Consider the following 115,343-nt stretch of genomic DNA (forward strand, 5'->3'; position numbering starts at 1 on the left):
CGACTCGATCGTGGTGCTGGAGAACATCAAGCGGCACCTCGGCTACGGCGAGGACAAGCAGCGCGCCGTGCTCGACGGCACCCGCGAGGTGGCGGGCGCGGTGACCGCGTCCACGCTGACCACGGTCGCGGTGTTCCTGCCCATCGCGTTCGTCGGCGGCATCGCGGGCGAGCTGTTCGGGCCGTTCTCCATCACCGTGACCGTGGCGCTGCTGGCCTCGCTGCTGGTGTCGCTGACCATCGTGCCGGTGCTGGCGTACTGGTTCCTCAAGCGGCCGGCCGCGGTCGACGCGGAGGACGCCGAGCGGGTCCGGCAGGAGGCGCTGGAGAAGGAGCGGCGCAGCCCGCTGCAGCGCGCGTACGTGCCGGTGCTGCGGTTCGCCACCACCCGCCGCTGGCTGACGCTGCTGATCGCGGTGCTCATCTTCGGCGGCACGCTCGGCCTGGCCGGCGCGCTGGAGACCAACTTCATCGACGACTCCAACGGCCGGGCGCTGCAGGGCAGCCAGAAGATGCCGCCCGGCACGAGCCTGGCCGCCCGCGACGAGGCCGCCCGCAAGCTGGAGGGCGTGCTCGCCGAGACCGACGAGGTCGAGACCTACCAGGTCGTCGTCGGCACGGACAACAGCCTCGCCGCGTTCGGGTTCGGCGGCAACGGCGACACCTCCGTGCGCGCCACCGTGCGCGAGGGCACCGACATGGAGGCGTTGCGGGAACGGCTGACCGAGCGGTTGGCGGGCACGGAGGGCACCGGCGAGGTGACCTTCGGCGCGGCCGCCGCCGGGTTCGGCTCCGACAGCATCGACGTGCTGGTCACCGCCCCCGACGCGGACACCCTGCGCACCGCGGCCGACCGGGTCCAGCAGGCCGTCGCCGGCGCCCCCGGCGTCGGCGAGGTCACCAACGACCTCGCGGTCAGCGCGCCGCGCGTGCAGGTGAGCGTCAACCGGGACGCGGCCGCCGCCCGCGGCCTGACCGGCCAGACCATCGGCCAGTTCGCCGCGCAGGCGCTGCGCGGCGTGCCCGTGGCCGAGCTGCCCGTCGACGGCGCGCCCCAGCAGGTCGTCCTGCGCACCGGCACCGCGCCGACGGACGTGGACGCGCTGCGCGCGCTGCCGCTGCCCGGCGGCGCCACCCTCGGCCAGGTCGCCGAGGTGTCCGTGGTGGACGGCCCGGTGCAGGTGCGGCGCACCGACGGCGCGCGCAGCACCACGGTGTCGGCCAAGGCCACCGGCTCGGACCTGGGCGCGGTGACCGCCGAGCTGACCTCGCGGCTCGACGCGGTCGACCTGCCCGCCGGCGCGGCCTACGAGATCGGCGGCGTCAGCGCCGACCAGGCCGAGACGTTCGCCGACCTCGGCCTGGCCATGCTCGCGGCCATCGCGATCGTGTTCCTGATCATGGTGGCCACGTTCCGCAGCCTGGTGCAGCCGCTGATCCTGCTGGTGTCGATCCCGTTCGCGGCGACCGGCGCCATCGGCCTGCTGCTGCTCACCGGCACCCCGCTCGGCCTGCCCGCGCTGATCGGCATGCTGATGCTCGTCGGCATCGTGGTGACCAACGCGATCGTGCTGATCGACCTGGTCAACCAGTACCGGCGCGACGGCCTGCCGGTGCGCGAGGCGGTCGTCGAGGGCGGCCGGCGCAGGCTGCGGCCCATCCTGATGACCGCCGCGGCGACGATCTTCGCGCTGCTGCCGATGGCGCTGGGCATCACCGGCGAGGGCGCGTTCATCGGCAAGCCGCTGGCGATCGTGGTGATCGGCGGGCTGATCAGCTCCACGCTGCTGACCCTGGTGCTGGTGCCCACGCTGTACTCGATGGTGGAGGGCCGCAAGGAGCGCAGGCAGGCCAGGCGCGACGCCCGGCGGGTCGAGGAGGAGCGCGAGCCGGTCACCGTCTGAGGTGGTGGCCGAGAGGGCCCCGTCCGGGAAACCGGGCGGGGCCCTCCGCGTTCCCCGGGCGTGATCCGGCGGCGCGGCGGACGCGGCCGAGGCCGCGGAGCGGTGCCTGGCGCTGCCCGAGCGGGAGTGGTTCGCGCCGGGCGGCCTGGACGAGTGGCGTGACCGGGGCGACGACGACGAACGGCCCACCGGGTCCGGCTGGACCTGCTCGGCTTCCTCGACGCCCCGCGCACCCGGGCCGGGGACGCCGTGCCCGCGCAGACCGACCGGCCGACCGCCCACGTCGACCGGCGGCCGGTGATCGGCGCGCCGCCGAGGTTCCGGCGCCGCCTCAGACCTCGGGCTCGTAGGCCAGGTTCGGCCGCAGCCAGTGCTCCACCTCGGCCAGGGACGTCCCGCGCCGCCGCGCGTAGTCCTCGACCTGGTCGCGCCCGATCCGCCCCACCGTGAAGTACCGCGAGTCCGGGTGCGCGAAGATCAACCCGCTGACGGCCGCCGCCGGCGTCATGGCGAACGAGTCGGTCAGGCCCAGGCCCGCCTCCTCGGCCCCGAGCAGCGCGAACAGCTCCCGCTTCTCGCTGTGGTCCGGGCTCGCCGGGTAGCCCAGGGCGGGCCGGATGCCGCGGAACCGCTCCGCGTGCAGATCCTCCAGCGCCGGGTTCGCGCCCGGCTCGAACCACTCGCGCCGCACCCGCAGGTGGACGTGCTCGGCGAACGCCTCGGCCAGCCGGTCGGCCAGCGCCTTGACCATGATCGCCCGGTAGTCGTCCTGCTGGGCCTCGTACTTCGCGGCCAGCTCGTCCGCGCCGTGGATCGCCACCGCGAACCCGCCCAGGTGGTCGCCCTCGGGCGCCACGTAGTCGGCCAGGCAGCGGTTCGGGCGGTCCTGCGGCTTCTTCGTCTGCTGGCGCAGCATCGGCAGCCGCGTGGTGCCGACCACGATGTCGTCGCCCTCGGAGCGCGCGGGCCAGAACCCGTACACGCCCCGGGGCTCCAGCGAGCCGTCGGCCACGATCTCGTCGAGCATCGCGTTGGCGTCGTCGAACAGCTCCCGCGCGGCCGGGTTGGTCTCCAGGACCTTCGGGAACTTGCCCTTCAGCTCCCAGGCCAGGAAGAAGAACGTCCAGTCGATCATCTCGCGCAGCTCGGCCAGGCCCGGCTCGACCACCCGCACCCCGGTGAACGGCGGCGTCGGCAGGTCCTCGAAGGACACCCGCTCGGGGTTGGCGCGGGCCTGCTCGACGGTCAGCAGCGGGGTGCTGTGCCGCTTCTCGTGCTCCTCGCGCAGCCGCTCCTGCTCGGCGCGGGTCGCCTCGGCCAGCTCCTCGGCCCGGTCCCGGTCCAGCAGCGCCGACACCACGCCGGTCACCCGCGACGCGTCGAGCACGTGCAGCGTGGGCGAGTCGTAGGCGGGGGCGATGCGGACCGCGGTGTGCTGCCGGGACGTGGTCGCGCCGCCGATCAGCAGCGGCAGCTTCAACCCGCGCCGCTGCATCTCCGCGGCCACCGACACCATCTCGTCCAGCGACGGCGTGATCAGCCCGGACAGGCCGACCACGTCCGCGCCCTCGGTGACCGCCGTGTCGAGGATCTTCGCCGCGGGCACCATCACGCCCAGGTCGATGACCTCGTAGTTGTTGCAGCCCAGCACCACGCCGACGATGTTCTTGCCGATGTCGTGCACGTCGCCCTTGACCGTGGCCAGCACGACCTTGCCGTTGCCGCGCGACTCGGTGGCGCGGCCCGCGGCGATCGCGGCCTCCTTCTCGGCGTCCATGAACGGCTCCAGGTAGGCGACCGCGCGCTTCATCACGCGCGCGCTCTTCACCACCTGCGGCAGGAACATCTTGCCCGAGCCGAACAGGTCGCCGACGACCTTCATGCCGTCCATCAGCGGGCCCTCGATGACGTCCAGCGGGCGCGCCGCCACCAGGCGGGCCTCCTCGGTGTCCGCCTCGATGAAGTCGACGACGCCGTGCACCAGGGCGTGCGACAGGCGCTGCTCCACCGGCGCCTCGCGCCACGACAGGTCCACGGTGCGCTTGGTGCCCTTGCCCGCCACGGTCTCGGCGAAGGACACCAGCCGGTCGGTGGCGTCCGGGCGGCGGTCGAACAGCACGTCCTCGACCAGCTCCAGCAGGTCGGCCGGGATGTCCTCGTAGACGGCGAGCTGGCCCGCGTTGACGATGCCCATGTCCAGGCCCGCGCGCACGCCGTGGAACAGGAACGCCGAGTGCATCGCCTCGCGCACGGTGTCGTTGCCGCGGAAGGAGAACGACAGGTTCGAGATGCCGCCGCTGACCCGCGCGCCCGGGCAGCGCTGCTTGATCAGCGGGATCGCTTCCAGGAACGCCTTGGCGTAGCCGTTGTGCTCGGGGATGCCGGTGGCGACCGCGAGCACGTTCGGGTCGAAGATGATGTCCTCGGCGGGGAACCCGACCTCGCGGGTGAGCAGGTCGTAGGCGCGGGCGCAGATGTCCACCTTGCGCTCGGTGGTGTCGGCCTGGCCCCGCTCGTCGAACGCCATCACCACCACGCCGGCGCCGAAGTCGCGGATGCGGCGGGCCTGGGCCAGGAACGGCTCCTCGCCCTCCTTGAGGCTGATCGAGTTGACCACGCCCTTGCCCTGCACGCACTTCAGCCCGGCTTCCAGCACGCTCCACCGCGAGCTGTCGACCATCACCGGCACGCGGGCGATCTCCGGCTCGGTGGCGATCAGGTTGAGGAACGTGGTCATCGCCCGCTCGCTGTCGAGCAGGTCGGCGTCCATGTTGACGTCCAGCAGGTTCGCGCCGCCGCGCACCTGCTCCAGCGCCACCTCCACCGCGGCCTGGTGGTTGTCGGACTCGATGAGCCTGCGGAACTTCGCCGAGCCCGTCACGTTGGTGCGCTCGCCGATCATCACGAACCCGGTGTCCGGACCGATCTCGAACGGCTCCAGGCCGCTGAACCGGGTGCGCTGCGCGGGCCTGGGCACGGGGCGCGGCCGGGCGCCCCTGGCCACCTCGGCGATCCGCGCGATGTGCGCCGGGGTGGTGCCGCAGCAGCCGCCGACGATGTTGACCAGGCCCTCCTCGGTGAAGCCGCGCAGCAGTGCGGCGGTCTCCTCCGGGGTCTCGTCGTAGCCGCCGAACGCGTTGGGCAGGCCCGCGTTGGGGTGGCTGGCGGTGTAGGTGCCCGCGAAGCGCGCGAGGTCGGTGACGTGCGGGCGCATCTCGGTGGCGCCCAGCGAGCAGTTCACGCCCACCACCAGCGGGTCGGCGTGGGCGACGGAGTTCCAGAACGCCTCGACGGTCTGCCCGGACAGCGTGCGGCCGCTCAGGTCGACGATGGTGACCGAGATCCACAGCGGCAGGTGCGGCGCCACCTCGCGGGCGGCGGCCACGGCGGCCTTGGCGTTGAGCGTGTCGAAGATCGTCTCGATGAGCAGCAGGTCGACGCCGCCCTCGGCGAGCGCGCCGATCTGCTCGGCGTAGGCGGCCTGGACCTGGTCGAAGGTGACCGTGCGGAACGCCGGGTCCTCCACCCGGGGCGAGAGCGACAGGGTCACGTTGAGCGGGCCCACCGACCCGGCCACGAACCGGCCGCCCGCCTCGTCGGCGGCCTGGCGGGCGAGCTGGGCGCCGCGCAGGTTCATCTCGCGGACCAGCTCCTCCAGGCCGTAGTCGGCCTGCGCGATGGAGGTCGCGGTGAAGGTGTTGGTGGTGGTGATGTCCGCGCCCGCGGCCAGGTACCGGCGGTGCACGTCGAGGATGACGTCGGGGCGGGTGAGGTTGAGCAGGTCCGGGTCGCCGGTGACGTCGTGGGAGTGGTCGCCGAGCAGGTCGCCCCGGTAGTCGGCGGGGGTGAGACCGGCCCCCTGCAGCATGGTGCCCCAGGCGCCGTCGAGCACGGCGACGCGCTGGTCCAGCAGCTCACGCAGGGCGTTTTCCGACACGCTCAGCCTCCCGTTGAACTTCAGTGGGAGGCGCCCTTACCTGCGTTGCTCACGACCGAGCGTGGCGGGCTGGTCACCCGTTGCAGCGCCTCTCGACCGCACGGTCGATGGTAACGCCATCCGCAAATCCGGACACCCCCTCCCACCCCCTGAGACCCGCGTGTCCTCCAGTCCGACACCGCGTGTCCTCCAGTCCGACACCGCGTGTCCTCCAGTCCGACCTGTGGTGCAGGTGCGCGAGTGAAGGACATGCAGTGCCTGAGCGGAGGACACGCGGTGCCGGAGTGGAGGACTCGCGCGGGTTTCAGGTGGTGAGGATTACTTCCAGGGTTCGGGGGCCGTGGACGCCTTCCACGCGTTCCAGTTCGATGTCGCTGGTCGCGGACGGGCCGCTGATCCAGGTCTGGGTGCGCACGTCGGCCAGGGCGGCCACGGCGTCGGGCACCCCGGCGACCACCTGGGACGCCCGGACCACGACCAGGTGGTAGTCCGGCACGAGGGTCAGCGCGCGCGGGCCCTGGTCGGCGGCGTCGTGGTCCAGGACGATCGTGCCGGTCTCGGCGATGGCGACGTGGCACGCGGTCAGCACGGCGTCGGCGCGTTCCAGGGTCGCGACGTCCACGGGGGTGCGGGTGGCGTCGGGGGCCCACTCCGGCGGCGTGCCGGGAGCGGCCACCACCAGGCGCGCACCGCGTTCCCGCAGGGCGGCGGCGACGGCGGCGACCAGGTCGTCGGCCGGTACCACGCGGACCCGCGCCCGGTAGTCGCGCAGGCGTTCGGCGAACAGCACCGGGTCACCGGGGCCGCGGGAACCGGCCGCGCGGTAGTCCCGCGGCACGGGTGCCGCCGCGCTGCCCTTCGCCCGCCGGACCCGCGCCAGCACCTCGTCACGCGCGCTCATCGCGCCTCCCACCAGTCGCGGAACGTCTGCCGCGGCGGCTGCGGCACGTCCCGGGCCGTCGACCAGCCCGGCAGCGGCACGTGCCTGCTCGCCGTCCGCCCGAACTTCCCCAGCCGCGCGAACCGCCGCCACCGCCGGGCGTCCGACATCACCCACGCCAGGGCGCGCATCGCGGTCGACTCCGGCGTCGTCCGCCCCGCCTCGACCACCTTCCCCCGCAGGTGCACCAGCATGGACGGGATGTCGATCGCCACCGGGCACACGTCGTAGCACACCCCGCACAGCGACGACGCGAACGGCAGCGTCGGGTTCCGCGCCACCCCGGTCAGCTGCGGCGACAGCACCGCGCCGATCGGCCCGGGGTACGTCGAGCCGTACGCGTGGCCGCCCGTCCGCTCGTACACCGGGCACGAGTTCAGGCACGCCGAGCAGCGGATGCACCGCAGCGCCGCCCGCCCGTCGGGGTCGGCGAGCACCGCCGTGCGGCCGTTGTCCACCAGCACCACGTGGCTGGTCTGCCCCTCGGTCGGCCCGGTCCACACCGACGTGTACGGGTTCATCCGCTCCCCGGTGGACGACCGGGGCAGCAGCTGGAGGAACACCTCCAGGTCCCGCCACGTCGGCAGCATCTTCTCGATGCCCACCACGCTGATCAGCGTGCGCGGCAGCGTCAGGCACATCCGGCCGTTGCCCTCGGACTCCACCACCACCAGCGACCCGGTCTCCGCGATGCCGAAGTTCGCGCCCGAGATCGCCACGTCCGCGGTCAGGAACTTGCGCCGCAGGTGCTCGCGCGCGGCCTCGGCGAGCGCGCGCGGGTCGGCGGTCAGGTCCGGGTCCACGTCGGGCATCTCGCGCCGGAAGATCTCCCGGATCTCGGCCCGGCCGCGGTGGATCGCGGGCACCAGGATGTGGCTGGGCCGGTCGTGGCCGAGCTGCACGATCAGCTCCGCCAGGTCTGTCTCGACCGCGTGCACGCCCGCCCGCGCCAACGCCTCGTTCAGGCCGATCTCGGCGGTGGCCATGGACTTGACCTTGATCACCTCGCGGGTGCCGGTGGCGGTGACCAGGTCGGTGACGATCCGGTTGGCCTCGTCGGCGTCGCGCGCCCAGTGCACGTGGGTGCCGCGCGCGGTCAGCGCCTCCTCGAACCGCACCAGGTACTCGTCCAGGTTGGCCAGCACGTCGTCCTTGATCGCCGCGCCCGCCGCGCGCAGCGCCGCCCAGTCCGGCAGCTCGCCCACCACGGTCGCGCGCTTGGCCCGGATCGTGGTGGTGGCCTTGGCCAGGTTGCGGCGCAGCTGGGCGTCGCCGAGGGCCTCGCGCGCGGCCTCGGGGAACGGCGCGCCGGTCAGGTTGCCGCGGCCGGCGGGCATGCCCAGGAAGGTGCTCATCGGGTGTGCTCCAGGACCTGCGCCAGGTGCAGCGGGCGGATGCCGCTGCGCAGCCTGCTCAGCCCGCCGCCGATGTGCATCAGGCACGACGAGTCGCCCGCGGTGAGCACGCCGGCCCGGGTGCCGATGACGTTGCTCATCTTGTCGGCGAGCATGGCGGTGGAGGTGTCGGCGTTCTTGAGCGCGAACGTGCCGCCGAAACCGCAGCACGTCTCGGCCGCGGGCAGCTCGACCAGGTCGATGCCCTCCACGGCCCGCAGCAGCCGCAGCGGCCGGTCGCCCACCTTGAGCACGCGCAGCGAGTGGCACGTCGGGTGGTAGGTGACCCGGTGCGGGAAGTACGCGCCGACGTCGGTGACGCCCAGGACGTCCACCAGGAGCTCGGACAGCTCGTAGGTGCGCCTCGCGGTGTCCTCGGCGGCCTCGGCGAGCCCGGCGTCACCGTGCTCGCGGGCGATCGCGGCGTGCTGGTGGCGCACCGAACCCGCGCACGACCCGGACGGCGCGACGACCACGTCCGCGCCCTCGAAGGCCCGCACGTGGTTGCGCACGATCGGCAGCGCCTGGCCCGCGTAGCCGGTGTTGATGTGCATCTGGCCGCAGCAGGTCTGGGCCGGCGGCACGACCACCTCGTGGCCCAGGCGCTCCAGCAGCCGGACGGTGGCCTTGCCGACGTCCGGGAACAGGCCGTCGACCAGGCACGTGACGAACAGCGCGACTCTCACGCCTCCGCAGCTTAGACTCTGTGGTCAGACCACACCAGGTATGTGGTCTGACCACAGCGGGGAGGCGCGGGTGTCCGGGTACGACGCGGTGCTGCGGCACGTGGAGTCGGAGCTGACCGCGGGCAGGCTGGGCGTGGGGGAGCAGCTGCCCGCCGAGCGGCGGCTGGCCGAGGAGCTGGGCGTGAGCCGGGCGACCGTGCGCGAGGCGATCCGGGTGCTCCAGGCGATGGGCGTGGTGCGCAGCGGCGTCGGGTCCGGGCCCGACGCGGGGACGACGGTGATCGCCGATCCCGCGGGCGGCCTCGGCGCGGCGCTGCGGCTGCACCTGGCCACGCGGCGGCTGCCGATGGCGGACCTGGTCGACACCAGGGTGATGGTCGAGAGCCACTCGGTGCGCGCCGCCGCCCGGACGCCCGACCACCCCGAGCTGGCCCGCGCCGCCGACCTGCTGGCGCGCATGGAGGCGCCGGACCTCGACGCCGACGCGTTCCACCAGCTCGACGCGGACTTCCACGTGGCCCTCACGGCGGCGGCGGGCAACGCGGTGAACACCGCGGTCATGGCGGCGCTGCGGGACGCGATCCACCGGACCGTGACGGACGCGGTGCGGGCCTTGCCCGACTGGTCGCGCACCGCGGTCCGGCTGCGCCGCGAGCACCGGGGCATCCTGCGCGCCGTGCGGGAGGGCGACGCCGAGCTGGCGGCGACCCGGGTGACCCGCCACGTGCGCGGCTTCCACCGCGAGTGGGCCCGGCACGCGAACGTGGAACTCACCGGCCCCGAACGTTCGACACGACGGCCCTGAACGTTCGACTCGCGCGGCTTGAACGCATGACACGCCCGGCTTGAACGCATGACTCGCGCGGTTTGAACGCATGACACGCCGGGTGGGAGCGCTTTCACCGCGCGTGTCCTCCAGTCGGACACCGCGTGTCCTCCGGTCCGGCACCGCGTGTCATGCGTTCAGGCACCGCGTGTCATGCGTTCAGGCACCGCGAGTCGAACGTTCGGGACCGTCGTGTCGAACGTTCAGGAGTGGTGAGTTCTGCGTTCGTGGTGTCCGAGTGGAGGACTTGCGGTGTCCGGGTGGAGGACACGCGGTGTTGGAGTGGAGGACACGCGCGGGGGCGGTGGGCCGGTCCCCGGGAGGACCGGGGGCCGGCGCACCGCGTGGTCAGCTCGTCCGGGTGGTGGTCCGGCCCAGGAGGACCAGGACCGCGCAGACGAGCACCACGTTCTTCAGGACGAATTCGCCGTTGGTGGTGAGCAGGAGGGGGTTGCCGTGGAAGATCACCAGGGTCGGCGCCTGGACGAAGACCAGGAAGGTCCCGACCAGGTGGACCGCCGCGACGACCAGCGTCAGCCGCGGCAGCCACCCGAGCAGCAGCACCAGCCCCAGCACGACCTCGAACCAGCCGAGGGCGGGTACCAGGAACCCCGGGTCCACCCACGGCACGGCCGCCTCCACCAGCTCCGCCACCGGCGAGGCGCCGGTGACCTTGAGCGCGCCGAACCAGAGGAACACCACGGCGATCGACCACCGCAGGGCGGGAGCGGCCCAGCGGTCGAGCCGCTCCCGCGGGGTGGTCCGCTCGACCGAGCGGGTCGCCACGCTCAGTCCCCGAGGGGGTTGAGCAGGTCCGCCTTGCCCTCGAAGGCGAACAGGAGCAGGTCGGTCATCCGGAACGTCCGGTCGTCCGGGCCGAACGTCGGCCGCCACGAGGGCTGGCGCACGATCGAGGTGCGGCTGCCCTCGATCGACCGGTGGAACGTCTCGGCCACGATCCGGCCGCCCACCGGCCCGAGCAGGCCGTTGTTGGCCTCGGCCTCGCGCAGCACGTAGAACCACAGCGGGGTCGCGGCGGTCACCGCGTCCTTCTGCGCGTCGGTGAGCCCGTCGAGCACGGCGCCACCGTTGCCCACGAGGATCTGCTCGGCGGTCAGCGGTGGCACGCCGAACAGCTCCGCCATCTGCTGCCCGGAGGCCAGGCGGACCATGCCCGCCCGGGTCAGGTTGCGGAAGGCGAGGTTGCGCTGGATCTCGGTGAACTCGGTGCCGCGCCCGCCGAACGTGCCCGCCGGCAGCTGCGCCAGCGGGTCCACCAGCAGGGAGTCGATCCGCTTGGTCACGTTGCCGCCGTTCGGCGTCGGCGGCACCAGGTCCGGCCGGTCGACCTCGGTGAAGTCGTACAGCCTGCGGAAGTCGGCGATCCAGTTGGTGGGCAGCACGTCCACCGTGCCGGAGTTCGGGTCGTCCAGGTCCGGCAGCGTCGAGCCCGGGTCGAAGTTGCCCGAGGTCCCGGTGAACACGAACAGCAGGAACAGCGTGGCGATCCCGCCGGGGCCGTTGGTGTTGAACACCCGGTTCCACTGGTAGGCGCCCCGGACCTGGCTGTGCCCCAACCGGTACGCGGCCACCGAGAACTCCAGCGGCATCGTGGGGCGCAGCCCCCGGCCGGGCGCCTCGAAGAAGCGCCTGCCGTTGGTGAACACGTCGTCCACGATGGCCGGGTCGACGATCCGCGGCAGGAAGTCGTGCCGCAGCATCCACTGGTAGTGGCGCACGACCTCCTCGCGCGCCGCGGTGAACAGCCGCCGCCCGCTCAGGCCGCGCAGCGCCAGCTCGTCCACCACCCGGTTGTGGAACCTGATGAACGCCAGGTGCGTCTGGGCGACCACCAGGTTCTCGTCGTTGCGGGTGTCGGGGATCAGCGGTCGCCGCCGGTCGGCGCCCGTCGCGCCCGCCGCGCCGAACCGCGGCAGGTCGAACCCCTCCAGCGACACGTTGGTCCGCTCGTCGGGGAACGCGACGGGCGCGGTGGCGCCCACCTTGAGCTTGACCCCGTCGGCGGCGTAGAAAGCCCGGTCGTTGGGGTCGCCCGGCCCCCGCCCGTACACCGAGTCCAGGTCCAGCGCCGGCGACCGGCCCTGCACCAGGTCGTCGAGGTTGACGTCCTGCCCCAGCTGCGACTCGGTGCGGTCCATGGTCAGGTCGTGGTCGACGAACTGGCCGAGGTAGGTGAAGCCCGCCGGGATCGGCGGATTCGCGGAGTCCGGCTGCGGACCCGCCGCGGTCATGGCGGTGGCGAGGGCGATCCGGGTCTCCTCGTCGAGCGGGGTCCCCTCCGGCCCCAGGCGCGAGAAGCGGAACCGGCGCAACTCCTCCACCGTCATCGGTTGGCGCACGGTAGCCACCCCCGTGCGGTCGAACTCCAGCACTCCTTCGCCCACGACGAAGAAGCTGCTGGTGCCGTGCTTTCTCATGGACCCCCCTGGTCTGTTTCACACCTCCGGGTGAACCGGAGGCCAAGGCGAACACCCCCTGTGATCGCCCTGTACTCCACATGTACCAGGGTTCGTTGATCGGATACGTGGGTTTTCGGCGCCGGCGCCGGCCGCGTTAGTCCAGACGGCTTGGCAACCGGCAGGTCAGGGACTTCCGGCTTGGGGCGCGGGCGTCGGAGGTCTCAGGGAGGGCGCAGGCGGGGGTGGGTGATCGTTGATCCTGGGCGAAAACGTCCTGCGGTCCGAAGAGGACGGAGGATCGATCACACGGTGAGGATCACCGGCGCGGGCCCCGACGAGGTGCCTACCTGGTCGGTGAGCCGGTGGTGCCTTGAGCGGACCCCGGGGCGGAGGCGCGGCGCGCGGCGGCCGGGCGCAGGCGGTTCATCACCCCCATGTACGAGGCGGGGAACAGGCGCGCCAGCAGGTCGGGCACGACCGCGCTCGCCGCGATCAGCACGCGGCCCCGGCGCTTCTCCACGCCGGCCAGGATCTGCTCCGCCGCCTTGTCGGCGGGGTAGGTGAGGAGCTTCGCGAAGTTCGCCTTGCCCTCCTCGGCCTCGGCCCGGTCGACGCCCCGGGCCACGCGCGCGGTCTCGGCGATGCGGGTGCGGATGCCGCCCGGGTGGACGCAGGTCACGCCGACGCCCCGGTCGGCCAGCTCGTGCCGCAGCGCCTCGGTGAAGCCGCGCAGGGCGAACTTGCTGGCCGAGTACGCGGTCTGGCCGGGCGGGGCGATGAGGCCGAACAGGCTCGACACGTTGACCACGTGGCTGCCCGGGGACTCCAGCAGGCGGGGCAGCAGCAGGCGGGTGAGCGCCACGGGGGCGCGGAAGTTGACGTCCACCACCCAGTCGAACTCCTCGGCGGCGACCTGGTCGAAGGTGCCGCCCAGGGCGACGCCGGCGTTGTTGACCAGCAGGGTGACGCGCGGGTGCCGGGCCAGCAGGTCGGCGGCGACCGCGTCCAGGCCCGCCACGTCGGCCAGGTCCGCCACGACCCGGTCGACCGCGACGCCGCGGATGCGGCCGGCGACCTCGGCGAGCCGGTCGGCGTCCCGGTCGACCAGCACCAGGTCGCTGCCGCGCCGGGCCAGGCCGTACGCCATCTGCTCGCCCATGCCGCTGGCCGCGCCGGTGAGGACGGCGGTGCCGCCGGCGAACCGGTAGCGGGGGAGCTGGGACATGCGGCCTCCTCGGGGGCGGTGCTGGGAACCCGGTGCGGGGCCCAGTGTGGCGGATGCGCGACGGCCCGGCTTGACCCCGGGCGACAGGAATTTGACCACAGGCGACGCCGGCCTGGTCGACGCCGGCCTGGTCGACGCCGGCCTGGTCGACGCCGGCCTGGTCGGCACCGGCCTGGTCGGCACCGATTCGGGTGGCGTCACCCCGAGTGGTCTCGCGCTCGGTGATCTCGCGCCCGGCGACCGCACACCCGCGACCTCACCACCGGCGACCTCACACCCCGCCACCCCGCCCCCGGCGGCGGACGGCGCTCGGCGTGGTGCCCCACCACCGCCGGCAGCACCGGCTCAGCGCCGACTGCTCGGACAGCCCCAGCAGGCCGGCGACCTGGCTCATCGGCATCCTGGTGGTGGTCAGGTAGCGCTCGGCGGCCTCCCGGCGCACCTCGTCCAGCACCGCGGCGAACGTCGTCCCCTCGGAGGCCAGGCGGCGCTGCAGGGTGCGCGGGTGGAGGGTGACGAGCCGGGCGACCACGCCGACCTCCGGCGGCATCGTGCCGAGGGAGCGGGTGAGCACCGCGCGCACGCGGGCGGCCGTGCTCGCGTCCTCGCCGGGGCTCTGCTCGGCCAGGAACGCCAGTGCCAGCCGCCACGTGCGCTCGTCGCCGCCGGGCAGCGGTTCGTGCGCCAGGGCGCGCGGCAGCCGGAGCATCGGCGCCTCGCGTCCGATGTGGACGGCCGCCTGGAAGAACTCCTCGTACACCGACAGCGGCGCGGCGGGCGTGTGCGGCAGCTCCACCGAGCGCAGCCGGTAGCGGTCGCCGAGCAGGAAGCCGATGGAGCGGTGCAGGAAACCCAGGCCCAGGTCGACCGCCTGCGCCGGCACCGGCCGCACCGGCAGGCCGTAGCGCAGCGCGGCCACGTCCGGTGCGCCGTACGGGTCGTCGACCAGGGTCAGGCTCAGCGACCGGGCGTGCACGAACAGGTAGCGGGACGCGCACTCCAGCGCGTCCGCCACGGTCGGCGAGTTCTGGATGGCCAGCGCCAGCGGGCCCAGCATGCCGAAGTCCTGGCGGGCGGCGACCCGCAGGCCCAGGTCCGGGCAGCGCAGCCCCTCGGCGGCCAGCTCCAGCACGGCGGTCAGCGCGCGGTCGGGCACCAGCAGGTCGTCGACGTCCAGCGCGGCCGGCGGCAGGCCCGCCTCGCGGGCGTAGTCCTCGGCCCGGCCGCCCAGCTCGGCCACCGTCGCCCGGAACCCCCGCAGGCCCGCGGACCGGATCACCGTCATGTCGTCCAGGGTCAAATAGTTGTCGCCCCCGGTCAAGAGGCCGCCGACGGCGCGGACCACACTGGTGGCATGACCACTCCCGAGCACGTCGACGTCGTCATCGTGGGCGCCGGGCTGTCCGGCATCGGCGCGGCCCACCGCCTGCGCACCGGGTGCCCCGGCAAGTCCGTGGCGGTCCTGGAGGCGCGGGACTCGATGGGCGGCACGTGGGACCTGTTCCGGTACCCGGGCATCCGGTCGGACTCGGACATGTTCACGCTCGGGTACCCGTTCAAGCCCTGGCGCGACCCGAAGTCGATCGCCGACGGGCCGTCGATCCTGTCCTACATCCGGGAGACCGCCCGGGAGTCCGGCGTCGACCGGCTCGTGCGCTACCGGACCAGGGTGGTCGCCGCCGACTTCGACACCCGGACCTCGCGCTGGACGCTGACCGTGCACCGCCGCGACGAGTCCGGCGCGGTCGAGGAGGGCACGCTCACCTGCGGCTTCCTGTACTCGTGCACGGGTTACTACGACTACGAGCGCGGCTACGACCCGGTGTTCCCGGGCGTGGAGTCGTTCGGCGGCGAGGTGGTGCACCCGCAGTTCTGGCCCGAGGACCTGGACTACGCGGGCAAGCGCGTGGTGGTGATCGGCAGCGGGGCGACCGCGGTGACCCTGGTGCCCTCGATGGCCGAGACCGCCGCGCACGTGACCATGCTCCAGCGGTCGCCGACGTGGATCGGCCCGGTGCCCGGCCGGGACAAGGTCGCGGACCGGCTGCGCGAGCTGCTGCCCGCGCGCGTGGCGCACCGGCTGGCGCGCGGCAAGAACATCGCCTTCGGCGTGGCGTTCTACCAGTTCTGCCGCCGGTGGCCGCGGGCGGCGCGGCGGGTGCTGACCCGGCTGGCCGGGCGGGCGCTGGGCGACCCGGCGGCGGTGCGCGAGCACTTCACGCCCACCTACGACCCGTGGGACCAGCGGCTGTGCGCGGTGCCGGACTCGGACCTGTTCCGGGCCGTCAGGGCGGGGCGGGCGTCGGTGGTGACCGACCACGTCGACTCGTTCGTGCCCGAGGGCGTCCGGCTGCGCTCCGGGCGGGTGCTGCCCGCGGACGTCGTGGTCACCGCGACCGGGCTCCGGCTGCTGGCGCTGGGCGGGATCGCGCCGTCGGTGGACGGGCGCGAGGTCGTGCTGTCCGAGCAGTTCCTGTGGCGGGGCGCGATGATCACCGGGCTGCCGAACTTCGCGGTGTGCGTCGGCTACACCAACGCGTCGTGGACGCTGCGGGCCGACCTGACCTCGCGGCTGGTGTGCCGGGTGGTCGACTTCATGGACGAGCGGGGGTACGCGGCGGTGGTGCCGACGCCGGACCGGGCGCTCGACCCGCGGCCGATGCTGGACCTGGCGTCCGGGTACGTCCAGCGGTCGATCCACGCCTTCCCGCGGCAGGGGGACAGCGGGCCCTGGCGGGTGCGGCAGAACTACCCGCTCGACGCGGTGGCCACGCTGCGCGGCGACCTGGGCCGCCAGCTGACCGGCACGCCCCGGCGGCCGGTGCCGCTCGACCGGGTGCGGTGAGGTCGGATGCGGTGAGGTCGGGGGCGGTGGGCGCCCCCGGTCAGGCCCGGTAGCGCAGCCCGTCCACCACGAGGTCCAGCATGCCGTCGACCGGGCCGAGCTCGGCGGCCGCGGTGGCGATGCCGCTCACCGTGCCCAGCACGTCGGTCGGCACCACGTCGGCCCGGCCCATCGCGTCCAGCAGCCGGGCCATGGCGCCGGTGAGCAGCTCGCGGCTCTCCGAGTACGGGTCCGCGCCCGAGGCGATGACCGCGCGCAGCGCGTCCGCCATGCCGTGCTTGGTCGCCACGTACTCGACGAACCGGCCCAGCCACGCCCTGGTCGCCCGGTCCGGCGGCAGGGTCTCCAGCAGGCCGGGCACGGCGTCGCACAGCTTGCCCAGCTCGTTGCGGTAGACCGCCTCCACCAGCGCCTCGCGGGTGGGGAAGTGGCGGTACAGGGTGCCGATGCCCACGCCCGCGCGCTTGGCGATCGACTCCAGCGCCACGTCCGCGCCCTCGGCGGAGAACGCCTCCAGCGCGGTGGCCAGCAGGCGGTCGCGGTTGCGCTGGGCGTCGGCGCGCAGCGGACGCGGCACGTGTGCCTCCTTGTGACGTGGAACACCATGAAAAGCGGAGGAGCCTCCGGTTAACTGGGAGCTACCGGAGGGCCCTCCGCTTGAAGTGTACGGCTACCGAGCACACGGAGCAGACATGAGTGAGCGCATCACCACCCCGTTCGGCCGCGAGTCCACCGCGGCCGAGGTCGTGGCCGGGATCGACCTGACCGGTCGGCGCGCGATCGTCACCGGCGGTGCGTCGGGCATCGGCGTGGAGACGGCCCGGGCCCTGGCCGGGGCGGGCGCGGAGGTCACCCTGGCGGTGCGCGACACCGCCGCCGGGCAGCGGGTGGCCGACGACATCGGCGGCGACGTCCGGGTGGCCCGGCTCGACCTGGCCGACCGGGCGTCCGTGGCCGCCTTCGTCGCCGGCTGGGACGGGCCGCTGCACCTGCTGGTCAACAACGCGGGCGTGATGGCCGCGCCGGAGACCCGCACGCCGGAGGGCTGGGAGCTCCAGTTCGCCACCAACCACCTCGGGCACTTCGCGCTGACCCGGGGCCTGCACCGGTACCTGGCCGCCGAGGGCGCGCGGGTGGTGCAGGTCAGCTCCAGCGCCCACCTGATGTCCGGCGTCGTCTTCGACGACATCCACTACGAGCGCCGGCCCTACGACCCGTGGACGGCCTACGGGCAGAGCAAGACGGCGAACGTCCTGTTCGCCGTCGAGGCCGCCAAGCGGTGGGCCGCCGACGGGATCACCGCCAACGCCCTGATGCCCGGCGGGATCGCGACCAACCTCCAGCGGCACGTCAGCCAGGAGGACCTCGACCGCCTGCGCGCGCAGGCGAAGGACCGGGCGGGCGAGGAGTACCGGTGGAAGACGCCCGAGCAGGGTGCCGCCACCTCCGTGCTGCTGGCCACGTCCCCGCTGCTGGAGGGCGTCGGCGGCCGGTACTTCGAGGACTGCAACGAGGCCCTGCCCGCCGCCCCCGGCATCGCGACGAGCGGGGTCGCCGAGCACGCGCTCGACCCGGAGGCCGCGACCCGGCTGTGGGACGTCTCCGAGCGGCACCTCGGCCGCTGACGCCCGTGCCCGGCCGGTCACGGGGACCGGCCGGGGCTCAGGGCAGCTCCACCCCGGTCAGCTCCGCGCACACGGCCAGCAGGCGGTCCTGCACCGCCACGTCGTAGGCCGCCGGGTTGGCGCGCAGGTCCTGGCGCCACTTGAAGTAGCGGCCGGTGACGCGGGCGGCCGGGTCCTCGGCCAGGGCCAGCCACACCGGGGTGTCCGCGCCCCTGGGCAGCTCGTCGGGCGCGCCGGCCCCGCCCAGCTTGGTCTTGATCCAGCCGGGGTCCACCGCGTTGCTGAGGGTGTCCGGCCACCGCCGCGCCACCGCGAACGCCAGCACCACGTCCAGGAGCTTGGAGTCCGAGTAGGTCTGCATCCCGTTCCACGGCCCGCGCTCGTGCTGGAGGTCGTCGAAGTCCACCCGGCCCTGCGCCTCCAGCCCGGAGGTCAGGTAGACCAGGCGGGCCGGGCGCGGCATCAGGGCGGTGAGCAGGTAGGGCGCCAGGACGTTGACCTGGAACAGCAGCTCCAGGCCGTCCTCGGTGACCGACCGCCGGGGCAGGCCGGCGCCGAGGGCCGCGTTGTGGACCACCACGTCGAAGGCGCCTGCGGTGGTGCCCAGCTCCCGGGTCCGCGCCAGGGAGGACAGGTCGCCGACCAGCACGCCGTCGGCGGCGGGCACGGCGGCCAGCGCCTGGTCGGCCCGCTCGGCGTTCCGGGCGTGCAGCACGACGCGGTGGCCCAGGGCGGCCAGGGTCTTGGCGGTCTCCCGGCCGATGCCGTCGGCCGATCCCGTGATCAGAACGCTCACCATGGGCGGAGCGTACATGGGAGCGCTCCCAGACGCCTGCCGGTCAGTTGGGGGCGGCGAGCAGGTCCGCCGCCGGTGCCGCCCGGCGCGCTTGTCGCGTACTCCGGTCCCGGTACGCAGTCGGCGGCGCCGCCGTCCACGCGGCACCGGTTCCCGCGGCACCGGTTCCCGCAGCGGCGGGGCGAAACCCCGGAATCGGGCGCGAACACCGGCCCGGGGGGGCGTGGGTTGATCGTCACATCACGGGGTTTGGCCGGCCCCGCCCGGGCAACACACGGGCATGGCGAGCGTCTGGAAGGTGGCACCGGCCGCGCTGGTGCTGGGGTTGGGCGTCGGCGGGTTCGTCGACGGCATCGTGGCCCACCAGCTCCTGGGCTGGCACCACATGCTGTCCGGCTGGTACCCCGACGACCTGCACCTCAACATGCGCGGCGACGGGCTGTTCCACCTGCTGTGCCTGGTGCTCGTGCTGGTCGGCGTCGCCCGGCTCAACCGGACCGCGCCGCTGCCGGGCCGGGTGCTGTGGGGCGGCGTGCTGGCCGGCTGGGGCGTGTTCAACCTGGTGGAGGGCGTGGTGGACCACCTGGTGCTCGGTGTGCACCACGTCCGGTCGGGCCCGCGCGAACTGGCCTACGACCTCGGGTTCCTGGTCCTGGGCGCGGTGCTGGTCGGGGTGGGCGCGCTGCTGTCGCGCCGCACCGGTGCCCGCTCGTGAAGCGGCGCCTGCGCGCGGCCGCGGCCGAGGTGTTCGGGTGGCCGTCGCTGCGCGAGGAGCAGCTGGACGCGATGGAGCAGGTGCTGGCGGGGCGGGACGTGTTCGTCGTCATGCCCACCGGCGCGGGCAAGTCGGCGGTCTACCAGGTGCCCGGCGTGCTGCTGGACGGCCTGGTCGTGGTGGTGTCGCCGCTCATCGCGCTCCAGCGGGACCAGGTGGAGTCCCTGCGCGAGGCCGGCGCGCCGCCCGCGGTGCTGGTCAACTCCGCGCAGTCCGAAGAGGACACCGCCGCGGCGTGGGAGGCGGTGGCGAGCGGTGAGGCGCGCTACCTGTTCGTGTCACCGGAGCAGTTGGCCAAGCCCGAGGTGCTGGAGCGGCTGGGCAGGCCCGCGCTGTTCGTGGTGGACGAGGCGCACTGCGTCTCCGCGTGGGGCCACGACTTCCGGCCCGACTACCTGCGGCTGGGCGCCGCGGTCGAGCGGGTCGGCAGGCCGCCGGTGCTGGCGCTGACCGCCACCGCGGGCACCACCGTGCGCGAGGACGTGATCACCCACCTGGGGATGCGTGACCCGGTGGTGGTGGCGATCGGGTTCGACCGGCCCAACCTGTCGCTGGAGGTGCGGATGTTCGCCTCCGACGACGACAAGCGCCGCGCCCTGCTGGACTGGGTGCGCGAGGCGCCCCGACCCGGGCTGGTCTACGTGGCGACCCGCAAGGACGCCGCCCGGTACGCCGAGCAGCTGGGCGCGGAGCCGTTCCACGCGGGCATGAAGGCCGCCGAGCGGGAACGCGTGCAGGACGCGTTCATGGGCGGCGCGGCGGACCTCGTGGTGGCCACCTCCGCGTTCGGCATGGGCATCGACAAGCCGGACGTGCGGTTCGTCGCGCACGCGTCGGCGCCGGGTTCGCTGGACGCCTACTACCAGGAGATCGGGCGGGCCGGGCGCGACGGCGAGCCGGCCGACGCCGTGCTGTTCTACCGGCCGCAGGACCTGGGGCTCCAGCGGTTCCTCCAGTCGCGGCGCGTGGACCGGGACGACCTGCTGGCGCTGGCGGCGCACGTCGGCGAGCGGCCGGGGCTGCGGGTCACCGAGCTGGCGCGCGGGTTCGGCGGGTCGCGCCGCAGGGTCACCACCGGGGTCAACCTGCTGGAGCGGGTCGGCGCGCTGGTGGTGGAGAAGGCGCGGTTCCGGCTGGTGGCCGAGCCGGCGCGGGCCGCCGACCTCGCGGTGGAGGAGGCGGAGCGGCTGCAGCGGCTGGACAAGTCGCGCATCGAGGTGCTGCGGGCCTACGCCGAGACGCGGGCGTGCCGGCGCCAGCACCTGCTCGGCTACTTCGGCGAGGTGCTGGAGCGGGCGTGCGGCAACTGCGACACGTGCCGCAGCGGTGCCGCGGGCACCGGCATCTCGGCCAACCCCGAGTACCCGGCGCAGTCGCGCGTGCACCACGCCGAGTGGGGCGCCGGGACGGTGGTGCAGAGCGAGGCCGACCGGCTGACCGTGCTGTTCGAGGAGGTCGGCTACAAGACGCTGTCGCTGGAGGCGGTGCACGCGGCGGACGTGCTCGGCAGGCACCCCTGATCGTCCGGGGGACGGTCCCGCGACTCGTCGTGCGGGGGGTGGTGACCGTGGTTAACGTCTATTCGTGGTCGATGTTCTGGTGGTCGGCGCGGGCCTCGCGGGGCTGAGCGCGGCGCGGGTGCTGTCGGGTGCGGGTGTCGAGGTCGCGGTGGTGGAGGCCGGCGACGGGGTCGGCGGTCGGGTGCGCACGGACGTGGTCGACGGGGTGCGGTTCGACCGGGGTTTCCAGATCCTGCTGCCCGCCTACCCGGCGCTGGCGGCGGTGGACCTGGGCGCGTTGGACCTGCGGCACTTCCGGCCGGGGGTGTTCGTGCAGCGCGCCGGGCGGCACGACCTGCTGGCCGACCCGCGCGACGGCGTGCACGCGTGGCGCGGCGCGGTGACCCAGCGGGTGCTGGGGCCGCGGGACCTCGCCGTGCTGGCGAAGCTGTCCGTGCGCGACCTGGTCGGCCCGGTCCGGGCCATCACCGAGGGGCGGGACCGGACCACGCGCGCCGAGCTGGCCCGCCTCGGGTTCTCCGCGCGGGCGGTGGCGGGGGTGCTCCAGCCGTTCCTCGCCGGGGTGTTCCTGGAACCGGAGCTGACCACCTCGGCGCGGTTCTTCCACCTCGTGTGGCGCAGCTTCGCGCGCGGCGGCGCGGCCGTGCCCGCGTTCGGCATGGGCGAACTGCCCCGGCAGCTGGCGCGCGGCCTGGACGTGCGCCTGGGCACGAGGGTGGCCGGGCTCGTCGGGAACGGCGTGCGGTTGGCCGACGGCACGCGCGTGCGCGCCGACCACGTCGTGGTCGCCACCGACGGCACCACCGCCGACCGGCTGCTGCCGGGGCTCGGCGCGCCCGCCTGGAACGGCGTCACCACCTGGTACCTCCGCCCGCCGGTCGCGCCGCTGCGCGACCCGACCCTGGTGGTCGACGCCGACGCGGGCCCGGTGGTCAACACGGCGGTGCTCTCCGAGGTCGCGCCCGAGTACTCGCCGGGCGCGCCGCTGGTGCAGGCGTCGGTGCTCGGCGCGGCGACCGAGGACGAGGTGCGCGCGCACCTGTCCGTGCTGTACGGGAGGCCGACCCGCGACTGGGAGGTGCTGGCGCGCTACGAGGTGCCCCGGGCGCTGCCCGCCATGCCCGCGCCGCACCGGCTGCGCGCGCCGGTGCGGGTCGCGCCCCGCCGGTACGTGTGCGGCGACCACCGGGACACCAGCTCGATCCAGGGCGCGCTGGTGTCCGGTCGCCGCGCGGCGCGGGCAGTGCTGGAGGACATGGGGCTGCGGTCGCGCACGAGCCGCGCGGCCTAGGTCCGGTGGTCGGTGCGCGGCAGGCGCAACCACGCGTCCGGCGGACCGGTGACGGCGCGCGCGTCGGTCGGCCGCAGGCCGGCGTAGGCGCACGCGTACGCCGTCGCGTCGTGCCGGTACAGGTAGGACAGCAGCACCAGGTCGGCCGGTTCGCGCTCCAGCGGTTCGCCGCCGGGGTGCAGGTCCGACCCGACGACCTCGCCGTCGCGCGTGATGCTGCCCTGGTTGCCGCTCTTGGGGTTGGCGTAGACGCCGTAGCAGGTGGTGCCCGCGGACAGCGGGCGCGTCACGCCGGGCATCTGCGCGGCGTAGCCCCAGGGCTGGTGCAGGACGCAGCCGCCCGGGACGTCCGTGGCACCGACGACGTCCACCTCCTCGTCGTCCTCGTGGTCGCCTTCGAGCGTGGTGGCGCCCAACCGCCGCACCGCCTCGGCCACGTCGATGCCCGACACGCACGCCAGGCTGCCGCCCTCGTCGACGTAGTCGTCGTCCTGCAGCGCGGCACGCAGGCGCGGCGCCTCCGCGACCGCGGCGGCCTCCGCCCCGGTCAGGCCGGGCCCGCCGGGGAACAGGTCGGCGTGCGGCCCGGCCGCGGCGAGCCGACCGGGCGACCAACCGGACATCATGGGCCGCCACGGGTCCGCGCCCGCGGCGAGCAGCGCTTCGACGCAGTCGCGCCGGTCGAGGTACACCGCGAGCCACAGCGCGCTGCGGCCGTCCTCCAGCACGTCGACGTCACCGGTGATCCCGTCGACCCGCCCGTGCCTCACCGCGAGGTGCGGTGAGTTCGCGTTCACCGCGGGACGCCCGCGGTCTGCCGCAACCCGTCGAGCAGACCCGCCGCCGCCACCGACCACAGCACCGCCGCGCCGCCGAAGCCGGGGACCGCCCGCCACGCCCACTCCGCGCCCAGCGCGCCGAGCGCGGCGCCGACGACCGCCACGCCGCACAGCAGCCACGCCAGGGTGCGGAACCGGGTGGAGCCGAAGAGCCGGACGAACGGCAGGAAGTGCAGGCCCACCACCAGCAGCACCCACGCGGGCACGGCTTCGGGCAGGTCCAGGACCGACGACAGCACCCTGGAGCCGGCGAAGATCGCCACGAGCATGAGGGCCACCGCGATGCCGTAGCGCGGGCCGAAGGGGTTGGTGCCGCCGGGAGCCGGTGGCAGGGCCGCGCCGCGCCGGACGAGGCGGACGAACAACGTGCCGAGCGCTACGACCGCCACTACGCCGAGGACCAGCAGCGGCACGCGCGCGGCGGGGACCGAGCCCACCGCGGAGAACCACCACCCGGCGCCGAAGGCGGTGCCGATCGCCGACGAGATCACCAGTGTGATCGCCTGTTCCCTGCCCAAGCCGTCCCCCCGAAGTCACGTGGCCGGGCTGTATTCGACCACACGCGACCGCCGGTGGTGCACCACCACCGCCACCGTCGCGGCCAGGAACACCACCTGCAGCAGCGTGCGCGGCAGGAGCTGGTCGCCCAGCGAAGGCGACAAACCCTGCTGCGCCGCATAGACGTTGGCCGGGAACATCGCCACCAGCAGCACGCCCAACCCGGCCGCCGCCCACGGCGCGGTGCGCGCCCACAGCAGACCCGCCACCCCCGCCAGCTCCAGCACCCCGGTCACGGTGACCAGCAGCCCGGGTTCGGGCAGCGCCGGCGGCACCATGGCGATCAGCTCCTCGCGCATGCCGACGAAGTGCGCGCCGCCGGTCAGGGTGAACATCGCGGCCAGGCCGCCGCGCAGGGCGACCGACCAGTGCCGGCGCAGCAGCAGCAGGACCAGTGAGACCACGACCAGGGCGATGAACGGTGCCACGACTGCCTCCTCAGGAACTTGTCACCGACAAGATGCACCCGCGCACACAATCTTGTCAATGACTAGATAGGCTGTCGGCATGAGCCCGTACCACCACGGCGACCTGAGGCGGGCGGTGCTGGCCGCCGCCGTCGCCGCGATCACCGAGCACGGACCCGCCGCGGTCAGCCTGCGCGACCTGGCCCGCCGGGTCGGCGTCTCGCACGCCGGGCCGGTGCACCACTTCAAGGACAAGGCGGGGCTGCTCACCGCGCTGGCCGCGGAGGGCTTCGCACTGCTCGCGGACGCCCTGACGGCCACCCGCGAGGCCGGTGGCGACTTCCTCGACGCCGGGGTCGCCTACGTGCGCTTCGCCCTCGACCACCGGGCGCACTTCGAGGTCATGTTCCGCCCCGACCTCTACCACGCCGACGACGAGGCGGTGCGCGCCGCCGAGGCCCGCGCCCGCGAGGTCCTGGTCGCGGGCGCCGGGCAGACCGGCGCCGAGCCGGAGGTCGCCCGCGTCGCCGCCTGGTCCCTGGTGCACGGCTTCGCCACGCTGTGGAACACCGGCGCGCTGGCCCGCGCCGACCGGGACCCCGAGCAGCTCGCGCGGGCAGCCGCCCGCCTGCTGTTCTAGCCGATCCCCACGCCCACCGGCATGCCCGCCACGGCGTGCCCGGACGCGATCGCCAACGCCGCCGCGGCGGGCGGGTAGACCAGCTCGCCGAGCCCGCCCACCGGCGCCTCCGACGGCACCACCACGACGTCGACCTCCGGCACGTCGTCGATGCGCGCCCACGCGTAGTCGCGGAACGAGGACTGCACGACCTGCCCGTCCCGCACGGTGATCTGCGCGCCGAAGACGGTGGAGACCGCGTCCACCACGCCGCCCTCCACCTGCGCCCGCAGCCCGGACGGGTGCACCACCGGGCCCACGTCCACGGCCACCACGACCCGCTTCACCCCGCCGTCGGTGGAATCGGCCACCACGGCGGCCACCGAGCCGTAGTCCTCGTGGCACGCCACCCCGCGCGTGGCACCGGCCGGCGTCGCGCCCGCCCGCTCCGCCGCCGCGTCGAGGGCCCGCCGCAGCCGCGACCCGGCGGGCAGCACCCGGCGGCGCAGCTCGACCTGGTCCAGGCCGGCCCGCCGCGCCAACGCGCCGAGGAACACCTCCTCCGCGTACTGGAAGTGCCCGGCGTAGACCGCGCGCCACAGGCCGGTGCGCAGCGGCGCGGGCCGCACCACCACGTCCACCGGGCCGGGCACGGCGTAGCGGAACTGGTCGCCGCTGCGCTTGACGAACTCGGGCGTGCCCAAAAACGGTCCCAGCGCGCTCAACGGCCAGGTGGCCACCGCGTGCGAGCGCCAGGTGGGCACGCCGGCGTCGTCGACCACCGCGGCCAGCCGGTGCACCGACATCGGCCGGTACGAGTCGTGCCGCACGTCGTCCTCGCGGGTCCACAGCACGGTCACCGGCGCGCCCGCCGCGCGCGAGCAGGCCACGGCCTCCAGCACCACGTCGTTGTCGGCGCGCCGGCCGAACGAGCCGCCGGTCAGCGCGGTCTCCACCCGCACGTCCGCCTCGGCCAGGCCGAACCGGCGGGCCAGGTCGGCGCGCAGGCCGCCGGGGTCCTGCGTGGGCGCCCACACGTCCAGCCCCGTCGCGGACAGCCGCGCGGTGGCGTTCATCGGTTCCATCGGCGCGTGCGCGAGCAGCGGCAGCCGGTAGGTCGCCTCGAACGCCACCGGGCCGGGCGCCGCGGCGGGCGGGGGCAGCGCGGCCTCCAGCTCGGCCAGCCAGACCCGGCTGTCCGCGGTCGGCGTGCCGTCGCGCCACGTCACGCGCAGCGCCTCGCGACCGCGCAGCGCCTCCGGCATCGACCGCGCGACGACCGCCACGCCGCCCTGTCCCGCCGTTCCCGGCTCCAGGGCGGTCACCGCGACCACGCCGGGCACCGCGCGTGCCGCGGCGTCGTCGACCGCGTCGACCCGCGCGCCGATCCACGGCGGCCGGAGCACGACCGCGACCAGCGCGCCGCGCGGCCGGTTGTCGATGCCGTAGCGGGCCCGGCCGGTCACCACGTCCTTGACGTCCACGCGGCCCGTGCGGGTCCTGCCCAGCACCCGCCACCGCTCCGGCGGCACCAGGGTCACCGGCACGGTGGCCGGGTCGAGCGCCGCCGCGTCCCGCACCAGCGCCGCGTACGGCAGCCGCCTGCCCCGGTGGAGGACCGCGCCGTCCCGGGCGGTGCACTCGTCGACCGGCACGCCCCAGCGCCGCGCGGCCGCGGTCACCAGCAGGCAGCGGGCCGTGGCGCCGGCGGTGCGCATGGGCTCCCACAGCGTCCGCACCGACAGCGAGTTGCCCACGAACTGCGACCCGTAGGCGGGGTCGCCGGGCGCCTGCACCACGGACACGTGGTTCGGGTCGACGGCCAGCTCCTCGGCCACCAGCAGCGCGACCACCGTGCGCACGCCCTGCCCGGAGTCCGGCTTCGGCGCGGTCACGGTGACCCGGCCGTGCTCGTCGAGCGCCACGAACACGTTGGGGGCGAGGGAGGTCGAACCCGACGCCGATCCCGGCAGCACCAGCGGCGCGGACACGACCAGCACGCCGCCCAGGAACGCCCGCCGGTTGATCACCGCGCACCCCGCGCCAGCCGGGCCGCGCGGCGCACGGCCGCCCGGATCCGCGAGTACGTGCCGCAGCGGCACACGTTGTCCCGCAGCGCCTCGTCGATCTCCGCGTCGTCCGGGTCGGGGTTGCGCGACAGCAGCGCCACCGCCGCCATGATCTGCCCCGGCTGGCAGTAGCCGCACTGCGCGACGTCCAGGTGCACCCACGCCAGCTGCACCGGGTGGTCGCCGTCCTCGGACAACCCCTCGACCGTGGTGATCCGCTTGTCCTCCACCTGCGCCACCGGCACCACGCACGGCCGCACGGCCTGACCGTCCACAAGGGACGTGCACGCACCGCACGCGCCGACGCCGCAGCCGTACTTGGGCCCCAGCACGCCCAGCTGCTCGCGCAGCACCCACAGCAGCGGCGTGTCCCCCGGGACCTCCACGGACCGCACCCCGCCGTTGACGCGCAACCGGAATCGCCCCACGGTGGCCTCCTCGCCGTCCGCCCGCAGGACCCATCGTGGCGCTCCGGGACGCATTCGGCAACGATGGACCCGGACAGGCGAAACTATTGCGCCGCGAGCCTGCGCGGCGCCCCGCAGGACTCCCGGACGGTCAGGCTCGGCCACAGGGCCACCCGGTGGACCGGGCGGTCCAGCGGATCGGCCACCCGGGCCAGCGCGAGCTGCGCCGCCAGCGCGCCGAGCCGGTGCTTGCGCGGCCGCACCGCGGTCAGCGGCGGGTCCGACGCCGCGGCCACCTCGTCGTCGTAGGACACCACGGCCAGCTCGGCGGGCACGCCCACGCCGCGGTCGCGGGCGCGTTCCACCAGTCCGATGGCCTCGCGGTCGGCGTGCACCAGCAGGGCGCGCACGCCCGAGCGCGCGCACCCGTCCAGCACCTCGTCGCACGCCGCCGCCCAGCCCGCCGCCCCGTAGGGCGGCACCTCGACCACCGGCGCCTGCCGCAGGTCCAGCGACGCCACCGCCGCCGCCCACCCGGCCCGGATCGCCGCCCCGTGCGGGCTCGGCCGGGACAGCACCAGGCCCACGCCGCGGTGGCCCAGGGTGGCCAGGTGCCGCACGGCCAGGCCCGCGCCCAGCGCGTGGTCGGTGACCGCGGCGTCCAGGCCGATCGCGGGCAGCTCCGGCGGCGGCACCCGCTCGATCAGCACCACCGGCACGGGCAGCCCGCCCAGCCAGCGCAGCAGCTCCAGGCCCGCCGGGCCGTCGGTGCTGGGCGCGACCAGCAGCGCCTGCACGCCCCGGTCCAGCAGCTTCACCACCTGCCGCCGGTCCTCCGCGGCGTGGTAGCACGAGGTGCGCAGCGCCAGCCGGCCACCGCCGCCCGCGGCCGCGGCCTGCGCGCCCTGGATGACGGCCGGCCAGTAGTACTCGTCCGACGGCGCGACCATGCCGATCAGGGTGTGGCCCGGCGCCGACCGCCCGACCGGCGGTTCGCCGTGGCGCGGCATGGTGATGCCGCCGTGCACCCGGGCGACCAGGCCGCGGTCGGCCAGCGCGGTGACGTCCCGGCGCACCGTCACGGCCGTGACGCCGAGCCGGTCGACCAGGTCGGCCACCCGGACCACGCCGTGCTCGCGGACCGCCGCCAGGATCAGTTCACGCCGCTGCGCCGCCAGCCTCATCGTCGGTTCCGATCGACTGCGATCGTTGCTGTTCGTTTCGTTGACCTTGGAGTCTGCCACGGGCTGGAGTGGGGATCACCACTCCAGCAGGGGGACCGGCGATGACGCTGCACTCTCGACGCACCGTGCTGCGCGCGCTGGCCGCTACGCCACTCGTGGCGGCCTGCTCCGCCCAAGGGGCCCCGACCGGTGCCACCACGGTGGAGGTCTGGTCGTGGCTGACCGGGATGGACCGGTACGCGGAGGCGTTCAACGCGGCCCAGCGCGAGGTGTTCGTCGAGTTCCGGGCGCTGGAGGCGGGCCTGTCCGGCGGCTACGCCCGGCAGGCCAACGCGATCCGCGCCCGCAACGCGCCCGACGTGCTGCACCTGGAGTACCGGGCGCTGCCCCAGCTGCTGGCCACCGGCGGCCTGCGCGACCTGACCGCCGACCTCGCCGACCTGGGGCCCGCCTACCCGCCCGCGGTGTGGCGGGACGTGCGCCCGGACGGCCGCACCCGCGCCGTGCCGGTGGACCTCGCGCCGATGGTCTTCTACCACCGGGAGGACCTGTTCGACCGGCACGGCATCCCGGTCCCGCGCACCTGGGCCGAGTTCGGCGACGCCGCGCGGGCGGTCCGGGCCGCGGACCGCGAGGCGCGCATCACCACGTTCCCGCTCGGCGACGGCTCGTTCTTCGCGGGCGTGTGCCGGCAGGCGGGCGACCCGTGGTGGACCCGCGAGGGCGACGCCTGGCGGGTCGACGTCGACGGCGGGGGCACCCTGCGCACCGCCGCCCACTGGCAGGCCCTGATCGACGACGACCTGGTGGCCACCGTCGACCACGGCACCGGGGACTGGCGCGCGGCCCTGCGCGACGGGCGGCTGTGGGGCCTGCTCGACGGCCCGGCCGGCGCCGACGCGCTCGACCCGGCCGACGCCCGGCGGTGGGCCGTCACGGCCATGCCCACCTGGGACGGCGTGCCCGCCGCCGGCGACCGGGGCGGCAGCGCGTTCGCGGTGTCGGCGGCCAGCCGGGTGCCCGACGCGGCCGTGCGGTTCCTGCGGTGGCTGGCCACCGACCCGGCGGTGCCGCGCCTGGGCGCGGCGGTCACCACGCCGTTCCCGGCGCACCCGGACAGCCGCCGGGTGGCCCGGGAGGCGTACCGGGGCGACCACTTCGTCGGCGAGCCGGTCTACGACGTGCTCGACGAGGCCGCGCGGCGGGTGCCCGACTGGACGTGGGGCCCGAACGCGCTGCGGTTGTTCGCCGACCTCGCCGACCGGTTCGCCGGGGTCCGGCCGGGCACCACCACGCTGGTCGAGGCGGTGCGGCGGGCGCAGGTCGACGCGGTGGCGGACCTGCGGTCGCGCGGCCTGGTGGTGCGGGAGGGCGCCGCGTGAGCGCTCACCGGTTCCCACCCCCGAGGAGTTCACCATGATCGCGCGCGGGACGCTGCTCGCCGCGTCTGCGGGCCCCGCGCGCGCCGACGCCACCGTCGGCGTCGACCCGGCGGCCGACCAGGGCGCGTGGGAGGGCTGCCACGTCGACGCCGCCACCAGGGGGTTGGTGCGCCAGGTCAACGTGCACGGCTACCAGGGCCCGGGCGGCAGGCGCGACCCGCTGGCCGACGACGTGCGCGCGGCGGGCGAGGTGGAGAACAGGCTGTACGTGCCGGCCCGGTTCACCCGCCACACCCGCCCCGGCACGCGGGTCCTCGGCACCGGCGTTGACCACGCCGCCGCCCACGACCCCGACGCCCGCCGGCTGGTCGTGGTGGCGGTCAACACCGGCGCGGCGCAGGACCTGCCCTTCGACCCGTCCCGGTTCGGCCGGGTGGCCGGCAGGCGGGTCACCGCGCCGTTCGCGGCGGGCCGGGTGCGGACGATCCAGGTGCGGACGATCCAGGTCGACGGGGTGGTGCGGTGAGTGGTGAAACGTTTCAGCTGAGGGACGTGCACAAGTCCTTCGGGCCCGTCCGGGCGCTGCGCGGGGTGTCCCTCGCGCTGCGCGCGGGCGAGGTGCACGCGCTGGTCGGCGAGAACGGCGCGGGCAAGTCCACCGCGGTCGGCGTCGTCGGCGGCGAGCACCGGCCCGACCGGGGCGAGGTGCTGCTGGGCGGTCGGCCGGTGCGGTTCGCCTCGCCGCGCGACGCGCGCCGCCACGGCGTGGCCGTGATCCACCAGGAGCCCTCCGGGTTCCCGGACCTGTCGGTGACCGAGAACGTGTTCATGGGGCGCTTCCCGCTGCGCCGGGGCGGGCGGGTGGACCGGCGCGCCGCGCGCCGCCGCACGGCCGAGGTGCTGGACCGGCTCGGCGTGCCGATCGACCCGGACCGGCCGACCCGGGGCCTGTCCGTCGCCGACCGGCAGGTGATCGAGGTCGCCAAGGCGCTGGTGTCCGACGCGCGGGTGATCGTGATGGACGAGCCGACCGCCGCGCTGTCGGAGGTGGAGGTGCGGCGGCTGTTCCGGGTCGCCCGCGACCTGGCCGCGGGCGGTGCCGCGCTGCTGTTCGTGTCCCACCGGCTCGACGAGGTCTACGAGCTGTGCGCGCGGGCGACCGTGCTGCGCGACGGGGAGCACGTGACCACGGCGCCGCTGGCCGAGCTGGACCGGGACGCGCTGGTGCGCGCCATGGTCGGCCGACCGGTCGACCGGCTCTACCCGCGCCGGGCCCACGAGCTGGGCGAGGAGGCCCTGGTGGTGTCCGGGCTGGGGCCGCACGGCGACATCTCGTTCTCGGTGCGGCGCGGCGAGGTGGTCGGGCTGGCCGGGCTGGTCGGGTCCGGCCGCTCCGGGGTGGCGCGGGCGGTGTTCGGCCTGGAGCCGCGGGCCGGGCGGGTCGTGGTCGGCGGTCGGGAGCTGCCGCCGGGCGACCCGCGGGCGGCGATCCGGCACGGCGTGGCGCTGGTGCCCGAGGACCGCCGCGACCAGGGCCTGGTGCCCGCGCTGTCGATCGAGCGCAACGCGAGCCTGACCCGGTTGCGGCAGGTCTCGCCGCTCGGGCTCACCCGCCGGTCCCGGGAGCGGTCGCTGGCGGGGGAGTGGGCGGCGCGGCTGGGCGTGAAGCACCGGCGGCTGACCGACCCGGTGGCCACCCTGTCCGGCGGCAACCAGCAGAAGGTGGTGCTGGGCAAGTGGCTGGCCACCGGGCCGTCCGTGCTGCTGGTCGACGAGCCCACGCGCGGCGTCGACGTGGGCGCCAAGGTCGAGGTGCACCGGCTGCTGGCCGAGGAGGCCGCGCGCGGCACGGCGGTGCTGCTGATCTCCTCGGAGCTGCCCGAGGTGCTGGGCATGGCCGACCGGGTGCTGGTGCTGCGCGAGGGGCGGCTGGTCGCCGAGCTGCCCCGCGGGCGGGCGACCGAGGAGGCCGTGGTGCGGGCGGCCACCGGCGGTGCCGGGTGAGGCGGGAGGCGGGCGCCGCCGCGGCCCTGGTGCTCGTGGTGGTGGCGACCGCGCTGGTCAACCCCGGGTTCGTCGGTCCGCAGGGCCTGCGCGACCTGTTCCTCAACGCCTCGGTCACCGCGCTGCTGGCGGTCGGGCAGGCGGTGCTGGTGATCACCCGCAACGTCGACCTGTCGGTCGGCTCGGTGATGGGCCTGACCGCGTTCGGCTCGGGGCAGCTGTTCCTGGCCGACCGGGGCACGCCCGTGGTGGTCGTGGTGCTGGCCGGGGTGGCGCTGGGCGTGGCGTGCGGCGCGGTGAACGGGGCGCTGGTGGCCGCGGCCGGGGTGCCCGCGCTGGTGGTCACCCTCGGCACGCTGTACGTGTTCCGGGGCGTCGACCACGGCTGGGCCTCGGCCACCGGCGTGCACCAGGTCAACGCCGACCGGATGGCGCCGGGGTTCCTGGAGCTGGGCAGCGGCTCGGTGCTGGGCGTGCCGAACCTCGCGCTGATCGCGCTGGTCGTGCTGGTGGTGGTCGGGTTCGTGCTGCGGGACCTGCGGTCCGGGCGCGAGCTGTACGCCATCGGCTCGGACCCGGAGGCGGCGCGGCTGGTCGGCATCCCGGTCGGCAGGCGGGTGTTCGCCGCGTTCGCGGTGTCCGGCGGCCTGGCGGGCCTGGCGGGCGTGCTGCACGCGTCGTACTTCGGCACGGTCAACGCCTCCGTCGGCACCGGGCGGGAGCTGGCCGTGGTGGCGGCGGTGGTGGTGGGCGGGGTGGCTATCTTCGGCGGCTCGGGCACGGTGCTCGGCGCGGCCCTGGGCGCGCTGTTGCTGACCACGGTGACGGGCGCGCTGCCGGTGCTGGGCGTGCCCGCGTTCTGGCAGCGGGCGGTGGACGGCGCGGCGCTGCTGCTGGCCATCTCGCTGGACCGCGCCGTGCGCGGGCGGGCGCGGGGTGCCCGTGCGTGACCTCAAGTGGGAGTCGGTGCTGGTCGCGCTGTGCGTGGTGGTGTTCGCCGCGGCCGCGGTCACCACGCCCGGGTTCGCCGAGGCGGGCAACGTGGCGTTCCTGCTGCTCGACCACACCGCGGTGGCCCTGCTGGCGCTGGCGCTGCTGCCGGTCGTGCTCACCGGCGAGATCGACCTGTCGGTGGCCTCGACGCTGGGGCTGTGCTCGGCGCTGACGGGCGCGCTGTGGGACGGCGGCGTGCCGTTCGAGACGATCCTGCCGGTGGTGCTGGTCGCCGGGGCGGTGCTGGGCGCGGTCAACGCGGTGCTGGTGGTCGGGTTCGGCCTGCCGTCGCTGGCGGTCACCATCGGCACGCTGGGGCTCTACCGGGGCCTGGCGTACGTGGTGCTGGGCGACGGCGCGGTGACCGGGTTCCCGGAGAACTACCGGCCGCTGGCCACCGACGCGGTGCCGGGCCTGTTCGTGCCGTACTCGGTGCTGCTGCTCGTGGTGGTCGGTCTCGTGGTCGCCCTGGTCGTGCACGCCACGCCGGTCGGCCGGGCGCTCTACGCCATCGGGCTGGGCGAGCGGACCGCCCGGTACTCCGGCATCCGGGTGGACCGGGTCAAGGCCGCCCTGTACGTGGCCTCCGGCCTGTTGTGCGCGGTCGCCGCGATCGTCTACACGTTGCGCTACAACAGCGCGCGCGCGGACAACGGCGTCGGCCTGGAGCTGGTCGCGGTGACCGCGGTGCTGCTCGGCGGCGCGTCGATCTTCGGCGGCCGCGGCACCGTGCTCGGGGTGGCCGCCGCGCTGCTGCTCACCGCGGGGCTGCGCAACGCCCTGCTGCTCAACGACGTGACCAACGAGGTCCAGAACGTGGTCAACGGCACGCTGCTGATCGTCTCCGTGCTCGTGCCCGCGATCGCGCAGAGGAGGCGACGATGAAGCACACCCGCGCGGCCGCCCTAGGCGCGGCCCTGCTCCTGCTCGCGGGCTGCGGCACCACCACCAAGGACTCCGCGCCCACCGCGACGGGCACCACCGCGCTGACCGCGGACCCGGACGCCCCGGTCAAGCCGGGGCTGGAGGTCGCGTTCGTGCCCAAGGAGATCGACAACCCGTACGAGAACCTCATCGACCGCGGCGGCATCACCGCGATCGCGGAACTGGGCGGCCAGGGCAAGGAGGTCGGGCCGTCCGAGGCGTCGGCCTCGTCCCAGGTCTCCTACATCGCCACGCTCGCCCAGCAGGGCCAGGACGCGATCGTCATCGCCGCCAATGACCCGAACGCGGTCGCGCCCGCCCTCAAGGACGCCATGGCGCGCGGCATCGCGGTCGTCACGTTCGACTCCGACGCCGCCAAGGACGCCCGCCGCGTGTTCGTCAACCAGGCCGACTCCGAGGACATCGGCCGCACCCAGGTCCGGTTGCTCGCCGGGCAGATCGGCGGCTCGGGGCAGATCGCGATCCTGTCCGCCACGCCGAACGCCACCAACCAGAACACGTGGATCGGGTTCATGCGCCGGGAGCTGGCCGACCACCCGGGCATCGAGCTGGTCCAGGTCGCCTACGGGGACGACGACGACCAGAAGTCGTTCCAGGAGACCCAGGCGCTGCTGCGGTCGTACCCGGACCTCAAGGGTATCATCGCGCCGACCACGGTCGGCATCTCCGCCGCCGCCCGCTACCTGTCCACCTCGCCGCGCAAGGGGGAGGTGGCGCTGACCGGGCTGGGCACGCCCAACCAGATGCGCCGGTTCGTCAAGGACGGCACGGTCACCGCGTTCGCCCTGTGGGACCCCGAGCAGCTGGGCTACCTCGCCGGCCACGCGGCCGCGGCGCTGGCGTCCGGGCAGATCACCGGCGCCGAGGGCGAGGTGCTGCGGGCCGGGAAGCTCGGCGAGCGCACCATCGGCCGCGACGGCGAGGTCGTGCTCGGCCCGCCCACCACCTTCACCGCCGACAACATCGACGACTACGACTTCTGAGAGCAGGTCCCGATGAGGAGGGCGACCACCGCGGCGCCGCCGCCCGCCGTCACCCCGCTGTCCGACACGCTGCTCGACCAGTCCGCGCTGTACTTCGTCTCCTACGACGGGCTGGTCAACAACAACGCGTTCCAGGACGCCCTGATCACCTACAACGGCCACCAGTACGCGGCCTGGTACACGGCGGGCCGCAACGCCGTGGTGGCCCGCCGCCCGCTCGGCGGGCCGTGGGAGACCGCCGTGCTGCCGCACCGGTTGAGCGCCGACGACTCGCACAACGTGATCTCGCTGGGCGTGTCACCGCGCGACGGCGCCCTGCACGTGGCGATGGACACCCACAACACGCGCCTGCACTACACGCGGTCGGTGACCGGGCTGGTGTCCGACCCCGGCGCGCACCGCTGGTCGCCGGCGCTGTTCGGGGCGGTGGCGCGCACCCTGGGCGGGGTCGAGCCCGGGAACATGACCTACCCGCAGTTCGTGGTCACGCCCGAGGGGCTGCTCCAGTTCAGCTACCGCACCGGCGGCTCCGGCAACGGGGTGAACGAGCTGGCCGAGTACTCCGGCGGCACGTGGCGGCGGCTGGGCGCGTGGACCTCGGCGACGGGCGACTACACCGGCCCGAACGGCGTGGTGTCCACGACCCGCAGCATGTACCTGCACGGGCTGACCTACGACCGGCGCGGCCGGCTGCACGCGGCGTTCACCTGGCGCGAGGGCGACACCGGGGTGCTGTGCGGCGCCGGCGGCCTGACCAACCACGACACCGGCTACGCCCGCAGCGACGACCGGGGCCGCACGTGGCGCAACTCGGCCGGGGCGGTGGTGGGGACGACCGGCGGCACGGGGGTGTCGGTGACCTCGCCGGGCCTGGTCGTCGACCCGCTGGGCCCGAACCACGGGCTGATGAACCAGGAGGGGCAGGCCGTCGACTCGACCGGCACGCCGCACGTGGTGATCAGCTACGTGCCGGGGCGGTTCACCCGGTGCGTGTCGGACTACGCCCGGCAGCGCGCCCGGTGCGGAAGGGTGTTCCACGTGTTCCGGAACGCGGACGGGACGTGGACCAAGCGGGAGGTGCCGGTGCCGCCGGGCAGCACGCAGCGCACCAAGCTGGTCTTCGACGCCGCCGACAACGCCTACCTGGTCATGCCGCGCGGCCGGGTCGTCTCGGCGAGCCGCGCCGGCGGGTGGACCGACTGGGCCCTGGTGCACGACCGGCCGGAGATGAACGCGTTCGGCGAGGTCAACGTGGACGCGACGCGGGTGGCGGTGGACGGCGTGCTGTCGTTCCAGTACCAGCAGCGCTCCACCGGCACGACCCCGTCGCCGATCCGCGTGGCGGACCTGCGGCTGGGGTGACGCGCCCGGGGCGGCGTCCGGCGGCGCCGCCCCCCGCGTCCTCAGTAGCCGACGTAACCGCTGCCCACGGCCATCGAGACCAGGCCGGGGTGGTTGTGGAAGCCGCCGTAGCGGGCGTAGGTGTAGCGGACGCCCGCGATGATGTTGTCCACCGGGTTGTAGATGTCGTCGTGGCCCGGCAGCTTGTAGTACTGGAAGGTGGGGTCGATGCACTGCATCAGGCCCTTGGACGGCGTGCCGCGCATGGCGTTGGAGTCCCAGGTGTTCACGGCGTTGGGGTTGCCGTTGGACTCCTTGATGATGATCGTGTAGATCTCGTCGAGGCTGCCCTCGTCGATCGGCGTGCCGTTGGCGGCGAGGATGCCGATGGCCTCGCGGATCCAGCCCTCGACCTGCCGCTGCTTGGGCGGCTTGGCCGCCTCGGCGGCCTCGCGGGCCGCCTTCTCCTCGGCCGCCTTGCGGGCCGTGTAGCTGCCCTGCGCGAAGGTGCTGGCCTGGTTGAACGCGTGCAGCGCGGTCAACTGCTCCTGCCGGACGATGCGGGCGGTCTCGGAGCCGAGGTCGATCGCGTGGACGGTCTCGACCTTGCCGGTGCGCACCACGCCCGTGTCGGGCACGCCGCCGAAGTCGGCGCCGCCCGCGACGGGGCTGAAGTGCCCGCTCATCGTGCTGGCGGCCGCGGCGCCCGCGCCGCCCACCACGCCCACGGCGACGGCCACGCCCGCGAGGCGCTTGGGCAGCACCCGCTCGGGTTCGGCCCGGTGGGCGCCCCGGTAGCCGGGCGGGGGCGTGGGTACCCGGAACCGGATCGTCTCCTGCTCAGGGTCGTTCTTGGGTCGAGCGTGCCGAGCCAAAGGTGCAGCCTCCTGCGTCGGGGAGTTCCGGCACCGGACCTGGCGGGGGATCCAGGTGGACGGGCCCGGGTTCGGGGGGTGGGCCCGTGTCCTTTCGGTGACAGAACCGTGATCTGCGCGCGAGAACGTAACCGCTCGTGATTTGGCGAGGCAAGGATTGAGCCGTTACGGGTGAGCTTCGTCACGTCCCAGTGGGGCGTGTGGTCACGGAGCGTGCGTCACCCGGTCACGAGCGTTTTGGAGGGGTGACTGCGGGGCACTGGCGCTCCCGACTTCCGCGCCCGCCCTCACCCGGCCGCCGGCCACCTCGCCCCAGTGCGGCCAGCTGGGCGAATGCCAGTCAACAAGGCCGTAGTGGCCGCTTCGGCGAGCCGGCCGGCGCCCGGACACCGAGGCGGCCGGGACCTGCTCACCCGGCTGCGGACGCCTCGCCCACCGACCCGCGGCGTGGTTCCCGCCCCTGCGCGTGCCGGCGATGCGCGTACCGGCGATCGTGGCGCTGCCGCTGGAGCGGCACGACGACGTGGTGCGCTACGCGTCCGACCGGACGCTGCGCGACCTCGCGCCCGACGAGTGCGGCAGCGAGACCCGCCCGTCGCTGGACGGTCACGCGGCGCTGAACCGCCAGGCGTGGCGAATGGTCCTGCTCTGCACGGCTTTTCGGCCTACAGATCCGCGTTCGGACGGCCGAATTCGGTGATGTCGTACGTGATCACCGTCGTGCGCCGACGTTGTCGCGTATGGGCAGGTCAGTGGGGAAAGGCAGGGGGAGAGCGCTTTCCGAAGCGCCGCGCGAGCCGTGATCGCTACAGAAAGTTTCGTTGAAGTTTCGCAGAGTGACCTATACGCTGAGGCGTGCTCTGGGAGCGCTCCCAGGTCGATCACCGTTGCTCGATCATCCGGAGAAGGAGGCCCAACCATGCGTCTGCGCAGCACCTTCGGGTCCGTCGGCAGGCGGCAGGGCGTCATCGCAGTGGTAGCCGCCATGCTGGCATGCATGTTCGTCGGGGCCCCGGCGGCCTCGGCGCACGGCACCATCGTCGGCCCCGCCACCCGTGCCTACCAGTGCTGGCAGGCTTGGGGCAGCCAGCACACGAACCCCGCCATGCAGCAGCAGGACCCCATGTGCTACCAGGCGTTCCAGGCGAACGCCGACACCATGTGGAACTGGATGAGCGCACTGCGGGACGGGCTCGGCGGCAACTTCCAGGGGGCGACCCCCAACGGCCAGCTCTGCAGCAACGCCCTCGCGCGCAACAACGCCCTGAACACCCCCGGCAAGTGGCGGACCACCAACGTCGGCAGCAGCTTCCAGATGCACCTGTACGACCAGGCCAGCCACGGCGCCGACTTCTTCCGCGTCTACATCAGCAAGCAGGGGTTCGACCCGACCACGCAGTCCCTCGGCTGGGGCAACCTCGACCTCGTCACCACCACCGGCCGGTACGCGCCGGCCAAGGACATCACGTTCAACGTCCAGACCAACGGCTCCTACCGCGGCCACCACGTCGTGTTCACGATCTGGCAGGCGTCGCACCTGGACCAGGCGTACATGTGGTGCAGTGACGTGAACTTCGGCTGACCCCGGTCACCGGAATCCCCGCAGTGGCCGGCCCGGCACCAGCGTTGGTGCCGGGCCGGCCTTTCGGCGTCCCGGGTTCGTCGCACGCGGCCCTGCTCGCCGCGTACCTGGACGACCGGTGGCCTTAGATTGGTGACGTGAGCGCGACGGGCAGCGGCAGGCAGCCGCACGTGGTCTCGGGGCGGCAGTCCGAGCTGCTCGCCGTGCTGCGGGACGAGGGCGCGATGTCCCGGGTGGCGCTGGGCGAGCGGTTGGAGCTGCCCCGGGCGAAGCTGACCGCCGAGCTGGCCCGGCTGGTCGACGTCGGCCTGGTGCAGGTCGGCGGTCCGGCGGCGAGCCGGGGCGGGCGGCGGTCCACGCTGGTGCACCTGGCCGACGACCTGCGCGTGCTCGGCGTGGACGTCGGCGCCACGTCGGTGACCGTGGCGGTGACCGACGGCCGGTGCGAGGTGCTGGAGAGCCGCAGCGAGGAGTGCGACGTCCGGGACGGTCCGGCGCGGGTGCTGGGGCGCGTGGCGGAGCTGGCCGACGTCGTCCACGCCAAGGCGGCGGGGCGGCTGATCGGCGCGGGCATCGGCCTGCCGGGCCCGGTGAGCTTCCGCGACGGCATGCCGGTGGCGCCGCCGATCATGCCCGGCTGGGACCGCTACCCGGTGCGCGACGAGCTGGCCGGCCGGTGGGGCTGCCCGGTGACGGTCGACAACGACGTCAACGCGATGGCCCTGGGCGAGCGGCACGCGGGCGTGGCCCGGTCGCTGGAGGACCTGATCTTCGTCAAGGTCGGCACCGGCATCGGGTGCGGCATCGTGCTCGGCGGCCGGGTCTACCGGGGCGTGGCGGGCACGGCCGGCGACATCGGGCACATCCGGCTGGACGACTTCGGGCCGGCGTGCGCCTGCGGTGAGGTCGGGTGCCTGGAGGCGTACTTCGGCGGCGCGGCCCTGGCCCGGGACGCCGCGGCGCTGGCCCGCGCCGGCCGGTCGCCGGCCCTGGCGAACGCGCTGCGCGACAAGGGCGCGTTGACCGCCGAGGACGTGGGCACCGCCGCCGCGGCCGGCGACTTCGCCGCGGCCAACCTGGTGCGCGAGGGCGGGCGGCGGCTGGGGCACGTGGTCGCGTCGCTGGTCAGCTTCCTGAACCCGGGCATGGTGGTGATCGGCGGCGGGGTGTCGCGGCTGGGCCACTCGCTGCTGGCCGAGGTGCGCAGCGCGGTCTACCGGCGCTCGCTGCCCCTGGCGACGGGCAACCTGCCGATCGTGCTGTCCGAGCTGGGCGACCTGGCCGGGGTGACCGGCGCCGCCTGGTCGGCCACGGACCGAGCCTTCTCCGCGGCGGGCTGAGGACCGCCACACCTCCGATGTCTGTCCTGCGGGCCGTGGTCGGGCCGCAGCGCTGACGCGTGCCATATTTACGACACCAGCTCGTTCCGCTTCTCGCTGAATCGAGCCAACTTTTGCAGCTTCCGTACAAAAGTACGTCCAGGTTCTTGCGGAAGTACCGGTCCAACTGCCACGATCTGCCGCAACTCACGCCGAGGGCGTGAGCTGGACCACTTCCTTCCCTGAACCCCCTCGGCGAAGTCGGAGGCGTGATGCGGGTGCGGCACCGGGTCGGGCACGAGGCGCACCGCGCCCTCCTGCCGCGAACCTCCCGCACGCACCACGCTCTCGCACCCGCCGTGAGGTCGGGTCTTTCGACGGTGCCCGCCAAGGGAGGGACCCCGGCATGACGCTGCTGAAGATGACCGGCATCGGCAAGGTCTTCCCCGGCGTGCGCGCCCTGGACGGGGTGGACCTGGAGGTCGTCGAGGGCGAGGTGCACTGCCTGCTCGGCCAGAACGGCGCCGGCAAGTCGACCCTGATCAAGGTCCTCGCGGGCGCCCACCAGCCCGACGAGGGCGAGATCACCTGGCGCGGCGAGCGCACCGCGCTGCCCTCGCCGGTGGCCGCGCTGCGCCTGGGCGTGGCGACCGTCTACCAGGAGCTGGACCTGGTGCCGGGCCTGTCGGTGGCGGAGAACGTGTTCCTCGGCCACGAGCCGAGCCGGTTCGGCTTCACCGGCGGCCGCGCGGCCCGGCGGCGCACCCGGGCCCTGCTGGCCCGCCTCGGCCACCCCGGGATCGACCCCGACCGCGAGGTCGGCCTGCTCCCCGCGGCCGGGCAGCAACTGGTGTCCCTGGCCCGCGCGCTCGCCCACGACGCCCGGCTGATCGTGATGGACGAGCCGACCGCCGCCCTGGCCGCCGACGAGGTGGACAACCTGTTCCGCATCGTCGCCGAGCTGACCGCCGACGGCGTCGCCGTCCTCTACATCTCGCACCGGCTGGAGGAGATCCGCCGCATCGGCACCAGGGTCACCGTGCTCAAGGACGGCCGCACGGTCGCCGCCGACCTGCCCGCCGACACCCCGACCGCCGAGCTGGTCGACCTGATGTCCGGCCGCCGGGTGGAGGCGGTGTTCCCGCACCGCGACGCGTCCGCGGTGGACCTGACCAGGGAGGTCCTGGTCGTCGAGGGCCTGACCAGGCGCGGCGAGTTCCGCGACGTGTCCTTCCGGGTGCGCGCGGGCGAGGTGCTGGGCATCGCGGGCCTGGTCGGCGCCGGCCGCAGCGAGGTGCTGGAGACCGTGTTCGGCGCCCGCACCCCCGACGCGGGCGTGGTCCGGGTCGACGGCAGGCCGGTGACCCCGGGCAGCGTGCCCGCCGCGGTCCGGGCCGGCATCGGGCTGGCCCCCGAGGAGCGCAAGGCCCAGGGGCTGCTGCTGGACCTGACCGTCGCGCACAACGTCACCCTGGCCGCGCTGCCCGCCTACAGCACCGCCGGGGTCGTCGACCGCGCCCGCGAGCTGCGCGACTCCCGCACCGCCCTGGAACGCCTGGACCTGCGCCCCGCCGACCCCGGCCGGCTGGTGGCCGAGTTCTCCGGCGGCAACCAGCAGAAGGTGGTGGTGGCGCGCTGGCTGGTCCGCGGCTGCCGCGTGCTGCTGCTGGACGAGCCGACCCGCGGCGTGGACGTGGGCGCGCGCGCCGAGCTGTACCGGGTGGTCCACGAGCTGGCGGCCGCCGGCGTGGCCGTCGTGCTGGTCTCCAGCGAGGTCGCCGAGGTGCTGGGCCTGGCCGACCGGGTGCTGGTGCTGCGCGACGGCGAGGTCGTCGCGGACCGCGCCGCCGACGAGCTCACCGAGTCCGACGTGCTGGACCTGGTGATGGCCGGGAGCGCCGTGACCGGGCCAATGACCGGCCCGGTGACCCGTCCAGTGACCGGCTCAGTGACCGAGGAGGGCCAGTGACCGAACTGCGGGTCGTCGACCCGAAGACCGCCCCGCCCGCCGCGCGGCCCGCCCGCGGGCTCGGCGTCGACCTGCGCCTGGCCGGCCTGGTCGGCGTGCTCGTCGTGCTGTGCCTGGTCGGCTGGGCCACCCGGCCCGACAGCTTCCTCACCGAGGCCAACATCTCCACCATGCTGCGCCTGGCCGCCGCCATCGGCGTGGTCAGCGTCGGCATGACGTTCGTGATCATCAGCGGTGGCATCGACCTGTCCGTCGGGTCGATCGTGGCGCTGTCGAGCGTGTGGATGACCACCGTGGCCACCCAGTCCTACGGGCCCGCCGTGATGGTGCTGTGCGCGCTGCTGGTGGGCCTGGGCTGCGGCCTGGTCAACGGCGTGCTCATCTCCTACGGCAGGATCGTGCCGTTCATCGCCACCCTCGCCCTGTACGCCTCCGCCAAGGGCCTGGCCGAACGCCTCTCCGGCCGCCGCACCCAGGTGGTCACCGAAACCGGGTTCACCACCGCGTTCCGCGGCGACCTGCTGGGCGTGCCGGTGCTGATCTGGCTGCTGGCCGCCGTGTTCGCGGTCGGCTGGGTGGTGCTCAACCGCACCACGTTCGGCCGCCGCACCTTCGCCGTCGGCGGCAACGCCGAGGCCGCGCGCCTGGCCGGCATCAACGTCAAGCGGCACACCGCCCTCGTCTACGGCATCGCCGGCCTGTGCTGCGGCATCGCCGCGCTCATGGTCGTCGCCCGCACCACCTCCGGCGCCTCCACCAACGGCATGTTCTACGAGCTGGACGCCATCGCCGCGGTCGTCATCGGCGGCACCCTGCTCACCGGCGGCCGCGGCTCGCTGATCGGCACCCTCGTCGGCGTCCTCATCTTCACCGTGGTCGGCAACATCTTCACCCAGAACAACCTCGACACCGACATCCAGAACATCGCCAAGGGCGTGATCATCGTGGCCGCGGTGCTCCTCCAGCGCACCACCGCCGCCCGCCGCCGGGTACCGCGCACCACCTGAGAACCCCCGCCACACCACACCCGCCCGCCACACCCGGGAGTACCGCCATGTCCTCACTCGACCGCCGCCGCTTCCTCTGGGGTACCACCGCCGTCGGCACCGCGGCCCTCCTGGCGGGCTGCACCTCCAACGAACCCGCCAGCTCCGCGCCCGACGCCGTCGCGGCCGGCTCCGGCCAGAACAGCCAACCCGGCAAGGCGGTGACCATCGGCTTCTCCGCGCCCGCCGCCGACCACGGCTGGATGGCCGCGATGACCAAGAACGCCCGGGCCCAGGCCGAGCGGTTCACCGACGTGACGTTCAAGGCCACCGAGGGCACCAACGACGTCAACCAGCAGATCGCCCAGGTCGAGACGCTCATCAACGACAAGGTGGACGTGCTCGTCGTGCTGCCGTTCGACGGCAAGGCCCTCACCGAGGTCGGCCGCCAGGCCATGGACGCGGGCATCCCGGTCATCAACGTCGACCGGGTCTTCGACACCCCGCTGGCCTACCGCACCTGGATCGGCGGCGACAACTACCGCATGGGCGTCAACGCCGGCGAGTTCATCGCCGCCCAGATGAAGGCCAAGGGCGTGGCCAACCCCGTCATCGCCGAGGTCGCGGGCATCGACTCCCTGCCGCTGACCCAGGAGCGCAGCCAGGGCTTCAAGGACGCCCTGGCGCGCGGCGGCTTCCAGGTCGGCCCGCGCGTGTCCGCGCAGTTCACCTCCGAGTCCGGCGAGCAGCAGACCGCCAACCTGCTCCAGTCCGCGAGCAGGCTCGACGCGCTGTGGAACCACGACGACGACCAGGGCATCGGCGTGCTGGCCGCCATCGAGGGCGCGGGCCGCGGCGAGTTCGTCATGGTCGGCGGCGCGGGCTCGCGCAACATGATGGACCGCATCAAGGCCGACAGCGGCGTGGTCAAGGCCACCGTCCTCTACAGCCCGTCCATGGCGTCCTCGGCGATCGCCCTGGCCCGCCTGCTGGGGCAGGCCAAGGGCATCGGCGACCTCGCCGAGCACGACATCCCCGCGTCGATCACCACCTACTCCGCCGTGGTGACCAAGGAGAACGTCGACCAGTACCTCGACGTCGGCTTCGACTCCTGACCCGCCGTCCACCCCGGAAAGGTCCCTGAATGACGAAAGAGATCGGCGTGGGCATGGTCGGCCACGCGTTCATGGGCGCGGTGCACTCGCACGCCTGGCGCAGCGTGCACCGCTTCTTCGACGTGCCCCTGACCCCCAGGCTCGCCGCGATCGGCGGGCGCGACAAGGCGCGCACCGAGGACGCGGCCGCCAAGTACGGCTGGGCCGCCGCCGAGACCGACTGGCGCGCGCTCGTCGAGCGGGACGACGTCGACCTCGTCGACATCTGCACCCCGGGCGACACGCACGCCGAGATCGCCCTCGCCGCCCTGGCCGCGGGCAAGCACGTGCTGTGCGAGAAACCCCTGGCCAACACGGTCGCCGAAGCCGAGGCGATGACCGCCGCGGCCGAGGAGGCCGCCCGGCGCGGCGTCCGGTCCATGGTCGCCTTCAACTACCGGCGCGTCCCCGCCGTCGCCCTGGCCCGCAGGCTCGTCGCCGAGGGCCGCGTCGGCGAGGTCCGGCACGTGCGCGCGGTGTACCTCCAGGACTGGCTGTCCGACCCGGCGGCGCCGATGACCTGGCGGCTGCGGCGCGAGCAGGCCGGCTCCGGCGCGCTGGGCGACCTGGGCGCGCACATCGTCGACGCCGCCCAGTTCGTGACGGGGTCGGAGGTCACCGGCGTCAGCGCGGTCACCGAGACGTTCGTGCGGGAGCGCCCCGACGGCGACGGGCGCGCACCGGTGACCGTGGACGACGCGGCGATCTTCCTCGCGCGCTTCTCCTCGGGCGCCCTGGGCACGTTCGAGGCCACCCGCTACGCCCTGGGCCGCAAGAACGCCATGCGGCTGGAGGTCAACGGCGACCGCGGCAGCCTCGCGTTCGACTTCGAGTCGATGAACGAGCTGTCGGTGTACTTCGAGGAAGGCGGGACGTCGGGCTTCCGGCGCATTCTCGTCACCGAGGCCGACCACCCGTACGTGGGAGCCTGGTGGCCACCCGGCCACCTCATCGGCTACGAGCACACGTTCACCCACGAGGCCGCGGACTTCCTGACCGCGATCGGCGGGGGTGCGGACCCGGAACCGGGCTTCGCCGACGGCCTGCGCGTGCAGCGGGTGCTGGCGGCCGTGGAGGAGAGCGCCGCCAATCGGTCCGAGTGGACCGGGATCGGAGGGACGGCATGAGCCGCCCGGTCACCCTGTTCACCGGCCAGTGGGCCGACCTGCCGTTCGAGGAGGTGTGCCGGCTCGCCGCCGGCTGGGGCTACGACGGCCTGGAGATCGCCTGCGCCGGCGACCACTTCGAGGTCGACAAGGCCCTGGCGGACGAGGGGTACGTCGCGGCCAAGCGCGAGGTGCTGGCCCGCCACGGCCTGGGCGTGTGGACCATCTCCAACCACCTCGTGGGCCAGGCCGTGTGCGACGACCCGATCGACTTCCGCCACCGGGCGATCCTCCCGGCCCGCATCTGGGGCGACGGCTCACCGGAGGGCGTGCGGCAACGCGCGGCGGCGGAGATGGCGGACACGGCGCGCGCGGCGGCACTGCTCGGCGTCGACACGGTGGTCGGGTTCACCGGGTCGTCGACCTGGAAGTACGTGGCGATGTTCCCGCCCGTGCCGCAGTCGGTGATCGACGAGGGGTACGAGGACTTCGCCCGGCGCTGGAACCCGGTGCTCGACGTCTTCGACGAGGTGGGCGTGCGGTTCGCGCACGAAGTTCACCCGTCCGAGATCGCCTACGACTACTGGACGACCAAGCGCGCGCTGGAGGCCGTCGGCAACCGGGCGGCGTTCGGGCTCAACTGGGACCCGTCGCACTTCGTGTGGCAGGACCTCGACCCGGTCGGTTTCATCCTCGACTTCGCCGACCGGATCTACCACGTGGACTGCAAGGACACCAAGAAGCGCCTCGACGGCCGCAACGGGCGGCTGGGTTCCCACCTGGCGTGGGCCGACCCGCGGCGGGGGTGGGACTTCGTGTCCACCGGGCACGGTGACGTGCCGTGGGAGTCGTGCTTCCGGGCGCTGAACGCGATCGGGTACCGGGGGCCGATCTCGGTGGAGTGGGAGGACGCGGGGATGGACCGGTTGCGGGGGGCGGAGGAGGCGGTCGGGTTCGTGCGCCGGCACCTGTTCGAGCCGCCGGCGGCGTCTTTCGACGCCGCGTTCAGCGCGGGGGAGTGAGGTGGGGGTGTCCCGCCCTTTGGGGGTGGGCGGGACACCTCGTTCCTGCGGGGGGTGGGGGTTTTCGGTAAGATCGGGTTCGGTGGGCTCGTCGGGGCTGGCGTCGCTCGATCGGGTGAACATCGGCGGAAAATGTACGGAAACGGTGTTCCCGATCATCGGTTAGATCATGAGGAGCGCCCGAACCACCCGGACTGCCCGACGGACCTCGCCCCGACGACGCCCTGACCACGGCCAGGACCACGACCCTGGCCGCGTCTCCCGACCAGGACTGCAACCCCAGCCGCAGCCGCCCGGACGAGTCGACCGACCCGCGCCACCGGTGCCGGTGCCGGTGCACACCACCGGATGGCGGAGTTCGCGGCAGCCGGACCCGTTGTGCGGCAAGGCCAAGGGGCACGGGACTACGACGCGCCGGTCGCGGGTGGGGCCGGGCCACCCCCGGCCTGACCGTCGAACCGCCGAACCTGGGCCAGGCAGGCGGCGCGCACCTCCACCCGCAGCTCGCCCTCCGACCGGGTGCGCCGCTCCCAGTCGTCCAGCAGGTCGTGCGCCCGGTACAGCGGCAGGTCCCCGACCTCCTCCCGCGCCAGCCCTTCGGCCAGCTCCGCGACTTTCTGCAGCACCCAGTACTCGCCCGCCTGCCCGGCCAGGTACAACTCCGCGAGCCGGGAGAACGCCAGCCCGACGGCCACGCCCGCCGAACCCGGGATGGCCACCCCCAGTTCGGCGAACACCTCGGGCACCAGGTCGCGCACCGCCCCCGGATCCGTGCCGTCCAGCCCGGCCAGGGTGCGCAGCGCCGGGCCGTCGAAGCCGTGCGCCAACCAGTCGGCCGCCCACCACGGCAGGTCCTCCGGCGGCGCCTGGCCGCCGGCCCACCACGTCGCGGCGAGTGCCGGGGGCGGGGGCGAAACCGGAGCCGAGGTCGGAGCCGGCGGCGGAGGCGGGAGTGGGGGTGGAGGCGGGGGTGGGGTGTCGATTTCCTCGGTCACCGGCGCCTTTCCCCGAGCACGGGCACATCGCGGGTCACCGGCACATCGCGGGTCACCGGCACATAGCGGGTCATCGGTACATCGTGCGCGGCGGATGCCGTTGCGGCGAGCGGATTTCCGTTCAACCGACCACCTCCCACCCCACCCCCAACCGGTCCAGGAACCCGGCCGGCTCCACGACCTGCGCGGGCGCCAGCACCCCCGGCCGCACGTCCCCCTCCGCCAAGCGCAAAGCCAGCTCCGCCGCCACGACCGCCGTCGTGCCGTACGGGTCGGTGCCCCATGCCGCACCGCGGGCGCGGCGGCCGTCGGGAGCGGTGGCGAATGCCGCCATACGCCACTCGTTCGTGTGACGTTCCTCCTCGCCCAGCACCGGGGGCAGGGTCTCCGCGAACTCCGCGGTGAGCCCCCCGAACGCCGCGGCCAGGTCGGGCAGCACCACGCCCTGCACCCGCCGCGCGGTCACGTGCCGGGGCACGGTGATCGTCCCGGGCAGCCCGAAGGCCACCGCCCCCGGCCCGACCTCGTCCGCCTCGACCACCAGGTCCGTGCGCCACTCGCCCCGCGAGTACTGGAACGCCCCGGTGGTCAGCCGGTCACCCGCCAGGGCCATCGACCGGCCCGTGCCGCGCGACGCCGCCCCGGACGCCTGGCGCAGGTCGGCCACGGTCAGCACGTCCACCTCCCCCAGCTCCCGCGCCACCAGGTGCGCGACCAGGTCACCGGGCACCCCGTCGTCGGTCGCGGCGGGCACCGCGGTCACCCCCGCCTCGACCGCCGCGCCGGCGAACCCGTCGAACACCTCCTTGACGAACCACTGCTCGCCGCTGGTGTCCAGGTAGTGGCACCCCGCCGCGAGGGCCGCGCGCAGCACGGGTTCGCCGTGCGCGGCGAACGGTGCCACCGCACTGACCACCACCGCGCACCCCCGGAACGCCGCCACCAGCGCGTCCGGGTCGTCCAGGGGCGCCACCACGGGCCCCCGCCGCCCCACCGGCACCACCTCGGCACCCCGCCTGCCCAACTCCTCGACCACCAGGCCACCGGTGAACCCGCCGGCCCCGTACACCGCGATCCGCAAAGCACCCTCCGGAAGAAGAGACCAACCCTCGGCACCAAGCCCACCCCGCACCGCGCGGACCAGCCACACCCCGCGCTGGGTGGGCACCGGCTGCCTGGTCATCGCAGGGTCAGGCAGGGCACCCGGCCGCGCGGGCAGGATGGGCGGCATGAGCACGACACTCGGCGACTTCCTGCGCACCAGGCGCGGCCGGCTGAGCCCCGGGGACGCGGGCATCCGCTCCTACGGCGCCCGCCGCGTCCCGGGCCTGCGCCGCGAGGAGCTGGCCCAGCTCGCGGGCGTCAGCGTCACCTACTACACCCGCCTGGAGCAGGGCCAGAGCCACCAGGCGTCGTGGTCGGTCGTCGAGGCGCTGGCCGACGCGCTGCGGCTCACCCCGGACGAGCGAGGCTACCTGCACCGCCTCGCCCGGCCGGAACCCGCGCCCGCGCGCCCACCCGCCCTCCCGGCCACCGCGCGGCCCGCGACCCGGCAGCTGATCGAGGCGATGCCGGACGTGGCGGCGCTCGTCGTCGACCACCGGACCGACGTGCTGGCCTGGAACGCCCTGGGGCACCTGCTGCTGGCCGGGCACCTGGACCCGGGCGCGCCGGACCGCCCCGCCGACCGGCCCAACCTGACCCGGATGACGTTCCGGGACGCCCACTACGCCGCCCTGGCCCCGGACTGGGACGTCGTCGCGGCGTGCGTGGTCGCCGCCCTGCGCATCACCGCCGCCCACCACAAGGACGACCCGCGGCTGGCCGGGCTGATCGGTGAGCTGACCATGCACAGCGAGGACTTCGCCGCGCTGTGGGCGGCGCACCCGGTGGCCAGCCACCCGTACGGGCCGCGCGTGGTGCGCCACCCCGAGGTCGGCGACCTGCACCTGGAGCTGGAGACCACCGAGCTGCTCGACGGCAGCGGCCACCGGCTGGTCACCTACAGCGCGGCGCCCGGCACGCCCGCGCACCACTCGCTGCGGCTGCTGAAGCTGAACTACCAGGTGACCGGCAGCGACCTCAGCCCGTAGATCGGGGCGTCGAACCGGAACCCGACCTCCTCGAACGGCACGGCCAGGCGCAGCCCCGGCAGCTCGGCCACCAGCGCCCGCAGCGCGACCCGCATCTCCACCCGCGCCAGCAGCTGGCCGATGCACTGGTGCACGCCGCTGCCGAAGGCCAGGTGCGACTTCGCCGGTCGCCGCAGGTCGAGGCGGTCGGGGTCGGGGAACTCCGCCGGGTCCCGGTTCGCCGCGAACAGCGACGCGACCACGCCGTCGCCGGGGCCCAGCCCCCAGCCCGGGACCTCGCCGGCCACCGCGCGGACCACGCCGTGGTGCACGGGGCTGAGGTAGCGCAGCAGCTCCTCGACCGCGTCGTCGACCAGGTCCGGTTCGGCGACCAGCGCGTCCCACCACGCCCGGTCGCGCAGCAGGGCCAGCACGGACAGCGCGATGGAGTTCGCCGTGGTCTCGTGCCCGCCGACCAGCAGCAGCACGGTCATGCCGACCGCCTCCTCGACGGTCAGCGACTCGTCGGCGACCAGCCGGCTCACCAGGTCGTCGCGCGGCCGCTCGCGCCGCGACCGCACCAGGTCCGCGAGGTAGGCGTGCAGCTCGTCCAGCGCCGCCCGCACCCGCGCCGCGGGCAGCGACCGGTCCAGGTGGGCGCGGCTGCGGGTGGAGAAGAACTCCTGGTCCGCCACCGGCACGCCGAGCAGCAGGCAGATCACGTCGGACGGCACGGGCAGCGCGAACCCGGCCACCAGGTCCGCCGGGCGCGGTCCGGCGCGCAGCGCGTCCAGCCGCTCCCGCGCGATGCGCTCGACCTCGGGCCGCAGCGCGTCCATCCGGCGGGCGGTGAACTCGCCGGTGAGCAGCCGCCGGTAGCGGGTGTGCGCGGGCGGGTCGGTCACCAGGAAGCTGCCCGGCGCGGCCGCCCGGTCCACCACCGGCCGCAGCTGCGGGTAGCCGGGCGTGGCCGGGTTCGAGCTGAACCGCTCGTGGTCGCGCAGGACGGCGCGCACGTCGGCGTACCGGGTGACCAGGTGCGCCCGCTGGCCGTGCCGCAGTGAGACCGGGCACACCGGCGCGGATTCGCGCAGCTCGGCGAACTCGGCGGGCGGGTCGAAGCCGGGGCGCCGCGGGATCGGGTACTCCACGCCACCGACCCTAGCGGCGAGACTGGTCGCGTGGACGCGACGACGGCGGCGATGTGGGCGGCACTGGGCGGGCGCCCCGGGCTGGTGGCCGGGGTGACCTACCGGCGGGCGGGGGACGTGCTGGCGGCGCGCCTGCCCGTGCGGGACTTCGCGCGCGCCGCGGTCGGCGCGTGCTCGCTGGCCGCCGCCGAGCTGCTGGCCGCGCGCAACGGCACGCCCGTGCCCCGGGTCGAGGTCGACGAGGGCGCGGTGGCCGCGGCGTTCGTCAGCGAGCGCCACGGCGGCACCACGGGGTTCGCCCCGCTGTCCCGCTTCTGGCGCACCGCCGACGGGTGGGTGCGCACCCACGCCAACTACCCGCACCACCGCGACCGGCTCCTCACCGCGCTGGGCGCCGCCGACGACGACCCCGCGTCCGTCGAACGGGCCCTGGCCGCGCGCCGGGCGGTCGAGGTGCAGGAGGAGGTGTACGCGGCGGGCGGCCTGGCGGTCGCGGTCGCCGCGGCACCGGACCCGGCGCGGTACCCGCTGGTCACGAGCCGGCCGACCGGGCACGCCAAGCGCTTGCGCCCCGCCTCCCTGCCCGCCGAGGGGGTGCGGGTGCTCGACCTGACCAGGGTGCTGGCGGGCCCGGTGGCCACCCGCACGCTCGCCCTGCTCGGCGCGGACGTGCTCCGCGTCGACCCGCCGCACCTGCCCGAGGACCCCGCGACCCACGCCGACACCGGCCGGGGCAAGCGCTCCACCCTGCTCGACCTCGACGACCCGGGCGACCGGCGCGCCTTCGACGCGCTGCTGGACCGGGCCGACGTCGTGGTCACCGGCTACCGCCCCGGCGCCCTGGACCGCCGCGGCCTGGCCCCCCGGGCGCTGCTCGACCGCAACCCGGGCCTGGTCGTCGCCCGCCTGTCCGCCTGGGGCGACCGGCCGGGCTGGGCCGGCCGCCGCGGCTTCGACAGCCTCGTGCAGGCGGGCACCGGCATCGCGGCCGTCGAGGGCGGGCCGGACCGCCCCGGCGCGCTCCCGGCGCAGGCCCTCGACCACGGCACCGGCTACCTGCTGGCCGCCGCCGTGCTGCGCGCCCTGGGCGAGGGCGGCGGGCACGTCGAGCTGTCCCTGGCCGCCACCGCGTCCTGGCTGCTGCACGAGGTCCACCGCACCCCCGCGGCGGGCGGGTACGACCCCGGGCGGTGGCTGTCCGAGACCGGCGCCCTCCCGCCGGTGCGCTACGACGGCGCGCCCGCGACGTGGGGCCGCGCGGCGACGCCGTGGGGCGGGGACGAGCCGGAATGGCTCTGAACTGAGTCCACTGTGGACTGTTCGTCGCCCTTGTTGAACGGGCGCGTTCTGGATGCCGCGGGCCACGTGGTGCGGGCGGACCCGCGTGGTGAGCGGACAAACCCCTACTGGAAGTGTTACGACTGAAACGCGCGTTCGAGTGATCACCCGATCGGGTACCCGTGGCGATGAACGTGCGCATGACGTTGGGAGCACCGGTGGAGGACCGCACGATCGCAGGCCGGTACCGGCTGACCGAGAAGATCGGCACGGGTGGGATGGGCGTGGTGTGGCGCGCCGAGGACACGAGGCTGCGCCGCATCGTCGCGGTGAAGGAGCTGATGTCCCGCTCCGGGTTCGACCAGGAGTCGGTCGACCGCGCCGTGCGCGAGGGGCGGATCGCGGCCAGGTTGCAGCACCCCAACGTGATCGCGCTCTACGACGTGGTCGAGCACGACGGCCACCCCTGGCTGGTGATGGAGTACCTGCCGTCGCGCAGCCTGGCCGGGGTGCTGGCCGAGCGGGGCACGCTGCCGCCCGACGAGGTGGCGCGGCTCGGCGGGCAGCTCGCCTCGGGCCTGTCCGCCGCGCACGCGGCCGGGGTGGTGCACCGCGACGTCAAGCCGGGCAACGTGCTGGTCACCGAGTTCGGCACGGTCAAGCTCACCGACTTCGGCACCTCGCGCGCGGCCGACGAGGTCACCGTCACCGCGTCCGGCATGCTCGTCGGCACCCCCGCCTACCTGGCGCCGGAGGTGGCGCGCGGCGACCGGGGCGGGTTCCCGGCCGACGTGTTCGCGCTCGGCGCCACCCTGTACGCGGCGGTGGAGGGCGAGCCGCCGTTCGGCGTGGACGGCAACGCGATCGCCCTGCTGCACCGGGTGGCGGACGGGCGGTTCGCGCCACCGGAGCACGCGGGGCCGCTCGGGCCGGTGCTGATGCGCCTGCTGGACCCCAACCCCGAGACCCGGCCGACCATGGCCGAGGCCGAGCGCATGCTCAACGACGTGCGGTTCGAGCACAAGGCCAAGGCGACCGCGCTGCTGGCCGCCCCGCTGGCCCCCGTGGAGCCGGCGGAGCAGTCGGAAGCGCCGGCACCGGTGGTCCCGGCGGCCCCGGAACCGGTGCCGGCCGCCGAACCGACCCCGCAGCCGGTGTCCCGGCCGGCGCCCGCCCCCGTCCCGGCACCCGCACCGCCGCTGTCCCAGCCGTCCCCCCGGTCCCAGCCGTCCCCGGTGTCGAGGCCGCCGGAGGAGGGGCGGGGCGACCGCAAGGCCCTCGCCGCGCTGGGCATCGCGGTGCTGCTGGTCGCGGCCCTGGTGGTCTACCTGCTCAACCGGGGCGACGACGACCCGTCGACGGGCTCGGGCCCGGGCGAGACCACCACGTCGGCCCAGCCCACGACCACCGGGCAGCAACAGCAGCCGCCCGTCGAGCCCACCACCGAGCCCCAGCAGCAGACCACCACCACGACGACCACCACCGAGCCGCCGCAGACGACGACCCAGGACACCACGCAGCCACCCGCCGAGGTCGGCGCGGCCCAGGCCCTGACCGACTACTACGCCCTGCTGCCGAACAACCTGGAGGCCGGCTACGCCCGCCTGAGCGACCGGATGAAGGCCGCGCGGGCGCCCAGCTTCGCGGCTTACCAGGAGTTCTGGGGCCGGATGAGCGCGGTGACCGTGTCGAACGCGAGCGAGACGGGCCCGAACACGGTGTCCGCGACGATCACCTACACCTACCGCGGTGGCGGGACGGAGTCGGAGACCAACGTCTACACGCTGGTCAAGGCCAGCGGCCAGTGGCTGATCGACACCCAGAACTGACGGTTCGGAAACGGTTGGACGGCACCGGGAGAATCCCCGCATGGGGGAGACGACCGTGCGCCCGGCCGGGCCCGACGACGCCGACGGCATCGCGCGCGTCCACACGACCGCCTGGCAGACCGCCTACCGGGGCGTGCTGCCGGACGACTTCCTGGACGGGCTGAGCCCGTCGCGGCGGGCCGGGGCGTGGCGCCGCGCGCTCCTCGGGCGGGAGGGCGCGGTGCACGTGGCCGTCGACGGCACCGAGGTGGTCGGCTTCGCCGCCACCGGCCCGGCCCGCGACGACGACCTGCGGGGACGCGGGTTCGTCGAACTCCAGGCCGTCTACGTGGACCCGGCGCGGTGGGGGAGCGGCATCGGGTTCGCCCTGCTCGGCGCGGCACTGGCGGACGCGGGACCGGTGGTCCTGTGGGTGCTGGCGGACAACCCGGGGGCGCGCCGGTTCTACGAGCGGGCGGGCTTCGCCCCGGACGGCACCACGCGCACGGGGACCATCGGCGGCCGGGACGTGGCCGAGGTCCGCTACGCCAGGACGGCCGCGGCCGGAATCGCCGGTGCGGCTCCGTGAGGTGCGCGGCACGAGGGGTTCCGCGCGGGCGGCACACCCGGCACGGCGCGGTGGAGCGGAGCCCGGACCGGGGTGGGGCGACGGCAACCACCGCGGTCGCCTGCCCCGTCCGGGCTAGTCGGGCCACTCCCAGGCCACGCAGAACATCCCGGGCCCGAAGTTCAGCGCCACCGCGTGGGTGTACCCGTCGGGCGTCACCGACATCCGCCGGTGCTCCACCGGGTGCGGCGCGTCCGGCTTGACCGCGTACCGGCGGACCGACGCGGGCAGCGCCGCCGGGTCGAACTGCACCTCCACCGCGTAGTCGCGCACCGGCGTGCGGAACTGGCTGCAGTAGGTGTCGTCACCGCGCGGGTAGGGCGGCCCGTCGACCACGGACGCGTACTCGACCACGATCGTCTCGCCGCGCGCCAGCACCCGGTCGAACAGCAGCTCCGCCGCGACCACCCCGTCCCGCTCCCGCCGGACCACCCGGCCCAGCGCGCACGACCGGATCGGCACGATCCGCGGCGCCGGCCCCGGCTGGGTGAGGTCGTGCACGGTCACCCACCGGTCGGCGCCGTCGCGCTCGGCCCGCAGCACCTGCCGGGTCCGCACGGTCCGCACGCCCCGGTCCGCCGCCACCTCCACCGCGATGTGCAGGGTCATCCTGCTCAGCGCCTCGTCCCGGTCGACCAGCGACAGCACCGGTTCCACCCGGCCGCGGTCGGGCCACAGCTCCTCCAGCGGCGGCGCGTCGGCCGTCCGCCGGGTCCGCCCGCGCGACCGGGGCTCGCCGAGCAGGCCGGTCAGCGCGCCGGGCGCCAGCTCCAGCACCTCCTCCAGGTGCCGCACGGCCCGCAGCGACCCGCGCCGCTCGGGCCTGCTGCGCCCGGACTGCCAGTAGCTCAGCGCGGCCACGCTGATCTCCGTGCCGCGCGCCCGCAGCCGCTCGCGGATGCGCTCCAGGCCCAGGCCCCGCGCGGCGATCGCGGCGCGCAGCGCCCCGGCGAAGGGATCCGCGGGGGAGACGCGGTCGCGGGCGTCCATCGGGCCTCCTGTTCGCGTCGGCTGACGTTACGCGTACCCACCCGGCGCGCGGTAGAACCCGCTGCGGGTCCACGCACCCCCGTGCACAGTGGACGGCCGCCCGCCGGTTCACGGTTGTGGACAGCGGCGATTCCGTTTCCACACCAAGCCGTCTAAGGTCGCCCGATGCCCCAGCGAACGTGGTCGGCGGTGGCGTGGCTCCTAGTGATCGCCGCGGTGGGCGCGCTCGCCGTGCTCGCGTTCCGGCCGCCCGCGCCGCTCGCCGACGCCCCGCCCGCCGAGTTCGCGGCCGGGCGCGCGGAGGAGCACCTGCGGGCCGTGGCGCGGTGGCCGCACCCCGTCGGGTCGCCCGACAACGAGCGCGTGCGCCGGTACCTGGTCGACACCGCCGGGGGTTTCGGCGCCGACGTGTCGGTCGAGACCGACGACGTGGTCGTCCCGTGGCGCGGCGTGCAGCGGATCGCCACCACGCACAACGTCGTCGCCCGCGTGCCCGGCGCGGACCCGACGGGCAGGGCGTTGCTGCTGGTCGCGCACTACGACTCGGTGCCGACGGGGCCCGGTGCTGCGGACGACGGCGCGGCGGTCGCCGCGATGCTGGAGACCTTGCGGGCCCTCGGGGAACGCCCCGTGCGCAACGACGTGGTGTTCCTGTTCACCGACGGCGAGGAGGCGGGCCGGCTCGGCGCGGAGGCTTTCGTGCGGCGCCACGGCGTCGGCGACTACGGCGCGGTGCTGAACTGGGAGGCCCGCGGCAGCGGCGGACCGGTGTGGATGTTCGAGACCGGGCCCGGCGACGGGCCGCTGGTGTCGGCGTTCGCGGCGGCCTCCGGCAGGCCCATCGCGAACTCGCTGGCCGCCGAGGTCTACCGGCTGATGCCGAACTACAGCGACTTCACCGTGTTCCTCGCCGCGGGGGCGCGCGGGCTCAACAGCGCGTTCATCGAGGGCGTCCACGACTACCACTCGCCCTACGACGACCTGGCCCGGCTGGACCGCGGCAGCCTCCAGCACCACGGCGAGACGATGGTCGGCCTGGTGCGCGGGCTGGGGAACGCGGACCTGCGCGCGGTGGACGGCGGGCGGGCGGTGTACTTCGACCTGTTCTCCCGGGTGCTGGTGCACTACCCGATGTGGCTCGCCGTCGTCCTGGCGGCGGTGACGGTCCTGGGATTGGCGCTGCTGATCCGGGTTGGACGGTTGCGGGTGCGGCGCGTGCTGCGGGTCGCCGGCGTGGCCGCGGGCGCGGTGGTGGTGGCGGCCGGGCTGGCGTTCGGGGTGTGGCGGCTGGTGGCGGTGCTGCGGCCGGGGTTGGCGTTCCTGGCGCTGTCCGAGCCGTACGAGCGGGGCTGGTTCGTCGCCGGGTTCGCCGTGCTGGGGTTGGCGGTCCTGCTCGCGGCGGCGGTGGTGGTGCGGCGGTGCGAACCGGCGGAGGTCGTCGCGGGCGCGCTGGTGGTGCCCGCGGTGCTGCTGGCGGTCACCGCGGTCGCCCTGCCGGGTGCGAGCTTCCTGTTCCAGTGGCCGCTGGCGGCGGGCCTGGTGGCGGTGCGGCGGCCGGGCCTGGCGTTCCTGCCGCCGCTGGTGGCCGCCGCGATCCACCCGCCGCTGGTGGGCACCCTGCTGGTGGCGCTGGGCATGCCGCTGGTCGCGGTGGGGGTGGCGTTCGCGCTGCTGGTGGGGGTGCTGCTGCTGCCGCTGTTCCGGGGCCTCCCGCGCTACTGCGCGGCCGTGGCCGCGGTGGTGGCGCTGGCCCTGGTCGCGACGGGCGCGGTGCGGTCCGGCGCCGGGCCGGACGAGCCGCGCCCGGACGCGCTGGTGTACCGGCTCGACACCGAGGGCGGCCGGGCCGACTGGCTGTCCGGCGACCCCGGCACGGACGCGTGGACCGCCCGGGTGCTGGGCGATCGACCGGAACGGGTGACGCTCAGCGACGAGCACCCGGTGCTGGACAAGCCGCTGATGCGCGCCGACGCCCCGGTGCTGGACCTGCCCGCGCCCACCGCCGGGCTGTCCGGCGGGGTCGTGCGCGTCACCCCCGGCGCGCGGGCCTGGCGCACCCACGTCGCCCTGACCGGCCTGCGCGACTGCCGCTTCGCCGGCCACCCGCTCGACGACCGGCTGCTGGAGCTGTACGGCACCGCGCCGCGCGAGGTCGACTGCACCCGTGAGCCCGGCGTGCCCGTCGTGGTCGAGGTGACCGACCAGTGGCCCGGCCTGCCCGAGGAGGCCGCCGCCCTGGTCGGCCCGCGCCCGCCGGACGCGATGCCGGTGCAGTCCGGGAGCCGCGCCCACGACGCCGCGCTGGTCCGGGCGGTGTTCCGGTTCTGAGCACCCGGGCCGGGCGGCTCCCCCGTGCGGGCCGTGCCGGGCACGTAACCTGGGTGCCATGCGCACACGGCCGACGCTGAGCTGGACGGCCACCGGCGCGCCGCTGCCGCGCACCGAAGACCTCACCGAGGTGGAGCGGGCGCTCGCGGCGGGCCGGGTCCTGGTGCTCAGCGGCGCGGGGCTGTCCACCGAGTCCGGCATCCCCGACTACCGGGGTGCCGCGGGCAGCCTGCGCAAGCACACCCCGATGACCTACGACGAGTTCGTCGGCGGCGAGGCGGGCAGGCGGCGGTACTGGGCGCGCAGCCACCTCGGCTGGCGCGCCATCGCCCGCGCCCGGCCCAACGCGGGCCACCGCGCGGTGACCCGCCTGCACGCGGCCGGGCTGGTCAGCGGGGTGATCACGCAGAACGTCGACGGCCTGCACCAGGCCGCGGGCACCCCCGACGTGGTCGAGCTGCACGGCGGCCTCGACCGGGTGGTGTGCCTGGCCTGCCGCCGGCTCAGCCCGCGCGAGGAGCTGGACCGCAGGCTGCGCGCGGCCAACCCCGGGTTCGCGGCGCGCGCCTCCCGGGTCAACCCCGACGGCGACGCGGACCTGCCCGACGAGCAGGTGCGGTCGTTCGCCCTGGTCGACTGCGCGGACTGCGGCGGGGTGCTCAAACCGGACGTCGTGTTCTTCGGCGAGAACGTGCCCCGGCCGCGCGTCGACCACTGCCGGGCGCTGGTCGACGCGGCCGACGCGCTGCTGGTGCTGGGCTCGTCGCTGACGGTGATGTCCGGGCTGCGGTTCGTCCGGCGCGCGGCCGGGGCGGGCAAGCCGGTGCTGATCGTCAACCGGGGCGAGACCAGGGGCGACGCGCACGCGACCACCCGCGTCGACCTGCCGCTCGGCGAGGCCCTGACCACCCTGGCCGACCGCCTGGCCTAGGTGGTCCACCGGACGCGTCGGTGCGGGACCGCGAGTGCCACGGTGGCCCGACGGGCGGTTCAGCCGCGCCCCGGCACCCACGTCCCGTCCCCGGGCCGCGCGCTGCCGAGGTGGTCGCGCAGCGCGGCGAGCGCCGGGTGCGGGTTGTCGGCGCGCCAAAGCAGCCAGTGCGGGTAGACCGGCGTCGGGGCGCGCAGGTCGACGCGCCGCAGGTCCTGGTCGGCGGGCCAGACGAGCCGGGTCCGCTCGCCCACGAAGGTGGCCAGCCCCGGGTCGTCGGCGATCACGTCCAGCAGCGGCTCGGTGCCGGAGTGCGGGCCGACCACGTCGATGGCGAGCCCGAACGCGGCGGCCAGCTCGGCGTAGTAGGCGGTCCACTCGGCGCCGGCGACGAGGCCGGGCACCCAGATCCGGTGCCCGGCCAGGTGCTCGGGCGCGACCGCGCGGGCGGCGGCGAGCCGGTGCGCCGGGCCGGTGAGGAGCTGGACCGGCTCGTAGAGGACCGGGGTGGCCTCGACGCCGTCGGGGAGCCGCGTGGCCGGGGCGAGGAAGCGGAACGACGCGTCGACCGCGCCGGAGCGGACGGCGGTGACCGCCGCGTCGGCCTCGGGCAGCTTCACCACGTCCAGCTCGACGCCGGGGTGCGCGCGGTGGAAGTCGCGCAGCAGGTCGGCCGGGGCGAGGCGGCGGCCGACCACGTCGACGCGCAGGGCCCGGCTGCCGGGCCGCACCGAGGCGACGGCCCGCTCCTCGGCCCGGAGCAGGTCGCGGGCGTGGGGGAGGAACGCCTGGCCGTCGACGGTGAGCCGGGCACCGCGCGGGGTGCGGGCGAACAGCCGCACGCCGAGGTCCCGCTCCAGGGCCGCCACGCGCTTGGAGACCGCCTGCTGGCTGATCGACAGCTCGTCGGCGGCCTGCTGGAAGCGGCCCGCGTCCACGACGGCGACGAACGTGCGCACGGCGTCCAGGTCCACGACGCCCGACCCTAGCCGCACAACCCGCGGTTGTGGCACGTGCGGCCGGCGGTTGTTTGATCAGGCGGTCCGGTCCCCGGTTTGCTGTGCCCGGTCAACCGACGGTTGGGGGGAACGGGTGCTGGGGCGGCGCTTCGCGTGGTTGTGGACGGCGTACGGGGTCAGCACCTTCGGCACGCGGCTCGCGTTCGACGCGTTCCCCATGATCGCGGTCCTCGTGCTGCACGCCGGGCCGACCGGGGTGTCGGCGCTGGCCGCGGCGGGGCTCGCGGTGGGCGCGGTGGTGGCGGTGCCGCTGGGGCCGTGGGTGGAGTTCCACCGCAAGCGGCCGGTGATGATCGCGACGGACCTGGTGCGGTGCGCGGCGCTGCTGAGCGTGCCCGTCGCGTTCGCGCTCGACTTGCTCGGCTTCGCCCAGCTCCTGGTGGTGTCGGTCGTCGTGGCGGCGGCGGACGTCGCGTTCACGGCGGCGTGCGGTGCGCTGGTGAAGGCGATCGTGGCACCCCGGGACCTGCTGGTGGCCACCGGCCGGTTCGAGGCCACCACCTGGACCGCCACCGCGCTCGGACCGCCGCTGGGCGGGGCGGCGGTCGGGCTGTTCGGGCCGGTGGTGACCGTGTTGGCCGATGCGGTCAGCTACCTGTGCTCGGCGTTGGCGGTCCGCGCGATCGGCGGGCCGGAGCCGCGCCCGGCACGAGGTGGCGAGTCCGGGAGCGATGCGCCACAGCCCGCCGCACCGCACGCCGCGCCCCGAAGCGCCGCGCCCGAGGGCGCCGCCGCGCGAGCCGCCGCCCCGCAGCCCGGCGCCCCGCAGCCCGGCGCACCGCAGCCCGGCGTCGCGCGAGCCGCCGCCCCGCAGCCCACCGCCTCCCGCACCGCCTCCCGCACCGCCGCCCTGTCCGAGGGCTGGCGCTACGTGCTGACCCACCCGGACCTGCGCCCGCTGTTCCTCAACACCCTCCTGGTCAACAGCCTGATCATGGCCCCCGCACCGCTCCTGGCCGTCCTCCTGCTGGGCGACCTCGGCTTCACCCCCTGGCAGTACGGCCTGGCGTTCGCCGCACCCTGCGTGGGCGGCCTGATCGGCTCCCGCCTGGCCCGCCCCCTCACCGCCAGGTTCGGCGGGCACGCGGTCCTGCGCACCGCCGGGGCGCTGCGCGCGTGCTGGTCGCTCGGGCTGGCCTTCGTCGGCCCCGGCACCGCCGGGCTCGTACTGGTCATCGTCGTCGAACTCGGCCTGATCACCTGCATGGGCGTGTTCACCCCGGTGTTCGCCGCCCACCGCCTGGACCGGCTGCCCCGGGACCGGGTCGCCCGCGTGCTGGCCGCGTGGTCGGTCAGCGGCAAGCTCGTCACCGCGGCGGTGACCGCGCTGTGGGGCCTGCTGGCGGCGTTGACGAGTGCCCGCGCCGCCATCGCGGTCGCGGGCGTCCTCCTCCTCGCCACCCCGCTCCTGCTGCCGCGCCGCGAGCGGGAACACGCTCGTTGACACCCGCTCCTAGGACCGCTCGGGCCGCCGCAGGCGCAGCACGACGTCGGTGCGCGTGCCGCGCTCGCCGTTGGGGCCGGTCAGCTCGCGCACCACCGACTCGTCCACCTCGACCAGCCACCGCCGGGACGGGTCGACGGCGGCCAGCACGTCGGCGTTGGTGGGGAAGCGGTAGTCCACCGGCGGGTTGTCGCGCACGAACGTGGGCCACTCGGCGTGCCCCACGACCAGCAGCACGCCACCGGGCGCCACCGCCTCGGCCGCCCGCGCCAGGACGCGCCCCCGTTCGCCCTCCGCCTCGGTGGACGAGTGCAGGAACTGCGCCGACACCAGGTCGAACGACCCGGTCGGGAAGGACCGCGACAGGTCGTGCCGCTGCCAGTCCACGCGGTCGGCCAGCCCGGCCTCGGCGGCCCGCGCGGCACCCCGGGCCAGGGCGGTGGCGGACACGTCCACCGCGGTGACCTGCCACCCCTGCCCGGCCAGCCACAGCGCGTCGCCGCCCTCCCCGCACCCCAGGTCCAGCGCGCTGCCCGGGGTGAGGTCCGCCACCTGCTCGACCAGCAGCTCGTTGGGGTTGCCGGTCCAGACCTGGTCGCGTTCCGAGTAGAACGCCTCCCAGAACTCCTCTGTGGTCGTCATGCCCCCGATCCTCCGGAAGGTCCCCGGGATCGACAACGAAAGTTGCCGGTTCGGCAACTCGGCGACCGGTGCAACCACGCCCACCGCGACGGCGTAGGAAGGGTGACCGACGGGAGGGCCAGAGGGTGCGACGCGACGACGAGTTCGCCGAGTTCTTCACGAGCCGGTTCGACCAGGCTCGCCGCACGGCGCACGCGCTGTGCGGGAATTGGGGTGAGGCGGAGGAGATTGCGCAGAACGCGTTCGTGCGCGTGTACGCGCGCTGGTCGCGCGTGCGCCGGGAGACCGCCGACGCGTACCTGCGCACCGTGGTGACCAGGCTGTTCCTGGACGGCAGGCGGCGGTGGCGGCGGCGCGAGCAGGTGGTCGCCGAGCCGCCGGACGTCGCCGTGCCCGCGGACACCTCCGCCACGGAGGAGCGCCCGCCGCTGCTGGCCGCGCTGCAACTGGTGCCGCCGCGGCAGCGGGCCGTGATCGTGCTGCGGTACGTCCACGACCTGTCGGTCGAGCAGGTGGCCGAGGTGCTGGGCTGCTCGCCCGGCACGGTCAAGAGCCAGGCCGCGCGCGGCCTGAAGACGCTCCGCGAGGCTTATCGCGGCGCCGTGACCCCCGGGGGTGCGTGATGTGGAGCAACGAGGAGGACCTGCGCCGGGTGCTCAAGTCCGAGGTGGACGGGCCGGCGCCCGCGGCGAGGGCCGACCTGGTCGGCGTGGTGCGGCGCGGCCGGCGGCGGCTGCTGGTGCTGCGCACCGGTGCCGTGGCCGGGACGCTGGCGCTGGTGGGCGTGGTCGGGTTCGGCGCGGCCGCGCTGGGCGGCCTGGCGGGCGGGCCGTCGGACCCGGCCGTGGGCCCGGTGGTGAACCCCACCGCGGGCCCGACCGGCTCGCGCGAACCGCTCGCGGCACCGGTGTGGACGACGTTGAGCGTCCCCGCCCGCACCCCGGTCGGCACCTTCCGGCCCGGCGCCACCGCGCCACCGCCACCGGGGCGCTCGATCGTGCCCGCAGCCCGGTGCGACCTCGGCACCATCGGCCAGGACTCCACGCGGTGGCTGCTGCCCCACCCGCCCCCGCGGGTGCTGAACGCGTGGGTGACCTCGGTCGGTGAGGTCGCGTCACCCGCCCAGGTGAGCGAACCGCACGCGCACACCTTCCCGGCCAACCCGCGGAAGCACCCCGACTCGGTCGACGGGCACACGCGGTGGATCGACGTCACCGACGCGGGCGGCACCGGCAGCGTCTGGCTGGACGTCGGGCGCACCCCGCTCGCCCCGCTCGCCGCGGCCGACGACGAGCTGTTCGCCGTGGGCAACTGCGCCCCGCCGCGCCGCGCGGTCCGCGACAACGGCGCCGTGCTCCAGCTCTACGAGCTGCAGGTGCTGGAACCCTTCCAGTCGTTGAAGCTGGAGCTGCACGTGTACGCGCCGTCCGGCGACGTCTACCGGCTCACGCTGGTCAACCACGGCAGCCCGGACTTCGAGGTGCAGGAGGACCAGCGGGCGTTCAACCGCACCGGGGCCGGCCGCGACACGCTGCCGCTGACCGAGGAGCAGCTCACCCGGATCGGCCTGGCGGTCGCTGACGCGAGTTCCTGATTTCCCTGCGTAGCCACGAGGTTCACTCGGTCGTGTAGTCGCCTATCGCTGGAAAGAGCAAGCGGGCCGGTGGTCCTACGCTGCCCTTCCGATCCGGGGATCGCCCCCGTCCGGGAAGGTTCGCGTGACTGGTTACCTCGAACTCGCCGCGTCCGCGGTGATGTACGCGCTGGGCGTGGTCGCCCAGTCGGTCGCCTCCCGGCGCGCCGACCGGGGCCTCGGCGGCCTCGGCCTGCTCGCCCGGCTGGCCCGCGACCGCCTCTACCTGCTGGGGTTCGCGGGCCAGCTCGGCGGTTTCGCGCTGGCCTTCCTCGCCCGCGCCGGGCTGCCGCTGTACCTGGTGCAGGCCGGCTCGTCGTGCGCGGTCGGCCTGGCCACCCTGTTCGGCGCCCTGGTGCTGGGCTGGCGGGTGCGGCCGGTCGAGGTCGCGGTGCTGGTGGTGATGGCGCTGGGCCTGGTGCTGCTGGTGGCCTCCGCCACGCCGTCCACCGCGCACGACCTGCCGCCGATGGCCGCGGTGGTCCTCTTCGGACTCCCGCTGGCCGTGATGGCCGCGGCGCAGCGCCGGGTCGGCCGGCCCGTGCCGCTGGCCGCGCTCGCCGGCCTGGCGTTCGCCGTGGTCGCGGTCACCAGCCGCACCATCGCCGACGAGCCCGTGCTCGGCCTGCCGCTCAACGCGCTGGCGTGGGTCATGGTCGCCGCCGCCCTGGTCGGCCAGTCCTACCTGGCGCTCGCCCTCGGGCGCGGCTCGGCCACCTCGACCGTCGCCACCATGGACGCCACCACCGTGGTGCTCACCTCGGTCGTCGGCATCGCCGCCCTCGGTGACCGCGTCGCACCCGGCCGCGAGTGGTGGGTCGGGCTCGGCGTCGCGCTCGTGGTGTCCGGCGTCCTGCTGCTCGGCTTCGCCGACCGGTTCACGCGCGCACCCGCGCGGGTGGCGGGATGAGCACCGCCAGCGTCTCGCTGGACCTGGACAACCTCTGGGCCTACCTCAAGACCCACGGCGACCCCGAGTGGGAGCGCCGCCCCAGCTTCCTGCGCACCGCGGTGCCCCGGCTGCTGGAGGTCTTCGGCGAGCACAGCCTCACCACCACCGTGTTCGTGGTGGGCGCGGACGTCGAGCGCGACGACGGCGCCGAGGCCGTCGCCGCGATCACCGCCGCCGGGCACGAGGTCGCCAACCACTCCTACGGCCACGAGCCCTGGCTGCACCGCTACTCCCGCGCCGCGCTGGAGGTCGAGCTGATGCGCGCCGAGGAGGCCATCGCGGCGGCGGGCGCGCCCCGGCCAACGGGTTTCCGCGGCCCCGGCTACAGCGTCACGCGAGAGCTGCTGGAGGTGCTGGCCGAGCGCGGCTACCACTACGACGCCAGCACCCTGCCCACCTGGATCGGCCCGCTGGCCCGCGCCTACCACAACCGCACCGCGCCCACCGGCGGCGACCGCGACCTGTTCGGCGGCTTCGCCCGGGTCCGCGCGCCCAACGCCGCCTACCGCTGGCGCGTCGGCTCCGGCCTGGTCGAGCTGCCGGTGACCACGATGCCGCTGCTGCGCGTGCCCATCCACGGCTCCTACCTGCTGCAACTGCACCAGCTCTCGCCCCGCCTGGCCCGCGCGTACTTCACCGGCGCGGTCGGGCTGTGCCGGGCGCGCGGCGTGCAGCCGTCGCTGCTGCTGCACCCCACCGACGTGCTGGGCGCGGCCGAGGCGCCGGGCATGGCGTTCTTCCCCGGCATGGCCGTGCCGGGTGCCCGCAAGGTCGAGTTCCTGGGCTGGGTGCTCGACACCCTGCGCCGCCACTTCGACGTGGTGGGCACCGGCGAGCACGTCCGCCGCCTGGCCGGGAACCTGCCCGGCCGCGACACCGGGCTGCTGGCGCGGTGCGGATGACCCGGCTGCTGCGGCTCCTGGCCTGCGCGACGGTCTTCGCCGCACCGGTCGAGGGCTACCTGCTCCAATGGCACGGCCAGCTGGCCAAGCTGCCGCCCGCGCTGCTGGTGCTGACGTGGGCCGTCGCGCGGGTGCGGCAGCGGCGGCTGCCGGAACCGCACCCCGTGCACGCGCTGCTCGCGCTGCTGGCGGTGGTGCTGCTCGCGTCCTCGGCGGTGAACGCCGGTGGTGTGTACACCACGGCTTACGCGATCCGCTGGCTGCCGTTCCTGCTGGTCACGGTGGTGCTGGTGGACGTGGTGGCCCGGGAGGTGCCCGTGCGGTGGGTGCTGGGCGCGGCGGTGGCCGGTGCGGCGGTGGCGGCGGTGGGCGGGCTGCACGGGCTGTTCGTGGCGGGGGAGCCGCGGGCGAGCGGGCCGCTGGAGGACCCCAACGACCTGGCCTACTTCCTGGTCGCCGCGCTGCCGCTGCTGGTCGCCTTCCTGCCGGGGGAGGGGGGTGGTGGCGCGGCGGTGGGTGGTGGTCGCGCGGCCGTGACGGGGGGGACAGCCGGTGGCCGCGCGGTGGTCGCGGCCGGTCGTGCGGCGGGCGGTGGTGGTGCGGCGGTGGCGGCCGGTCGTGCGGCGGGCGGTGGTGGCGCGGCGGTGGCGGCCGGTCGTGCGGCGGTGGCGGCCTGCCGGGGTGGGGCCGGCGGTCTGGTCGCCGGTCCGGTGACCCGCTTCGGCCGGCTGCGCACCCGGCGCGCGACCACCGCGTTCCTGGCGCTCGTCGCCACCACCATCGCCGCGGGCGCCGTCGCCACCTTCTCCCGCGGCGGCGCGCTGGCCCTCGCCGCGGCCACCGCGTGGCTGCTGCTCCGCCGGGCGCTGCCGCCGCGCGTGCCGGCCGTCGGCCTCGCCGCACTGGCCGTGCTCGGCCTGGGCGCCCTGCTGTTCGCCGGTCCCGCCCTCGACCGCGCGTTCCAGGAGAAGACCCACATCGCCGGCACCAACGTGGACACCCGCGAACTGCGCTGGCAGGCCGCCGCCCGCATGGTCGCCGAGCACCCGGTCCTGGGCACCGGCCCCGGCGGCTTCCGCGCGAACTACCCCGCCGCGTCCCGCAACGCCGAGGTCGACGAGCAGTCCCCGGTGGCGCACAACATGTACCTGGAGGTCGCGGCCGAGCTGGGCCTGCCCGGCTTCGCGCTGTTCGCCGCGCTGCTCGTGCTCACCGCGGTGACCGCCGAGCGCGTCCTGCGCACCACCGCCGACCCGCGGCCGGTCGTCGCCGTGCAGGCGGGCCTGGTCGCGGTCGCGGTCGCCTCGACCTTCCTGTCCCAGCAGTACTACCTGCCCCTGTGGTCCGCGGTCGCGGTCGTGGCCGCGGCCGACCTGCGCCTGAGGAGAACGAGCTACGTTGCGTGTGCTCCACGTGATCAGTGAGATGGGGACCGGTGGCGCCGAAGCCCTGGTCGCCGGGATGGCCCGCGCCGGCGGGCGGTTCGGCTGGGACTCGGCGGTCGCCAGCGGCGGCGGGCACCGCGCCGAGGCGTTGCGCGCGCTGGGCGTGCCGACCTTCACCGTGCCGGTCGCGCGCCGCCGGGCGACCGGCGTGCTGCGCGCCGCCGCCGCCACCCGGGCCGCGGTCCGCGACTTCCGGCCCGAGGTCGTGCTGGCCCACAACGTGTCGGCCAGCCTGGTGTCCCGGCTCGCCGTGCTGCCCCGCCGGGTGCCGCTGCTGACCGTCTTCCACGGGGTCGCCGACGCCGACTACGCGGGCGCGGCCCGGGTGCTCAGGCGGACCTCGCGCGCGGTGGTCGCGGTCGCCGACGCCACCGCCGACCGGCTGCGCGCCGCGGGCGTGGCCGACCCGGTGGTGATCCCGAACGCGGTGTTCCCGCAGCCCGAGCGGGTGGACCGGGACGCGGTGCGCGCGGTGCACGGCGTCGGCCGGGACACGCCGGTCGCGCTGTGCCCGGCCCGCCTGGAACCCCAGAAGCGGCACGACGTGCTGCTGGAGGCGTGGGCGCTGCTCGGCGTCGACGCGGTGCTGTGGCTGGCCGGCGACGGCAGCCGCCGCGACGAGCTGGAGAAGCGGGCGGCCGACCTGGGCGTGGCCGACCGGGTCCGCTTCCTGGGCAACCGCTGCGACGTGCCCGACCTGCTGGCCGCCGCCGACGTCACCGTGCTCACCAGCGACTGGGAGGGCATGCCGGTGGCCGTGCTGGAGTCGCTGGCCGCCGGTCGGCCGGTGGTGGCGACCGACGTGGACGGCGTGCGCCAGGCGCTGGCCGGCGGTGGCGGCGTCGTGGTGCCGCGCCAGGACCCGGTCGCCACCGCGGCCGCGCTGCGCTCCCTGATGCGCGACCCGCGCACCCGCGCCGAGCTGGGCGAGGTGGGACGCGCGTCGGTGCGGCGCGCGCACGACCCGGACGCGCTGATGCGCTCCTACGACGAGCTGCTGCGCGCCGCGGTCGGGGGCGACCGGTGACCCGCCTGCTCGACGTCGTGGCCCGGCGGCCCGTGCCGGTCGCCGCCGCGGTGGCCGTGCTCGTGGCCGCGGTGGTGCTGCTGCTGGTGGAAGTGCGCGGCGAGGAGTACGAGAGCCGGGTCGGTCTGCTCGCCGGACCGGTCGCCACCGGGGGACCGGCCCAGTTCGGCGAGGTCGTCGCGCTGTCCCTGCCCGCGCTGGTCGAGGTGGCGCGCAGCCCGTCGGTGCTGCGGGCACCGGCCGAGACGATCGGCGTGCCGACCGCCGAGCTGGCCCGGCGCGTGTCGGTGGAGCTGGTGCCCGCCTCGGGCCTGGCCCGGTTGTCGGTGCGCGCGCCGACCGCCGACGAGGCGGCGGAGGCGGCGTCGGGCATCGCGCGGGCCGTGGTCGACGCCGACCTGCTCGCGCCCGCCGCCCGGCTGCGCCAGCTCGACCGGCCGGAGACCGCGCGGGTCGCGCCCGACCGGCCGCTGGGCGTGGGCCTGGCGCTGGCCGCCGCGGTGGTCGCGGGGCTGCTCGTCGGCGCGTTCGCGCACCTGCGCCGCACCCGCGCGGGCGACCGGGTGCGCGCGGCGCTGGTCGCCGGCGGGGTGGGGCACCCGGTGACCGTGCTGGACGGCGGTGACCCGGAGCTGGTGCGGCGGTTGGCCGTGCTGTGCGGCGCGGCGGCGCGGCCGGCGCGGGTGGTGGCCGTGGTGCCGGAGCTGGCCGACCGGGCCGAGGAGCTGGCCGCCGGGCTGCCGGACAAGACCGGTGAGCCCGCCGACGGCGACGCGCTGGTGGCGGTCGTGCCCCGGGAGCGCGGGCGGCACGACGAGCTGGCCGCCGTGGTGGGCGCGCTGCCCGCGTCCACGGCGGTGGTGGGGGTGGTGCTGGCGTGACGGCGGTGGAGGGCAGTGTTCGCGGGCGGCTGGAGGGCTGGGTCCGCCGGCCGCCGGTGGCCACCGGCCTGGGCGGCCTGATCGGCCTGATCGGCCTGGCGGGCGCCTGGCGCGCGCTGCGGCCCGCGTGGCAGGTGCCGCTGCCGACGGCGGCGAACCTCGCCGAGGAGCGGATGCAGGACTTCCGCGACGCGCTGTACTTCCCGATCCGCGAATTCCTCGACGGCGGCAACCCCTACTCCCCGGCCGTGATGTTCGCGCACTGGCCGGTGCGGCAGAACTTCAACCTCTACCAGCCCTACCACCTGCTGCTGCACGCGCCGTTCGCGCTGCCGGGGTACCGGGTGGGCGCGGTGGCGTTCGCGCTGGCCTCGCTGGTGCTGCTGGTGTTCCTGGCGGTGCTGGCGGCCGGGCGGCTGCGCCTGCCTCTCCCGCTCGGCACGGCGGTGGTCGCGACGCTGCTGGTGCTCAGCCAGGTCGGCAAGGCCCAGCTGTACGTCGGGCAGGTCAACCCGCTGGTCGCGGTGGGCGCGGCGGGCGCGCTGCGGTGGCGGGACCGGCACCCGGGCCGGGCCGCGGTGGCGTTGGCGCTGGCGTGGCTCAAGCCGCAGTTCGGCCTGCCGCTGGCGCTGCTGCTGTTCGCGCGCGGGTCGCGGCGGGTGGCGCTGACCGGCACGGCGGTGGCCGCGGCGGCGAGCCTGGTCGTCCTGGTGCCGCTGGTGGTGCGCACCGGCGGGGTGGGGCCGTTCCTGGACGTGGTCGCGGCGAACCTCGCCCACGCCGGCCACACCTCCTACGGCGCGGTGGATTCGACGACCGCCCAGCGCGTCGACCTGGCGGCGGTGTCCTTCCGGCTCACCGGGTGGCTGCCGCCCGGTGCCGAGGTGGTGGCGCTGGTGGGCGCGCTCGCGGTGAGCGCGGTGCTGGTGCGGCGGCTCGACCGGGTGGGCGCGCCGGTCGTGGCGGACCTGCTGACGTGCCTGGCCGTGGTGGTCGCCGTGGTGCACCAGCCCGGTGACGTGCTGATCGCCGTGCCGGCGCTGGTCGCGGTGGCGGCGGCGTGGTGGGCGCGCCGGTCGGAGCGGTGCTGGCGGCCGGTCGGCTGGGCGGTGCTGCTGCTGGCGGTGCCGTTCGCGCACCTGCACTTCGCGGGCGTGGCGGTGCGGGGCGCGCTGGGCGCGCGGGCCGACGTGACGCTGGACGGCGTGGCGGTCGTGCTGGCGTGGCTGCTGGTGGTCGCCTTCGCGGTCCGGAGTGGACGGACGTGACCAGCGGCCTGGCCGTGCGCGGCTCGCTGTGGCTGTTCCTGGTCAACGTGGTCAGCAAGGGCAGCCAGGCGGTGGTCACGCTGGTGCTCGCGGCGCTGCTGACCTCCGAGGCGCTGGGGCTGGTCGCGCTGGCCGTGGCGCTGGTGAACATCGGCCAGGTCGTGCAGTCGATGGGCGTGTACGACGTGGTCAGCCGCACCGCGGGCGACCCGCGCCGGGTGGCGGGCACGCTGCTCGTGCTCAGCGCGGGCGCCGGGCTGGTGCCGGCGCTGGGACTGGTCGCGGCCGCGGGGCCGGTGGCCGCGGCGCTGGGCGCGCCGGGCGCCGCGCCGCTGGTGCGGCTGGCGGCGCTGAGCCTGCCGTTCTCGGCCGTCGCCGGGGTGCAGATGGGCTTGGTGCACCGGGACCTGGACTTCCGGCGGCGGCTGTTGCCCGACGCCGGGGGCGCGGTGCTCGGCGCGGCGGTCACGGTCGGGCTCGCGGTGGCCGGCGCGGGGCCGTACTCGTTGGTGCTGGGGCTGTTGTGCGCGGCGGTGGCCGCGCCGCTGCTGGCGGTGCTGGTCGGGGTGCGGGTGCGGCCGGGCTGGGACGCGGCGGCGGCCGGTGAGGCGCTGCGGTGGATCGCGGTGGTCGGGCCGGGCGCGCTGGTGGCCGTGCTGCTGGTCAACGTCGACTACCTGGCGGTGGCGCGGGTGCTGGGCACCGAGGCGGTCGGGGTGTACTCGCTGGCGTACCGGATCGCCTGGGTGCCCTACATCATGGTGGCGGTGGTGCTGGGCGGCGTGGTGCTGCCGCTGTGCGCGCGGATGCTCCGGGAGGGGCGGGGGCTGTCCGATGTGGTCGGTCGGTTCACGGTGGCGGTGCTGGCGCTGACCGGCGGGCTGTACGCGGTGGTGGCGCTGTCGGCGGACCGGGTCGTGGTGTTCGGGGCGCGGTGGGCCGGCGCGGCGGTGCCGCTGGTGCTGCTGTGCGCTTACGGGTTGGGGATCAGCCTGCTGCACGTGTGGTACCAGGTGCTCAAGGCCGCCGGGCACGCACGTCGTTACCTGCTGTTGGAGACGACTCACCTGGTGGTGTTGGTGTTGGGCCTGTTCGTGGGAACCCGGTTCGGGCTCGTGGTGGTGGCGTCGGTGCACGCGGTGACGGCCTGGGTGCTGGTGCCGGTGACGTGGCGGGCGTTGGCGCGGCACGGGTTGGCCCCGCCGCTGCGGTCGTTGGGGCGGGGGGTCGTCGGGCTGGTGGTGGCGGTGGGGTGCGCCGCGGTGGTGGTGCGGTCGGTCGGCGGGGTGTTCGGGCCGCGCGGGTCGGTGGCGGGGGCGGTGGTCCAGGGGGTGGTGCTGGCGGTGGTGTGCGGGCTGGTGCTGGTGGGGGCGCACCGGGGGTTGGTGCGGGGGTTGGTGCGGGGCGTGCGGCGGTGAGCGGCGTGCCGGGGGCGGCGAGTGGCCGGGGGCTCGGTGCGGGAGGTGTGGCGGTGAGGGTCGTGCACGTGAGCCAGCCCGTGAGCGCGGGGGTGGCGGCGGTGGTGCTGGACCTGGCGTGCGCGCAGCGGGACCGGGGCTGGGAGGCCGTCGTGGTGTGCCCGCCCGGGCCGCTGGCCGACCGGGCGCGGGCCGCGGGCGTGGAGGTCCGCGAGTGGCCGGCGGGTCGGTGGCCCGGACCGGCGGTGGTGGCGGAGTCGGTGCGGCTGCGGCGGGTGCTGCGGGGGTTGGCGCCGGACGTGGTGCACCTGCACAGCTCCAAGGCCGGCCTGGTGGGTCGGCTGGTGGTGCGCGGTCGGCGGCCGACGCTGTTCCAGCCGCACCTGTGGTCGTTCCAGGCGGTCGCGGGCCCGGTGGGGCGCCTGTCGCGGCGGTGGGAGCGGTTCGCCGCGCGGTGGACCCACCAGCTCGTGTGCGTCAGCGACGACGAGCTGGAGGCCGGGCGGGCCGCCGGGGTGCGCGGGGACGCCGAGGTGGTGTGCAACGGGGTCGACACCGGGCGGTTGCGGCCCACCGACCGCCTGGCCGCGCGGTGGCGGTTGGGGCTGCCGGACGCGCCCACGGCGGTGTGCGTGGGGCGGCTGGCGTTCCAGAAGGGGCAGGACCTGCTGCTGGCGGCGTGGCCCGCGGTGCTGGAGAGGGTGCCCGGCGCGCGGCTGGTGCTGGTCGGCGACGGGCCGATGGGGGAGCGGTGGCGGGCGGCCGGGGCGGACCCGTCCGTGCGGTGGTGGGGGCACGACGACGTGGTCGGGGACTTCTACGCGGCGGCGGACGTGGTGGTGCTGCCCTCGCGGGCGGAGGGGATGGCGCTGGTGCCGCTGGAGGCGATGGCGTGCGGGCGGTCGGTGGTGGCGTTCGACGTGAGCGGGGTGCGGCAGGGGCTGGGTGCGGCGGGGGCGGTGCTGCCGGTGGGGGACGTCGACGGCCTGGCCGCGGCGATCGCGGCGCGGCTCGCGGACCCGGTGCTGGCGGATCGGGAGGGTGCGCGCGGGCGGCGGCGGGTGGAGTTGCTGTTCGACCGCAGGCAGGTGGCGGACCAGGTGGCGACGCTGGTGGAGAAGGTGGTGGGGCGTGGGTGAGCGGCGGCGGGTCGGGGACTGGGGTCGGTGGGTGGCGGCGGGTCGGGGGCCGGTGCGGGGCGTGGGTGGGTGGCCGCGAGTGGGGGCCGGGGGCGTGGGTGAGCGGTCGCGGGTGCGGCGGGTCGTGGGTGGGCGGGTGCGGGGCGATCGCAGCCCGGCGGAGGGGTCGGTGAACCGTGGGTGAGCGGCTGCGGGTGGCGTACCTGCTGACCCAGGACAGCGGCGGGCCGGTGGACGTGGCCGTGCGCTTGGCCCGCACGCTGCTCGACTCGGGCGAGGCGGACGTGCGCGTGTTCGGCCCGGTGCCCCGGCGGGGCGCGGCACTGCTCGGAGAACACCACGAACGAGTGGAAGTCGGGACCAAGTCGGACGTGCGCGCCGGCCGGCGGGCGCGGGACCTGGTGCGGGCCTGGCGGCCGGACGTGGTGCACGCGCAGGACCGGCGGGCCGGGCTCGTCGCCGCCGGGCTGCGGTGGTGCGCCGCGGTGGTGCAGACCTACCACGGGGTGCCCGACGACGTGGGCGAGCCGTGGTTCCGGGGGGTGTCGCGCGCGCCCGCGCCCTCGGCGTACACGCGGACCGTGCTGGCGGCCGACGCGGTGGTGGCGCGGGCCGTGCACCGGACGGTGGTGCCCGCGCCGGCGATGGGGCGGTTCCTCCGGTCGCGGCTGCGGGTGCCTGCGGGGCGGTTGGCGCACATCGACAACTGCGTGGAACCCGCGCGGGCGCGGCCGCCGACCGGCCCGGTGCGGCGCCTAGTGTTCGCCGGGCTGCTGGTGGAGCGCAAGGGGTTGGCGACGCTGCTGGAGGCGCTGGCCGTGCCGGGGGTGATGCCGGCGGACGCGACGCTGACCGTGGTCGGTGACGGGCCCGAGCGCGGGCGGGCCGAGGCGCTGGCCGGGGGGTTGGGCGGGCGCGTGGAGTTCCTGGGGTTCCGGGCCGACGTGCCGGAGCTGCTGCGCCGCCACGACGCCCTGGTGCTGCCGTCGAGCATGGAGCAGCAGCCGCTGGTGGTCGCCGAGGCCATGGCCGCGGGCAAGCCGGTGGTCGCCACGGACACCGGTGGGGTGGCCGACATGCTGGGCGGGGCGGGCCACCTGGCCGCGCCCGGTGACGTCGAGGGGCTGGCGGTGCGGTTGCGCGCGTTGTTCGCGGACCCGGAGCCCGGGCGGACCGGGCTGGTGCTGGCGGAGCGGGCGCGTGAGCGGTTCACGCCCCGGGTGTGCGCCGAGCGGCACCTCGCGCTCTACCGGGAGCTGGTGGGCTGAGGAGCGGGTCTGCTCGCCGGCCCCGGCCCCGGGCCCAGGCCCAGGGCAGGCCAACCGCCGCAGGCCCCTGCCGACCCGGCCAGTCCCGCTGACTCCCAGCCAGCACTTTGCCGGCCCTGCTGGTCCTGGCCGGCGCTCTGCCTCCGCTGGCCTCTTCGCCGGCCCCGGCCGACAGCCGCCGGCCCTGGCCGGTTTCCGCCCCCCAGCCCCCGCTAGCTCCCGGCACCGATCCCGACCTCCACCGACGTGGTCGGCACCGGCCCCGTCGTGCCGGTCGGCGTCACCTCCGTCGGCGGCGTGGTGCCCGGCGTGGTGCCCGGCGTGGTCTCCGGCATCGTGCTCGTGCCCGTCGTGCTGGTGCCGGTCGTGCTGGTCGTGCCCGTCGTGGTCGGGACGGCGGTCGTCTGCGGCGTGGAGGTCCCCTGGTTCGGCGGCACCACCAGGACCAGCGCGTCACCCCCGGCCAGCTCGACCTCCCCCGTCACGGCCTTCCCGGTGTCGAGGTCCACCAACCCCGCCGGCGGCGTGATCACCACCTTCTGCCCGGTCGGGTTGACCGCCACGTACCCGCCGGTGAACCGGCGGTCCCACACCCCCGACGGGTGGCGGTTCGCGGTCTCCACCGCCTCGCCCAGGTCGGCGTCCTGGTACTGCGACCAGTCCGGGTCGCGGTAGTCCTCCGTCCGCGCCCCGCTCCAGCACGTGTACGGCCCGGCCAGCAGGGCCGCGGTGGCGTAGCCGACCCGCTCCTCCCGCTCGGTCCGGGTGTGCGTGATCAGCAGCAGCCACGTCTCGCCGAGCGCGGCCTGGGCCCGCAGCTCCTTCCACTCGTTGCCCTTGAACGTCAGCAGCTCGCCGGTGCCGGAGTCGCGGAGCCCGAAGTTCTCCTCCATCGCACCGTGGTAGCGCGAGTGCGCCGCCCAGCGCCCGGGCGTCAGGTGCGACTCGGACACGTTGGGCACCAGCATCTTCCCCGCCTTCTGCAGCGAGTCGCCCGCCGTGCCGAGGAACGCGTCCAGGCCCTCCCGGATGATCCGGTCCGACTCGGCCGCGTCCTCCGCGCCCTTGATCACCGCCGTCGAGTAGTGGGACAGGGTGCTGAAGTCGTTGTCGGCCAGCACCCCGTCCCACCCCTCGCGCACCACCTCGGCGGTCACCGCCTCGGTCCACGCCTTCTGGTAGTCCTGGTCCCACACGGTCATCTGCCAGTGCTTGGGGTAGGACTTCCACTCGATGCGCTGGTCCGCCGAGTCCACCGCGAACCAGTGGGGGTGGTCGCGCTGGGCGGCGAAGTACCCGATGCCGCTGGGCAGGAACGGCGCGTCGCTGTCGCCGATCACCGCGCCGGGGTAGTTGCGGACGCTGGAGAAGTCCTTGTAGACCAGCACCTTGACGTCCGGGTTGAGCCGCTTGAGCCGGCGCAGGGCGGAGGTCTCGGTCGCGTTGAGCACCACCACGTCGTAGTGCTGCGCGGCGAACTTGAGCTCCACCTGGGTGGGCGGCTCGCCGATCCCGTACCACCAGGCGCACGGCGCGAGCGCCCGCGGCGGCGGGGCGAGCGGCTGCGCCGTGGGGTTGTACCGCCCCTGCTCGGCGGCGGTGACGACCGTGCAGCCCGCGGCGGCCAGCAGCAGCCCGGCGGCGCACAGCAGGCCCAGGCCCCGGCGCGGCCCGCGGGTCAGCGATTCCTTCGGCACAACAGCTCACCCACCGTCTGCAACAGGATTTTGACGTCCAGCCACAAGGACCAGTTGGCTATGTAGTAGTTGTCGTACCGGGACCTGTCGACGATGGAGGTGTCCCCCCGGAGGCCGTGCACCTGCGCGAGCCCGGTCAATCCCGTCGGAACCCGGTGCCTGGCCCAGTATAGCTCGTGGATGGCGGAGAACTCGCGCACGAAGCCCGGCCTTTCCGGGCGCGGGCCCACGATGGACATGTCGCCCCGGATGATGTTCCACAACTGCGGCAGTTCGTCCAGCGAAGTGCCACGGAGAAATCGCCCGACCGGGCCGACCCGGCGATCTCCGACCACCGACCAGGTGATTTGAGAGTCGTCTTCGCCGCGCATTCTCACGCTGCGCAACTTGTACAACACGAACGGCTGATCATCCATGCCGATCCGGACCTGCCGGAAGATCACCGGCCGCCCGCTCTCCAGCAGCACGGCCAGCGCGCACAGCGCGATCACCGGTGACAGCGCGACCAGCGCGGCCGCGGCCAGCAGCACGTCCGTGCCGCGCTTGACCCACCAGGCCGGCCTGGTGGTCGGCGCGGTGCCCAGCCGCAGCAGCGGGTAGCTGCGCAGCCGCTCGATGTCGGGCCCGTCCTGGTAGAGCTCGTACATCCGGGGCACCACGAGGGTGGTGCAGCCCAGCCGGTGCGCGGTGATGGCCGAGTCGACCACGGACGACTCGCGGGTGCGCGAGAACGCCAGCACGACCGTGCCGACCCCCAACCGGGTGATCTCGTCGGCCAGGTCGCCGTCCAGCAGGTCCACCGGCAGCGCGGCGGGGTCCACCGCGGGCTCCGGGTCGACGAACCCGACCGGGCGCAGGCCGAACTCCGGGTGGGCGAGCATGGCGCCGACCAGGTCGACGCCGACCTTGCCCGCGCCGACCACGATCGCCCGGTCGCAGCGGTGGAACCGGCGGCGGCACCAGCGGCCGAGCGCGAACACCGCCAGCCGGCCGGGCTCGCCGGCCGCGGCGAAGGCCAGCACCGCCTGCTGGGCGGCCCGCGCGGGCTCGTCCGCGACCAGGCCGACCAGCGTGACCAGCGCGAACGCCAGCGCGGTCGCCGCGACCGAGCGCGGCAGGTCCTGGAGCCAGGACAGCCACAGCCGCCGCCGGTACAGCCGGCCCGCGGCCCGCGCGCCCAGCAGCGAGGCGGCCACCACCGCGGCCCACCACCAGTCCGGCCGCAGCCGCGCCACCGCGCCCGCCACCGCCACCGCGTCGACCGCGACCAGCAGCACCGCCACGGCGTTCACCCGTCGGAGCAGGTCCGACCACGACGCCTCGCGGGGCCTCGCCGCCCGCCGCCGCGGCACCGGGGGCGAGGTGGTCGCCGAGCCCACCCCGTTCACCGCGGACTCCCCACGCCGGGCGTCCCGCACACGCCACACCACATCAGGACGACGTCCTCTCCACCACGAACTCGATATCGGTCACCCGTTCGAGACCAGCCGAACGGGGAAGCTTTGGTAACTCGGTGTTATCCAGTGTCGCTCTTTCACGTCTGATTCACTCTTACGGGCGTCACGTTTCCTCATTCCGGTGATCTTCTACAGTTATTCTTCCCGGTAATTCAACCCGAGTGCCACCCGAAACGCGCGGGGTGGCCGAAACGGGTCGGGTCGTACAGGCGAATAATTCTGGCCCGCCATCCGCCATCCAGTGAAATGGGGCCCTTTGACCGTCGATGAAGGCGACCTGCGCGCGGCGTCGGGACAGGGCGCGCCGGCCCTGCCCGCCGACCGCCGCACCACCGCCCGAGCCCACGTCGTGCTGCCCGCCTACAACGAGGCCGAGTCCCTGCCGCCGCTGCTGCGCAGGCTCGCCGACGTCGCGCACACCGAACAGCTCACCGCCTGGGTCGTCGACGACGGCTCGTCCGACGGCACCGCCGCCGTGGTCGCGGCCGGCGTGCCCGGCCTGGACCTCAGGCTCGTCAGCCACCCGGTCAACCTCGGCCTGGGCCAGGCGGTCCAGTCGGGGCTGCGGGCGGTCCTGGCCGAGGCCGACGGGTCCGACGTGGTGGTCGTCATGGACGCCGACGACACCCACGACCCCGCGCTGATCCGGCGGCTGGGCGCGGAGATCGGGGCCGGCGCGGACGTGGTGATCTGCTCCCGCTTCGCCGACGGCGGCGACGACGCGACCGCGCCCGCCCTGCGCCGGCTGCTCTCCCGCGGCGCCGCGGTGCTGTTCCGGCGCCTGGTGCGGGTCGAGGGGGTGCGCGACTTCACCAGCGGGTTCCGCGCCTACCGGGCCGACCTGCTGGCGCGCGCGGTCGACCACTGGGGCGAGCGGCTGGTCGAGGAGCGCGGGTTCGCCTGCATGGTGGAGCTGCTGCTGAAGCTGCGGCACTGCCGGCCGGTGGTCGTCGAGGTGCCGCTGGTGCTCCGGTACGACCGCAAGCGGGGCGCGAGCAAGATCCGCATCGCGCGGACCCTCGGGCAGTACCTGAAGCTGCTGGTGCGCGACCGCCTCGCCCCCGCACCCCACCGGGCGCTGTGATGACCCGCGAGCACGTCGCGGTCGTCGGCGGCGGCATCTGCGGCCTGGCCGCGGCGCACCGGCTGGCCCGCTCCGGCACCCGGGTGACCCTGCTGGAGGGCGGTGACCAGCTCGGCGGCCTGGGCACGTTCTTCCCCTGGCGCGACCGGTGGGTCGAGCGGTTCTACCACTGCGTCATGCCCTCCGACGAGCACCTGCTCGACCTGCTCGGCGAGCTGGGCCTGCGGGAGCGCGTCCGGTGGCGCCGCACCCGGATGGGCATGGTCGTCGACGGCCGCCACCACCCGTTCAACACCGCCTCGGACCTGCTGCGGTTCACCCCGCTGCGCCCGCACGAGCGGGTGCGCTTCGGCGCCGTGACGCTGCTGCTGCGCCGCCTGGGCCGCAACCGCGACCTCGACGCCACCCGCACCGAGGACTGGTTGCGCGGCCTGTACGGCGACCGCGTGTGGGAGCTGCTGCTGGCGCCGCTGTTCGGCGCGAAGTTCGGCGCGCGCTTCGGCGACGTGCCCGCGCTGTACCTGTGGCAGCGCCTGGGCCGCGAGGGCGCCGTCGCCACCCGCGGCTACCCCGAGGGCGGCTACCGGGCCGTCATCGACGCGCTCAGGGCCTCCATCGAGGGCAACGGGGGCGTGGTGCGGCTCAACGCGCCGGTGCGGCGGATCGGCGTCGCCGACGGCGTGCGGCTGGAGCTGCCCGGCGAGGTGCTGACCGCCGACCGGGCGGTGTCCACGCTGCCCCTGCCGCAGCTGCGGCAGCTCGCCGACGACGACCTCGCGGCCCGCCTGCCCGACGTGCGGCTGCCGTACCAGGGCGTGGTGAACGCGCTGTTCTTCCTGCGCCGCCCGCTGTCCGGGCACTACTGGACGCCCGTGGTGCGCTCCGGCACCGAGTTCGACGGCCTGGTCGAGATGACCCCCCTCGCGGGCGTGGAGCCCTACGACGGCATGCACCTCGTGTACGCCATGCGCTACACCGACCGCGACTCCGCGCTGTTCGCGGAGGACGAGGCGGCCCTGGCGGAGAGGTGGACCGCGCAGCTGCTCGCCCTGCACCCGCGGCTGGCGCGGGCGGACGTGGAGGACGTGCGCGTGTTCCGGGCGCCGTTCGTGGAACCGGTGCCACCGCTGGGCTACCTGGCCCGCCGGCCGCCCGTGGTGGTCGCCGGCACCCCCCTGCTGCTGGCGACCACCGCGCACGTCTACCCGGAGGTCACGAGCTGGAATTCCAGTGTCGGACTCGCGAACCGAGTGGTGGCGACGCCGGTCGGGGCACCACGACCCGTTCCGGGCTGAGCACCCGCTCGTCGCCGACCAGGCGCCGCAGCGCGGCGACGATCCGGGCCGACGGCGAGCCCGTGCCGTAAGGGGAGGGGATGCGCTCCAGGCGCTCCCGGTGGCCGGGCACGTCGTCCAGCCACCGCAGCACCTCGGCGCACACCCCGGCCCCGGGCGGGACGCGGGTGCCGAACGTGCCCTCGATCTCCGGCCGCTCGGTGCTGCGGCGCACCACCACCACGGGCCGCTTGAGCACGCTCACCTCCTCCTGGATGCCGCCGGAGTCGGAGACCACGACGGCGGCGCAGCGGGCCAGCGCCAGGAACGCCGGGTACGCCTGCGGTTCGACGACCTTGAGGCCCGCCAGCAGGCCGGTCAGGCCGAAGTGCTCGACCCGCTTGGCCGTGCGCGGGTGCAGCGGCAGCACCACCGGCAGCGGCAGCCGGTTCAGCTCGCGCAGGACGGTGTCGAGCGCCGCCGGGTCGTCCACGTTCTCCGGGCGGTGGACGGTGGCCAGCACGTAGCCGTCGGCGCGCAGCTCGTGCGCGGCCAGCACGACGGCCTCCTCCTCGCGGCTGGGCAGCGCGTTGACCAGCGCCTCGACCACGGTGTTGCCGGTGATCGCGATGCGCTCGTCGGGCACGCCCTCGGCGAGCAGGTTGGTGCGGTTGAGCGGGGTCGGCGCGCAGCACAGGTCGGCCAGGTGGTCGATGACCACCCGGTTGTGCTCCTCGGGCATCGCCCGGTCGTGGCTGCGCAGGCCGGCCTCGACGTGCAGCAGCGGCACGTCGTTGGCGTTGGCGGCCAGCGCGCCCGCGAGCGCGGACGTGGTGTCGCCCTGCACGATCACCGCCCGCGTCGGGTGCTGGGCCAGCACGTCGTCCACCGCGGCGGTGGCCGCGCCGAGCTGCGTGCCGCGGCGCGCGGCGCCGAGGGCGAGCTCCAGGAACCGGCCCGGTTGCCCGACGTCCCGGCGGATGCGGTGGTACATCGCGGTGTCGTAGTGCTGGCCGGTGTAGACCACGGTGGCCGTCGGCCCGAGCAGCCGGATCAACGGGGCCAGCTTGATCAGTTCCGGTCTCGTGCCGCACACCATCGTGACGGCGCCGGGGGATCCCGTGTCGATCTGTCCCACCTCCAGTCGCGGTTGCCGCGCCGGGGCGCGATCGCGGTGAAGGTTAGAGTCAGGCGGGGCGGTTTCCCTTGCCCCTCAGTCGATCGAGTGAACCTGCCCGGTGTCGGGCGGGAATCGTCGGGGTCCCTCATTAGGGTCTCAAGTGGACGGGATCCGTCGATCGGGAGTTCGGTGATGCGCAGACACATGCCCCTGTTCGCCGCGGTGGTGCTCGTGGCGGCGTTGACGGGGCCATCAGCCGCGCGGGCGACGGGTTCGGTGCTGCTGCCCGACCTGCGGCAGGCACCGGTGGGGTGCGGGGGCGGGCACCGGGGCGACCCGGCGCGGTGCTCGGACTGGGACGTGTGCGTGGTCGCGGACGCGAGCGCGCCCAACGGGGACTGCGGCGGGTCGGGCGAGGCGGTCCGGCTGCGCTTCACCACCTCCGCCGACAACGTCGGCGACGGGCCGCTGCTGATCTACGGCAGCCGGCCGGACACCCGCGAGCCCACCATGAGCGCCCGGCAGGCGTTCCAGTCCTCGGTGGACGGCCGGATACCGGGTTCGTACGCGGAGGCGCAGAACCCGATCCCCGCCCGGATGTACTACGAACCGGCGCCGTCGCACACCCACTGGCACCTGCTCGACTTCGAGCACTTCCAGCTGCGCACGCCGAACGGGCAGGTCGTGGTGGCCGACCGCAAGACCGGCTTCTGCCTCGGCGACCGGTACCGCGTGCGCGACCACCTGGCCAACCGGCCGGAGAACCTCGGCGGGCCGGCGGGCGAGCTGGCCGAGTACCTGCGCCAGAACCGGTGCGGGCACCACGCGCCCGAGGCGCTGGAGGTGGTCGAGGGCATCTCGGTGGGGTACGGCGACGACTACCTCCACACGGTCGACTACCAGTGGCTCGACCTGACCCGCGTGCCGTCGGGGGTGTACGACGTGCTGAACGTGGTCAACGGCGATCGGTCGTTGGTGGAGAAGTCGTACGACAACAACGCTTCTTCGGTGGCGATCTCGCTGCAGTGGCCGGGGGGAGCGACCGAGCCGCCGGAGCGGATCACCTCGCCCCCGGTGGTGAAGCTGTTGCGCAGTTGTCCGGGGAAGGACCGCTGCGCTCGTCAGGGGTAGGGGTGACCGGGCAGGCGCGCGGAGTGACCCCCGTCCTCGGTGGAGTGCGCTTCGGTGTAGGGGTGACCGGGCGGGCGTGCGGAGTGACCCTCGTCCTTGGTGGAGTGCGCTTCGGCGTAGGGGTGACCGGGCGGACGCGCCGAGTGATCAGGGGCCGGGGAGCGCCCGCGGTTGCCGCCCGTGGCTCGCCGCTCGCGGCCCGTGGCCTGCCGCCGGTCGCCCTCCCGGTGAGATCGGCATCACCCCCCGATCCCCGTCCCGATCGACCTCCGGCGGTTTGTGACCGCTGATCGCCGGGAAACCGGTCCCGTCCAGACCTGCCGACTGGAGGGGCGCGGTCGTGTCACTGTCCACCGACGACCGGGTGCTGGCCGGTCGCTATCGGTTGGCCGGGGTGCTGGGCTCGGGCGGCATGGCCGAGGTGCACCGCGCCTGGGACGTGCTGCTCCGGCGCCACGTCGCGGTGAAGGTGTTCCAGGGCGTGGACACGGTCGAGAGCAGCCGCTTCGACAACGAGGTGCGCACGCTCGCCAACCTCTCCCACCCGGGCCTGGTCTCCGTCTTCGACGCGGGCGTGTGCGGCGGCAGGTCGTTCGTCGTCCTCCAGCTCGTGGACGGCCCCACGCTCCGCGACCGGTTGGCGACCGGGCCCCTCGCCCCGGCGCGGGTCCGGGCCCTGGGCGCGCACCTCGCCGACGCCCTGGCCCACGTGCACGAATGCGGTGTCGTGCACCGCGACGTGAAGCCGTCGAACATCCTGCTCGACGACGAGGACACCCCCTACCTCGCCGACTTCGGGCTGGCCCGCTCGCTCGGCTCGCCCCGGCTCACCAACGCCCGCCAGGTCGTCGGCACGGCGGCCTACCTGGCGCCGGAACAGGTGCGGGGCGAGGAGGTCGGGCCGCCCGCCGACGTGTACGCGCTCGGCCTGGTCCTGCTGGAGTGCCTCACCGGGCGCCGCGAGTACCAGGGCAGCCAGGTGGAGGCGGCGGTCGCCCGGTTGCGCCGCCCGCCGGACGTGCCGCGCGACCTGCCCGCCGACCTGGCGCGCCTGCTCAGGCGCATGACGGCGCTGTCACCGCGGCAACGGCCCACCGCCGCCGAGTGCGCCCGGCTGCTGCGCGGGCGGTCCCAGCCGACCGCGTTCGCGGTCGAAGCGGGCGAAGCGGGCGAAGCGGGCGGAGTCGGCACCGAGGCGATCAGGCCCCTGGCCCGGTCGCGGACCAGGATGGCGGTCGCGGGTGCGGCGGTGCTCGCGGCGGTCGGCACGGCGTGGGCGGTGTCCGGCCAGTTCGAGCCGGTGTCACCGACGCCGGCGGCCACCGTCCAGCAGCCCGCCCACCTGATGCCCTGAAAGGGTGCACCCCTGCCGGGTGCTGGGGAGTCCTGGGCCGGTTGCCCGGTGCCTTGCAGGGGCCGGCGGCTACCCGATGCCGGGAGCCACCTCCGCCAGGAACCGGGCCAGCACCTCGTTGAACTCCTCCGGCCGCTCCAGGTTCGGCAGGTGCCCGGCACCCCGGACCACGGCGAGCGTCGAACCGGGGACGACCCCGTGCAGGCGCCGCGCCACGTCGACCGGCGTGTACTCGTCCTCCTCGCCCACCACGACCAGCGTCGGCACGGCGACCCGGGCCAGCGAGTCGCGGTAGTCGGGCCGCTCGGCCCGTCCGCGCAAGGCCGCCGCCGCGCCTTCGGGGGCCGTCCCGCGCATCATGCGCGACACGTGCGCCGCCACCTCGGGCAGCGCCCGCACGTGGTGCGGGGTGATCATCTTGCCCAGCACCTCGTCGGCGTACGGGGCCATGCCCTCGCGGAGCAAGCGCTCCGCCGTCGCGCGCCGGGCCTCGCGCTCCGCCTGCGCGTCGGCCTCCGGTGAGGTGTCGGCGAGGATCAGTGCACCGATGCGCTCCGGGTGCGCTCGGTGCACTTCCATCACGATCTGCCCGCCCATGGACAACCCGCCCAGCACCACCCTCGCCAACCCCAGGTGGTCGAGCAGGGCGACCAGGTCGTCGGCGAACACGCCCAGCGGAGTCTTGCCGGGCACGACCGTGGTGTCGCCGTATCCGCGCAGGTCGGGGACGACGACCCGGTGGTCCTCGCTGAACCGCTCGACCTGCGGCCACCACATCGAGCGGTTGAACGGGTGACCGTGGACCAGCACCAGCGGTGTGCCCGAACCCTTGTCGTCGTAGGCGATGTCGATGCCGTTCAGCCGCATGTGAGCCCCCTCGTCGGTCGTCGTCCGAAGCCTAGGAAGCGCACCGGACCCGGTGCAATCAAAACAATGCTCTCGGTGCAATATGGACGTCATGGACTACCGGGGGATCGCCGACCGCCTGGCGCACGACATCGAGACCGGCAGGCTCGCCCCCGGCGACCGCCTGCCACCGCAGCGCCGGTTCGCCCGCGCGCACCGCATCGCCGCGTCCACGGCGGCCCGCGTCTACGGCGAGCTGGTCCGGCGCGGCCTGGCGGTCGGCGAGGTGGGCCGGGGCACGTTCGTGCGCGCCGCGCCGCCGCCTCCCGAACCGGCGCTGGCCGAACCCGCCGGGGCGCGCGTGGACCTGGAGTTCAACACCTGCGTGCTGCCCGACCAGGCCGAGCTCCTGGCACCGGCCCTGCACGCCCTGGTCGACGACGGCTTCACCGCGGCGATGGCGCCCGTCGGCGCGCGCGGCACCGCGCGGGCGCGCGACGCGGCGGCCCGGCTGCTGACCCGCGGCGGCTGGGCGCCCGACCCGCGCCGGGTCGTGTTCACCGGCAACGGCAGGCAGGCGATCGCCGCCGCCGTCGCGGCGCTGGTCCCGGTCGGCGGCCGGCTGGGCGTCGAGGCCATCACCTACCCCGTGGTCAAGGCGATCGCGACGCGGCTGGGCATCACGCTCGTGCCCCTCCCGGTGGACGACGCGGGCGTGCTCCCGCGGGCCCTGCGAACCTCCGGCGTGCGCGTCGCCTACCTCCAGCCCGTGCTGCACAACCCGCTGGGCACCACCGCGCCCGAGCGCCGCCGCGCCGAGCTGGCCGAGGTGGTCCGGGAGCTGGACGCCCAGGTGGTCGAGGACTCGACCTACGCCTTCCTCGGCCCCGACCTGCCGCCCCTGGCGCCGGAGCGCACCACCGTCGTCGACAGCCTCTCCAAGCGCCTCGCGCCCGGCCTGACCCTCGGTTTCGCCGTCCCGCCACCGCACCTGGTGGACCGCGTGGCCGCCGCCGCCCGCTCCGGCGCGTGGGCGGCCGGCGGGTTCGCCCTGGCCGCGGCCACGCGCTGGCTGGAGGACGGCACCGTGGCGTCCATAGTGGACCGCAAGCGGGCGCTGGCGGGCCGGCGGCAGCAGCTCGCCCGCGAACGCCTGCGCGGCTTCGACACCAGCTCGGACCCCGGCGCCTACCACTGCTGGTGGCGCCTGCCCGAGCACTGGCGCGCCGAGACGTTCGTGGCCGCCGCCGCCCGCCGCGGCATCGCCGTCACGCCCGCCGCCGCGTTCGCGGTCGTCCCGGGGCACGCGCCCAACGCCGTCCGCCTCGCCCTGGCCTCCACCCCCGCCGACACCCTGGTCGCCGCGCTGGGCGAACTGGCCTCCCTGGCGCACGGGAGCCCGGAGGACGAGTCGGTGGATTAAGGGCCGGGCTTCGCGTAGAGGACCTCGCGGGCCTGCTCCGCGGCGCGGGTGATGCTCTCGCCGACGAAGTCGACGAAGCGGGCGATGTTCTCCAGGCGGACGGCGGCCGGGGTGTCGGGGCCGAGGACGCGGACGCCCTGGCGCGCGGTCTCGGCGAGCAGGGCGTGGGACCGGGCGGCGGCGATCATCGACTGGTACCAGACGTCGTTGTCGGCGACGTAGCGCTCGCGGCGGCGCTCGTCGCGCTCCCGGCGGACGAGGCCCTGGCCCTCCAGGAACGCCACCGCCTTGGAGACCGACGCCGGGCTGACCTGGAGGCGCCCGACGAGCTCGGCCGCGGTGAGGCTGCCGGAGTCGCTGGTGTAGAGGCAGGTCAGCACCCTGGCCATCATCCTGGGCAGGCCCTGCTGGGTGAGCAGGGCGGTGAACGCCTCCTCGTACTCGCGCACGGCCTCGGCGTCGCGGCCGTGGTCCTGCGCGGGCGCCTGCGGTCCCCTCGGGACGGCCTGCCTGCGCCGGTGGGCGCGGCGCTCGGTGGCCAGGTGCGCCAGGTCGGCGCGGTAGGCGGTGGGGCCGCCGTTGCGCATCACCTCGCGCGTGACGGTCGAGGTGGGGCGGTCCAGGCCCCTGGCGATCTCCGCGTAGGCGAGGCCGTCGGCCAGGCCCAGCGCGATCTGCCGGCGTTCCCGATGGGTGAGCCTGCCTCCTGGCACCGCGGTCCCCTCCGTGCTCCGTCGAGGGGGCCAGGGTAGCGTTCACTTCCAGCTCATTGCAACGGCTGTGGTAGTGCTTGTTGCGTTAGAATCCAAACCATTGCAACGATCCCAAACCTTCTACCTGGTAATACAGAGTTTCCGTGCAACGAACGCGTTGCCGCTCCCGTGACTGCAACGTAGCGTTTGCGATGTCGGAAACAACGAGCGCAGGAGCTGAGCACGATGCAGAAGTTCGACACCCCCGCCCCGATCGCCGCCGTCCTCGACATCCCCGCCGGCCACGTCCGGTTCATCGCCGCCGACCGCACCGACACCGCGGTCGAGGTCCTGCCCGCAGACGCCTCGAAGGGCCGCGACGTGAAGGCGGCGGAGCGGACCTCGGTCGAGTACGGCGACGGCGTCCTGCGGATCACCACCCCGGCGGGCAACCAGCTCCTCGGCGCCTCCGGCTTTGTCGAGGTGACGGTCCGGCTGCCCGCCGGTTCCCGCGTCGAGGCCAAGGCGGCGAGCGCGGAGGTGCGCGGCGTCGGGCGGCTCGGCGACGTCACCTTCGAGGGCTCGCAGGGCTCGGTCAAGCTCGACGAGGCCGCGAGCGTCCGCCTCGCCACCCACGCCGGCGACGTCTCGATCGGCCGCCTCAACGGACCCGCGGAGATCAGCACCGGGAAGGGCGACATCCGGATCGCGGAGGCCGTGCGCGGCGCGGTCGTGCTGAGCACCCGGGCCGGTGACGTGTCGGTCGACGCCGCCGCCGGGGTGTCCGCCTCCCTGGACGCCGGCACCGGCCACGGCCGGATCCGCAACTCGCTCAGGAACACCGGTGCCGCGGAGCTGACCATCCGCGCGAGCACCGCCCGCGGTGACATCGCCGCCCGCAGCCTGTGAGGGGCGGCGGCCCGGCCCGCTCGCCCGGGCGGGCCGGGGAGGACCCCTCCCCGGCCCGCCCGGGCCGCATCCGACGAGCTACCCGCGGCGCCACTTCTGGTTCGCCGTGCCGCCGCACTCCCACAGCTGGAGCACCGCGTCGTTGTTCGGGTTCCAGTCCGCGATGTCCACGCACTTGTTCGCCTGCGGGTTCACCAGGTCGCCCGCGCCCGACAGGACGAACTGCTGGGCCGGGTTCCCGCTGCACCGCGCGATCTGGACGGCCGCGCCGTTGGCGGTCGAGCCCCACGCCACGTCCATGCACATGTTGTTCTGCGTGCGCAGCGTGCCGCCGGTGAACTCCCACTTCTGGTTGGTGCCACCGGTGCAGTCCCACACGATCAGGCGCTGGCCGTCGGCGAAGTTCCAGTTCGGCACGTCGACGCACTTGTTGTGCCAGTTGCTGACGATGCTGCTGGTCGACGGCGGGGGAGTGCCGCCACCACCGCTGAACGGGGTCAGCACGATCCCCGCCGCGCGCGGGTCGCCGTCGTGCACCAGCGACTCCTGCGCCTGCACGTCGTCGAACGCGAACCCGTACGCCCGGCCGTCGACCATGTTCTGGTGCACCAGCCGCGAGTAGTGGTTGGTGATCGAGCCCTTGTAGAAGTCGGCGGGCCCGCCGCCCGGCTGGGTGTCGATCACGCCGAGCGTCGACCGGTGCAGCGCCGCGCACAGGGTGCGCGCGATCGGGCCGACCACCTGGTCGTTGGGCGCGTGCAGCGCGCCGTCGCAGCCCCACACGTTCGCGGTGGACGGCTTGGCGAACGACGCCACCTGCTGCCCGGCGGAGTTGGTGAAGTACATGGTGCTGCCCGACGTGCGGCCGAAGTAGCGGATGTCGGGGCGGTCGCCGAACGGCACCACGGTCAACGTCCTGCCCGCGTAGGCGTTCCACGCCTGCGTGATGTACGGGTCGAGGTAGTTGCGGTCGAACAGGCCCACGTCCGCGGCCTTGCCCGGCGCCAGCACGCGCAGCACCGTGCCGTCGGACCTGGTGATGACCGAGCGTTCCCAGCCCGCCTGGCCGCGGACGCCGTTGATCACGTTGTCCCGGCCGTTGGCCACCAGTTCGCCGGTCTTCCTGGTCACGCCGCTCGCACCGGTCACGGTGACCGCGTGCGGCACGGCGAACATGTCCACCTGCGAGCTGTTGAGCCACAGGCCCGCGTCGTTGTAGGTGAACTCGCTCCAGTCGAACAGGATGCCGTGGTTCGGGTCGGCCGGGTTCCACGGCGCGGGCTGCACCAGGCCGTCCGGGGTCAGGAAGAACTTGAGCTTGTCGCCGAACGACATGTAGACGCGGCCGGAGATGAACCGGGGCACGCGCAGCGTCACGTTGGCGCCCGGCGGCGGGCCGGGGATCGACACGTCCGGTGCCGGCACGGGCGGGTTCGCGCCCGCGGGCCACGGCGTGAAGCCGCCGCCCTGGTTGACGTAGCCGAGTCGTCCGCTGCGGATGTCGGTGCCGAGGACGTACAGGTGCACGGATTCGCCGCGACCGCTGTTGTTGGTGACGGTCAGCGGCAGCAGGTCCGGACCGATGGCCTGCGCCGGGGTGCCGGCCACGGCCACGGCCGCCGTCGCGGACGCCGCCAGGGCGACGAACGCGCTCAACCACCTTGTTCGGGTGCGCATCTTCACTCCTATTGCAGGGTTTCGCGTCCGCCGCCCGGCAGGGGGTGTAGGCGGCGGTCACGCTCCCACAACCGGTCTGGACCACTGTGAGAGCGCTTCCATAGCGTCGGGGACGGGTCTGTTCGGTGTCAATAGGAGGCTCGGGGCAGAGTGTGCGCCATGACCTACGACGTCGAGGCCGTCCGCCGCGCCTTCCCCTCGCTCGCCTCCGGGACCGCCCACTTCGACGGGCCGGGCGGCACGCAGGTGCCCGCCCGGGTCGCGGACGCGGTGCGGGACACCCTCGTCTCCTCCATCGCCAACCGCGGCGCGGTGACCGCGGCCGAGCGCACCGCCGACGCGGTCGTGCTGGGCGCCCGCCGCGCGCTGGCGGACCTGCTCGGCGCCGACCCGGGCGGCGTGGTGTTCGGGCGCAGCATGACCCAGCTGACCTACGACCTCGCGCGCACGCTGGCGAAGACGTGGCGGCCCGGCGACGAGGTCGTGGTGACGCGGCTCGACCACGACGCCAACGTGCGCCCGTGGGTGCAGGCGGCCGAGGCGGTCGGCGCCGCGGTGCGGTGGGTCGGGTTCGACCCGGCCACCGGCGAGCTGGCGCCCGACGACGTGGCCGCGCAGCTGTCCGGGCGCACCCGGCTGGTGGCGGTGACCGCGGCGTCCAACCTGATCGGCACGCGCCCCGACCTGCCCGCCATCGCCGACCTCGTGCACGCCGCCGGCGCGCTGCTGTTCGTCGACGGCGTGCACTACACCGCGCACGAGCCGGTCGACGTGACCGCCCTGGGCGCGGACTTCTTCGCCTGCTCGCCCTACAAGTTCTTCGGGCCGCACTGCGGTGTCCTGGCCGCGAGCCCCGGGCTGCTGGAGGACCTGCGGCCGGACAAGCTGCTGCCGTCGACCGACGCCGTGCCGGAGCGGTTCGAGCTGGGCACGCTGCCCTACGAGCTGCTGGCCGGCTGCACGGCGGCGGTGGACTTCATCGCGGACCTGGTGCCGTCGGAGGGCGACCGGCGGGCGCGGGTCACCCGCTCGCTGGCCGAGGTCGGCGCGCACGAGGAGCGGCTGCGGGCCAGGGTCGAGGAGGGGCTGGCCGCGCTGCCCGGCGTGGTGGTGCGGTCGCGGGCCGAGCGGCGGACGCCCACGCTGCTGGTGACCTTCGAGGACCGGGCGGCGGTCGAGGCGTACCGCTTCCTGGCCGGGGTGGGCGTCAACGCGCCCGCCGGGTCCTTCTACGCGCTGGAGACCTCGCGCTGGTTGGGGCTGGGCGACGCGGGCGGCCTGCGCGTGGGGCTGGCGGCGTACTCGACGGACGCCGAGGTGGACCGGCTGCTCGACGGGCTGGCGCGGTTCACCGGGGCGTGAACCCGGGCGGTCAGCGACCGGCGCCCAGGGCGGCGGCCAGGGCGCGGAGGTCGCCGCCCAGCCGCTCGGCGTCCTCGACGGCGACGCAGCCCGTGGAGACCCACACCGACAGCCGGCTCGACGCCGGGATGTGCAGGCTCACGCCCGAGACCCGGTCGACGGACGTCAGGTAGGTGTCGGGGTCCATGTCCGCGTCCTGCCGGATCCGGGCCTCGACGGCGTCCGCGTCGGCCTCGGGCAGGTCGTGGCTCTCCAGGACCAGGTGCAGCTCCACGACGTCCGGTGACGGGCCGAGCAGCGGGTTCGTGCGGTCGCACCGCTGGGTGCGGAGGTCGACGGGGACGCCGGGCAGCGCTTCGTAGTCCCGGAACTCCGAGGTGAGGGAGCGCAGCGCGGCGGAGGTGGCCTCGGTGGGGTAAGGGCCGTGGTAGGTGGACCGGTCCGCCAGTTGCAGGCTCAGCAGCCCGGCCGCCACCGCCCACACCGAGAGCGCGCACGCGAGCAGGCCGCCCGGCACGCCGAGCCGGGGCGTGCGGTCGCGGGCGGGGTGGCCGCCGTCGAGGTCGTGGGACGGCTCGACGTCCGGGCGCGCGGCGTGCAGCGCGTCGAGGAACGCCCGCCGCAAGCCGGGGCTCCGCCAGCGGGCCCGGAACCGCTCCCGCGCGGTGTCGACCTCCACCACGTCGCGGGTGAACCCGGCCGGGTCCCGTAACGCCACCACGAGTCCGACCAGCAGCGAGTTCGGCAGCCAGAACGCGAGCCAGAACGGCTTGGCCGACACCGAGCCCACGCGGACGGCGGTGATGGCGTCGTACGGCACGCGGCTGCCCGCCAGCACCAGCGCGTCCGGCTCGAAGACGGCGTGCCTGGGCCAGCGCACGGCGTGCGCGGCGGCGGTCCCGGCGACGACCAGGTCGGCGGCGGTGAGGAACCAGAAGAGACCGGTTTCCGGCGTCTCGGTGATGCCCCAGACGTGCAGCGCGGCCGCGGCGACGGCCACCGCGACCACGGCCCAGGCCCACAGCCCGGCGTTGGACAGGAAGACTCGTCGCGTCATGTCGTGTCGACGGTCCGGGGCGGCGGGCGGTTCCGGGTGGGGACGGGGAACTCCGGGTGGCCGGGGCGCCCGGAGCGCCGCGGTGGAGCTGCTCACCTCCTGCGGGCCTCGACCAGCAGCCGCTGGGAGTGCGCCACGAACGGGCCGTGGCGCTCGATGAACCCGTGCAGCTCCAGCAGCCGGTCCCGGTAGGCGGCCGCGGTGAAGCCGGGGACGATCCAGATCACCTTGCGCAGGAAGTGCACCACGGCCGCGATGTCGTGGAACTCCACCCGCAGGGCCTCCTGGCGCAGGTCGACGACCTCCAGGCCGGCGGCCTCGGCGTCGGCCGCGGTCCGCACCGGGCTCCGGCCCGGGTCGACCGGTCGCGGGCCCATCAGGAAGTCGGTCAGCTCGCGCACCGAACCGGCGCCCACCGCCTGGGACAGGTAGGTGCCGCCGGGGCGCAGGACGCGGTGCACCTCGTCCCAGCGGACCGCCACCGGGTGGCGGCTGACCACCAGGTCGAAGTGCCCGTCCGGGAACGGCAGGTCGTCGGTGTCGCCGACGTGCGCGACGGTCGCGCCGAACTTCGCCAGGTTGCGGCGCGCGATGGCCAGGTTCGGCGGCCACGACTCGGTGGCCGCCAGGACCGGAGGTGCCACCGGGATGGAGGCCAGCACTTCGCCGCCGCCGGTCTGGAGGTCGAGCGCGGCACCTGCCGTCGCCATCCGGGCGGCCAGCAGGCCGGCGTAGCCCCAGGAGGGGCGCTGCTCGGTCGCGCGACCGGTGAACCAGGAGAAGTCCCAGCCCTCGGTCGGGACGGCCTCGCCCTCGGCGACCAGCTCTTCGAACGTGGGCACGGGAGCGATCGTGGCAGGTCGGGGCGGTGGTCGCACCGGGTTATCGGCCGGCGGTCGGTCGAGGGCCCGGCACGGCGCGCGGGCCGAAGCGCAACCGCAGGGCGTTCAACGCGACGCTGAGCAGCGGGCGGGTGGGCAGCCAGCTCAGCGGACCGGCGGGGTTGGCCCGCCACGTCGCGCGCACCGGGTGCACGCGGGCGCTGCCGCGCAGCGGGGTGCGGACCAGGGCCGTGCCCAGGACCTGCCAGGCGGAGGTCGTCAGCGGCAGCCGCAGGCCGAAGCGCGGGGACGACGTGGCCACGTGGGCGATCGGGCCGCGGTCGTCGTGCGCGGACGCGGGTGAGTCGAACGTCGCGTGCTCCTTGGGGATGCCCCACAGCTCGCGGCCGCCCGCGAGGGCCACCGGGCTGTCCACCCAGATCTGGTTGACCGACACGCCCAGGCGCCACCCGCGGCGCACCAGCACGGCCACGACCAGCTCGTGGTAGGCCAGGCCCGGTGGTTGATAGGCCACGAACGCGGTGCCCACCAGCGCCCGACCGCGCACGGTCAGCGGGCGGACCGGCGGTGGCGGCAGCCGCGCCGCGTCGGCCAGCCACACGGAGAGGCACGCGTCGCCGTGCAGCACCCAGGGTTCCGGCGGGTAGGTCATGGCGATCATTCTGCGCCGACCGGGGACGCGCCGCGACGCCGGCGGCCGCGGGGCGCCGGGACCGCGCAGCGCACCCGGTCGTCGCTTTCCGGCGGCTCGTCGACCGACGGGCCGTCGGCGGCGAACCGCAGCGACACCCGGTCGGCGTGCCGCACCGCCCACGCGGTCACCGCCTCCGCCCTGGTGGTCGGCCGCCAGCCCTGCACGATGGTGACGCGCCGGCCCCGCTGCCGCACCAGCCTGGTGAAGAACTCCGCCAGCCGCACCCCGTCGAACGGGTCGGCGGTGGGGATGAACAGCACCGTGCCGCGGGGGGACACCGCGTACAGCACGGAGGTCCGCGCCCCGAGCACCGGCGTCCCCGACGCCGCGGCGTCCGGCGGCGGGGGACCGGTCAGCCGGTTCGTGAGCGCGTGGTGCGTCCACAGCGTCTCCCCGCCCGCCCCGTGGGGACGCGTCACCCGCGCGGTGCCGGGGCGGCGGCCGAGGGACACGGACTCGTTCAGCACGCCCCAGCGGATCAGGTAGTTGCGCACGGTGGTGACCGACAGGGGCACCCGGAGCCGGCTGTTGATCAGCTCCGCGATCACCTGGTTGGTCCACAGCCAGTACCGCAGCCCCACCTCCTCCGGGCCGCCCGTGGTCACGGCCCGGATGGTCCACAGCTGCTGCGCGTACGTCAGCGCCAGGTGGTCGCCCGGCCGCCTGCCCCGCCGCCTGCCGCGCAGGGCCTCCTCGCCCCGGGTGCGGTAATCGCGGTGCCAGGTGCTGATCGTCTGCCGCGACACGCCGAGCACGCGGGCCACCTCCGCCCGGGAGGTCCCGGACTCGACCGCGGCGACCGCTCGCCTGCGCAGGGCCTCCAACGCGTCCGGGGTGAGCTTCCGCGCGTCCTCGGGGTACATGACGCCACCATCCTTCGTCCGGGTCATCGCCGCGCTCGGCGCGGTGTCAGGGAATGCCCAGGGGGAGCTGCACGATGGCTTCGTCGACATCGGACGTCCGCACTGCCAACGACACCTCCCAGCGCCCGGATACGGCCATGGGCAGCGCATCGGAGATGTAATGCCCCGGCACACCGCCGTAACGCAGCGGCACGTCCAACGGGTCGGAAGACCCTTGTGGCGGGGTCAGCGCCGCGCGCACCTCGGGCACCCCCTTCGGCTGCCCGCGCTCGTCCAGCACGGCCACGTGCAGCTCGGTCGCGCCCGTCGAACCGGGGGCGGCGAGCACCGCGACCCGGCCGCGCCCGGCCGCGCCGCCCGCGTCGAAGTCCGTGATTGCGGGTTCGCCGGGCGCGGCGGCCGGCGGGGCGGCGGCGGCCTGCCGGGCCTGCGCCCGCGCCACCGCGGCGGTCTCGGTGTTGACCAGCGCGGCGGTCAGGCCGAGCACCGCGGCGGCGATGCCCGCCTCCACGGCCACGAGCCGGCCGAAGCGGCGCACCGGCCCGTCGCCGGGTCCCCGCGCGGCCCGGCGCTTGTCCGACACCGTGACGACCGGGAAGCCGTAGTGCCGCCGCACCCACCGCCGGGCCGCCGCGCCCAGCGCGACGAGCGCGGCCACCAGCGCCAGCTTGCCGATCAGGACCCGGCCGTAGGCGGTACCGACCAGGGCGTCCGGGGTGCCCACCAGGCGCCACGACTGGAACACCCCGGTGACCACCACGACCGCCACCGCCACCGGGGCCGCCCGGGAGAACCGCGGCACCACCACGCGCAGCGCGGGCACGTCGTCCGGCCGCACCGCGACCGCGGCGACCGCGACCAGGCCGCCCAGCCACACGGCCATCGCGGTCAGGTGCGCGGCGTCGGCGGCCAGGGCGAGGCCGACCAGGCCGCCGGCCGCGCTGTGCGAGGCGGTGCTCCAGGTCAGGGCGAGCAGCCCGGCCACCGCCAGCACGACCGCGACGCGCCGCCGCCGGGCCACCGCGGTGTCCGCCGCCGGGTCCACATCGGACTCGTCCGCGCGGCGCAGGTGGCGCAGCAGCCCGAAACCCACCAGGCCGAGCAGCAGCAGGCGTGCCAGCAGCGCGACGCCCATCCGGGTGCCCGAGGTGTCGGCGACCAGCGCCGGGTCGACCGCGTCGCCCAGCGGGCGGCCCGTGGCGTAGGGCCCGTACAGCAGCAGCGCGAGGACGGTGGCCGCCAGCAGGGTCCACCACCCGCCCACCAGCAGCACGCGCACCCGCCTGCCCGGCGCGGGCCGGGCCTGGCACCACGCGGTGTGGAAGGCGGCGCCCACCAGCAGGGCGAACCCCGCGAAGGACAGCCACCGGGTCGCCGCGTGCAGCGCCACCACGGCCCCGCCGGGCTCGGCGGCCACGTCGGCGCGGTTCCCCGTCGCCGCGGACGGCCGGCCCACGCTGAACACGAACGCGCCGCGCACCGGGTGCGAGTCCGCCGAGGTCACCTGCCAGCTCACCGTGTACGTGCCGTCGGACAGCGCCCGGGGCACCGGGACCACCACGGCCTCGGGCCGGTCCCCGGCGTGGGCCGGCTCGCCGGTGGGGACCACGTCGCCGGCCGGCCCGAGCAGTCGCACGGTCGCCAGGCCGAGGTCCACCGGCTCGCTGAAGGTCAGCGCCACCTCGGCGGGCGTGGTGTCGAGCACCTGCCAGCCCGCGGGCGCGGTCGACACGAGGGTGGCGTGCGCCGCGGCCGTGCCCTGGCCGCCCAGGACGGGCAGCAGGGCCAGGACGAGCGCCGCGCACGCGCGCGCGAAGTTTCGGGCGATGGCTCCGGTCACCGCTTCTCCTCACGACGGGACGGACGGGGTGGACAGGATGGACGAGGTGCACGGGGTGCATGAGATGGGCGGGAGTGCGGGGGACGGGCGGGGGTGCGGGGCGGATGGGGCACGCGGGGCCGACGACCGGCGAAGTGCCGTCGGCCCCGCGTGCTGTCGATGCCGCGTGCTGTCGATGCCGCGTGCTGTCGATGCCGCCCGGCGTCGGCCCTGCGTGCTGTCGATGCCGCCCGGCGTCGGCCCTGCGTGCTGTCGATGCCGTGCGGCGTCGGCTCCATGCGGCGTCAGACCCGCGTGGTGACCTTCTCGGCCGGTCGGGTGCGCGCCGGTGCGGACCGGTTCCCGCGCCGCACCGCGGCCAGGCCGAGCGCGGCCAGGCCGGCCACCAGTCCCGCGCCTCCGAGCACCCGGCCCAGCGGGTCGGCGCCCGCGGCCGGCGCGGGCGCCGACGCCACCGCCCCCGCCTTGACCGACAGCTTCGGCGCGGGGTGGTCGGCCTCCGACGTGCCCTCGGCCGGGGTGTCGATCCACCGGACGACCTCTCCGCCGGAGTACGTCTGGAGCGCCTTGAACACCAGCTCCCGCTCGTCCTGCGGCAGCCGGCCCAGCGACACCGGGAACTCCTGGAACTGGCCGGGCGCCACCTCGCCGCCCTCCCACACGATGGCGGTCACGGCCTCGGTCAGCTCGCGGTCGCCGACCTTGACGGGCGGGTCCAGCTTCTCCGTGCGCGTGGTCGCGGTCCAGCCGGGCACCGGCTGCACGGACACGGAGGCGAACCGGTGCTCGGTGGGCAGGACCACTTCGAGCCGGTTCGTCGAGGCGTCGTCGCGCTCGTTGGGCACCCGGAACACCACCCGGGCGTAGCCGCCCGGCTCCGCGGTGGCCGGTGAGACGGTGACGTGCGCGGAAGCGGTGGCGGGGAACAGCAGGGCGGCTCCGGCGGCCACGACGACCGCGGTGAGGGCACGCGCCCTGGAGGTGTGCGAGGACATGGTCATCCCTTCTCGGGTGGGGGTTCGGGGCTCAGCCGCCGAGCGGCAGCGGCAGCGGCAGGCCGACCGTGGGCGGGTCGACGTTGAAGATCGACACCAGCCCGGCCATGCCGTGGTGGGTCTCCGCGTGCGAGAAGATGTGGCAGTGGATCATCCACTTGCCGACCCTGGTGGGTGTCCAGATCAGGTCGTAGGTCTGGCCGACCGACACCGTCACGGTGTCCATCTGCTGCGGGAACGGCAACCGCCTGCCGTCCTGGGCGACCACCTCGAAGTAGCCGCCGTGCAGGTGGATGGGGTGGATCATCTCCGGACCGGTGCCGATCAGCCGGATGCGGACCCGCTCGCCGACCCGCGCCCGCAGCGGCGCGGTCGCCGGGAAGGACTTGCCGTTGAACACGAAGCCCAGCGGGCCGTCGCCGATCATCAGCCGGTAGTCGCGGCTGGCGGAGATGTCGCCCAGCCTGGGCACGACCTCCAGCGACCCGTACAGGCCCTTGCCCTCCTGGTCGCCGTGCATGTGCGAGTGGTACCAGTGGGTGCCGGTGCTGATGGCCGTCCACTGGTAGGTGTAGCTCTGGCCGGGTTCGACCTCCGGCTGGGTCAGGCCGGGCACGCCGTCCTGGTCGTTGGGCAGGTCCATGCCGTGCCAGTGCAGGGAGGTGGTCTCGGGCAGGTCGTTCTGCACCACGAAGCGCACCTTGTCGCCCTCGTTGACCCGGATCACCGGGCCGGGGACGACCCCGTTGTAGGCGTATGCCTGCCGGACGTCGCCGGGGGCGACCTCCCAGGCCACGGGCGCGGCCCGCAGGTGGAAGACCTTGTAGCCGTCGACCGCCTCGTACTGGGCGAGCCGCGTGCCGTCGCCGAGGTCCTCGCCGGCCGCGGCCGGTGGCACCGGGTCGGCGACCAGGGGCCCGGTGCGCGCGGTGTCCGGGGCCACGGCGTTCGAGGCCACCACGCCCGCCGTCACCGCGGCCGCGGCGAGCAGCGAGGTCAGGACCAGGGGCAGCGCCCGGCGCGGTCGGCGCCGGGGCCGCAGTTCCGATGTGGACGGATCAGTGCCGGTCAGCTCGGTGGACATGCTCTGCCTTCCGCGAGGCACCCGGCGGGCCGGGGGACGCCGCGCAGGACGTCCCCCGGACCCGCGTGGGGTGGTGTCAGCAATCGGTGGTGTGGGTGATCGGGTGCCGCTGACGGCAGGTCAGCTGGTCGTTCACCGGGTTGCCGGGCACCTTCTGCGCCCAGCCGTTGTAGACCACCGGCACGGCGAGCACGCCCATGCCGCCCATGCCCACGTGGTCGACGACCTGGTCGTCGGTGGCGGTGGTGGGGGCCGGGTCGAGGACCATCTTGCCGACCACGGCGGCGTCGGAGATGTTCCCGTCGCCGTTGGGGTCGGTGTCCACGACGGCCAGCGTGTTGGCGAACTTGCTGGACACGTAGGCGTAGTAGCCGCCTCCCCGCTTCGCGCCGAAGTTGACGCCGTGGCAGCCCGCGTCGCAGGGCAGCCACTTCACGATCTCGTCCGTGCGCGGGTCGATGACCGTGAGGTTGGACGTCAGCGTGTTCGCCACCACCATGGCGGTGCCGTCCGGGCTGACCGGCAGCTGGATCGGCAGGCCGCCGATCGGGCCGCGCTCACCGGCCACCGGGTCGTAGTTGCGCCACAGGTCGATCTGCTTGCTGTGCACCGTCGCGCCGCCGTCCTTGCACGCGTCGGCCTTGAGCGAGATGCAGGAGACCGTCCCGCCCATGAAGTTCGCCGTGTACGCCTTCGCGCCGTCGGGCGTCATGCTCGTGGCGATCGGCAGCTCCCCGGTGGCCTCCTTGCGGATGTTGCCGGTGGGGATGTCCACGACCGTGGAGTCGTAGCTGTTGACGTTCGGCGTGATCATGGTCGAGCCGTCGCCGGTCATCCAGTGGGCGTGCGGGTGCGCGACCTTCTCGCCCGGCGCCTGGACCGGGATGCGCCGGTCGACCTTCGTGGCCCCCGGCGACAGCTCGACCACCGACGCGCCGCCGTTGATCGCGACGTGGAGCTGGTCGGTGTCGGTCCTCGTCATCACGTGCGACGGGTCGGGGCCGACCTCGATCTGCCGGACGAACCGGCCGGTGGCGCGCTCGAACACGTCGAGCTTGTTGCCGAACCACTCGGTTTGGTAGATGTACCTCTCGTCCTTGTCGGTCCACATGTTGTGCGGGTTGTTCATGTTGATCTCGGGTAGGGCGACCTTGCGGTCCACCTTCCACGCGGACACGTCGACCTTCGTCGCGGTGCCGGACTTGGTCTTGCCCGCGGTCTTCTCCAGCTCCGTGTCGACCCAGACCTCGCCGACACCGGGCGTGCCGGGCCGCTGGGTCAGGGCGGGCAGCGTCTTGGGCGTGTTGAACTTGTTCTTGAAGTAGGCGTCCAGGATGGGCACCAGCTGCGGCGAGCCGTTGGAGTCGTACATCAGGATCGGGGCCGGCGGGTAGGTCGGGTTCCAGGTCCGGGCCTCGGTGTTGCTGAACTTCTGCCAGTTGTTCGGCGCGGTGATGGTGAAGAACTTCTGCACCAGCTGCGAGATGATGTCCGCGTCGGACGGGACGTTCAGCGCGCGGCTGTTGACCTTGAGCTTCTTGCCGAAGTCCAGGCCCGGGGTGAGCGGGTCGTCGACCACGACGGCGCCCAGCATGTACGGGTGGATCTTGCAGACGAACGCGTAGAGGCCCGGTTCGGTCAGCTGCGCGCTCGTGCTGCCGATGAAGCCGCCGGGCTGGTCGAACTGCGCCGCGCCCTCCGGCCAGATCAGGCTCGTGATGGTGTGCGCCGACTCCGCGGCCGGGGCCGAGATGTCGAAGTTCACCGTCACCGGCAGGCTGATCGTGGTGCTGGCGACGTACCGCTGGATGTCCTCCAGCAGCCGCATCAGCTCCACGCCGACCGGCAGGTCGAGCAGCGAGGTCTTCGCGTTGGCCGGGCGGTTGGCCATCTGCTGGGTGAGCTGGTCGAGCAGCAGGTTCGCCCGGATGGCCCGCAGGTCCAGCAGCGGCAGCACCTTGTTGATCGACGCCCGGAGGTTGTCCAGCCCCAGCAGCTGGTTCAGGTCCACGCCGAGGCTCTGGAGCAGCGGTGAGCCGGTGTTGAACACCAGCCCGGTCAGCCGCGAGAGGTCGCCGTTGAGCAGGTTGGCCGCCGCGTCGCCGAGCAGGTTGCCGTTGCCCAGCAGCGGGATGCCGTTGAGCGGCAGGCCGGGGATCAGCCCGCCGGGCTTGATCCGCGGCAGTTCGGCCACCGCGAGCGACCGGGTGCCGAACAGCTGGAGGTTCGTGTCGTACCAGGAGCCCTGGCTGTCGGTGAGGTGGAACGACACGGGGATCGGGCCGACGCCGACGGGCAGGCCGCCCGAACCCGTGGTGGTCGTCGCGGCGGGTGGCTGCGTGGTCGTGGGCGCGGCCGTCGTCGTCGTGGTGGTGGTCGTGGTGGTGGTCGGTCCCGTGGTGGTCGTGGGCGAGGTGCCGCCGACCGTGACGGTGCCCAGCATGTCCGGGTGGAAGCGGCAGCGGAAGTTGACCGTGCCCGGGCTGGTGAAGGTGAACGAGTAGGACTCGCCGGCGTTGACGTCGGATCTCAACGGGCCGCCGTCGACGCTGTGCACGACCCCGTTGGTCTCGTTGTTCGTCCACCGCACGGTGTCCCCGACGTTCACGTTGAGCGTCGGCGGGTTGTACTGGAGGTTCTGCATGGACACCGTGAACGTGGCCGCGGTGGCCACCGGGGCGTTGACCCCCGCGGCCACCAGGACGAGCAGCAGCGCGGAACCGGCCGCGACGGCCCGCCTCCCGCGTTGCCGTCCCGTTCCCGACGAGAACATGCGCGGTATCAGGGGAGAGCGCATTGTTTTCCCTTTCGGTACCTGTTGCGGCGCACCGGAAAACCTCGTGGTTGTTCGATGGCCGCCGACTGAAGGCAACTCAATACATCCACGGTCCATGTCTGTTCGATTGCCCGAACGTTAAGGGTGGGTCAACTGGATCGCACCAAGCCCTTTTAAGAGTTGTGATGAAAGGGCGTCGACTTCGGTTCGGAGTCGTCTCAGGTGACGGCCTGGTGTCGTGTTCAGCGGGCCCGGGACCTGGGATTTCTCCTGGTGGAAGACGTGCGCGTGGTTGATGCGAGGATTGTTCGGGTGACGGGTATTTAATTTACCAGTGTGCACCGGACACCTGTCGAGCCGTTGTTCGCACCCGTGGCGGCGACCACCCAAAAGGCTTCTGGCAAAAAGTCCGCGGCGGTGCCAACATGTTCCGCACGCAACTCCGGAACCGGCGCGCGAGCGCGCTTCCGGTGCTCCGGGACCGAGGTGGAAAGCGAGCGGACATGACTCTTCCCAGACGAACCCCGACGGCGGGCGGGCACATTTCACCGCCCGCTGCGGGCGGGAGCGGGCGGCGGTGGGCGGTCGGGGTGGCCGCGGCGGTGGCCGTCGCCGGCACGGCGGTCTGGGTGGCCGCCGGGCCCGGGGCGGAGCCGGTCGCGCCCACCCACGCCGTCGTCTACGAGGTGACCGGGCCGGGCGGGAAGTCGTCGGAGATCAGGTTCACCACCGACGGCGCGAACACCACCGAGCGGGTCGAGGCGGTCGACCTGCCGTGGCGCCGGGAGCTGGTCGTGCCCGCCGGACCGGGGCTCGGCATCGCGCAGGTGATGGCGACCAACGGCCAGGGCGAGTCGATCACCTGCACCATCACCGTCAACGGCCGCGTGGTCGCCTCCCGCACGGCGCGGGGCGAGTTCACCACCGTGTCGTGCTCGAACATGATGACGCCGGACGCCGCGCGGGGCTGATCACTCGGTGCGCGCGGACTCGCGGCTGTCGAGCCGGTACCCCAGCCCGCGGACGGTGGTGATGGTGCGCCGCCGGAACGGGGTGTCGATCTTGCGGCGCAGGGCGCTGACGTAGACCTCGACCAGGTTGGGCTCGGGGTCGCGGGCCTCGTCCCACACGCCGGCGATGATCTCGGCCTTGGTCACCACCCGGTCGCGGTGGCGGAGCAGGAACTCCAGGACCGCGAACTCCTTGACGGTCAGGGGGATCGGCGTCCCGCCGCGGCGACAGCTCCGGGTGGCCGGGTCCAGCGCCAGGTCCCCGGCCCGCAGCACCGCCGGCCGGGGCGTGCTGCCGCGCCGCGCCAGCGCCCGCAGCCGCGCCACCAGCACCACGTAGGAGAACGGCTTGGTCAGGTAGTCGTCCGCGCCGGTGTCCAGCCCCTCGGCCTCGTCCAGCTCGCCGTCCTTGGCCGTGAGCATCAGGATCGGCGTCCACACCTCCGCGGCGCGCAGGTGCGCGCACACCCGGTAGCCGTTCATCCCCGGCAGCATCACGTCCAGCACGATCACGTCGTAGGCGTGCTCGCTCGCCCGCCACAGCCCGTCCCGGCCGTCGTGCTCCACGTCGACGACGAAACCCTCGGCCACGAGCCCGCGCACGAGCAGCCCGGCCAGGCGTCGGTCGTCCTCCACCACCAGCACCCGCATGCCCGCACTATGCCGCAAGGGGAACTCCCCGTCCTGAAGTCCGCTTCAGGTTGCTGCAGGTGCGCTTCAGGCGCCCGTGCGAGAACAGGCGCCGTGCGAGAACGGCACCGACCGGGAACGGGAAGGCGCGGCGCCTGCCGCAGGGGGGTGGCGACAGGTGCCCGCCGCGCCGGGGACGTCAGCCGCGGGCGCCCAGGCCCCGCCTCGGGCGGGTGGTCGTCGGCGGTGCGGGCTCCTCGGGCGGGTTCACCGCCGTGTAGGCGGCCAGCCAGCCGGTCGCCCGGTAGTCGCCCCGGCGGGTGAAGACCGCGACGCCCGTGTCCGGCGACTCGTCGTCCGACTCGGGGTAGGGGATCGTCGAGGCCGACGTGGTCGGCTCGGTGCGCGCCCGCCCCCGCCACGCGACGGCCGCGGCGCCGGTCCCGCCGGTCACGGCGGCTCCCGAGGCGTGCGCGGTCAGCGCGTAGTTGGTGGTGCGCTCGCGCATCAGCGCGGTGTAGCCGGCGTGGTCCAGCACGCAGCCGGCGGGCGAGCGGCCGGGCGGCCAGTCCGGCGACCGCACGCCCCGCGCCACCGCCGAGCGCCACAGCTCCGGCACGTGCGTCCGCAGGTGGGCGCGGGTCGCCATCTCCTCGCACATCCACAGCAGCCGGCCCGAGCCGCGCGCCGGGGCGAGCGACCGCCAGCGCACGCGGTGGTCCAGGTCCGCCGCCACCACGGCGATCCACGGGTGCACGGTGCCCAGCGCGCCCTGCGCGGCCAGCCACGCCAGGAACCGCGGCGCCTGCTCGTAGACCGGGTGCAGGGTGGTCAGCGGGATGCCGCCCGCGACCCGGCGGCCCGGTCGGTCGAACAGGTGCGGCGAGCGGGCCGCCAGCAGCAGCGCCGCCCAGGCCAGGTCGCCCGGCGCGGTGGTCGTCTGCGACCCCAGGCCCTTGACCGACGTGCTGCTGGTGATCCGCGACGTCTTGCCGCCCGCCTTGATCACCGTGGCCACCGCGGGGCGCACCGGCTCGGGCACCGGGATGCCCGCCAGGTCGGGCACGGCCACCGACAGCACCAGGCTCAGCGCGGTCTCCGCCTCGTCCGGGTCCCGCGGCACGGGCAGCAGGCCGAGCGTGCGGCGCAGGCGGTGGCCGGTGTGCGTGGACACCATCATCCGCGCGGTCAGCCTGCCCAGCTCGGTGATCGCCAACCGGCCGCCGGTCGCGGTCAGGTGCCCCTCGTCGACCAGGAACTGCACCGCCTCCTGCACCGGTTCCAGGTCGTCGTCGCCCTGCGCGTGCGCCAGGGTCTCCACCCACCACGCCTGCGCGTCGCCCTCGGTCTGGATGCGGCCCTGGAGCACCTCGGCCAGCACGTGGTCGGGCAGCGACTCGCGGATGCGCGAGTACACCGAGTAGCCGGCCACCAGCCGGGTCTGCCACTCGGCGCGCTGCGTCTCGTCCACCACCAGGTAGGACCAGCCCTCGGTCTCGCCCGCGCCGATCCGCCCGGCCCGGCCGAACATCTGCAGGACCGTGGAGGTGTCCATCGGCTCGCCGCCGATCGACACGTCCCGCACCACGACCGCCCGCGCGGGCAGGTTCACGCCCGCCGCCACCGTGGAGGTCGCCACCAGCACGTCCGCCTCCCGGCCGCGGAAGGCGCGCTCGGCGGCGTGCTTGTGCTCGTAGTCGGCGTAGTGCAGGCGCACGCCGACGTCCGCGCAGACCCGCGTGAGCCCGTCCACGTCGTCGGCGGCCACGGTGTGCACGGGCGCGCCGCGGTCGGCGGCGATCGCCATCGCGGTGGAGCGGACGTTGCGCTTGGAACCGCAGAACACCAGCACGCTGCCGCCCTCGGCGGTGTGCCGGTGGGTCAGGTCGATGACCACCTGCTCGCGCAGCCGGTTGTTCGCGGCGAACCCGGAGGCGGCCGGGATCGTCGGCAACTGCCACGTCACCCGCGACGGGCGCCAGGTGGTGGCCACCAGCTCCGCCTCCAGCCACTCGGCGACCTCGGCGGCGTTGGTCACGGTGGCCGACAGGCCGACGATGCGCACCGGCGAGTCCGCGCCGCGCACCCGGGCCAGCAGGGCCTCCAGCAGCGCGCCGCGGCCGGGGCTGCCCAGCAGGTGGATCTCGTCGACGACCAGGCAGCCGACCTCGCCCAGCGCGGCCTGGAGGGAGGCGGCGCGGCAGATCGCCTCGAACTTCTCGGTGGTGGCCACCCACAGGTCCGCGGCCTTGACCGCCTCCACGTCGACCGCGTACTCGCCGGACAGCCGCTCCACCCGCAGCCCCGCCGAGCGCCACGCCTCCAGCTCCCGGTCCAGCTCGTCGGTCAGCGAGCGCTGCGGCACCAGCCAGGCGGCCTTGCGGCCCTCCTCCAGGATGGCCTTGAGCACGGCGAGCATGCCCATCGCGGTCTTGCCCGCGCCGGTCGGGGCGGTGATCAGCAGGTGGGAATCGCCGTCCACCAGGTGGGGCGCCGCCTGGGTCTGCGCGGGGTTGAGCACCGGGAACGGCAGGAACCGCGCCCACTCGGCGGGCGCGAACCGCTCGACCGGCACGGGTGCGGGCACCTCACCCGGTGGTTCGTGCAGGTCCCAGAGCACCTCGAACGCCAACCGCGCGGCCCGCGCGGCCTCCCCGGAGACCGGCTCGCACCGCTCCGGCACGATCCCGCCCACCTCGGACAGCCAGGCCGAGGCGGTGTCGGTGGTCACGTCCTCCTGCTCCAGCCAGTGGCGGATTTGGCGGAACGGGACGCCCGCGGTGCGCAGGCGGGTGCGGAGGTCGTCGAACTCGGGGCGGTCGGGCAGGACCACCCGGGCGTCCACGTCCCGGGGGAGGGCGGGGACGTCCAGGGCGGGGTCGACGGTCTTGCACCACCACACCGGTCGGGTGCCGGCGGTCGGGGGGAGGGTCGGCAGGTCGGCTTCGCGGGTGGTGGGTGCCGCTTCGGCGCCGCTGAGGACGGAGCGGATGCGGGCGGCCATGGCGACCGTCGAGGTGCGCCGGGTGGGGCGGGGTGGTTCGGGGGCGGTGGGGTCGGTGCCGGTGGGGGCCGGGTCGGTGTGGTCCGGGGTGGCGTCGGGGGTGAGGTCGGTGGGGCCGGTTGGGCCGGGGGTGGTGCGCCCCGGGCCGGCGGGTCGGTGATCGGCCGGTTCGGCGGGGGTGTGCGGTGCCGGTTCGACGGCCGGGGTGGGCTGGGTGGGTTCGGTGCGCGGGGTCGGCTGGGTGCGCGGGGTGGGCTGGGTGCGCGGCTTCACCGCCGCGGGCCGTGGCCCGCGGGTGAGGGCGTCGAGTTGCGCGTCCTCGGCCAGCCGCCGGGTCACGGCCTCCGGCCGCAGCTCGCCCAGCACCGACTTCTGCGCCAGCTTCAGCTCGCGCAGCGTGAACGTCGCCGGGCACGCCGGGCACGCCACCGCCGCCTGGAGCTGGTGCTTGCCCCGGTGCGGGTGCGCCCGGTACAGGCCGTGCAGCTCCCCCTCGCACCGGGGGCACCGCCGGTCGATCGGCACCGGTGAGAGCTGCCACCCGGGCTCGGCGTACCGCGCGATCGCGGGCTCGGGCCGGACACCCCACCGGGCCTCCACGACGCCGGCGACGGACGTGTCCACCACGGGTGACCCGCGTTCCACTCATCGCCTCCGTCCCGGCCCCGGCGGGCCGACAAGCGATGCTATGCCGATTCCGCGCCGCGCTGCCCGTGCTCCCGGCCTCAACCGCGGGCCACCAGCAGCGGTACCTCCTGCTCCACCGCCGTCAGCGAGCCGTGGTGGCCGGTGAAGGTGGTCATGTGCGGTTCGGCTTCCGTCCGCACCAGGGCCAGCCCGCCACGCGCCGCCACCACCAGGTCACCGATGCGCGGCAGCACGTGCCCGGCCACCCGCGGCCCGAACCAGCCCGCCTCGACCGCCTCCGCCCGCGAAGCCAGCCACACCTTCTCACCCAGCACCGACAACCAGCGCTCCCGCACCCGCTCCGGCTGCTCCGCGTACACGTGCCGCACCCGCGCCTCACCCGCCAGCGCCCGCACGCCCTCCCGCAGCTCGTCGGAGGTGTCCAGGTCGATCCGCTCACCCACGGTCACCATCCCGTGGTCGGCCGTCACCACCAGGGCGCCGTCGGGCGGCAGCTCCGAGGCGATCGCCTCCGCCACCCGGTCGACGAACCTCAACTGCCACCGCCACGGCTTGCTGCCCGGCCCGTAGACGTGCCCCAACGCGTCCAGGTCCGGGTGGTAGGCGTAGCAGAGCACCCGGTCCGCCGACCGCAACGCCTCCGCCACCCGCCCCACCAGGTCGCCGAACCCCAGCACCCCGTCGAACCGCCCACCGCGCAGCACTGCCCTGGTCAGGCCGCTGCCCTGCTGCTCGCGCGGCAGCACCAGGCGCACCGCCACCCCGGCCGCGGCGGCGGTCTCGAACGCGGTGGGGCGCGGTTGCACCGACTCGGGCACGAGGTGTTCGCGCAGGTCCACGCGTTCGGGCACGCCGTACCGGCTCCACCCCAGCGTGTTCAGCACCTCGCCGCCGGCCTCGAACGAGTAGCCGACCAGGCCGTGCTCACCGGTCGGCGCCCCGGTGCCCAGCGCGGCGAGGCTGGTGGCCGTGGTGGCGGGGAAGCCGGCCGTGATCCCCGGGCCCGCCAGCGACGCCAGGAACGGCGCGTCGTCCTCGTGCTCGCGCAGCAGCCGCCGGCCGAGGCCGTCCACCAGCAGCACGCACACCCGCGCGGGTCCGGACAGGCCCAGCACGTCGGTGGCGCCGGGTACGCCCAGCCCGGCCAGCAGGGAGGGCACGACGTCGGACAGCGAACCGGTCCCGTACCGGGGCACCAAGGGGTCCATCCCCCCGACTCTAGGGCCGGTGCGACCGCGGACCGGCCGGTTCGGCCGCCGAGGGTGGCTGAACCGGTGGCTGAGCGGGGGCCGAAGGCGGCTGAACCGGCGGCCAAGTGGCGGCCGGGCAGCGACCGGGCAGTAACCGGGCGGCAACCGGGCAGCGGCCCGGCGGCGGCCGGTTCGGAGAGTCGCCGGGTGGCGCGACCCGACCGGCCGTCTAGTGTCTCGCGGGAAGACGCTCATGAGGAGGCGCGGGTGGTTGGGGAAGCTGGGCAGGGGCACCGCCTGACCGGGTTGCTGCGGGACAACGCCGACGAGGTGGTCCGGCGTTGGGTCGAGGCCGTGGCGGTGACCGTGCGCGGGCGGGCGACCGGCGCCGAGCTGGAGCGCGACTTCCGGGAGCTCTTCGGCGCGCTCGTGCCGGTGGCCGACGGCGGCGACGTGCGCGGTGAGCGGTTCACCGAGGTCAGGACGCTGCTGGAGGAGATGTCGCGCAACCGGGCCCGCGGCGGTTACACGCCGACGGAGACCGCGTCCAGCGTGTTCGCGCTCAAGCGCGTGGTGTTCGAGCTGACCGAGGACAGCGCCACGCCGGAGCTGTTCCGCCAGCTCATGGAGTTCTCGACGCTGCTCGACGCGCTGGGCCTGATCACGTTCGAGACCTACGCCCGCGCCCGCGAGGAGATCATCAAGGAGCAGTCGGAGCAGCTGCTGGAGCTGACCACGCCGGTGGTCAAGCTGTGGGAGGGCGTGCTGGCCGTGCCGCTGGTCGGCACCCTCGACTCGGCCCGCACCCAGGTGGTGATGGAGAAGCTGCTGGAGACGCTGGTCGAGACCGGCTCGGAGCACGCGATCATCGACATCACCGGCGTGTTCGCGGTCGACACCCAGGTCGCCCAGCACCTGCTCAAGACCGTCGTCGCGGCCCGCCTGATGGGCGCGGACTGCATCATCTCCGGCATCCGGCCGCAGATCGCGCAGACGATCGTGGAGCTGGGCATCGAGTTCGGCGACATCACCACCAAGGCGTCGCTGGCGGACGCGCTGCGCCACGCCCTGCGCAAGGAGGGCACCGACATCGTGAAGGTGGACCGCTGATGGAGCGGGTGCCGATCCTGGAGATCGAGGGCATCCTGCTGGTGTCGATCCAGATCGACCTGCACGACCAGAGCGTCCTCGCGCTCCAGGAGGACCTGGCCGAGCGCATCTCGGCCAGCGGCGCGCACGGCGTGGTGATCGACATCTCGGCGGTGGAGATCGTGGACTCCTTCATCGGCCGGATGTTCGCCACCATCGCCTCGCTGTCGCGGCTGTTCGACGCGGACACCGTGGTGGTGGGCATGCGGCCCGCGGTCGCGATCACGCTGGTCGAGCTGGGCCTGACGCTCGGCGGCGTGCGCACCGCGCTGAACCTGGAACGCGGCATGAGGATCCTGCGCGAACTCGGCGCGCACCGCAGAGGACGGCCGTGACCGCCCCCGGCGGGACGCCGGAGGAGTTGCCCATCACCGGTGACGACGACGTGGTGCGCGTGCGCCAGCTCGTGCGCGGGTACGCCCAGCGCGTGAAGCTGTCCCTCGTCGACCAGACCAAGCTCGTCACCGCGACCAGCGAGCTGGCCCGCAACACGCTCATCCACGGCGGCGGCGGTTCGGCCACCGTCGAGGTCGTCGCCGACGGCCCCCGGCAGGGCGTGCGGGCCTCGTTCCGCGACGCCGGGCCGGGCATCCCGGACCTGGCGCTCGCCCTGGCCGACGGCTGGAGCAGCGGCACCGGCCTCGGGCTCGGCCTGAGCGGTTCCCGCCGGCTGGTCGACGAGTTCGACCTGGACACCGAGGTGGGTCGCGGCACCACGGTGACGGTGGTGAAGTGGAAGCGGTGAGCACCTGCCTGCCCGTGGCCGAGGACGTGGCGTGGCTGAACGTGGACGAGGCCGCCGAGGTCGGCCGGGTCCGCCGCACCGCGACGCACCTGGCCGAGCGGCTGGCGTTCCCGGGCACCAGGGTGGCCGAGGTCGCGCTCGCCGTCACCGAGATCGGCACCAACCTGCACAAGCACGCCACCGGCGGCCAGGTGGTGGTGCGGTCGGTGCGCGACGCCGAGCGGGCCGCGGTGGAGGTGCTGGCGCTCGACCGCGGCCCCGGCATCACCGACGTCGGGCTGGCCATGACCGACGGCCAGTCCACCACCGGCACGCTCGGCCTGGGCCTGGGTGCAGTGGCCCGGTCCGCCGACGTGTTCTCGCTGTCCTCCGAACCCGGCCGGGGCACCGTGCTGGTGGCCCGCTTCTACGCCCACCGCGACGCCGCGTTCGCCGACGACGGCAGCACCGCGGGCCTGACCAGGGCGATCCACGGCGAGGAGGTGTGCGGCGACGCCTACGCCGTGCGCCGCTCGCCGGGCCGGGTGACCCTGATGATGTGCGACGGCTCGGGGCACGGCCCGCTGGCCGCGTCGGCGTCCCGGGAGGCGGTGCGGGTGTTCTGCGACCTGCCGCCGGGGCGGCCGGAGGAGGCCGTGGCCCGGCTGCACGAGGCCCTGCGCGGCACCCGCGGCGGCGCCGTCGCAGTGGCCGACCTGGACTGGGCGGCGGGCACGGTCCGCTTCTCCGGGCTGGGCAACATCGCCGCCGCGGTCCTCGCGGACGGCCGCAAGCGCAACATGGTGTCGGTGCCCGGGGTGGCCGGCTTCCAGGCCCGGACCGTGCGGGCCTTCGACCACGAGCTGCCGGGGGGCGCGGTGGTCGTGCTGCACTCCGACGGCCTGACCGAGCGCTGGACGCCGCAGGACGTCCCCGTCACCCGACCGCCACTGGTGATCGCGGCCGCGCTGCTGCGCGACGCGGGTGTGCGGCGGGACGACGCGGGCGTGCTCGTGGCGGTGGCGCCGTGACCGGACCGAGTGAGAGCGCGCAGGGGGACGAGGTGCTGCTGAGGGTCACCGTGCACCGGGAGGCCGACGTCTTCCCGCTGCGCCAGCACGGCCGCGACGCCGCGGCCGCGCTGGGCCTGGACGGGCAGAACCAGATCCGGGTCGCCACCTCGCTCAGCGACGTGGGCCGGGAGCTGGTGCGGCTGACCACGCCGACCACCCTGGTGTTCCTGCTGCGCCGCCCGCCGTCGCCCGCGCTGCTGATCCGGGTCGAGACCGTCGACACCGACGGGCCAGGCTGGGACACCGCGCGCCGGCTGATGGACGAGGTGCTGGCCGACCCCGCGGCCACGACCCTGGTCAAGGCCCTGCCCGCGAGCCCGCCCGCGCCCGACGAGGTCGAGCGGCTGCGGCGGCGGCTGACCGCGTGGGACGCCCCCGACTCGCTGGACGAGCTGCGCGCCCAGAACCAGGACCTGGTGCAGACCCTGGAGGACCTGGAGGCCAAGCAGCGCGAGCTGGTGCGGCTCAACGAGGAGCTGGAGGACACCAACCGGGGCATCATCGCCCTGCACAAGGAGCTGTCCGACGAGCTGGAGCAGACCAACCAGGGCGTCGTGGCGCTGTACGCGGAGCTGGAGGAGAAGACCACCCAGCTGCGCGAGGCGGCCGAGGCGCGCACCCGGTTCTGGTCCAACATCAGCCACGAGCTGCGCTCGCCGGTCAACTCGGTGCTCGGCCTGGCCCGGCTGCTCGCCGACCCCCACGGCGACCCGCTCACCGAGGAGCAGCGCCGCCAGGTCAGCCTGATCGAGGAGGCGGGCTCGACCCTGCTGGCCCTGATCAACGAGCTGCTGGACACCGCCAAGGCCGAGTCCGGCAGCCTGCGGCCCCGGTTCGCGCCGGTGGACCTGCCGCTGCTGCTGGCCGGGCTGCACGGCTCGGTGCAGCCGCTGGTCCGCTCGGCCGAGGTGGAGCTGGTGGTGGACCACCCGGCGCCGATGCCCGAGCTGATCACCGACGAGGTGATGCTCCAGCGGGTGCTGCGCAACCTGCTGTCCAACGCGCTGAAGTTCACCGAGCGCGGCGTGGTGCGGCTGGCCGTCGACCTGGACGCCGACTCCGCGGTCTTCGTCGTCTCCGACACCGGCATCGGCATCCCCGAACCGGAGCAGAACCGCATCTTCGAGGACTTCTACCAGGTGCCGGGCCGGCTCCAGGTCGGCGCGGGCGGCACCGGCCTCGGCCTGCCCTACGCGCGGCGGCTCGCCCGCATCCTCGGCGGCGACCTGGTGCTGCGCAGCGCGCCCGGCGAGGGCACCGAGGTCACCGTGCGGCTGCCGCTGCGCCAGGCCGACGACTCCACCGCGGCGCTCGCCCTGGTCGTGGTGCCCGACGACGGGGTGCGCTCCCGGCTGGTGGCCGCGCTGGACGGGCTCGCCGAGCGGGTCCTGGAGGTCGGCGACGGCCGGGCCGCCCTGGCCGCGGCCCGCCGCGAGCGGCCGGACCTGGTGCTGCTGGCCGCGGACGTGCCGCTGGTCAGCGGCACCGAGATCCTGTCCGTGCTGCGCGGCGACGAGCGGTCGCGGTCCGTGCCGGTGGTCCTGGTCGGCCCCGACGGGGACAGCGGCCTGGAGCGCACCGCCGCCGCCCACGCCGCGACCGTGCTGGCCGCCGGTGGCGTCGCGCCCGACGCGGTGCGCGACGCGGTCCGCGCCGCCCGCACCCTCGCGCGCGCCGAGGGCGACCGGCCCGGGGACGACCGGTGACCCCGCCCGTGGCGGGCGCCCGGCTGCTGGTCGTCGACGACACCGCGGCCAGCCGGTACGTCCGGGTCAGCTGGCTGCGCCGCGGCGGCCACGAGGTCACCGAGGCGGTCACCGGCGGCCAGGCGCTGGACCTGCTGGCCCGCCAGGAGTTCGACCTGGTCGTGCTGGACGTGGACCTGCCGGACATGACCGGGTTCGAGGTGGCCGAGCGGATCAAGGGCGACCCGCGCACCGCGGCCGTGCCGGTGGTGCACGTCTCGGCGGCCTTCCGCGCGGCCGAGGACCGCATCACCGGCCTCAACCGGGGCGCGGACGCCTACCTGACCGAGCCGCTGGAGCCCGGCGAGCTGCTGGCCACCGTCGAGGCGGCGCTGCGCTACTACCGGGCCCGCGCGCTGGCCGAGCGGCTGGCCGACCGGTTGGCCAAGCTCACCGCGGCGACCCTGCGGATCAACGCGGCGGGCACGTTCGACGAACTGGTCGCCGCCGCGGCCGAGGGCACCGCGACCGTGCTGGGCGCGCCGGCCACCGTGCTGGTCACCAACCCCGACGGCGCGCTGCTCGTCGGCCGCGCCGAGCCCGGTGCGGCGACCGGGCTGCGGCGCGAGGCCGGGCACCTGCTGCAGGGCGTGCCACCGGACACCGCGACGTTGGCCGACCCGCCGTGGGAGCCGGGCGGGCCCGCGTTCGTGGTGGTGGCGCGCGGCAACCCCCGGCGCCCGCCGATCCGCGTCGCCGTCGCGCCCGACGCGGTGGCCACCGACGAGGACCGCAACCTGCTGCGGCAGCTCGCCCAGGCGGTCGCGCTGACCACCGAGGGGCTGCGCGCCTACGCCGAGGAGCACAACCTCGCGCTCACGCTCCAGCGCAGCCTGCTGCCGCGCCGCCTGCCGTCGCTGCCCGCGCTGCCGATGGCGGCCCGCTACGCGCCCGCGTCCGCGCACGCCGAGATCGGCGGCGACTTCTACGAGGTCACCGAGCTGGACGACCGGCTGCTGATCGCCATCGGCGACGTCACCGGGCACTCGCTGCACGCGGCCACGATCATGGGCGAGGTGCGGCACGCGCTGCGCGCCTACGCGGTGGACGGCACCGACCCGGCGGAGATCCTGCGGCGCACCGACGCGATGGTGCGCAAGTTCCACTCGACCACCGGGCTGACCACGATGTGCCTGATCCTGGTCGACCCGGCGTCGGAGACGGCGGTGGTCGCCAACGCGGGCCACATCCCGCCGCTGCTGGCCGACGCCTCGGGCACCCGCTACCTGGACGTCCGCGGGCCGCTGCTGGGCATCGGCCTGCCCCGGCCGCCCGCGTCGGAGGTGGTGCTGCCGGTCGGTGGGCTGGTGCTGCTGACCACAGACGGGCTGGTCGAGCACTCCGGGGCCGACCTGGACGAGGGCATGGAGCTGCTGCGGTCGGCGGTGTCGCACGACGACGACATGGACGAGCTGTGCGACCGGCTGCTGGCCGAGTTCGGGCAGGACAAGAAGGACGACATCGCGCTGCTGGCGTTCCGGCGCGAACACCTCCTGCGATGACGGCCGCATGGTCCCGGCGCCGTTGGGGAAGCCGGGCTGGTGGTGGCGATCGTCGGGTTCCGCCTCGGACCGGTCGCCGGTGAGGGGTACCCGCCGAGGTCGGTGGTCGAGGCGGACCCGGCGGAGGCGGAGCCCCGGATGCGCGGCCACACCCGGATCACCGACCCCGGGTGACCCGGGCCGCCCCGGTCACCGGGCGGCCGGCTCCTCGGTCGCGATCCGCACGTCCAGGCCCGCCACGCCGGTCAGCCCCGACAGCGCCACGATCCGGGCCGGTGCCGAACCCGACCGCAGCGCCCACGTCATCCGGTGCCCCGCGGCCCGCGCCGTCCCCGCCGCCTCCAGCAGCAGCGCGATGCCCGAGCTGCTGAGGTAGTCCAGGTCGGTCAGGTCCAGCTCCACGGGCCCGCCGCCCACCCGGGCCAGCAGGTCCGCCCGCGCCGCCCCCGCGCCCGCCGCGTCCAGGTCGCCGGTCAGCCGCACCACCCGGTGCTCCCCGGAGGACGGCGCGACGGGCAGCTCCACCGCCGGCCGGTCGGGGTCGGCGGGCACCCGGAAGTCCACCGTCGTCCCGGCCGGGCCCCGGTCGAACACCACGTCCGCGCCCAGCTCCCGGATGATCCCGATGCCGCGGCCCCGGTGCCCCTTGTCCGCGGGCTCCGGGCGCCACCGGCCCCGGTCGCGCACCACCACCCGCACGTCGCCGCCCGCGGTGCGGTCCAGCAGGTAGTCGAACCGGCCCGGGCCGTCGGGGTAGGCGTGGTCCACCGCGTTCGCCGCGGCCTCGCCCAGCGCCAGCTGCACGTCGCACAGGTGGTCCGTCGACACGCCCGCCAGCGCGGCCCAGGCGCGGACCTCGCGGCGCATGTCCGCCAGCGCGTCGGGCACCGCGGGCACCTCGCGCCGGTCCAGCGGGTCCGGCACCCGGCGCAGCACCACCAGCGCCACGTCGTCGTCCTGGCCCTCCGCCAGCAGCGCGCCCACCACCTCGTCGGCCAGCTCGTCGGGACCGGCCCCGTGCAGCGCGCCCGCCACCGCGGCCAGCCGCTCCAGGCCGACGTCGACCACGGCCTCGCGCCGCTCGACCAGCCCGTCGGTGTAGAGCACCACGGACGCGCCGACCGGCACCTCCACCTCGTGGTCCCGGTACGGCCCGCGCTCCGGCGCGCCCAGCACCGCGCCCGCCTCGTCGGTCAGGAACCGCGTGCCCGTCTCCGTCACCAGCAGCGCGGGCAGGTGCCCGGCCGCCGACCAGCACAGCAGGCCGGTGTCCCAGTCGAACGTCAGGCACGCGCACGTGCTGCCCAGCGCGCCGGGCGTGCGGTGGGCGAACGCGTCCAGCCGCTCCAGCGCGGCGGCGGGGGAGTGGTGGTCGAGCAGGTAGCCGGCCAGGGCGCTGCGCAGCTGCCCCATCACCGCCGCCGCGGTCGGGCCCTTGCCGACCACGTCGCCCACGGACAGCGCGACCACCGAGCCCCCGACCGGCAGCACCTCGTACCAGTCGCCGCCGATCTGGCCGTGCGTGGCCGCGGGCAGGTACCGGGCCGCCACCGCGACCCGCGGCAGCGACGGCAGCTCGCGCGGCAGCAGGCTGTGCTGGAGGGCCTCGGCGATCTCGCGCTCCCGCCGCAGCAGCCGTTCCCGCTCGGCCTCGGCGCGCCGCCGCTCGGTGACGTCCCGCCCGATCGCCTGCAACCCGGTCGGCGTGCTCTGGATGCTCAGCTCCAGCGGCACCGCGCCGCCGTCCGCGCGGCGCAGCTCCCACACGTCGGTGACCACCCGGCCGGGCTCGCCCACCAGCTCCGCCAGCCGGTCGGCCAGGTCCGCGGCGACCAGGTCGGTCAGCGGCCGGCCCAGCAGGTCCGCCCGCGCGTACCCCAGCAGCTCGCACGCGGCCGGGTTGGCGTCGGCGAACCGCAGGTCGCGGTCCACCGTCCAGATGCCGTCCGTGGCGCGTTCCACCAGCAACCGGTGCCTCTCCTCGCTCGCGCGCAGCGCGCGGTCGGCGTGCGTGCGCTGCAGGGACTCCCAGCAGCGGTTGACCACGACGGTGACCAGCTCGACGTCCGCCTCGGTCCAGTGCCGCACCTCGGCCTGGTGCACGGCCATCGCCGCGACGAACCGGCCGCCGCGCAGCAGCGGCAGGCAGATCACCGCGCGGATGCCGGTGACCCGGTAGGCGTGCAGGTCCGCGGGCGTCAGCCGGGGGTCGTCGAGGCTGTCGGCCACCACCCACGGCACGCCCCCGCGCATCGCCCGCAGCGCGCCCGCGCCGAAGTCCGACATGGCGAACCGGCCCGGCAGCGGCGGCAGGCCGGAGGAGTAGTCGCCGCTCATCAGGAAGTGGTCCTCGTCGGCCTCGGCCTCCGCGTAGGCGCACCGGTTCACGCCCATGTGCTCGCCGAGCAGGCGCGTCGCCGCGGTCATCACCTCCTCGGCGTCGTCGAACCGCTGGAGCTCCCGGTCCAGCTCGCCGAGGAACCGCTCGCGCTCCTCGCGCAGCCTGCTCTCGGTCACGTCGGCCAGCACGCCGCGCACCAGCCCGGCCGACCCGTCCGCGGCGGGCACCGCCCGGCCACGCTCCCGCACCCACAGCACCCGGCCGTCCGCGGCGACCACCCGGTAGGCCAGGGCGAAGTCCGCGCCGCCCGCCCAGCGCTCCCGCGCCACCGCGTCCCGGTCGTCGGGGTGCACCACCGAGTCCCAGTCCGCCAGCCACCGGTCCACCGGGAACCCCAGCAGCTCCTCGGCGTGCCGCGAGACGAACGTCAGCCGCCGGGTGCTCGCGTCGCCCTCCCACACCACGACCGGGAGGTCGCTGAGCAGACCCGCCAGGTCGGTCGGGCCCGGTTCGCCGGATCGGGTCATGCGGTGGCTCCTTCGGGTGGGGGAACCAGGTTAACCTCGTGCGCCGCGTCCCACCGACCGCTGCGCAGGGGAGGCGCCCGCCGGGACGCGCGCGTGGTGTGATCTTCTGTTGTCAGGCGGTGTCGTTGAGCCCACAGCGCACCTCGCACGAGTGAAGCCCGCTCTGGAGAACGGATCCGCATGCCTGCCCAGGACTTCGAAACGTCGACCAGCCGCGTGGCCGAAGGCCCCACCGTGGTCACGGCCCGCGGCGAACTGGACATCGCCACCGTCCACCGGCTGCGCGAGCCCCTGCTCGACGCCATCGGCGACGGCCGGGGTTCCGTGGTCGTGGACCTCACCGACGTGCGCTTCTTCGCCTCGATCGGCATCGAGGTGCTGCTGGTGGCGCACGAGCGGACCCGCACGGGCGGCGGTGAGCTGAGGATCGTCACGCCCCGCCTGGTGCGGCGCACGCTGACCTCGGTCGGGCTCGGC

Annotated in this window: 98 protein-coding genes and 1 pseudogene (2 of these 99 only partly in view); 57 read left to right on the plus strand and 42 right to left on the minus strand. The window is 75.0% G+C overall.

The annotated features are described in order from the left end of the window. Positions 1-1,903, plus strand: partial view of an efflux RND transporter permease subunit gene (locus tag EKG83_RS12525; protein ID WP_033427373.1) — the 3' portion only. Its footprint begins 1,187 nt before the window's first position; only the last 1,903 of its 3,090 coding nucleotides appear in the window; its start codon lies off the left edge, out of view; the stop codon is at positions 1,901-1,903. 331 nt (positions 1,904-2,234) lie between these two features. Here the strand turns inward: EKG83_RS12525 and metH are convergent, their stop codons facing one another. From metH to EKG83_RS12545, 4 genes are all read right to left on the minus strand, one after another. Further along, complete coding sequence (gene metH / locus EKG83_RS12530; protein ID WP_211268970.1) at positions 2,235-5,840, minus strand: methionine synthase; 3,606 nt, start codon at positions 5,838-5,840, stop codon at positions 2,235-2,237. Positions 5,841-6,144: 304 nt separating this feature from the next. Then, positions 6,145-6,741, minus strand: a complete 597-nt coding sequence (locus EKG83_RS12535) for a LutC/YkgG family protein (protein WP_033427253.1) — start codon at positions 6,739-6,741, stop codon at positions 6,145-6,147. Then, the gene (locus EKG83_RS12540; protein WP_033427254.1) at positions 6,738-8,135 is read right to left on the minus strand and encodes a LutB/LldF family L-lactate oxidation iron-sulfur protein; all 1,398 of its coding nucleotides are present in this window, start codon (positions 8,133-8,135) and stop codon (positions 6,738-6,740) included. The genes EKG83_RS12535 and EKG83_RS12540 overlap by 4 nt, the downstream gene beginning before the upstream one ends. Next, positions 8,132-8,860, minus strand: coding sequence for a (Fe-S)-binding protein (locus EKG83_RS12545; RefSeq protein WP_033427255.1), 729 nt, complete (start codon positions 8,858-8,860; stop codon positions 8,132-8,134). The genes EKG83_RS12540 and EKG83_RS12545 overlap by 4 nt, the downstream gene beginning before the upstream one ends. Before the next feature lie 70 nt (positions 8,861-8,930). On the opposite strand from EKG83_RS12545, the gene EKG83_RS12550 reads away from it, so the two are divergent. Then, positions 8,931-9,665 (plus strand): FadR/GntR family transcriptional regulator, encoded by a 735-nt coding sequence (locus EKG83_RS12550; protein WP_228122587.1) that lies wholly within the window; start codon positions 8,931-8,933, stop codon positions 9,663-9,665. 369 nt (positions 9,666-10,034) lie between these two features. Here EKG83_RS12550 and EKG83_RS12555 read toward each other — a convergent pair whose 3' ends face one another. The 4 genes from EKG83_RS12555 to EKG83_RS12570 form a co-directional block, all read right to left on the minus strand. Beyond that, a complete protein-coding gene (locus EKG83_RS12555) occupies positions 10,035-10,472 on the minus strand; it encodes a DoxX family membrane protein (RefSeq protein WP_051764232.1) in 438 nt (145 codons plus the stop codon). A gap of 2 nt (positions 10,473-10,474) precedes the next feature. Then, the gene (locus EKG83_RS12560) at positions 10,475-12,124 is read right to left on the minus strand and encodes a peroxidase family protein (protein WP_033427256.1); all 1,650 of its coding nucleotides are present in this window, start codon (positions 12,122-12,124) and stop codon (positions 10,475-10,477) included. A gap of 325 nt (positions 12,125-12,449) precedes the next feature. Further along, a complete protein-coding gene (locus EKG83_RS12565) occupies positions 12,450-13,331 on the minus strand; it encodes an SDR family NAD(P)-dependent oxidoreductase (protein ID WP_033427257.1) in 882 nt (293 codons plus the stop codon). 271 nt (positions 13,332-13,602) lie between these two features. After that, positions 13,603-14,616: an AraC family transcriptional regulator gene (locus tag EKG83_RS12570; RefSeq protein ID WP_033427376.1), complete on the minus strand. Its 1,014-nt coding sequence runs from the start codon at positions 14,614-14,616 to the stop codon at positions 13,603-13,605. 69 nt (positions 14,617-14,685) lie between these two features. Between EKG83_RS12570 and EKG83_RS12575 the strand changes: the two genes are divergently transcribed. Beyond that, a complete protein-coding gene (locus EKG83_RS12575; protein ID WP_033427258.1) occupies positions 14,686-16,176 on the plus strand; it encodes a flavin-containing monooxygenase in 1,491 nt (496 codons plus the stop codon). A 40-nt stretch (positions 16,177-16,216) separates the two neighbouring features. Here EKG83_RS12575 and EKG83_RS12580 read toward each other — a convergent pair whose 3' ends face one another. Then, positions 16,217-16,753: a TetR/AcrR family transcriptional regulator gene (locus EKG83_RS12580; protein ID WP_033427259.1), complete on the minus strand. Its 537-nt coding sequence runs from the start codon at positions 16,751-16,753 to the stop codon at positions 16,217-16,219. Between the two features lie 115 nt (positions 16,754-16,868). Between EKG83_RS12580 and EKG83_RS12585 the strand changes: the two genes are divergently transcribed. Further along, positions 16,869-17,801 (plus strand): SDR family NAD(P)-dependent oxidoreductase, encoded by a 933-nt coding sequence (locus tag EKG83_RS12585; protein ID WP_033427260.1) that lies wholly within the window; start codon positions 16,869-16,871, stop codon positions 17,799-17,801. 37 nt (positions 17,802-17,838) lie between these two features. On the opposite strand, the gene EKG83_RS12590 is transcribed toward EKG83_RS12585, so the two are convergent. Beyond that, the gene (locus EKG83_RS12590; RefSeq protein ID WP_033427261.1) at positions 17,839-18,600 is read right to left on the minus strand and encodes an SDR family NAD(P)-dependent oxidoreductase; all 762 of its coding nucleotides are present in this window, start codon (positions 18,598-18,600) and stop codon (positions 17,839-17,841) included. Positions 18,601-18,877: 277 nt separating this feature from the next. On the opposite strand from EKG83_RS12590, the gene EKG83_RS47655 reads away from it, so the two are divergent. The 3 genes from EKG83_RS47655 to EKG83_RS12600 all read left to right on the plus strand — a co-directional run bounded on the left by EKG83_RS47655 (position 18,878) and on the right by EKG83_RS12600 (position 22,183). Next, a complete protein-coding gene (locus EKG83_RS47655; protein WP_033427262.1) occupies positions 18,878-19,312 on the plus strand; it encodes a DUF2243 domain-containing protein in 435 nt (144 codons plus the stop codon). After that, positions 19,309-20,892, plus strand: coding sequence for a RecQ family ATP-dependent DNA helicase (locus EKG83_RS12595; protein WP_033427263.1), 1,584 nt, complete (start codon positions 19,309-19,311; stop codon positions 20,890-20,892). The genes EKG83_RS47655 and EKG83_RS12595 overlap by 4 nt, the downstream gene beginning before the upstream one ends. Positions 20,893-20,956: 64 nt before the next feature. Continuing rightward, entirely contained in the window at positions 20,957-22,183 is a 1,227-nt protein-coding gene (locus tag EKG83_RS12600; RefSeq protein ID WP_033427264.1) for an NAD(P)/FAD-dependent oxidoreductase, read from the plus strand. On the opposite strand, the gene EKG83_RS12605 is transcribed toward EKG83_RS12600, so the two are convergent. From EKG83_RS12605 to EKG83_RS12615, 3 genes are read right to left on the minus strand one after another with little or no spacing between them, the layout of a single operon-like run. Then, positions 22,180-22,953: an ankyrin repeat domain-containing protein gene (locus tag EKG83_RS12605; RefSeq protein ID WP_228122588.1), complete on the minus strand. Its 774-nt coding sequence runs from the start codon at positions 22,951-22,953 to the stop codon at positions 22,180-22,182. The two genes, EKG83_RS12600 and EKG83_RS12605, sit on opposite strands and share 4 nt — an antisense overlap. A gap of 23 nt (positions 22,954-22,976) precedes the next feature. Further along, positions 22,977-23,540, minus strand: coding sequence for a hypothetical protein (locus EKG83_RS12610; RefSeq protein WP_033427265.1), 564 nt, complete (start codon positions 23,538-23,540; stop codon positions 22,977-22,979). A 15-nt stretch (positions 23,541-23,555) separates the two neighbouring features. After that, positions 23,556-24,008 (minus strand): DoxX family protein, encoded by a 453-nt coding sequence (locus EKG83_RS12615; protein WP_033427266.1) that lies wholly within the window; start codon positions 24,006-24,008, stop codon positions 23,556-23,558. A 79-nt stretch (positions 24,009-24,087) separates the two neighbouring features. Between EKG83_RS12615 and EKG83_RS12620 the strand changes: the two genes are divergently transcribed. Continuing rightward, complete coding sequence (locus EKG83_RS12620; protein WP_033427267.1) at positions 24,088-24,627, plus strand: TetR/AcrR family transcriptional regulator; 540 nt, start codon at positions 24,088-24,090, stop codon at positions 24,625-24,627. Here EKG83_RS12620 and EKG83_RS12625 read toward each other — a convergent pair. The 3 genes from EKG83_RS12625 to EKG83_RS12635 all read right to left on the minus strand — a co-directional run bounded on the left by EKG83_RS12625 (position 24,624) and on the right by EKG83_RS12635 (position 28,266). Then, complete coding sequence (locus EKG83_RS12625) at positions 24,624-26,636, minus strand: xanthine dehydrogenase family protein molybdopterin-binding subunit (RefSeq protein ID WP_033427378.1); 2,013 nt, start codon at positions 26,634-26,636, stop codon at positions 24,624-24,626. The genes EKG83_RS12620 and EKG83_RS12625 overlap by 4 nt on opposite strands. After that, on the minus strand, positions 26,633-27,103 hold the full coding sequence (locus tag EKG83_RS12630) for a (2Fe-2S)-binding protein (RefSeq protein ID WP_033427268.1): 471 nt from the start codon (positions 27,101-27,103) through the stop codon (positions 26,633-26,635). The genes EKG83_RS12625 and EKG83_RS12630 overlap by 4 nt, the downstream gene beginning before the upstream one ends. An 83-nt stretch (positions 27,104-27,186) precedes the next feature. Further along, a complete protein-coding gene (locus EKG83_RS12635; protein WP_033427269.1) occupies positions 27,187-28,266 on the minus strand; it encodes a substrate-binding domain-containing protein in 1,080 nt (359 codons plus the stop codon). A gap of 101 nt (positions 28,267-28,367) precedes the next feature. On the opposite strand from EKG83_RS12635, the gene EKG83_RS12640 reads away from it, so the two are divergent. Genes EKG83_RS12640 through EKG83_RS12670 form a run of 7 tightly spaced genes read left to right on the plus strand, consistent with a single transcriptional unit; the run spans position 28,368 to position 35,935 of the window. Continuing rightward, positions 28,368-29,648: an ABC transporter substrate-binding protein gene (locus EKG83_RS12640; protein WP_033427270.1), complete on the plus strand. Its 1,281-nt coding sequence runs from the start codon at positions 28,368-28,370 to the stop codon at positions 29,646-29,648. A gap of 34 nt (positions 29,649-29,682) precedes the next feature. Further along, positions 29,683-30,174 (plus strand): hypothetical protein, encoded by a 492-nt coding sequence (locus EKG83_RS46835; RefSeq protein WP_033427271.1) that lies wholly within the window; start codon positions 29,683-29,685, stop codon positions 30,172-30,174. Between the two features lie 26 nt (positions 30,175-30,200). After that, positions 30,201-31,652, plus strand: a complete 1,452-nt coding sequence (locus tag EKG83_RS12650; RefSeq protein ID WP_228122589.1) for a sugar ABC transporter ATP-binding protein — start codon at positions 30,201-30,203, stop codon at positions 31,650-31,652. Continuing rightward, positions 31,649-32,602: an ABC transporter permease gene (locus EKG83_RS12655; RefSeq protein WP_033427273.1), complete on the plus strand. Its 954-nt coding sequence runs from the start codon at positions 31,649-31,651 to the stop codon at positions 32,600-32,602. Before EKG83_RS12650 ends, EKG83_RS12655 begins: the two co-directional genes overlap by 4 nt. Continuing rightward, positions 32,595-33,530, plus strand: coding sequence for an ABC transporter permease (locus EKG83_RS12660; protein ID WP_033427379.1), 936 nt, complete (start codon positions 32,595-32,597; stop codon positions 33,528-33,530). The genes EKG83_RS12655 and EKG83_RS12660 overlap by 8 nt, the downstream gene beginning before the upstream one ends. Beyond that, positions 33,527-34,573, plus strand: a complete 1,047-nt coding sequence (gene rhaS, locus EKG83_RS12665) for a rhamnose ABC transporter substrate-binding protein (RefSeq protein WP_033427274.1) — start codon at positions 33,527-33,529, stop codon at positions 34,571-34,573. The genes EKG83_RS12660 and rhaS overlap by 4 nt, the downstream gene beginning before the upstream one ends. A 12-nt stretch (positions 34,574-34,585) precedes the next feature. Beyond that, positions 34,586-35,935, plus strand: coding sequence for a BNR repeat-containing protein (locus EKG83_RS12670; RefSeq protein ID WP_084715846.1), 1,350 nt, complete (start codon positions 34,586-34,588; stop codon positions 35,933-35,935). Positions 35,936-35,976: 41 nt separating this feature from the next. Here EKG83_RS12670 and EKG83_RS47660 read toward each other — a convergent pair. After that, positions 35,977-36,327, minus strand: a pseudogene (locus EKG83_RS47660) (transglycosylase SLT domain-containing protein); the annotation flags it as partial. 937 nt (positions 36,328-37,264) lie between these two features. Between EKG83_RS47660 and EKG83_RS12680 the strand changes: the two are divergent. The 8 genes from EKG83_RS12680 to EKG83_RS12715 all read left to right on the plus strand — a co-directional run bounded on the left by EKG83_RS12680 (position 37,265) and on the right by EKG83_RS12715 (position 45,927). After that, complete coding sequence (locus tag EKG83_RS12680; protein WP_153278040.1) at positions 37,265-37,489, plus strand: hypothetical protein; 225 nt, start codon at positions 37,265-37,267, stop codon at positions 37,487-37,489. A 219-nt stretch (positions 37,490-37,708) separates the two neighbouring features. After that, a complete protein-coding gene (locus EKG83_RS12685) occupies positions 37,709-38,371 on the plus strand; it encodes a lytic polysaccharide monooxygenase auxiliary activity family 9 protein (RefSeq protein WP_033427277.1) in 663 nt (220 codons plus the stop codon). 224 nt (positions 38,372-38,595) lie between these two features. Further along, positions 38,596-39,711, plus strand: a complete 1,116-nt coding sequence (locus tag EKG83_RS12690; RefSeq protein ID WP_084715883.1) for an ROK family protein — start codon at positions 38,596-38,598, stop codon at positions 39,709-39,711. Positions 39,712-40,096: 385 nt separating this feature from the next. After that, the gene (locus tag EKG83_RS12695; RefSeq protein WP_084715847.1) at positions 40,097-41,659 is read left to right on the plus strand and encodes a sugar ABC transporter ATP-binding protein; all 1,563 of its coding nucleotides are present in this window, start codon (positions 40,097-40,099) and stop codon (positions 41,657-41,659) included. Between the two features lie 71 nt (positions 41,660-41,730). Continuing rightward, complete coding sequence (locus EKG83_RS12700) at positions 41,731-42,666, plus strand: ABC transporter permease (RefSeq protein WP_228122859.1); 936 nt, start codon at positions 41,731-41,733, stop codon at positions 42,664-42,666. Positions 42,667-42,713: 47 nt separating this feature from the next. Continuing rightward, positions 42,714-43,760, plus strand: coding sequence for a substrate-binding domain-containing protein (locus tag EKG83_RS12705; RefSeq protein WP_033427279.1), 1,047 nt, complete (start codon positions 42,714-42,716; stop codon positions 43,758-43,760). A 29-nt stretch (positions 43,761-43,789) separates the two neighbouring features. Further along, positions 43,790-44,926 carry a Gfo/Idh/MocA family protein gene (locus EKG83_RS12710; RefSeq protein ID WP_033427280.1) on the plus strand — a complete coding sequence of 379 codons (1,137 nt, stop codon included), beginning with the start codon at positions 43,790-43,792 and terminating at the stop codon, positions 44,924-44,926. Further along, positions 44,923-45,927 carry a sugar phosphate isomerase/epimerase family protein gene (locus EKG83_RS12715; RefSeq protein ID WP_033427383.1) on the plus strand — a complete coding sequence of 335 codons (1,005 nt, stop codon included), beginning with the start codon at positions 44,923-44,925 and terminating at the stop codon, positions 45,925-45,927. The genes EKG83_RS12710 and EKG83_RS12715 overlap by 4 nt, the downstream gene beginning before the upstream one ends. 404 nt (positions 45,928-46,331) lie before the next feature. Here the strand turns inward: EKG83_RS12715 and EKG83_RS12720 are convergent, their stop codons facing one another. From EKG83_RS12720 to EKG83_RS12725, 3 genes are all read right to left on the minus strand, one after another. After that, positions 46,332-46,754 carry a hypothetical protein gene (locus EKG83_RS12720; protein ID WP_051764239.1) on the minus strand — a complete coding sequence of 141 codons (423 nt, stop codon included), beginning with the start codon at positions 46,752-46,754 and terminating at the stop codon, positions 46,332-46,334. 164 nt (positions 46,755-46,918) lie between these two features. After that, a complete protein-coding gene (locus EKG83_RS48990; protein WP_265590329.1) occupies positions 46,919-47,047 on the minus strand; it encodes a hypothetical protein in 129 nt (42 codons plus the stop codon). Beyond that, entirely contained in the window at positions 47,044-48,003 is a 960-nt protein-coding gene (locus EKG83_RS12725; protein WP_033427281.1) for a saccharopine dehydrogenase NADP-binding domain-containing protein, read from the minus strand. The genes EKG83_RS48990 and EKG83_RS12725 overlap by 4 nt, the downstream gene beginning before the upstream one ends. Positions 48,004-48,151: 148 nt before the next feature. Here EKG83_RS12725 and EKG83_RS12730 point away from each other — a divergent pair, with 148 nt between their 5' ends. Next, positions 48,152-49,015, plus strand: coding sequence for a helix-turn-helix transcriptional regulator (locus EKG83_RS12730; RefSeq protein WP_033427282.1), 864 nt, complete (start codon positions 48,152-48,154; stop codon positions 49,013-49,015). Here EKG83_RS12730 and EKG83_RS12735 read toward each other — a convergent pair. After that, positions 48,982-50,145, minus strand: coding sequence for a cytochrome P450 (locus EKG83_RS12735; protein ID WP_033427283.1), 1,164 nt, complete (start codon positions 50,143-50,145; stop codon positions 48,982-48,984). The genes EKG83_RS12730 and EKG83_RS12735 overlap by 34 nt on opposite strands. A 30-nt stretch (positions 50,146-50,175) precedes the next feature. On the opposite strand from EKG83_RS12735, the gene EKG83_RS12740 reads away from it, so the two are divergent. The 3 genes from EKG83_RS12740 to EKG83_RS12750 all read left to right on the plus strand — a co-directional run bounded on the left by EKG83_RS12740 (position 50,176) and on the right by EKG83_RS12750 (position 53,820). Then, on the plus strand, positions 50,176-51,444 hold the full coding sequence (locus EKG83_RS12740; RefSeq protein ID WP_228122590.1) for a CoA transferase: 1,269 nt from the start codon (positions 50,176-50,178) through the stop codon (positions 51,442-51,444). A 179-nt stretch (positions 51,445-51,623) separates the two neighbouring features. After that, complete coding sequence (locus EKG83_RS12745; protein ID WP_033427284.1) at positions 51,624-53,252, plus strand: serine/threonine-protein kinase; 1,629 nt, start codon at positions 51,624-51,626, stop codon at positions 53,250-53,252. A gap of 40 nt (positions 53,253-53,292) precedes the next feature. Next, positions 53,293-53,820: a GNAT family N-acetyltransferase gene (locus tag EKG83_RS12750; RefSeq protein ID WP_033427285.1), complete on the plus strand. Its 528-nt coding sequence runs from the start codon at positions 53,293-53,295 to the stop codon at positions 53,818-53,820. Positions 53,821-53,934: 114 nt separating this feature from the next. Here the strand turns inward: EKG83_RS12750 and EKG83_RS12755 are convergent, their stop codons facing one another. Further along, on the minus strand, positions 53,935-54,849 hold the full coding sequence (locus EKG83_RS12755) for a hypothetical protein (RefSeq protein WP_033427286.1): 915 nt from the start codon (positions 54,847-54,849) through the stop codon (positions 53,935-53,937). 165 nt (positions 54,850-55,014) lie between these two features. Here EKG83_RS12755 and EKG83_RS12760 point away from each other — a divergent pair, with 165 nt between their 5' ends. Next, positions 55,015-57,177: a M20/M25/M40 family metallo-hydrolase gene (locus tag EKG83_RS12760; protein WP_084715855.1), complete on the plus strand. Its 2,163-nt coding sequence runs from the start codon at positions 55,015-55,017 to the stop codon at positions 57,175-57,177. A gap of 58 nt (positions 57,178-57,235) precedes the next feature. After that, positions 57,236-58,108 (plus strand): NAD-dependent protein deacetylase, encoded by an 873-nt coding sequence (locus EKG83_RS12765; RefSeq protein WP_033427287.1) that lies wholly within the window; start codon positions 57,236-57,238, stop codon positions 58,106-58,108. A 59-nt stretch (positions 58,109-58,167) separates the two neighbouring features. On the opposite strand, the gene EKG83_RS12770 is transcribed toward EKG83_RS12765, so the two are convergent. Beyond that, a complete protein-coding gene (locus tag EKG83_RS12770) occupies positions 58,168-59,082 on the minus strand; it encodes a LysR family transcriptional regulator (protein ID WP_033427288.1) in 915 nt (304 codons plus the stop codon). A 118-nt stretch (positions 59,083-59,200) separates the two neighbouring features. On the opposite strand from EKG83_RS12770, the gene EKG83_RS12775 reads away from it, so the two are divergent. Continuing rightward, a complete protein-coding gene (locus EKG83_RS12775) occupies positions 59,201-60,571 on the plus strand; it encodes an MFS transporter (RefSeq protein ID WP_033427289.1) in 1,371 nt (456 codons plus the stop codon). Between the two features lie 9 nt (positions 60,572-60,580). On the opposite strand, the gene EKG83_RS12780 is transcribed toward EKG83_RS12775, so the two are convergent. Next, on the minus strand, positions 60,581-61,213 hold the full coding sequence (locus EKG83_RS12780; RefSeq protein WP_051764243.1) for a class I SAM-dependent methyltransferase: 633 nt from the start codon (positions 61,211-61,213) through the stop codon (positions 60,581-60,583). 125 nt (positions 61,214-61,338) lie between these two features. Between EKG83_RS12780 and EKG83_RS12785 the strand changes: the two genes are divergently transcribed. From EKG83_RS12785 to EKG83_RS12835, 11 genes are all read left to right on the plus strand, one after another. Then, complete coding sequence (locus tag EKG83_RS12785) at positions 61,339-61,836, plus strand: SigE family RNA polymerase sigma factor (protein ID WP_033427290.1); 498 nt, start codon at positions 61,339-61,341, stop codon at positions 61,834-61,836. Continuing rightward, entirely contained in the window at positions 61,836-62,807 is a 972-nt protein-coding gene (locus EKG83_RS12790; RefSeq protein ID WP_051764245.1) for a hypothetical protein, read from the plus strand. Before EKG83_RS12785 ends, EKG83_RS12790 begins: the two co-directional genes overlap by 1 nt. A 124-nt stretch (positions 62,808-62,931) precedes the next feature. Next, positions 62,932-63,756, plus strand: coding sequence for a hypothetical protein (locus tag EKG83_RS12795; protein ID WP_033427291.1), 825 nt, complete (start codon positions 62,932-62,934; stop codon positions 63,754-63,756). Continuing rightward, positions 63,753-64,700, plus strand: coding sequence for a polysaccharide deacetylase family protein (locus tag EKG83_RS12800; RefSeq protein ID WP_033427292.1), 948 nt, complete (start codon positions 63,753-63,755; stop codon positions 64,698-64,700). Before EKG83_RS12795 ends, EKG83_RS12800 begins: the two co-directional genes overlap by 4 nt. Then, positions 64,697-66,124 carry an O-antigen ligase family protein gene (locus EKG83_RS47665; RefSeq protein ID WP_033427388.1) on the plus strand — a complete coding sequence of 476 codons (1,428 nt, stop codon included), beginning with the start codon at positions 64,697-64,699 and terminating at the stop codon, positions 66,122-66,124. The genes EKG83_RS12800 and EKG83_RS47665 overlap by 4 nt, the downstream gene beginning before the upstream one ends. Continuing rightward, entirely contained in the window at positions 66,114-67,172 is a 1,059-nt protein-coding gene (locus tag EKG83_RS12810) for a glycosyltransferase (RefSeq protein WP_228122591.1), read from the plus strand. The genes EKG83_RS47665 and EKG83_RS12810 overlap by 11 nt, the downstream gene beginning before the upstream one ends. Further along, positions 67,169-68,053 (plus strand): hypothetical protein, encoded by an 885-nt coding sequence (locus EKG83_RS12815; RefSeq protein WP_153278041.1) that lies wholly within the window; start codon positions 67,169-67,171, stop codon positions 68,051-68,053. The genes EKG83_RS12810 and EKG83_RS12815 overlap by 4 nt, the downstream gene beginning before the upstream one ends. Next, on the plus strand, positions 68,050-69,321 hold the full coding sequence (locus tag EKG83_RS12820; RefSeq protein ID WP_228122592.1) for a glycosyltransferase 87 family protein: 1,272 nt from the start codon (positions 68,050-68,052) through the stop codon (positions 69,319-69,321). Before EKG83_RS12815 ends, EKG83_RS12820 begins: the two co-directional genes overlap by 4 nt. Continuing rightward, complete coding sequence (locus tag EKG83_RS47670; protein ID WP_033427294.1) at positions 69,318-70,739, plus strand: oligosaccharide flippase family protein; 1,422 nt, start codon at positions 69,318-69,320, stop codon at positions 70,737-70,739. Before EKG83_RS12820 ends, EKG83_RS47670 begins: the two co-directional genes overlap by 4 nt. A gap of 53 nt (positions 70,740-70,792) precedes the next feature. After that, entirely contained in the window at positions 70,793-71,878 is a 1,086-nt protein-coding gene (locus EKG83_RS12830; protein ID WP_033427295.1) for a glycosyltransferase, read from the plus strand. Positions 71,879-72,054: 176 nt separating this feature from the next. Next, the gene (locus EKG83_RS12835; protein ID WP_228122593.1) at positions 72,055-73,146 is read left to right on the plus strand and encodes a glycosyltransferase family 4 protein; all 1,092 of its coding nucleotides are present in this window, start codon (positions 72,055-72,057) and stop codon (positions 73,144-73,146) included. A 212-nt stretch (positions 73,147-73,358) separates the two neighbouring features. On the opposite strand, the gene EKG83_RS12840 is transcribed toward EKG83_RS12835, so the two are convergent. Together EKG83_RS12840 and EKG83_RS12845 are read right to left on the minus strand one after the other, a co-directional pair. Then, a complete protein-coding gene (locus tag EKG83_RS12840) occupies positions 73,359-74,843 on the minus strand; it encodes a putative glycoside hydrolase family 15 protein (RefSeq protein ID WP_084715857.1) in 1,485 nt (494 codons plus the stop codon). Continuing rightward, on the minus strand, positions 74,825-76,126 hold the full coding sequence (locus EKG83_RS12845) for a sugar transferase (RefSeq protein WP_228122594.1): 1,302 nt from the start codon (positions 76,124-76,126) through the stop codon (positions 74,825-74,827). The genes EKG83_RS12840 and EKG83_RS12845 overlap by 19 nt, the downstream gene beginning before the upstream one ends. 430 nt (positions 76,127-76,556) lie before the next feature. On the opposite strand from EKG83_RS12845, the gene EKG83_RS12850 reads away from it, so the two are divergent. Then, entirely contained in the window at positions 76,557-77,384 is an 828-nt protein-coding gene (locus EKG83_RS12850; RefSeq protein ID WP_084715859.1) for a glycosyltransferase, read from the plus strand. Further along, positions 77,384-78,679 (plus strand): FAD-dependent oxidoreductase, encoded by a 1,296-nt coding sequence (locus EKG83_RS12855; protein WP_033427297.1) that lies wholly within the window; start codon positions 77,384-77,386, stop codon positions 78,677-78,679. The genes EKG83_RS12850 and EKG83_RS12855 overlap by 1 nt, the downstream gene beginning before the upstream one ends. On the opposite strand, the gene wecB is transcribed toward EKG83_RS12855, so the two are convergent. Beyond that, entirely contained in the window at positions 78,597-79,715 is a 1,119-nt protein-coding gene (wecB, locus tag EKG83_RS12860; RefSeq protein WP_248782329.1) for a non-hydrolyzing UDP-N-acetylglucosamine 2-epimerase, read from the minus strand. The two genes, EKG83_RS12855 and wecB, sit on opposite strands and share 83 nt — an antisense overlap. Before the next feature lie 255 nt (positions 79,716-79,970). Here wecB and EKG83_RS12865 point away from each other — a divergent pair, with 255 nt between their 5' ends. Both EKG83_RS12865 and EKG83_RS12870 read left to right on the plus strand, forming a co-directional pair. Continuing rightward, positions 79,971-80,909: a lysyl oxidase family protein gene (locus tag EKG83_RS12865; protein ID WP_051764250.1), complete on the plus strand. Its 939-nt coding sequence runs from the start codon at positions 79,971-79,973 to the stop codon at positions 80,907-80,909. 340 nt (positions 80,910-81,249) lie between these two features. Then, positions 81,250-82,263, plus strand: coding sequence for a serine/threonine-protein kinase (locus tag EKG83_RS12870; RefSeq protein ID WP_051764252.1), 1,014 nt, complete (start codon positions 81,250-81,252; stop codon positions 82,261-82,263). A 69-nt stretch (positions 82,264-82,332) separates the two neighbouring features. Here the strand turns inward: EKG83_RS12870 and EKG83_RS12875 are convergent, their stop codons facing one another. Next, positions 82,333-83,130 (minus strand): alpha/beta fold hydrolase, encoded by a 798-nt coding sequence (locus EKG83_RS12875; RefSeq protein ID WP_033427299.1) that lies wholly within the window; start codon positions 83,128-83,130, stop codon positions 82,333-82,335. Between the two features lie 91 nt (positions 83,131-83,221). Here EKG83_RS12875 and EKG83_RS12880 point away from each other — a divergent pair, with 91 nt between their 5' ends. Continuing rightward, entirely contained in the window at positions 83,222-84,532 is a 1,311-nt protein-coding gene (locus tag EKG83_RS12880; protein ID WP_407690761.1) for an aminotransferase-like domain-containing protein, read from the plus strand. Here EKG83_RS12880 and EKG83_RS12885 read toward each other — a convergent pair. Then, positions 84,529-85,245 (minus strand): GbsR/MarR family transcriptional regulator, encoded by a 717-nt coding sequence (locus tag EKG83_RS12885; RefSeq protein ID WP_033427301.1) that lies wholly within the window; start codon positions 85,243-85,245, stop codon positions 84,529-84,531. The genes EKG83_RS12880 and EKG83_RS12885 overlap by 4 nt on opposite strands. Before the next feature lie 225 nt (positions 85,246-85,470). Here EKG83_RS12885 and EKG83_RS12890 point away from each other — a divergent pair, with 225 nt between their 5' ends. Continuing rightward, positions 85,471-86,133, plus strand: a complete 663-nt coding sequence (locus tag EKG83_RS12890; protein WP_033427302.1) for a DUF4097 family beta strand repeat-containing protein — start codon at positions 85,471-85,473, stop codon at positions 86,131-86,133. A 78-nt stretch (positions 86,134-86,211) separates the two neighbouring features. Here EKG83_RS12890 and EKG83_RS12895 read toward each other — a convergent pair whose 3' ends face one another. After that, entirely contained in the window at positions 86,212-87,810 is a 1,599-nt protein-coding gene (locus EKG83_RS12895) for a glycoside hydrolase family 64 protein (protein ID WP_033427396.1), read from the minus strand. Positions 87,811-87,969: 159 nt separating this feature from the next. Between EKG83_RS12895 and EKG83_RS12900 the strand changes: the two genes are divergently transcribed. Beyond that, positions 87,970-89,172, plus strand: a complete 1,203-nt coding sequence (locus EKG83_RS12900; RefSeq protein WP_033427303.1) for a cysteine desulfurase-like protein — start codon at positions 87,970-87,972, stop codon at positions 89,170-89,172. Positions 89,173-89,182: 10 nt separating this feature from the next. On the opposite strand, the gene EKG83_RS12905 is transcribed toward EKG83_RS12900, so the two are convergent. The 8 genes from EKG83_RS12905 to EKG83_RS12940 form a co-directional block, all read right to left on the minus strand. Beyond that, positions 89,183-90,229, minus strand: coding sequence for a hypothetical protein (locus tag EKG83_RS12905; RefSeq protein WP_033427304.1), 1,047 nt, complete (start codon positions 90,227-90,229; stop codon positions 89,183-89,185). A gap of 92 nt (positions 90,230-90,321) precedes the next feature. Further along, positions 90,322-91,071, minus strand: coding sequence for a class I SAM-dependent methyltransferase (locus EKG83_RS12910; RefSeq protein WP_033427305.1), 750 nt, complete (start codon positions 91,069-91,071; stop codon positions 90,322-90,324). A gap of 40 nt (positions 91,072-91,111) precedes the next feature. Beyond that, the gene (locus tag EKG83_RS12915; RefSeq protein WP_033427306.1) at positions 91,112-91,723 is read right to left on the minus strand and encodes an acetoacetate decarboxylase family protein; all 612 of its coding nucleotides are present in this window, start codon (positions 91,721-91,723) and stop codon (positions 91,112-91,114) included. 5 nt (positions 91,724-91,728) lie between these two features. Further along, complete coding sequence (locus EKG83_RS12920) at positions 91,729-92,628, minus strand: helix-turn-helix domain-containing protein (protein ID WP_051764254.1); 900 nt, start codon at positions 92,626-92,628, stop codon at positions 91,729-91,731. A gap of 46 nt (positions 92,629-92,674) precedes the next feature. Next, positions 92,675-94,468 carry a copper resistance CopC/CopD family protein gene (locus EKG83_RS12925; protein WP_051764256.1) on the minus strand — a complete coding sequence of 598 codons (1,794 nt, stop codon included), beginning with the start codon at positions 94,466-94,468 and terminating at the stop codon, positions 92,675-92,677. A gap of 284 nt (positions 94,469-94,752) precedes the next feature. After that, the gene (locus EKG83_RS12930; protein WP_033427307.1) at positions 94,753-95,469 is read right to left on the minus strand and encodes a YcnI family copper-binding membrane protein; all 717 of its coding nucleotides are present in this window, start codon (positions 95,467-95,469) and stop codon (positions 94,753-94,755) included. 25 nt (positions 95,470-95,494) lie between these two features. Then, positions 95,495-96,547, minus strand: coding sequence for a multicopper oxidase family protein (locus tag EKG83_RS12935; protein WP_084715865.1), 1,053 nt, complete (start codon positions 96,545-96,547; stop codon positions 95,495-95,497). 76 nt (positions 96,548-96,623) lie between these two features. Next, positions 96,624-99,320, minus strand: coding sequence for a cupredoxin domain-containing protein (locus EKG83_RS12940; RefSeq protein ID WP_228122595.1), 2,697 nt, complete (start codon positions 99,318-99,320; stop codon positions 96,624-96,626). A 506-nt stretch (positions 99,321-99,826) separates the two neighbouring features. On the opposite strand from EKG83_RS12940, the gene EKG83_RS12945 reads away from it, so the two are divergent. Beyond that, entirely contained in the window at positions 99,827-100,294 is a 468-nt protein-coding gene (locus EKG83_RS12945; protein WP_170191731.1) for an MmpS family transport accessory protein, read from the plus strand. On the opposite strand, the gene EKG83_RS12950 is transcribed toward EKG83_RS12945, so the two are convergent. The 3 genes from EKG83_RS12950 to EKG83_RS12960 all read right to left on the minus strand — a co-directional run bounded on the left by EKG83_RS12950 (position 100,295) and on the right by EKG83_RS12960 (position 105,823). Continuing rightward, entirely contained in the window at positions 100,295-100,984 is a 690-nt protein-coding gene (locus tag EKG83_RS12950; RefSeq protein ID WP_033427309.1) for a response regulator transcription factor, read from the minus strand. It lies immediately after the preceding gene. A gap of 178 nt (positions 100,985-101,162) precedes the next feature. Further along, on the minus strand, positions 101,163-104,591 hold the full coding sequence (locus tag EKG83_RS12955) for a DEAD/DEAH box helicase (RefSeq protein WP_265590330.1): 3,429 nt from the start codon (positions 104,589-104,591) through the stop codon (positions 101,163-101,165). A 101-nt stretch (positions 104,592-104,692) separates the two neighbouring features. Then, the gene (locus tag EKG83_RS12960; protein WP_051765588.1) at positions 104,693-105,823 is read right to left on the minus strand and encodes an alkaline phosphatase family protein; all 1,131 of its coding nucleotides are present in this window, start codon (positions 105,821-105,823) and stop codon (positions 104,693-104,695) included. Positions 105,824-106,072: 249 nt separating this feature from the next. Between EKG83_RS12960 and EKG83_RS12965 the strand changes: the two genes are divergently transcribed. From EKG83_RS12965 to EKG83_RS48995, 7 genes are read left to right on the plus strand one after another with little or no spacing between them, the layout of a single operon-like run. Then, positions 106,073-106,915: an STAS domain-containing protein gene (locus EKG83_RS12965; protein ID WP_033430768.1), complete on the plus strand. Its 843-nt coding sequence runs from the start codon at positions 106,073-106,075 to the stop codon at positions 106,913-106,915. Then, positions 106,915-107,289 carry an STAS domain-containing protein gene (locus EKG83_RS12970; protein WP_033430769.1) on the plus strand — a complete coding sequence of 125 codons (375 nt, stop codon included), beginning with the start codon at positions 106,915-106,917 and terminating at the stop codon, positions 107,287-107,289. Before EKG83_RS12965 ends, EKG83_RS12970 begins: the two co-directional genes overlap by 1 nt. Continuing rightward, the gene (locus tag EKG83_RS12975; RefSeq protein WP_033430770.1) at positions 107,286-107,699 is read left to right on the plus strand and encodes an ATP-binding protein; all 414 of its coding nucleotides are present in this window, start codon (positions 107,286-107,288) and stop codon (positions 107,697-107,699) included. The genes EKG83_RS12970 and EKG83_RS12975 overlap by 4 nt, the downstream gene beginning before the upstream one ends. Continuing rightward, entirely contained in the window at positions 107,687-108,709 is a 1,023-nt protein-coding gene (locus EKG83_RS12980) for an ATP-binding SpoIIE family protein phosphatase (RefSeq protein WP_033430771.1), read from the plus strand. Before EKG83_RS12975 ends, EKG83_RS12980 begins: the two co-directional genes overlap by 13 nt. Continuing rightward, the gene (locus EKG83_RS12985; protein WP_033430772.1) at positions 108,706-110,457 is read left to right on the plus strand and encodes an ATP-binding response regulator; all 1,752 of its coding nucleotides are present in this window, start codon (positions 108,706-108,708) and stop codon (positions 110,455-110,457) included. Before EKG83_RS12980 ends, EKG83_RS12985 begins: the two co-directional genes overlap by 4 nt. After that, positions 110,454-111,998 carry a fused response regulator/phosphatase gene (locus EKG83_RS12990; protein WP_033430773.1) on the plus strand — a complete coding sequence of 515 codons (1,545 nt, stop codon included), beginning with the start codon at positions 110,454-110,456 and terminating at the stop codon, positions 111,996-111,998. The genes EKG83_RS12985 and EKG83_RS12990 overlap by 4 nt, the downstream gene beginning before the upstream one ends. Before the next feature lie 39 nt (positions 111,999-112,037). Next, positions 112,038-112,172 carry a hypothetical protein gene (locus EKG83_RS48995; RefSeq protein ID WP_265590331.1) on the plus strand — a complete coding sequence of 45 codons (135 nt, stop codon included), beginning with the start codon at positions 112,038-112,040 and terminating at the stop codon, positions 112,170-112,172. A gap of 15 nt (positions 112,173-112,187) precedes the next feature. On the opposite strand, the gene EKG83_RS12995 is transcribed toward EKG83_RS48995, so the two are convergent. Further along, a complete protein-coding gene (locus EKG83_RS12995) occupies positions 112,188-114,866 on the minus strand; it encodes a SpoIIE family protein phosphatase (protein WP_051765590.1) in 2,679 nt (892 codons plus the stop codon). 180 nt (positions 114,867-115,046) lie between these two features. On the opposite strand from EKG83_RS12995, the gene EKG83_RS13000 reads away from it, so the two are divergent. Beyond that, a protein-coding gene (locus EKG83_RS13000; RefSeq protein ID WP_063741322.1) for an STAS domain-containing protein crosses the window boundary here: on the plus strand, positions 115,047-115,343 show its 5' portion. It continues 45 nt past the right edge of the window; the window shows 297 of its 342 coding nt (coding positions 1-297); the start codon lies at positions 115,047-115,049; the stop codon falls past the right edge of the window.

It is taken from the genome of Saccharothrix syringae, from assembly GCF_009498035.1.
In the GTDB taxonomy this organism is placed as follows: Bacteria; Actinomycetota; Actinomycetes; order Mycobacteriales; family Pseudonocardiaceae; genus Actinosynnema; species Actinosynnema syringae.

Coding starts and splice junctions, on each gene's coding strand:
- EKG83_RS12535 (WP_033427253.1), bottom strand. CDS start 6,741: ATGAGCGCGCGTGACGAGGTGCTGGCGCGGGTCCGGCGGGCGAAGGGC.
- EKG83_RS12875 (WP_033427299.1), bottom strand. CDS start 83,130: ATGCGGCTGAACGGCATCGACATCGCCTACGACGACAAGGGTTCGGGC.
- EKG83_RS12715 (WP_033427383.1), top strand. CDS start 44,923: ATGAGCCGCCCGGTCACCCTGTTCACCGGCCAGTGGGCCGACCTGCCG.
- EKG83_RS12865 (WP_051764250.1), top strand. CDS start 79,971: ATGCGCAGACACATGCCCCTGTTCGCCGCGGTGGTGCTCGTGGCGGCG.
- EKG83_RS12855 (WP_033427297.1), top strand. CDS start 77,384: ATGACCCGCGAGCACGTCGCGGTCGTCGGCGGCGGCATCTGCGGCCTG.
- EKG83_RS12730 (WP_033427282.1), top strand. CDS start 48,152: ATGAGCACGACACTCGGCGACTTCCTGCGCACCAGGCGCGGCCGGCTG.
- EKG83_RS12900 (WP_033427303.1), top strand. CDS start 87,970: ATGACCTACGACGTCGAGGCCGTCCGCCGCGCCTTCCCCTCGCTCGCC.
- EKG83_RS12640 (WP_033427270.1), top strand. CDS start 28,368: ATGACGCTGCACTCTCGACGCACCGTGCTGCGCGCGCTGGCCGCTACG.
- EKG83_RS12590 (WP_033427261.1), bottom strand. CDS start 18,600: ATGGTGAGCGTTCTGATCACGGGATCGGCCGACGGCATCGGCCGGGAG.
- EKG83_RS12710 (WP_033427280.1), top strand. CDS start 43,790: ATGACGAAAGAGATCGGCGTGGGCATGGTCGGCCACGCGTTCATGGGC.
- EKG83_RS12800 (WP_033427292.1), top strand. CDS start 63,753: ATGAGCACCGCCAGCGTCTCGCTGGACCTGGACAACCTCTGGGCCTAC.
- EKG83_RS12940 (WP_228122595.1), bottom strand. CDS start 99,320: ATGTTCTCGTCGGGAACGGGACGGCAACGCGGGAGGCGGGCCGTCGCG.
- EKG83_RS12560 (WP_033427256.1), bottom strand. CDS start 12,124: ATGAGAAAGCACGGCACCAGCAGCTTCTTCGTCGTGGGCGAAGGAGTG.
- EKG83_RS12895 (WP_033427396.1), bottom strand. CDS start 87,810: ATGCGCACCCGAACAAGGTGGTTGAGCGCGTTCGTCGCCCTGGCGGCG.
- EKG83_RS12755 (WP_033427286.1), bottom strand. CDS start 54,849: ATGGACGCCCGCGACCGCGTCTCCCCCGCGGATCCCTTCGCCGGGGCG.
- EKG83_RS47665 (WP_033427388.1), top strand. CDS start 64,697: ATGACCCGGCTGCTGCGGCTCCTGGCCTGCGCGACGGTCTTCGCCGCA.
- EKG83_RS12575 (WP_033427258.1), top strand. CDS start 14,686: ATGACCACTCCCGAGCACGTCGACGTCGTCATCGTGGGCGCCGGGCTG.
- EKG83_RS12790 (WP_051764245.1), top strand. CDS start 61,836: ATGTGGAGCAACGAGGAGGACCTGCGCCGGGTGCTCAAGTCCGAGGTG.
- EKG83_RS12685 (WP_033427277.1), top strand. CDS start 37,709: ATGCGTCTGCGCAGCACCTTCGGGTCCGTCGGCAGGCGGCAGGGCGTC.
- EKG83_RS12540 (WP_033427254.1), bottom strand. CDS start 8,135: ATGAGCACCTTCCTGGGCATGCCCGCCGGCCGCGGCAACCTGACCGGC.
- EKG83_RS12690 (WP_084715883.1), top strand. CDS start 38,596: ATGTCCCGGGTGGCGCTGGGCGAGCGGTTGGAGCTGCCCCGGGCGAAG.
- EKG83_RS12620 (WP_033427267.1), top strand. CDS start 24,088: ATGAGCCCGTACCACCACGGCGACCTGAGGCGGGCGGTGCTGGCCGCC.
- EKG83_RS12780 (WP_051764243.1), bottom strand. CDS start 61,213: ATGACGACCACAGAGGAGTTCTGGGAGGCGTTCTACTCGGAACGCGAC.
- EKG83_RS12880 (WP_407690761.1), top strand. CDS start 83,222: ATGGACTACCGGGGGATCGCCGACCGCCTGGCGCACGACATCGAGACC.
- EKG83_RS12745 (WP_033427284.1), top strand. CDS start 51,624: ATGACGTTGGGAGCACCGGTGGAGGACCGCACGATCGCAGGCCGGTAC.
- EKG83_RS47655 (WP_033427262.1), top strand. CDS start 18,878: ATGGCGAGCGTCTGGAAGGTGGCACCGGCCGCGCTGGTGCTGGGGTTG.
- EKG83_RS12750 (WP_033427285.1), top strand. CDS start 53,293: ATGGGGGAGACGACCGTGCGCCCGGCCGGGCCCGACGACGCCGACGGC.
- EKG83_RS12950 (WP_033427309.1), bottom strand. CDS start 100,984: ATGCGGGTGCTGGTGGTGGAGGACGACCGACGCCTGGCCGGGCTGCTC.
- EKG83_RS12635 (WP_033427269.1), bottom strand. CDS start 28,266: ATGAGGCTGGCGGCGCAGCGGCGTGAACTGATCCTGGCGGCGGTCCGC.
- EKG83_RS12930 (WP_033427307.1), bottom strand. CDS start 95,469: ATGACCATGTCCTCGCACACCTCCAGGGCGCGTGCCCTCACCGCGGTC.
- EKG83_RS12920 (WP_051764254.1), bottom strand. CDS start 92,628: ATGTACCCCGAGGACGCGCGGAAGCTCACCCCGGACGCGTTGGAGGCC.
- EKG83_RS12890 (WP_033427302.1), top strand. CDS start 85,471: ATGCAGAAGTTCGACACCCCCGCCCCGATCGCCGCCGTCCTCGACATC.
- rhaS (WP_033427274.1), top strand. CDS start 33,527: ATGAAGCACACCCGCGCGGCCGCCCTAGGCGCGGCCCTGCTCCTGCTC.
- EKG83_RS12670 (WP_084715846.1), top strand. CDS start 34,586: ATGAGGAGGGCGACCACCGCGGCGCCGCCGCCCGCCGTCACCCCGCTG.
- EKG83_RS12680 (WP_153278040.1), top strand. CDS start 37,265: ATGCGCGTACCGGCGATCGTGGCGCTGCCGCTGGAGCGGCACGACGAC.
- EKG83_RS12705 (WP_033427279.1), top strand. CDS start 42,714: ATGTCCTCACTCGACCGCCGCCGCTTCCTCTGGGGTACCACCGCCGTC.
- EKG83_RS12570 (WP_033427376.1), bottom strand. CDS start 14,616: ATGACGGTGATCCGGTCCGCGGGCCTGCGGGGGTTCCGGGCGACGGTG.
- EKG83_RS12995 (WP_051765590.1), bottom strand. CDS start 114,866: ATGACCCGATCCGGCGAACCGGGCCCGACCGACCTGGCGGGTCTGCTC.
- EKG83_RS12970 (WP_033430769.1), top strand. CDS start 106,915: ATGGAGCGGGTGCCGATCCTGGAGATCGAGGGCATCCTGCTGGTGTCG.
- EKG83_RS12760 (WP_084715855.1), top strand. CDS start 55,015: ATGCCCCAGCGAACGTGGTCGGCGGTGGCGTGGCTCCTAGTGATCGCC.
- EKG83_RS12585 (WP_033427260.1), top strand. CDS start 16,869: ATGAGTGAGCGCATCACCACCCCGTTCGGCCGCGAGTCCACCGCGGCC.
- EKG83_RS12905 (WP_033427304.1), bottom strand. CDS start 90,229: ATGACGCGACGAGTCTTCCTGTCCAACGCCGGGCTGTGGGCCTGGGCC.
- EKG83_RS12945 (WP_170191731.1), top strand. CDS start 99,827: ATGACTCTTCCCAGACGAACCCCGACGGCGGGCGGGCACATTTCACCG.
- EKG83_RS12915 (WP_033427306.1), bottom strand. CDS start 91,723: ATGACCTACCCGCCGGAACCCTGGGTGCTGCACGGCGACGCGTGCCTC.
- EKG83_RS46835 (WP_033427271.1), top strand. CDS start 29,683: ATGATCGCGCGCGGGACGCTGCTCGCCGCGTCTGCGGGCCCCGCGCGC.
- EKG83_RS12935 (WP_084715865.1), bottom strand. CDS start 96,547: ATGTCCACCGAGCTGACCGGCACTGATCCGTCCACATCGGAACTGCGG.
- EKG83_RS12565 (WP_033427257.1), bottom strand. CDS start 13,331: ATGTCCCAGCTCCCCCGCTACCGGTTCGCCGGCGGCACCGCCGTCCTC.
- EKG83_RS12695 (WP_084715847.1), top strand. CDS start 40,097: ATGACGCTGCTGAAGATGACCGGCATCGGCAAGGTCTTCCCCGGCGTG.
- EKG83_RS12960 (WP_051765588.1), bottom strand. CDS start 105,823: ATGGACCCCTTGGTGCCCCGGTACGGGACCGGTTCGCTGTCCGACGTC.
- EKG83_RS12765 (WP_033427287.1), top strand. CDS start 57,236: ATGCGCACACGGCCGACGCTGAGCTGGACGGCCACCGGCGCGCCGCTG.